The organism is Citrobacter amalonaticus, assembly GCF_002918555.1.
GTDB classification, from domain to species: domain Bacteria; phylum Pseudomonadota; class Gammaproteobacteria; order Enterobacterales; family Enterobacteriaceae; genus Citrobacter_C; species Citrobacter_C amalonaticus_A.
The window spans coordinates 980,417-1,095,759 of record NZ_PQMB01000002.1 but is presented as its reverse complement, the minus strand read 5'-3'; the positions used below and the strand labels follow the sequence as shown (position 1 = coordinate 1,095,759).

Annotated in this window: 97 protein-coding genes, 1 tRNA gene, 7 pseudogenes and 1 other annotated feature (1 of these 106 cut by a window edge); of the genes and pseudogenes, 45 read left to right on the top strand and 60 right to left on the bottom strand. The window is 53.1% G+C overall.

From position 1 onward, the window contains the following. Both acrB and acrA read right to left on the bottom strand, forming a co-directional pair. Positions 1-589: the beginning of a multidrug efflux RND transporter permease subunit AcrB gene (gene acrB, locus C3432_RS10765; protein ID WP_103776583.1), read on the bottom strand. 2,561 nt of this gene lie to the left of the window's left edge; the window shows 589 of its 3,150 coding nt (coding positions 1-589); it begins with the start codon at positions 587-589; its stop codon lies off the left edge, out of view. A 22-nt stretch (positions 590-611) separates the two neighbouring features. Next, a complete protein-coding gene (gene acrA, locus C3432_RS10760) occupies positions 612-1,805 on the bottom strand; it encodes a multidrug efflux RND transporter periplasmic adaptor subunit AcrA (RefSeq protein WP_103776582.1) in 1,194 nt (397 codons plus the stop codon). Positions 1,806-1,946: 141 nt separating this feature from the next. On the opposite strand from acrA, the gene acrR reads away from it, so the two are divergent. Together acrR and mscK are read left to right on the top strand one after the other, a co-directional pair. Beyond that, a complete protein-coding gene (gene acrR, locus C3432_RS10755) occupies positions 1,947-2,600 on the top strand; it encodes a multidrug efflux transporter transcriptional repressor AcrR (protein ID WP_103776581.1) in 654 nt (217 codons plus the stop codon). 120 nt (positions 2,601-2,720) lie between these two features. Continuing rightward, positions 2,721-6,080, top strand: coding sequence for a mechanosensitive channel MscK (mscK, locus tag C3432_RS10750; RefSeq protein WP_103776580.1), 3,360 nt, complete (start codon positions 2,721-2,723; stop codon positions 6,078-6,080). 118 nt (positions 6,081-6,198) lie between these two features. Here mscK and rsmS read toward each other — a convergent pair whose 3' ends face one another. Together rsmS and priC are read right to left on the bottom strand one after the other, a co-directional pair. Then, positions 6,199-6,360 (bottom strand): pleiotropic regulatory protein RsmS, encoded by a 162-nt coding sequence (rsmS, locus tag C3432_RS10745; RefSeq protein WP_103776579.1) that lies wholly within the window; start codon positions 6,358-6,360, stop codon positions 6,199-6,201. A gap of 14 nt (positions 6,361-6,374) precedes the next feature. After that, positions 6,375-6,902 (bottom strand): primosomal replication protein N'', encoded by a 528-nt coding sequence (priC, locus tag C3432_RS10740; protein WP_103776578.1) that lies wholly within the window; start codon positions 6,900-6,902, stop codon positions 6,375-6,377. 68 nt (positions 6,903-6,970) lie between these two features. Between priC and C3432_RS10735 the strand changes: the two genes are divergently transcribed. The 8 genes from C3432_RS10735 to hemH all read left to right on the top strand — a co-directional run bounded on the left by C3432_RS10735 (position 6,971) and on the right by hemH (position 15,071). After that, a complete protein-coding gene (locus C3432_RS10735) occupies positions 6,971-7,348 on the top strand; it encodes a DUF454 family protein (protein WP_103776577.1) in 378 nt (125 codons plus the stop codon). Between the two features lie 150 nt (positions 7,349-7,498). Next, positions 7,499-8,050, top strand: coding sequence for an adenine phosphoribosyltransferase (gene apt / locus C3432_RS10725; RefSeq protein ID WP_103776576.1), 552 nt, complete (start codon positions 7,499-7,501; stop codon positions 8,048-8,050). 106 nt (positions 8,051-8,156) lie between these two features. Then, the gene (gene dnaX, locus C3432_RS10720; RefSeq protein ID WP_103776575.1) at positions 8,157-10,085 is read left to right on the top strand and encodes a DNA polymerase III subunit gamma/tau; all 1,929 of its coding nucleotides are present in this window, start codon (positions 8,157-8,159) and stop codon (positions 10,083-10,085) included. After that, positions 9,418-9,482: a sequence feature (DnaX frameshifting element), on the top strand. Its footprint overlaps the gene before it by 65 nt. A gap of 53 nt (positions 10,086-10,138) precedes the next feature. Continuing rightward, a complete protein-coding gene (locus tag C3432_RS10715; protein WP_103776574.1) occupies positions 10,139-10,468 on the top strand; it encodes a YbaB/EbfC family nucleoid-associated protein in 330 nt (109 codons plus the stop codon). Continuing rightward, complete coding sequence (gene recR / locus C3432_RS10710; RefSeq protein WP_103776573.1) at positions 10,468-11,073, top strand: recombination mediator RecR; 606 nt, start codon at positions 10,468-10,470, stop codon at positions 11,071-11,073. The genes C3432_RS10715 and recR overlap by 1 nt, the downstream gene beginning before the upstream one ends. 110 nt (positions 11,074-11,183) lie before the next feature. Further along, positions 11,184-13,058 (top strand): molecular chaperone HtpG, encoded by a 1,875-nt coding sequence (htpG, locus tag C3432_RS10705; RefSeq protein ID WP_103776572.1) that lies wholly within the window; start codon positions 11,184-11,186, stop codon positions 13,056-13,058. A 243-nt stretch (positions 13,059-13,301) separates the two neighbouring features. Then, positions 13,302-13,946 (top strand): adenylate kinase, encoded by a 645-nt coding sequence (adk, locus tag C3432_RS10690; protein WP_103776570.1) that lies wholly within the window; start codon positions 13,302-13,304, stop codon positions 13,944-13,946. Between the two features lie 162 nt (positions 13,947-14,108). Next, complete coding sequence (gene hemH, locus C3432_RS10685; protein WP_103776569.1) at positions 14,109-15,071, top strand: ferrochelatase; 963 nt, start codon at positions 14,109-14,111, stop codon at positions 15,069-15,071. Here hemH and aes read toward each other — a convergent pair. After that, on the bottom strand, positions 15,068-16,024 hold the full coding sequence (gene aes / locus C3432_RS10680; RefSeq protein WP_103776568.1) for an acetyl esterase: 957 nt from the start codon (positions 16,022-16,024) through the stop codon (positions 15,068-15,070). The genes hemH and aes overlap by 4 nt on opposite strands. 141 nt (positions 16,025-16,165) lie before the next feature. Here aes and gsk point away from each other — a divergent pair, with 141 nt between their 5' ends. Next, on the top strand, positions 16,166-17,470 hold the full coding sequence (gene gsk / locus C3432_RS10675) for an inosine/guanosine kinase (protein ID WP_103776567.1): 1,305 nt from the start codon (positions 16,166-16,168) through the stop codon (positions 17,468-17,470). A 53-nt stretch (positions 17,471-17,523) separates the two neighbouring features. Here the strand turns inward: gsk and ybaL are convergent, their stop codons facing one another. Further along, entirely contained in the window at positions 17,524-19,200 is a 1,677-nt protein-coding gene (gene ybaL, locus C3432_RS10670) for a YbaL family putative K(+) efflux transporter (RefSeq protein WP_103776566.1), read from the bottom strand. A 214-nt stretch (positions 19,201-19,414) separates the two neighbouring features. Then, positions 19,415-20,635 (bottom strand): fosmidomycin MFS transporter, encoded by a 1,221-nt coding sequence (gene fsr, locus C3432_RS10665; protein WP_103776565.1) that lies wholly within the window; start codon positions 20,633-20,635, stop codon positions 19,415-19,417. Positions 20,636-20,934: 299 nt separating this feature from the next. Between fsr and ushA the strand changes: the two genes are divergently transcribed. Continuing rightward, positions 20,935-22,587, top strand: coding sequence for a bifunctional UDP-sugar hydrolase/5'-nucleotidase UshA (ushA, locus tag C3432_RS10660; protein WP_103776564.1), 1,653 nt, complete (start codon positions 20,935-20,937; stop codon positions 22,585-22,587). 59 nt (positions 22,588-22,646) lie between these two features. On the opposite strand, the gene ybaK is transcribed toward ushA, so the two are convergent. Continuing rightward, a complete protein-coding gene (ybaK, locus tag C3432_RS10655; RefSeq protein ID WP_103776563.1) occupies positions 22,647-23,126 on the bottom strand; it encodes a Cys-tRNA(Pro)/Cys-tRNA(Cys) deacylase YbaK in 480 nt (159 codons plus the stop codon). Positions 23,127-23,327: 201 nt separating this feature from the next. Next, entirely contained in the window at positions 23,328-24,122 is a 795-nt protein-coding gene (locus tag C3432_RS10650; protein ID WP_103776562.1) for a TraB/GumN family protein, read from the bottom strand. A 97-nt stretch (positions 24,123-24,219) separates the two neighbouring features. On the opposite strand from C3432_RS10650, the gene C3432_RS27950 reads away from it, so the two are divergent. Beyond that, complete coding sequence (locus tag C3432_RS27950; RefSeq protein WP_258041599.1) at positions 24,220-24,351, top strand: hypothetical protein; 132 nt, start codon at positions 24,220-24,222, stop codon at positions 24,349-24,351. On the opposite strand, the gene copA is transcribed toward C3432_RS27950, so the two are convergent. From copA to C3432_RS10595, 12 genes and pseudogenes are all read right to left on the bottom strand, one after another. Beyond that, positions 24,335-26,836, bottom strand: a complete 2,502-nt coding sequence (gene copA, locus C3432_RS10645) for a copper-exporting P-type ATPase CopA (protein ID WP_103776561.1) — start codon at positions 26,834-26,836, stop codon at positions 24,335-24,337. The two genes, C3432_RS27950 and copA, sit on opposite strands and share 17 nt — an antisense overlap. A gap of 95 nt (positions 26,837-26,931) precedes the next feature. Then, positions 26,932-27,645, bottom strand: a complete 714-nt coding sequence (locus C3432_RS10640; RefSeq protein ID WP_103776560.1) for an MgtC/SapB family protein — start codon at positions 27,643-27,645, stop codon at positions 26,932-26,934. Positions 27,646-27,708: 63 nt separating this feature from the next. After that, entirely contained in the window at positions 27,709-28,728 is a 1,020-nt protein-coding gene (locus C3432_RS10635) for a nucleoside hydrolase (RefSeq protein WP_103776559.1), read from the bottom strand. After that, positions 28,703-29,734, bottom strand: coding sequence for a LacI family DNA-binding transcriptional regulator (locus tag C3432_RS10630; RefSeq protein WP_103776558.1), 1,032 nt, complete (start codon positions 29,732-29,734; stop codon positions 28,703-28,705). The genes C3432_RS10635 and C3432_RS10630 overlap by 26 nt, the downstream gene beginning before the upstream one ends. Positions 29,735-29,840: 106 nt before the next feature. Continuing rightward, positions 29,841-31,235, bottom strand: a complete 1,395-nt coding sequence (locus C3432_RS10625; protein ID WP_103776557.1) for an MFS transporter — start codon at positions 31,233-31,235, stop codon at positions 29,841-29,843. Between the two features lie 206 nt (positions 31,236-31,441). Continuing rightward, positions 31,442-32,212 carry a heme ABC transporter ATP-binding protein gene (locus tag C3432_RS10620; RefSeq protein ID WP_103776556.1) on the bottom strand — a complete coding sequence of 257 codons (771 nt, stop codon included), beginning with the start codon at positions 32,210-32,212 and terminating at the stop codon, positions 31,442-31,444. Then, positions 32,209-33,201, bottom strand: a complete 993-nt coding sequence (locus C3432_RS10615; RefSeq protein ID WP_103776957.1) for a FecCD family ABC transporter permease — start codon at positions 33,199-33,201, stop codon at positions 32,209-32,211. The genes C3432_RS10620 and C3432_RS10615 overlap by 4 nt, the downstream gene beginning before the upstream one ends. A 51-nt stretch (positions 33,202-33,252) precedes the next feature. Next, positions 33,253-33,342: pseudogene (locus C3432_RS27945) on the bottom strand (hypothetical protein); the annotation flags it as partial. A 38-nt stretch (positions 33,343-33,380) separates the two neighbouring features. Continuing rightward, the gene (gene hutX, locus C3432_RS10610) at positions 33,381-33,875 is read right to left on the bottom strand and encodes a heme utilization cystosolic carrier protein HutX (RefSeq protein WP_103776555.1); all 495 of its coding nucleotides are present in this window, start codon (positions 33,873-33,875) and stop codon (positions 33,381-33,383) included. Between the two features lie 11 nt (positions 33,876-33,886). Continuing rightward, a complete protein-coding gene (gene hutW / locus C3432_RS10605; RefSeq protein WP_103776554.1) occupies positions 33,887-35,224 on the bottom strand; it encodes a heme anaerobic degradation radical SAM methyltransferase ChuW/HutW in 1,338 nt (445 codons plus the stop codon). 22 nt (positions 35,225-35,246) lie between these two features. Beyond that, entirely contained in the window at positions 35,247-36,068 is an 822-nt protein-coding gene (locus C3432_RS10600; RefSeq protein ID WP_103776956.1) for a heme/hemin ABC transporter substrate-binding protein, read from the bottom strand. 2 nt (positions 36,069-36,070) lie between these two features. Further along, entirely contained in the window at positions 36,071-38,203 is a 2,133-nt protein-coding gene (locus tag C3432_RS10595) for a TonB-dependent receptor (protein WP_103776553.1), read from the bottom strand. A gap of 400 nt (positions 38,204-38,603) precedes the next feature. Between C3432_RS10595 and cueR the strand changes: the two genes are divergently transcribed. Beyond that, on the top strand, positions 38,604-39,014 hold the full coding sequence (gene cueR, locus C3432_RS10590) for a Cu(I)-responsive transcriptional regulator (protein ID WP_103776552.1): 411 nt from the start codon (positions 38,604-38,606) through the stop codon (positions 39,012-39,014). On the opposite strand, the gene C3432_RS10585 is transcribed toward cueR, so the two are convergent. The 4 genes from C3432_RS10585 to C3432_RS10570 form a co-directional block, all read right to left on the bottom strand. Beyond that, complete coding sequence (locus C3432_RS10585) at positions 39,011-39,727, bottom strand: DUF3142 domain-containing protein (protein ID WP_103776551.1); 717 nt, start codon at positions 39,725-39,727, stop codon at positions 39,011-39,013. The two genes, cueR and C3432_RS10585, sit on opposite strands and share 4 nt — an antisense overlap. Then, positions 39,697-41,871 (bottom strand): hypothetical protein, encoded by a 2,175-nt coding sequence (locus tag C3432_RS10580; RefSeq protein ID WP_103776550.1) that lies wholly within the window; start codon positions 41,869-41,871, stop codon positions 39,697-39,699. The genes C3432_RS10585 and C3432_RS10580 overlap by 31 nt, the downstream gene beginning before the upstream one ends. Positions 41,872-42,065: 194 nt before the next feature. Then, a complete protein-coding gene (locus C3432_RS10575) occupies positions 42,066-42,524 on the bottom strand; it encodes an NfeD family protein (RefSeq protein WP_103776549.1) in 459 nt (152 codons plus the stop codon). After that, positions 42,521-43,438: an SPFH domain-containing protein gene (locus tag C3432_RS10570; RefSeq protein ID WP_103776548.1), complete on the bottom strand. Its 918-nt coding sequence runs from the start codon at positions 43,436-43,438 to the stop codon at positions 42,521-42,523. Before C3432_RS10570 ends, C3432_RS10575 begins: the two co-directional genes overlap by 4 nt. 145 nt (positions 43,439-43,583) lie before the next feature. On the opposite strand from C3432_RS10570, the gene fetA reads away from it, so the two are divergent. After that, positions 43,584-44,261, top strand: a complete 678-nt coding sequence (fetA, locus tag C3432_RS10565; protein WP_103776547.1) for an iron efflux ABC transporter ATP-binding subunit FetA — start codon at positions 43,584-43,586, stop codon at positions 44,259-44,261. Then, positions 44,248-45,027 carry an iron efflux ABC transporter permease subunit FetB gene (fetB, locus tag C3432_RS10560; RefSeq protein ID WP_103776546.1) on the top strand — a complete coding sequence of 260 codons (780 nt, stop codon included), beginning with the start codon at positions 44,248-44,250 and terminating at the stop codon, positions 45,025-45,027. The genes fetA and fetB overlap by 14 nt, the downstream gene beginning before the upstream one ends. A 76-nt stretch (positions 45,028-45,103) precedes the next feature. Here fetB and C3432_RS10555 read toward each other — a convergent pair whose 3' ends face one another. From C3432_RS10555 to tesA, 3 genes are all read right to left on the bottom strand, one after another. Then, the gene (locus C3432_RS10555; protein ID WP_103776545.1) at positions 45,104-45,958 is read right to left on the bottom strand and encodes a co-chaperone YbbN; all 855 of its coding nucleotides are present in this window, start codon (positions 45,956-45,958) and stop codon (positions 45,104-45,106) included. Between the two features lie 58 nt (positions 45,959-46,016). Beyond that, positions 46,017-46,787 carry an SDR family oxidoreductase gene (locus C3432_RS10550; RefSeq protein ID WP_103776544.1) on the bottom strand — a complete coding sequence of 257 codons (771 nt, stop codon included), beginning with the start codon at positions 46,785-46,787 and terminating at the stop codon, positions 46,017-46,019. A 141-nt stretch (positions 46,788-46,928) separates the two neighbouring features. Then, complete coding sequence (gene tesA / locus C3432_RS10545; protein ID WP_103776955.1) at positions 46,929-47,549, bottom strand: multifunctional acyl-CoA thioesterase I/protease I/lysophospholipase L1; 621 nt, start codon at positions 47,547-47,549, stop codon at positions 46,929-46,931. Here tesA and ybbA point away from each other — a divergent pair. From ybbA to C3432_RS10515, 6 genes are all read left to right on the top strand, one after another. Continuing rightward, positions 47,520-48,206: a putative ABC transporter ATP-binding protein YbbA gene (ybbA, locus tag C3432_RS10540; RefSeq protein ID WP_103776954.1), complete on the top strand. Its 687-nt coding sequence runs from the start codon at positions 47,520-47,522 to the stop codon at positions 48,204-48,206. The two genes, tesA and ybbA, sit on opposite strands and share 30 nt — an antisense overlap. Further along, positions 48,203-50,617 (top strand): putative ABC transporter permease subunit YbbP, encoded by a 2,415-nt coding sequence (gene ybbP, locus C3432_RS10535; RefSeq protein WP_103776543.1) that lies wholly within the window; start codon positions 48,203-48,205, stop codon positions 50,615-50,617. Before ybbA ends, ybbP begins: the two co-directional genes overlap by 4 nt. Before the next feature lie 252 nt (positions 50,618-50,869). Beyond that, the gene (locus C3432_RS10530; protein ID WP_103776542.1) at positions 50,870-52,003 is read left to right on the top strand and encodes a porin; all 1,134 of its coding nucleotides are present in this window, start codon (positions 50,870-50,872) and stop codon (positions 52,001-52,003) included. 449 nt (positions 52,004-52,452) lie between these two features. Next, positions 52,453-53,283: a MetQ/NlpA family ABC transporter substrate-binding protein gene (locus tag C3432_RS10525; RefSeq protein ID WP_103776541.1), complete on the top strand. Its 831-nt coding sequence runs from the start codon at positions 52,453-52,455 to the stop codon at positions 53,281-53,283. A 62-nt stretch (positions 53,284-53,345) separates the two neighbouring features. Next, positions 53,346-54,362 carry a virulence-associated ABC transporter ATP-binding protein SfbB gene (gene sfbB / locus C3432_RS10520; protein ID WP_103776540.1) on the top strand — a complete coding sequence of 339 codons (1,017 nt, stop codon included), beginning with the start codon at positions 53,346-53,348 and terminating at the stop codon, positions 54,360-54,362. Beyond that, entirely contained in the window at positions 54,355-55,014 is a 660-nt protein-coding gene (locus C3432_RS10515; protein ID WP_103776539.1) for a methionine ABC transporter permease, read from the top strand. Before sfbB ends, C3432_RS10515 begins: the two co-directional genes overlap by 8 nt. Here the strand turns inward: C3432_RS10515 and mnmH are convergent, their stop codons facing one another. The 5 genes from mnmH to ppiB form a co-directional block, all read right to left on the bottom strand. Continuing rightward, a complete protein-coding gene (gene mnmH, locus C3432_RS10510) occupies positions 55,015-56,088 on the bottom strand; it encodes a tRNA 2-selenouridine(34) synthase MnmH (protein WP_103776538.1) in 1,074 nt (357 codons plus the stop codon). It abuts the gene before it with no gap. A 217-nt stretch (positions 56,089-56,305) separates the two neighbouring features. Beyond that, positions 56,306-57,373: a 5-(carboxyamino)imidazole ribonucleotide synthase gene (purK, locus tag C3432_RS10505; RefSeq protein ID WP_103776537.1), complete on the bottom strand. Its 1,068-nt coding sequence runs from the start codon at positions 57,371-57,373 to the stop codon at positions 56,306-56,308. Continuing rightward, complete coding sequence (gene purE / locus C3432_RS10500; RefSeq protein ID WP_103776536.1) at positions 57,370-57,879, bottom strand: 5-(carboxyamino)imidazole ribonucleotide mutase; 510 nt, start codon at positions 57,877-57,879, stop codon at positions 57,370-57,372. The genes purK and purE overlap by 4 nt, the downstream gene beginning before the upstream one ends. 118 nt (positions 57,880-57,997) lie before the next feature. Beyond that, positions 57,998-58,720, bottom strand: coding sequence for a UDP-2,3-diacylglucosamine diphosphatase (gene lpxH, locus C3432_RS10490; protein ID WP_103776535.1), 723 nt, complete (start codon positions 58,718-58,720; stop codon positions 57,998-58,000). A gap of 2 nt (positions 58,721-58,722) precedes the next feature. Further along, on the bottom strand, positions 58,723-59,217 hold the full coding sequence (gene ppiB / locus C3432_RS10485; RefSeq protein WP_003021875.1) for a peptidylprolyl isomerase B: 495 nt from the start codon (positions 59,215-59,217) through the stop codon (positions 58,723-58,725). 173 nt (positions 59,218-59,390) lie between these two features. On the opposite strand from ppiB, the gene cysS reads away from it, so the two are divergent. Beyond that, a complete protein-coding gene (gene cysS / locus C3432_RS10480; RefSeq protein WP_103776534.1) occupies positions 59,391-60,776 on the top strand; it encodes a cysteine--tRNA ligase in 1,386 nt (461 codons plus the stop codon). 89 nt (positions 60,777-60,865) lie between these two features. Here cysS and C3432_RS10475 read toward each other — a convergent pair whose 3' ends face one another. From C3432_RS10475 to folD, 3 genes are all read right to left on the bottom strand, one after another. After that, on the bottom strand, positions 60,866-61,390 hold the full coding sequence (locus tag C3432_RS10475) for a metal-dependent hydrolase (RefSeq protein ID WP_103776533.1): 525 nt from the start codon (positions 61,388-61,390) through the stop codon (positions 60,866-60,868). Positions 61,391-61,512: 122 nt separating this feature from the next. After that, positions 61,513-61,725 (bottom strand): ribosome-associated protein YbcJ, encoded by a 213-nt coding sequence (gene ybcJ, locus C3432_RS10470; protein WP_103776532.1) that lies wholly within the window; start codon positions 61,723-61,725, stop codon positions 61,513-61,515. A 1-nt stretch (position 61,726) separates the two neighbouring features. Further along, positions 61,727-62,593, bottom strand: coding sequence for a bifunctional methylenetetrahydrofolate dehydrogenase/methenyltetrahydrofolate cyclohydrolase FolD (gene folD / locus C3432_RS10465; RefSeq protein WP_103776531.1), 867 nt, complete (start codon positions 62,591-62,593; stop codon positions 61,727-61,729). 277 nt (positions 62,594-62,870) lie between these two features. Here folD and C3432_RS10460 point away from each other — a divergent pair. Continuing rightward, a tRNA-Arg gene (locus C3432_RS10460) sits at positions 62,871-62,947 on the top strand. Positions 62,948-62,962: 15 nt separating this feature from the next. Here C3432_RS10460 and C3432_RS10455 read toward each other — a convergent pair. Next, a pseudogene (locus C3432_RS10455) lies at positions 62,963-63,702 on the bottom strand (tyrosine-type recombinase/integrase); the annotation flags it as partial. Between C3432_RS10455 and C3432_RS28220 the strand changes: the two are divergent. Both C3432_RS28220 and C3432_RS10445 read left to right on the top strand, forming a co-directional pair. Further along, positions 63,700-64,128: pseudogene (locus C3432_RS28220) on the top strand (KilA-N domain-containing protein); the annotation flags it as partial. The pseudogenes C3432_RS10455 and C3432_RS28220 sit on opposite strands and share 3 nt — an antisense overlap. Before the next feature lie 82 nt (positions 64,129-64,210). Further along, positions 64,211-65,104: a hypothetical protein gene (locus tag C3432_RS10445; RefSeq protein ID WP_146050862.1), complete on the top strand. Its 894-nt coding sequence runs from the start codon at positions 64,211-64,213 to the stop codon at positions 65,102-65,104. A gap of 46 nt (positions 65,105-65,150) precedes the next feature. On the opposite strand, the pseudogene C3432_RS10440 reads toward C3432_RS10445, so the two are convergent. Then, positions 65,151-65,513 (bottom strand): annotated as a pseudogene (locus C3432_RS10440) (IS4 family transposase); the annotation flags it as partial. A gap of 137 nt (positions 65,514-65,650) precedes the next feature. Here C3432_RS10440 and C3432_RS10435 point away from each other — a divergent pair. The 4 genes and pseudogenes from C3432_RS10435 (at position 65,651) to C3432_RS10420 (ending at position 69,702) form a co-directional block, all read left to right on the top strand. Next, on the top strand, positions 65,651-66,160 hold the full coding sequence (locus C3432_RS10435) for a hypothetical protein (protein ID WP_146050863.1): 510 nt from the start codon (positions 65,651-65,653) through the stop codon (positions 66,158-66,160). Positions 66,161-66,541: 381 nt separating this feature from the next. Continuing rightward, a pseudogene (locus tag C3432_RS28330) lies at positions 66,542-66,697 on the top strand (terminase small subunit); the annotation flags it as partial. A 463-nt stretch (positions 66,698-67,160) separates the two neighbouring features. After that, a complete protein-coding gene (locus C3432_RS10425; protein WP_103776528.1) occupies positions 67,161-68,234 on the top strand; it encodes a 3-deoxy-7-phosphoheptulonate synthase in 1,074 nt (357 codons plus the stop codon). 148 nt (positions 68,235-68,382) lie between these two features. Further along, entirely contained in the window at positions 68,383-69,702 is a 1,320-nt protein-coding gene (locus C3432_RS10420; RefSeq protein ID WP_103776527.1) for a condensation domain-containing protein, read from the top strand. Between the two features lie 59 nt (positions 69,703-69,761). Here C3432_RS10420 and C3432_RS10415 read toward each other — a convergent pair whose 3' ends face one another. Continuing rightward, positions 69,762-74,162 carry an amino acid adenylation domain-containing protein gene (locus tag C3432_RS10415; RefSeq protein ID WP_103776526.1) on the bottom strand — a complete coding sequence of 1,467 codons (4,401 nt, stop codon included), beginning with the start codon at positions 74,160-74,162 and terminating at the stop codon, positions 69,762-69,764. 202 nt (positions 74,163-74,364) lie between these two features. Between C3432_RS10415 and fepB the strand changes: the two genes are divergently transcribed. The 6 genes from fepB (at position 74,365) to C3432_RS10385 (ending at position 83,653) form a co-directional block, all read left to right on the top strand. Further along, entirely contained in the window at positions 74,365-75,351 is a 987-nt protein-coding gene (gene fepB / locus C3432_RS10410; protein WP_103776525.1) for a Fe2+-enterobactin ABC transporter substrate-binding protein, read from the top strand. Position 75,352: 1 nt separating this feature from the next. After that, entirely contained in the window at positions 75,353-76,366 is a 1,014-nt protein-coding gene (locus C3432_RS10405) for a FecCD family ABC transporter permease (RefSeq protein WP_103776524.1), read from the top strand. Continuing rightward, positions 76,363-77,346 carry a FecCD family ABC transporter permease gene (locus tag C3432_RS10400; RefSeq protein ID WP_103776523.1) on the top strand — a complete coding sequence of 328 codons (984 nt, stop codon included), beginning with the start codon at positions 76,363-76,365 and terminating at the stop codon, positions 77,344-77,346. Before C3432_RS10405 ends, C3432_RS10400 begins: the two co-directional genes overlap by 4 nt. A gap of 154 nt (positions 77,347-77,500) precedes the next feature. Then, positions 77,501-79,606: a TonB-dependent receptor gene (locus C3432_RS10395; RefSeq protein WP_103776522.1), complete on the top strand. Its 2,106-nt coding sequence runs from the start codon at positions 77,501-77,503 to the stop codon at positions 79,604-79,606. 93 nt (positions 79,607-79,699) lie between these two features. Then, positions 79,700-82,465 (top strand): condensation domain-containing protein, encoded by a 2,766-nt coding sequence (locus C3432_RS10390; protein ID WP_103776521.1) that lies wholly within the window; start codon positions 79,700-79,702, stop codon positions 82,463-82,465. A 15-nt stretch (positions 82,466-82,480) separates the two neighbouring features. Further along, entirely contained in the window at positions 82,481-83,653 is a 1,173-nt protein-coding gene (locus C3432_RS10385; RefSeq protein WP_103776520.1) for a YncE family protein, read from the top strand. A gap of 127 nt (positions 83,654-83,780) precedes the next feature. Here C3432_RS10385 and C3432_RS10380 read toward each other — a convergent pair whose 3' ends face one another. Together C3432_RS10380 and cusR are read right to left on the bottom strand one after the other, a co-directional pair. Further along, complete coding sequence (locus tag C3432_RS10380; protein WP_103776519.1) at positions 83,781-85,220, bottom strand: Cu(+)/Ag(+) sensor histidine kinase; 1,440 nt, start codon at positions 85,218-85,220, stop codon at positions 83,781-83,783. Continuing rightward, positions 85,210-85,893 (bottom strand): copper response regulator transcription factor CusR, encoded by a 684-nt coding sequence (gene cusR / locus C3432_RS10375; protein ID WP_103776518.1) that lies wholly within the window; start codon positions 85,891-85,893, stop codon positions 85,210-85,212. Before cusR ends, C3432_RS10380 begins: the two co-directional genes overlap by 11 nt. 171 nt (positions 85,894-86,064) lie before the next feature. Here cusR and C3432_RS10370 point away from each other — a divergent pair, with 171 nt between their 5' ends. From C3432_RS10370 to C3432_RS10355, 4 genes are read left to right on the top strand one after another with little or no spacing between them, the layout of a single operon-like run. Continuing rightward, positions 86,065-87,447: an efflux transporter outer membrane subunit gene (locus C3432_RS10370; protein WP_103776517.1), complete on the top strand. Its 1,383-nt coding sequence runs from the start codon at positions 86,065-86,067 to the stop codon at positions 87,445-87,447. A gap of 26 nt (positions 87,448-87,473) precedes the next feature. Further along, positions 87,474-87,818: a cation efflux system protein CusF gene (gene cusF, locus C3432_RS10365; protein WP_103776516.1), complete on the top strand. Its 345-nt coding sequence runs from the start codon at positions 87,474-87,476 to the stop codon at positions 87,816-87,818. 35 nt (positions 87,819-87,853) lie between these two features. Further along, positions 87,854-89,113, top strand: a complete 1,260-nt coding sequence (locus C3432_RS10360; protein WP_103776515.1) for an efflux RND transporter periplasmic adaptor subunit — start codon at positions 87,854-87,856, stop codon at positions 89,111-89,113. An 11-nt stretch (positions 89,114-89,124) separates the two neighbouring features. Further along, positions 89,125-92,259 (top strand): CusA/CzcA family heavy metal efflux RND transporter, encoded by a 3,135-nt coding sequence (locus C3432_RS10355; RefSeq protein ID WP_103776514.1) that lies wholly within the window; start codon positions 89,125-89,127, stop codon positions 92,257-92,259. Here C3432_RS10355 and C3432_RS10350 read toward each other — a convergent pair. The 8 genes and pseudogenes from C3432_RS10350 to C3432_RS10310 form a co-directional block, all read right to left on the bottom strand. Beyond that, positions 92,226-92,638: pseudogene (locus C3432_RS10350) on the bottom strand (VOC family protein). The gene C3432_RS10355 and the pseudogene C3432_RS10350 overlap by 34 nt on opposite strands. A gap of 222 nt (positions 92,639-92,860) precedes the next feature. Beyond that, entirely contained in the window at positions 92,861-93,598 is a 738-nt protein-coding gene (locus tag C3432_RS10345; protein WP_103776513.1) for a hypothetical protein, read from the bottom strand. A 170-nt stretch (positions 93,599-93,768) separates the two neighbouring features. Next, positions 93,769-94,281 (bottom strand): GNAT family N-acetyltransferase, encoded by a 513-nt coding sequence (locus C3432_RS10340; protein ID WP_103776512.1) that lies wholly within the window; start codon positions 94,279-94,281, stop codon positions 93,769-93,771. Positions 94,282-94,553: 272 nt separating this feature from the next. Continuing rightward, complete coding sequence (locus tag C3432_RS10335) at positions 94,554-95,033, bottom strand: GNAT family N-acetyltransferase (RefSeq protein ID WP_103776511.1); 480 nt, start codon at positions 95,031-95,033, stop codon at positions 94,554-94,556. Between the two features lie 602 nt (positions 95,034-95,635). Continuing rightward, the gene (locus tag C3432_RS10325) at positions 95,636-96,556 is read right to left on the bottom strand and encodes an alpha/beta hydrolase (protein WP_103776510.1); all 921 of its coding nucleotides are present in this window, start codon (positions 96,554-96,556) and stop codon (positions 95,636-95,638) included. Between the two features lie 258 nt (positions 96,557-96,814). Further along, positions 96,815-97,324 carry a GNAT family N-acetyltransferase gene (locus C3432_RS10320; RefSeq protein ID WP_103776509.1) on the bottom strand — a complete coding sequence of 170 codons (510 nt, stop codon included), beginning with the start codon at positions 97,322-97,324 and terminating at the stop codon, positions 96,815-96,817. Between the two features lie 29 nt (positions 97,325-97,353). Continuing rightward, positions 97,354-97,629 (bottom strand): annotated as a pseudogene (locus C3432_RS27930) (YybH family protein); the annotation flags it as partial. Continuing rightward, a complete protein-coding gene (locus tag C3432_RS10310) occupies positions 97,629-98,804 on the bottom strand; it encodes a DnaJ family molecular chaperone (RefSeq protein WP_103776508.1) in 1,176 nt (391 codons plus the stop codon). The pseudogene C3432_RS27930 and the gene C3432_RS10310, both read right to left, overlap by 1 nt. Positions 98,805-99,144: 340 nt before the next feature. On the opposite strand from C3432_RS10310, the gene pheP reads away from it, so the two are divergent. After that, on the top strand, positions 99,145-100,512 hold the full coding sequence (pheP, locus tag C3432_RS10305; protein WP_103776507.1) for a phenylalanine transporter: 1,368 nt from the start codon (positions 99,145-99,147) through the stop codon (positions 100,510-100,512). A 43-nt stretch (positions 100,513-100,555) separates the two neighbouring features. On the opposite strand, the gene C3432_RS10300 is transcribed toward pheP, so the two are convergent. The 4 genes from C3432_RS10300 to C3432_RS10285 all read right to left on the bottom strand — a co-directional run bounded on the left by C3432_RS10300 (position 100,556) and on the right by C3432_RS10285 (position 103,625). Next, positions 100,556-101,803 (bottom strand): mechanosensitive ion channel family protein, encoded by a 1,248-nt coding sequence (locus C3432_RS10300; protein WP_103776506.1) that lies wholly within the window; start codon positions 101,801-101,803, stop codon positions 100,556-100,558. Positions 101,804-101,916: 113 nt separating this feature from the next. Beyond that, positions 101,917-102,570 carry an oxygen-insensitive NAD(P)H nitroreductase gene (gene nfsB / locus C3432_RS10295; protein WP_103776505.1) on the bottom strand — a complete coding sequence of 218 codons (654 nt, stop codon included), beginning with the start codon at positions 102,568-102,570 and terminating at the stop codon, positions 101,917-101,919. A gap of 105 nt (positions 102,571-102,675) precedes the next feature. Next, the gene (locus C3432_RS10290; RefSeq protein ID WP_103776504.1) at positions 102,676-103,044 is read right to left on the bottom strand and encodes an MmcQ/YjbR family DNA-binding protein; all 369 of its coding nucleotides are present in this window, start codon (positions 103,042-103,044) and stop codon (positions 102,676-102,678) included. Then, positions 103,044-103,625: a TetR/AcrR family transcriptional regulator gene (locus C3432_RS10285; protein WP_103776503.1), complete on the bottom strand. Its 582-nt coding sequence runs from the start codon at positions 103,623-103,625 to the stop codon at positions 103,044-103,046. Before C3432_RS10285 ends, C3432_RS10290 begins: the two co-directional genes overlap by 1 nt. 192 nt (positions 103,626-103,817) lie before the next feature. Here C3432_RS10285 and C3432_RS10280 point away from each other — a divergent pair, with 192 nt between their 5' ends. Beyond that, positions 103,818-104,951: an MBL fold metallo-hydrolase gene (locus tag C3432_RS10280; protein ID WP_103776953.1), complete on the top strand. Its 1,134-nt coding sequence runs from the start codon at positions 103,818-103,820 to the stop codon at positions 104,949-104,951. Further along, a complete protein-coding gene (locus tag C3432_RS10275) occupies positions 104,948-105,289 on the top strand; it encodes a RamA family antibiotic efflux transcriptional regulator (RefSeq protein ID WP_103776502.1) in 342 nt (113 codons plus the stop codon). The genes C3432_RS10280 and C3432_RS10275 overlap by 4 nt, the downstream gene beginning before the upstream one ends. A gap of 110 nt (positions 105,290-105,399) precedes the next feature. On the opposite strand, the gene C3432_RS10270 is transcribed toward C3432_RS10275, so the two are convergent. Together C3432_RS10270 and C3432_RS10265 are read right to left on the bottom strand one after the other, a co-directional pair. Beyond that, a complete protein-coding gene (locus tag C3432_RS10270; RefSeq protein WP_103776501.1) occupies positions 105,400-105,648 on the bottom strand; it encodes a DUF1158 domain-containing protein in 249 nt (82 codons plus the stop codon). 65 nt (positions 105,649-105,713) lie between these two features. Next, positions 105,714-106,832 carry a YbdK family carboxylate-amine ligase gene (locus tag C3432_RS10265; protein WP_103776500.1) on the bottom strand — a complete coding sequence of 373 codons (1,119 nt, stop codon included), beginning with the start codon at positions 106,830-106,832 and terminating at the stop codon, positions 105,714-105,716. 140 nt (positions 106,833-106,972) lie between these two features. Between C3432_RS10265 and C3432_RS10260 the strand changes: the two genes are divergently transcribed. Beyond that, positions 106,973-107,677, top strand: a complete 705-nt coding sequence (locus C3432_RS10260; RefSeq protein WP_103776499.1) for a GNAT family N-acetyltransferase — start codon at positions 106,973-106,975, stop codon at positions 107,675-107,677. A 37-nt stretch (positions 107,678-107,714) separates the two neighbouring features. Here C3432_RS10260 and betA read toward each other — a convergent pair whose 3' ends face one another. From betA to betI, 3 genes are read right to left on the bottom strand one after another with little or no spacing between them, the layout of a single operon-like run. After that, entirely contained in the window at positions 107,715-109,391 is a 1,677-nt protein-coding gene (gene betA / locus C3432_RS10255; protein ID WP_103776498.1) for a choline dehydrogenase, read from the bottom strand. A 13-nt stretch (positions 109,392-109,404) separates the two neighbouring features. Then, entirely contained in the window at positions 109,405-110,877 is a 1,473-nt protein-coding gene (gene betB / locus C3432_RS10250) for a betaine-aldehyde dehydrogenase (protein ID WP_103776497.1), read from the bottom strand. Between the two features lie 13 nt (positions 110,878-110,890). Continuing rightward, positions 110,891-111,484, bottom strand: a complete 594-nt coding sequence (betI, locus tag C3432_RS10245) for a transcriptional regulator BetI (RefSeq protein ID WP_103776496.1) — start codon at positions 111,482-111,484, stop codon at positions 110,891-110,893. A 127-nt stretch (positions 111,485-111,611) separates the two neighbouring features. On the opposite strand from betI, the gene C3432_RS10240 reads away from it, so the two are divergent. Next, complete coding sequence (locus C3432_RS10240; protein ID WP_103776495.1) at positions 111,612-113,645, top strand: choline transporter; 2,034 nt, start codon at positions 111,612-111,614, stop codon at positions 113,643-113,645. Positions 113,646-113,695: 50 nt separating this feature from the next. On the opposite strand, the gene C3432_RS10235 is transcribed toward C3432_RS10240, so the two are convergent. Then, positions 113,696-114,481: an SDR family oxidoreductase gene (locus C3432_RS10235; RefSeq protein WP_103776494.1), complete on the bottom strand. Its 786-nt coding sequence runs from the start codon at positions 114,479-114,481 to the stop codon at positions 113,696-113,698. Between the two features lie 35 nt (positions 114,482-114,516). After that, positions 114,517-115,314 carry a glucose 1-dehydrogenase gene (locus C3432_RS10230; protein WP_103776493.1) on the bottom strand — a complete coding sequence of 266 codons (798 nt, stop codon included), beginning with the start codon at positions 115,312-115,314 and terminating at the stop codon, positions 114,517-114,519. Between the last annotated feature and the right edge of the window lie 29 nt (positions 115,315-115,343).

Sequence of the window (115,343 nt, the reverse complement as noted above, 5' to 3'; positions counted from 1 at the left end):
GGTATTTATTCAGCTCAGTCGGATCCATCCAGATACGCATCGCATATTGTGCGCCAAACAGCTGCACATCACCCACGCCGCTGGTACGGCTGACAGGATCTTTTATAGTCGCGCCAACGTAGTCCGCAATATCTTCCTGTGTCATGGAGCCATCAGTACTGATCATCCCCATAACCATCAGGAAGCTGCTGGAGGATTTCTCAACGCTCACACCCTGTTGCTGTACTTCTTGCGGCAGCAACGGCATTGCCAGCTGCAGTTTGTTCTGCACCTGAACCTGCGCGATATCCGCATCCGTACCAGAATCAAAGGTGATCGTAATCTGAACCGTACCTGAGGAATCACTGGTAGAGGACATATAGAGCAAGTTATCGATACCGTTCATATTCTGTTCGATAACCTGCGTTACGGTATCCTGAACCGTTTTCGCATCAGCACCTGGGTAGGCCGCAGAGATCGTAATCGCTGGTGGGGCAATCGTTGGATATTGCGCCACCGGCAATTTGAGGATCGCGAGGCCCCCTGCCAGCATGATGATGATGGCGATGACCCATGCAAAAATAGGGCGATCGATAAAAAACTTAGCCATGTCTTAACGGCTCCTGTTTAAGTTAAGACTTTGTTTGCTCTGACTCGCCACCGTTCGCGGCTTGTTGTTGATTGTCAGACGTTACTTCCTGCGCTTTCACCTGCACGCCAGGGCGTACTTTTTGCAAACCAGAGATAATGACGCGATCACCAGATTTAAGTCCGTCAGTGACCAGCCATTTGTCGCCAATCGCCTGACTTGCGACGATTTGACGGGTTTCAACTTTGTCATCTGCACCGACAACCAAAGCGGTTGCGTCGCCACGTGGCGTACGGGTAACCCCCTGCTGCGGTACCAGAAGTGCGGTTGGGTTGGTCCCTTCTTCCAGACGTGCGCGAACAAACATACCCGGCAATAAGGTATGATCCGGGTTAGGGAAGATGGCGCGTAAAGTGATAGAGCCGGTGGTCTGGTCAACGGTGACGTCAGAAAATTCCAGCGTACCAGACTGTGGGAACTTGATGCCGTCATTGGTCACCAGCTCGACTTTCGCCTTGCCGTTTTCCTGTTTCAGCGTCCCGTTCGTCAGCTCTTGCTTCAGACGCAGGAAATCGTTACTTGACTGGGTCACATCAACATAGATCGGATCGAGTTGCTGCACCGTTGCCAGTGCGGTTGCCTGACCATTCTGCACCAGCGCACCTTCTGTCACGGACGATTTACCAATACGCCCGCTAATCGGAGAGGTGACTTTGGTGTAAGCCAGATTGATACGTGCGGTTTCAACAGCGGCTTTGGCCGCGACAACAGCCGCATTGGCTTGCTGCAAATCGGCCTGCGCCTGATCGTAATCTTGCTTGCTGATGTACTGGGTACCGAGCAGTTTCTGATAACGACTTACCGTTACCTGCGCAATGCTTGCAGCCGCCTGTGCTTTGGCCAGATCGCCTTTTGCGCTTTCGTACGTGGCTTGATAGGTTGCAGGATCAATCTGATAAAGAGACACACCTGCTTCGATGTCGCTGCCTTCCGTGAAATTGCGCTTCAGGATAATACCGCTCACCTGAGGGCGAACTTCTGCAACACGGAAAGCGCTGGTGCGACCCGGGAGTTCAGTTGTGATTTGTAGAGGTTCAGTTTTGAGCGTCACAACCCCAACTTCTGGCATCTGCTGGCCCCCTTGTTGGGCCGGTTTGTCGTCACATCCTGTTAGCGCTAAGCTGCCTGAGAGCATCAGAACGACCGCCAGAGGCGTAAACCCTCTGTTTTTGTTCATATATAAACCTCGAGTGTCCGATTTCAAATTGATCAATGGTCAAATGTCTACAAACCCATTGCTGCGTTTATATTATCGTCGTGCTATGGTACATACATCCATAAATGTATGTAAGTCTAACGCCTGTAAATTCACCGACATATGGCACGAAAAACCAAACAACAAGCGCTGGAAACTCGTCAACACATCCTGGATGTAGCCCTGCGTTTGTTCTCGCAACAAGGCGTATCTTCCACCTCGCTTGCGGAGATTGCAAAAGCCGCTGGCGTCACTCGCGGCGCAATCTATTGGCACTTCAAAAACAAGTCGGATTTATTTAGTGAAATCTGGGAACTATCAGAATCCAATATAGGTGAGCTTGAGACTGAGTATCAGGCAAAATTCCCTGACGATCCACTATCAGTGCTAAGAGAAATTCTAGTTCATCTTCTTGAAGCCACCGTGACGGAAGAGCGCCGACGTCTGTTAATGGAGATTATATTCCATAAATGTGAATTTGTTGGGGAGATGGCGATTGTTCAGCAGGCACAACGTAGCATCTGCATTGAAAGCTACGATCGGATTGAACAGGTGTTAATGCGTTGTATCAAGTCAAAAATGTTACCTGAAAATCTGCTCACCCGCCGTGCTGCAATCATCATGCGCGCTTATGTTTCCGGTATTATGGAGAACTGGCTTTTTGCGCCGCAATCCTTTGATCTGAAGAAAGAAGCACGGAGTTACGTCACCATCCTGCTGGAAATGTTTCAATGTTGTCCCACGCTACGGGCAACGGCAACAAACGACAGTGTCTGAAACGGACGCGAGGATTTTTCCTGGACGATCTGCGTCCCGCTATTCTGCCTGACACAGCCGTGATATCCTTATCGCTTGACTATTTCCGGTCGCTCTCCCGGTGCAGAAACCTTCATTCTCATGACTATGTTGCAGCTTCATAAACGTTCACAGCATCTTGTTCTGATCGCTATTACCTTTTTTATTCTTATGCTGTCCTGTCAGTCATCGGCATTCGCGCGCGCGCAATCGAATGGCGATCTGCCGTCGAAGACTGATGTGCAAAGCCAACTGGATACGCTGAATAAGCAAAAAGATCTCTCCGCGCAGGATAAGCTGGTTCAGCAGGATCTTATCGAGACCATTGCCACGCTTGAGAAAATCGACCGGGTGAAGGATGAGACAATCCAGCTGCGTCAGCGGGTGGCGCAGGCGCCGGAAAAAATGCGTCAGGCGACCGATGCGTTAAATGCGCTTAGCGATGTGGATAATGATGACGAAACGCGAAAAACGCTGAGCGCGCTCTCACTGCGCCAGCTGGAACTGCGCGTTGCTCAGGTGCTGGATGATTTACAGAATGCGCAAAACGATCTTGCCACGTACAACAGCCAGCTGGTTTCTCTGCAAACTCAGCCGGAGAGGGTACAGAATGCGATGTACAACGCCTCGCAGCAGATGCAGCAGATTCGCAACCGACTCGATGGTACTGGCGTTGGCGAAACGGCGCTGCGCCCCAGCCAACAGGCTCTGTTACAGGCGCAGCAGGCACTGTTGAGTGCGCAGATCGAGCAGCAGCGTAAAAGTCTCGAAGGCAATACCGTTTTACAGGATACCCTGCAAAAACAACGTGATTACGTTACCGCCAACAGTAATCGCCTGGAACATCAACTGCAGTTATTGCAGGAAGCGGTAAACAGTAAACGCCTGACGCTCACGGAGAAAACGGCGCAGCAAGCGGTATCTCCGGATGAAACGGCACGTATTCAGGCGAATCCGCTGGTGAAGCAGGAACTGGAGATTAACCACCAGCTCAGCCAGCGACTGATTACCGCGACTGAAAACGGCAACGCGCTGATGCAGCAAAATCTCAAGGTCAAAAACTGGCTTGATCGTGCTCTGCAATCTGAACGCAATATTAAAGAGCAAATTGCGGTGCTGAAGGGCAGCCTGCTGCTGTCGCGCATTTTGTACCAGCAGCAGCAAACGCTGCCATCGGCGGATGAGCTTGCAGATATGACCAACAGAATTGCCGATTTGCGTCTGGAGCAGTTTGAGGTTAACCAGCAACGTGACGAGTTGTTCCAGAACGACGCTTTTGTCGCCAGACTGGAGGAAGGGCACAGCAGTGAAGTGAATGACGAAGTCCATGACGCCCTGTTACAGGTCGTGGACATGCGTCGCGAACTGCTGGATCAGCTGAATAAACAGCTGGGCAATCAGCTGATGATGGCGATTAACCTGCAAATCAACCAGCAGCAGTTAATGAGCGTCTCGAAGAACCTTAAAAGCATCCTGACCCAGCAGATCTTCTGGGTTAACAGTAATCGTCCGATGGACTGGGACTGGATTAAAGCTTTCCCGCAATCGCTGAAAGAGCAGTTCAAATCGATGAAAATCACCGTGAACTGGGAGAAAGCCTGGCCTGCGGTGTTTGTCGCGTTTCTGGCGGGCTTGCCGCTGTTACTGGTTGCCGGGGTTATTCGCTGGCGCCTGAAATGGCTTAAGGCGTATCAACAGAAGCTGGCCTCTGCGGTCGGTAACTTGCGTAACGACAGCCAGCTCAATACGCCAAAGGCAATATTGATCGATCTGATTCGCGCGTTGCCTGCATGTCTGATCATTCTCGCCGCCGGTTTGATTCTGCTCACCATGCAGCTGAACATCAGCGATCTGCTCTGGGCGTTCAGCAAGAAGCTGGCGATCTTCTGGCTGGTTTTCGGCCTCTGCTGGAAGGTACTGGAGAAAGAAGGGGTGGCCGTCCGGCACTTCGGTATGCCTGCACAGTTGACCAGCCACTGGCGCCGGCAAATTGTACGTATCAGCCTGGCGCTGTTACCGCTGCATTTCTGGTCCGTTGTCGCCGAGCTTTCTCCACTGAATCTGATGGACGACGTGCTTGGCCAGTCGGTCATATTCCTGAATCTGCTGCTGATAGCGTTTCTGGTCTGGCCAATGTGTCGTGAAAGCTGGCGTGATAAAGAGTCGCATGGATTACGTCTGGTCACGATCACCGTGCTGTCGATCATTCCGATCGCGTTGATGGTACTGACGGCAACTGGCTACTTCTATACCACGCTGCGTTTATCAGGCCGCTGGATTGAAACCGTCTATCTGGTGATCGTCTGGAATCTGTTGTATCAGACGGTGCTGCGGGGCTTAAGCGTCGCGGCACGCCGTATCGCCTGGCGTCGTGCGCTTGCCCGTCGTGAGAACCTGGTGAAAGAGGGGGCGGAAGGTGCGGAGCCGAAGGAAGAGCCAACTATTGCGCTGGAGCAGGTAAACCAGCAAACGCTGCGTATTACCATGTTAGTGATGATAGCGCTGTTTGGGGTGATGTTCTGGGCGATTTGGTCCGATCTGATCACCGTGTTCAGCTATCTCGACAGCATTACCCTCTGGCACTACAACGGAACAGAAGCCGGTGCTGCCGTAGTGAAAAGCGTCACCATGGGCAGCCTGCTGTTTGCGATTATTGCCTCTATGGTGGCCTGGGCGCTGATCCGCAACCTGCCGGGTTTGCTTGAAGTCCTGGTGCTTTCGCGTCTGAAAATGCGCCAGGGGGCATCCTATGCGATCACCACGATCCTTAATTACATCATCATTGCCGCGGGGGCGATGACGGTATTTGGCTCACTGGGCGTATCGTGGGATAAACTGCAATGGCTGGCGGCGGCCCTGTCGGTTGGTCTCGGTTTTGGTTTACAGGAGATCTTCGGTAACTTCGTTTCGGGTCTGATCATTTTGTTCGAACGCCCGGTGCGGATTGGCGATACGGTCACGATCGGTACCTTCTCCGGTACGGTCAGTAAGATCCGTATTCGTGCGACGACGATTACTGACTTCGATCGCAAAGAGGTGATCATTCCGAATAAAGCGTTTGTGACCGAGCGACTCATCAACTGGTCGCTGTCGGATACAACGACGCGTCTGGTGATCCGTCTGGGCGTGGCTTACGGTTCCGATCTTGATAAAGTGAAGAAAGTGTTGCTACAGGCGGCAACGGAGCATCCAAAAGTGATGCACGATCCGCAGCCTGCGGTCTTCTTTACAACCTTCGGCGCCAGTACGCTCGATCATGAATTGCGCTTATACGTTCGTGAACTGCGCGACCGCAGCCATACGGTAGATGAACTCAACCGGGCTATCGATCGTCTGTGCCGTGAAAACAACATTGATATTGCCTTTAACCAGCTTGAAGTGCATCTGCGCAACGAGAAGGGGGATGAGGTGACAGAAGTGAAGCGTGAGATCAACGGTGACGACCCGACGCCTGCGGTTTAATCAAACTATCGCATGCCTGATGGCGCTGCGCTTATCAGGCATGAAGTTCAGTGCAGGTGTTTGAAATTGCCTTAGGTTACAGGCCGGATGAGGCGCTTGCCCCGCCATCCGGCAAAACTCAGTCAGGTTTGTCAGCGGTCTGAGCCACTTTTTTTTCATAGTCCCGTTTAACCATTTCCAGCGCTTTCAATACGGTATCCGGGGCGACATTGTTTTCTTCCAGCAGGGCAATCAGGTCGACGGCCAGTTTGACTTCGTCCGGGGCGTTTTCCAGTGACATACTTTCTCCAGTGATTAGCGGGTTAAACGCGCCAGCACACGTTCGATATTTTCCAGAGCATGGCGGCAGCGAGCCAGACGCCCCTCATATGCTTCAATTTCACGCTGTAGCGTCTGTTGTTCGCTAAGGCTGGTGGTCTGCGCCAGCCGTATCTTACGTATTTGGATCATCTCCTGCAGGCGGCGCTCAAACTCCTGATGTTGAATGCGTTTACGTTGCCAGCGGGCGAGCGCGGGTGAGGTGTTATCCCACTCCCTGAGCGACCAGGCGGCGCTCTCCCGGGCGATCGCTTCCAGCTGTGAGGCGAGATGTTCAGCCAGCCAGGCAACCTGCGGCCGCTGCTGCCGTTCGACGGCATGACGCAGTGCGAGGAGATTGTCTTGCGCTTCAGCCAGACAGGCCTGCAACTGCGTGCTGCGGGTATGAAAAAGGTGTCTGTCAAAACGTGCGCTCAGCGTGGCGTGTTGAGCGACCGGGGCACACTGCTGGCGCAGACTGGTGAGCTGGTTCTCCAGTTTTTCTAACAGCATGGTGGTTTTCAAACGAACACTCCAGTGAAAATGAGAACTGTTATGCTACAGTAGCCTTTCGGCGTTCGACGACTTTTATTATGCAACGGATCATTTTAATCATTATTGGCTGGCTGGCGGTAGCACTGGGGACGCTGGGTGTTGTATTGCCTTTGTTGCCGACAACGCCATTTATCTTACTGGCAGCCTGGTGCTTTGCCCGCTCATCGCCGCGTTTTCATCACTGGTTGCTCTACCGTTCATGGTTCGGCAGCTACTTGCGCCACTGGCAAAAATACAAGGCGATGCCGCCGGGGGCGAAGCCTCGGGCTGTCGCGCTTATCCTCGTAACATTCGGTATTTCACTCTGGCTGGTTCAGATGAATTGGGTGCGGATATTGCTGCTGGTTATTCTTGCCTGTTTGCTGATTTTCATGTGGCGGATTCCGGTGATTGATGAAAAGCAACAAAAGTACTGAAGCACAATAATGTCGGTTGCAATTGTTCTTCACAGCCAGTAAATTCGACCGTTTTCGAGCACAGGCGCAGACGGTCAAAGGTTAAACAATCGTTACTTTGATCGTGAAAGTGTGCGCCGTGAGTAACACAGTAATAGCAGGCATACATCTATGACCGCGACTGCACAGCAGCTTGAGTTTATCAAAAATAGCATCAAAAGCATTCAGGACTACCCAAAACCGGGCATTCTTTTCCGTGACGTCACCAGCTTACTGGAAGACCCAAAAGCTTACGCGCTCAGCATTGAATTGCTGGTTGAGCGTTACAAAAATGCGGGCATCACAAAGGTTGTCGGTACCGAAGCGCGTGGCTTTCTGTTTGGCGCACCGGTAGCGCTTGGCCTGGGCGTCGGATTCGTTCCGGTACGTAAGCCGCGTAAATTACCGCGTGAAACCATTGCTGAAAGTTATGAACTGGAATACGGCACTGACCAACTGGAAATCCACGTTGATGCCATCCAGACTGGCGATAAGGTGCTGGTGGTGGACGATCTGCTGGCAACCGGTGGAACAATCGAAGCGACAGTGAAGCTGATCCGTCGTCTGGGCGGTGAAGTGACCGATGCGGCTTTCATTATCAATCTGTTCGATCTGGGCGGCGAGCAGCGTCTGGAAAAGCAGGGGATCGCCTGTTATAGCCTGGTTCCTTTCCCCGGGCATTAATCCGTTCAGCAGCGCCTGAAGATTATTAGTCAACCTCGCTGTATTGGCGAGGTTGTGTTAGCATTCCTCCCTATGAATCCACCTTCCAGCGTTTCAGAGCCTGCCAATGAGTTATCAGGTCTTAGCCCGAAAATGGCGCCCACAAACCTTTGCTGACGTCGTCGGCCAGGAACATGTGCTGACCGCACTGGCGAACGGCTTGTCGTTAGGGCGTATTCACCATGCTTATCTGTTTTCCGGCACTCGTGGCGTCGGGAAAACCTCTATCGCCCGTCTGCTGGCGAAGGGGCTGAATTGTGAAACCGGCATTACCGCTACGCCGTGCGGCGTATGTGATAACTGTCGTGAAATCGAGCAGGGGCGTTTTGTCGATCTGATTGAGATCGATGCTGCCTCGCGCACCAAAGTCGAAGACACGCGTGATCTACTGGATAACGTCCAGTACGCTCCCGCCCGCGGTCGTTTTAAAGTTTATTTGATCGACGAAGTGCACATGCTGTCCCGTCACAGCTTCAACGCATTGCTCAAAACGCTTGAGGAACCGCCTGCGCACGTTAAGTTCCTGCTGGCGACCACCGACCCGCAGAAGCTGCCGGTGACAATTTTGTCGCGCTGTCTGCAATTCCATCTCAAGGCGCTCGATGTCGAACAGATCCGCCATCAGCTTGAGCATATCCTTAATGAAGAGCATATCGCTCACGAACCGCGCGCGTTGCAGCTGTTGTCTCGTGCAGCCGATGGCAGCCTGCGAGATGCGCTGAGTCTGACCGATCAGGCGATTGCCAGCGGTGATGGACAGGTCTCCACCCAGGCGGTGAGCGCAATGCTCGGTACGCTGGATGATGATCAGGCGCTATCGCTGGTGGAAGCGGTAATAGAAGCGAACGGCGAGCGGGTGATGTTGCTGGTCAATGAGGCGGCCGCCCGCGGCGTCGAGTGGGAAGCGTTGTTGGTTGAAATGCTGGGGCTGTTGCACCGTATCGCAATGGTCCAGCTCTCACCGGCTGCACTCGGTAGCGATATGGCCGCGGTGGAGCAGCGTATACGCGAACTGGCGCGCACCGTGCCGCCGGCCGATGTTCAGCTCTATTACCAGACGCTGTTGATTGGCCGTAAAGAACTGCCCTTCGCGCCCGACAGACGGATGGGCGTGGAAATGACGTTGCTACGTGCGCTGGCGTTCCACCCGCGTATGCCCTTGCCGGAACCAGAGGTTCCCCGGCAATCTTTTGCGCCTGTCGCTCCGACGGCGGTGATGACGCCGACCCAGGTGCCTCCGTCGCCCGCACCGGCGCATCAGGTGCCAGCGGCTTCTCTGCCGGAATCCACCAGTCAGGTACTGGCGGCGCGTAATCAGTTGCAGCGTGCGCAGGGAGCAACCAAAGCAAAAAAGAGTGAACCGGCAGCCGCTTCCCGCGCGCGGCCGGTGAATAATGCTGCGCTGGAAAGACTGGCTTCGGTGTCAGAACGCGTGCAGGCCCGTCCTGCGCCGTCTGCGCTTGAGCAGGCTCCGGCGAAGAAAGAGGCCTACCGCTGGAAGGCGACCAATCCGGTTGCCGAAGTGAAAGAAGTTGTGGCCACGCCCAAAGCGCTGAAGAAGGCGCTGGAGCATGAAAAAACGCCGGAACTGGCGGCCAGGCTTGCGGCAGAAGCGATTGAACGCGATCCGTGGGCGGCGCAGGTCAGCCAGCTGTCACTGCCGAAACTGGTCGAGCAGGTGGCTCTTAATGCCTGGAAAGAGGAGAACGGCAATGCGGTCTGCCTGCATTTGCGTTCCAGCCAGCGCCATCTGAATTCTACCGGTGCCCAGCAAAAATTGGCTGAGGCGCTCAGTACGCTTGCAGGTTCAACGGTTGAACTGACCATCGTTGAAGATGATAATCCGGCACAGCGTACGCCGCTGGAGTGGCGTCAGGCGATTTATGAAGAAAAACTCGCGCAGGCGCGTGAGTCGATTATTGCGGATAACAACATCCAGACCCTGCGTCGATTTTTTGATGCAGACCTGGATGAAGAGAGTATTCGCCCCATTTGATCGTAAGCGACGCTTACGATTGCCATCCCTTAACGTGATTGAGAGAGAAGCCTATGTTTGGTAAAGGCGGTCTGGGTAACCTGATGAAACAGGCCCAGCAGATGCAGGAAAAAATGCAGCAGATGCAGGAAGAAATCGCGAAGCTGGAAGTGACCGGCGAATCCGGCGCTGGTCTGGTAAAAGTGACCATCAACGGCGCGCACAACTGCCGTCGCGTGGAAATCGATCCAGGCCTGCTGGAAGATGACAAAGAGATGCTGGAAGATCTGGTCGCTGCCGCATTCAACGATGCTGCACGTCGTATTGAAGAGACTCAAAAAGAGAAGATGGCTTCTGTCTCCTCCGGCATGCAGCTGCCACCTGGCTTTAAGATGCCGTTCTGATGCAAACCAGCCCGCTGTTAACTCAGCTTATGGAAGCACTGCGCTGTCTGCCGGGCGTTGGCCCGAAGTCGGCGCAGCGAATGGCGTTTACGCTGCTTCAGCGTGACCGCAGCGGCGGGATGCGTCTGGCGCAAGCGCTCACCCGGGCGATGTCGGAAATTGGTCACTGTGCCGATTGCCGCACCTTCACCGAGCAGGATGTGTGCAATATCTGTTCGAATCCGCGTCGCCAGGAGAATGGCCAAATCTGCGTGGTGGAGAGTCCGGCGGACATCTACGCCATTGAGCAGACCGGGCAGTATTCCGGGCGCTACTTCGTACTGATGGGGCATCTGTCGCCGCTCGACGGCATCGGGCCGGATGATATCGGTCTCGACCGGCTGGAACAGCGGCTGGCGTCAGAAACGCTTAATGAAGTGATCCTTGCGACCAACCCGACGGTCGAAGGGGAGGCCACCGCGAACTATATTGCCGAGCTTTGTGCGCAATATGGCGTTGAAGCCAGCCGCATCGCCCACGGCGTGCCGGTAGGCGGCGAGCTGGAGATGGTCGATGGCACCACGCTGTCGCACTCTCTGGCAGGGCGACACAAGATTAAATTCTGAACAAACGGAGGCCGCGACGGCGGCTTCCGCTTGAAATCCTTCCCGCTTGTCCCCATTTCCTCCTCAACCTGTTTTTACCATTAAAAATGGCATTGTTGAGGTAGATCTACATGAAAGGACAAGAAACGCGTGGTTTTCAGTCAGAAGTCAAACAGCTTCTGCACCTGATGATCCATTCTCTGTATTCCAATAAAGAAATCTTCCTGCGTGAGCTTATCTCTAACGCCTCTGATGCGGCAGACAAGCTGCGTTTTCGCGCGCTGTCGAACCCGGACCTCTATGAAGGTAACGGCGAACTGCGCGTGCGCGTCTCCTTCGATAAAGATAAGCGTACGCTGACCATCGCGGATAATGGCGTGGGGATGAACCGTGATGACGTCATCGATCATCTGGGGACGATTGCGAAATCTGGCACAAAATCCTTCCTTGAATCAATGGGGTCTGACCAGGCGAAAGACAGCCAGCTGATCGGTCAGTTTGGTGTGGGGTTCTACTCCGCGTTTATCGTGGCAGATAAAGTGACCGTCCGGACCCGTGCGGCGGGCGACAAACCGGAAAACGGCGTGTTCTGGGAATCTGCGGGCGAAGGCGAGTATACCGTTGCGGATATCACCAAAGACGATCGCGGAACGGAAATCACCCTGCACCTGCGTGAAGGGGAAGACGAGTTCCTGGATGACTGGCGCGTGCGTTCCATCATCAGCAAATATTCTGACCATATCGCTCTGCCGGTAGAGATTGAAAAACAGGAAGAGACAGACGGCGAAACCGTGGTTTCCTGGGAGAAAATCAACAAGGCGCAGGCGCTGTGGACTCGCAATAAATCAGACATCAAAGACGATGAGTACAACGAATTCTACAAGCACATCGCTCACGATTTTACCGATCCGCTGACCTGGAGCCACAACCGCGTGGAAGGCAAGCAGGAGTACACCAGCCTGCTTTACATCCCGTCTCAGGCACCGTGGGATATGTGGAACCGCGATCACAAGCATGGTCTGAAGCTGTACGTTCAGCGCGTGTTCATTATGGACGATGCCGAACAGTTTATGCCGAACTATCTGCGCTTTGTGCGTGGCCTGATAGATTCAAACGACCTGCCGCTGAACGTATCCCGTGAGATCCTCCAGGACAGCACGGTCACCCGTAACCTGCGCAGCGCGCTGACCAAACGCGTTTTGCAGATGCTGGAAAAACTGGCGAAAGACGACGCGGAAAAATACCAGACCTTCTGGAAACAGTTCGGCCTGGTGCTGAAAGAAGGCCCGGCGGAAGATCACGCCAACCAGGAAACTATCGCCAGACTGTTGCGTTTTGCCTCCACGCATACCGACTCTTCCGCACAGACCGTCTCTCTGGAAGAGTACGTTTCGCGGATGAAGGAAGGGCAGGAGAAAATCTACTACATCACTGCTGACAGCTATGCGGCGGCGAAGAGCAGCCCGCACCTGGAGCTGCTGCGTAAGAAAGGCATTGAAGTGCTGCTGCTTTCCGATCGCATCGACGAGTGGATGATGAACTACCTGACCGAGTTCGATGGTAAAGCGTTCCAGTCCGTGGCAAAAGCCGACGAGTCTATCGACAAGCTGGCGGATGAAGTAGACGAAAGCGCAAAAGAAGCGGAAAAAGCGCTGACGCCATTCGTTGAGCGCGTGAAAACCCTGCTGGGCGATCGCGTGAAGGAAGTTCGTCTGACTCACCGTCTGACCGATACGCCGGCAATTGTCACCACCGACGCCGACGAAATGAGCACCCAGATGGCGAAGCTGTTTGCGGCGGCGGGCCAGGCGGTACCGGAAGTGAAATATATCTTTGAACTTAACCCGGACCACGCGCTGGTGAAACGCACCGCGGACACTGAGGATGAAGCGAAGTTCAGCGAATGGGTTGAGCTGTTGCTGGATCAGGCGCTGTTCGCTGAGCGCGGCACGCTGGAAGATCCTAACCAGTTCATCCGCCGTATGAACCAGCTGCTGGTTTCCTGAACGTTGCTCTGTAATGCCGGATAGGACGCCGGGCGTCTTATCCGGCCTACGGCTGATAGCCGCGTGTAGGCCGGATAAGCGTCAGCGCCATCCGGCATTTTGCCTTTCAAATCCTCTCTTTTTTTATTTTCCCGTCATTAACCGTTTCAGCGCAGGGCACCTTCCTTGAGCGGATTGCGTGATGGTGGTATCGTTTAGCGCTAATTTTAAAAAATACCGACAACCTTTGAGGGGATTTTCGTAATGCGTATCATTCTGCTTGGCGCTCCGGGCGCGGGTAAAGGAACTCAGGCTCAGTTCATCATGGAGAAATATGGTATTCCGCAAATCTCCACTGGCGATATGCTGCGCGCTGCCGTGAAATCAGGCTCCGAGCTGGGAAAACAAGCGAAAGACATCATGGACGCCGGTAAGCTGGTGACCGACGAGCTGGTGATCGCGCTGGTAAAAGAGCGTATTGCTCAGGAAGATTGCCGTAACGGCTTCCTGCTGGACGGCTTCCCGCGTACTATTCCGCAGGCTGACGCCATGAAAGAAGCGGGTATCAACGTTGATTATGTTCTCGAATTCGCCGTACCGGACGAGCTGATCGTTGATCGTATCGTGGGTCGCCGCGTGCACGCTGCTTCTGGTCGCGTCTACCACATCAAATTCAATCCACCTAAAGTGGAAGGCAAAGACGATGTGACCGGTGAAGAACTGACCACCCGTAAAGACGACCAGGAAGAGACCGTACGCAAGCGTCTGGTGGAATATCATCAGATGACCGCGCCGCTGATTGGCTACTACCAGAAAGAAGCGGAAGCAGGCAACACCCAATACGCGAAGGTTGACGGTACTCAGGCCGTGGCGGATGTTCGCGCCTCCCTGGAAAAAATCCTCGATTAATTCGTAAAATGCCCGATGGCGCTGTGCTTATCGGGACTCCCGTAGGCCGGATAAGATACTGCGCATCGCCATCCGGCAAAACTTCACCTCTCACAGCAATTAGTTCTTCTTCCTCACTTTTCCGCTACAATTATCAACAATTTGAATCGATAAGAGGCGGTAATGCATCAGACGAAAACCGGTATTCTGCTGGCCAACCTGGGAACTCCCGATGCCCCCACTCCTGAGGCGGTCAAACGCTATCTGAAACAGTTTTTAAGCGATGAGCGTGTTGTGGATACATCTCGTCTGCTGTGGTGGCCATTGCTGCGTGGTGTGATCCTGCCATTGCGTGCGCCTCGCGTGGCAAAGCTCTACCAGTCTGTCTGGATGGACGGCGGCTCGCCGCTGATGGTTTACAGCCGGGCGCAGCAGCAGGCGCTGGCGCAACGTCTGCCAGAAACACCGGTTGCACTGGGGATGAGCTACGGTTCGCCTTCCCTGGAGAGTGCTGTCGATGAACTGCTGGCGAACGATGTTGAGCACATTGTGGTGCTGCCGCTTTACCCGCAGTACTCCTGTTCCACCGTGGCGGCGGTCTGGGATGAGCTGGCGCGGATTATGGCACGTAAACGCAGCATTCCCGGACTCTCATTTATTCGCGATTATGCCGACGATCGCGCCTACATTGACGCGCTAGCAAAAAGCGCACGCGCCTCGTTTGCAAAGCACGGTGAGCCGGATCTGCTGCTGCTGTCGTACCACGGCATCCCACAGCGTTACGCAGATGAAGGGGACGATTATCCGCAGCGCTGCCGCGATACCACCCGTGAGCTGGTTTCCGTGCTGGGACTGCCGCCGGAAAAAGTGATGATGACCTTCCAGTCACGCTTTGGCCGCGAACCCTGGCTGATGCCGTACACCGATGAAACGCTGAAAATGTTGGGTGAGAAGGGGACGGGTCATATTCAGGTGATGTGCCCCGGTTTTGCCGCGGATTGTCTGGAAACGCTGGAGGAAATTGCGGTACAAAACCGGGAGATCTTCCTTGAGTCCGGTGGGAAGCAGTATGAATATATTCCGGCGTTGAACGCCACGCCGGAACATATTGATATGATGCTGAAGCTGACGGAGCCATACCGCTAAATTTGGGTCTTAAAGAAATGCGCGCCGTCCCGCAATGCCTCATCGGCGCTTTTCATCATCCGCGAGTAGTGCAGGAAGGCGTGCAGCGTACCAGGGTACATTTTGTACTCACAGGGTTGCTGATGCGCCTGTAACGTCTGATAAAGCAGGCGACTGTCATCAATCAGCGGATCAAACTCTGCACCGACTATAAAGCACGGTGGCACATCGTGTGTCAGATCGTTATTAAACAGGCAGTAGTAAGGTGACTCACGGTCTTCCTCGTTACGAAGATAGGCATTTTCGTACATCAGGAGATCTTCGCGCGTGAGTCCATCCCAGCTGCCGCCATGCAGCCGTCGGCTGACGGAATCCTGCATACCGTACAGGCCATACCACAGCAGCACGCCAGCCACTTTCCCGCAGGCTACCCGTTTGTCCCGCAGCCACAGCGCGCTGGAAAGCGCCAGCATGGCGCCAGCAGAATCTCCCGCAAAGCCAATCCGCGTCATGTTCAGTTGATATTTATCGGCACGCTGATGAAAAAACTGGCAGGCGGCGACCGTCTCCTCAATGGCCTGTGGGAAACGCGCTTCCGGTGACAGCGAATAGTCAACGCCAATCACCGTGCACTGCGTGTAATCAGCCAGCAGCCGCATGATACGGTCATGGGTGTCCAGGTTACCCAGGATAAATCCGCCGCCGTGCAGATAAAACAGGGTGGCTGTGCTGCCTGGCTTTGGGTAATAGAGGCGGGCAGCGACCTCTCCGTAAGCGCAAGGGACCACGCATTCTCGCGTCTCCATTGGCGGCGCGCCAGCATTCCAGAAGCGACGTTCGAGAGTATAGTGCTGGCGCATCGCCATAATATCATCGGCAGGCGGCCAGGGCGGTAAATCCTGATGGACGTTGATGACGGCTCTCATCTCATCTGAAATACGCTCGAGTACGGGGATCTTGTTTTCCGGTTTCATAAGATGCTCCTTGTGAAATCGAATTATTGTAAAAATTTAAGCCTGCGAAACTGCGATCCCACCGTCCGATATTGAAACTCTGTCGTGTCGGGGCGAATGTGCTACCATGCTGCGCTCAGTTGGCCACCCGTAAAAACCATCATGAAATTTCCCGGTAAACGTAAATCCAAACATTACTTCCCCGTCAATGCACGCGATCCGCTGCTGCAACAGATTCAGCCTGAAAATGAAACCAGCGCCTCATGGGTGGTCGGTATCGATCAGACGCTGGTGGATATTGAAGCCAAAGTCGATGATGGCTTTATACAACGTTATGGATTAAGCGCCGGGCATTCGCTGGTGATTGAGGATGACGTCGCGGAAGCGCTATATCAGGAGCTGGTGCGCGAAAACCTGATCACGCATCAGTTTGCCGGTGGAACGATTGGCAACACCATGCACAACTACTCCGTGCTGGCCGATGACCGTTCGGTACTGCTTGGCGTAATGTGCAGCAATATTGAGATTGGCAGCTATGCTTACCGCTATCTGTGCAATACCTCCAGCCGCACCGATCTCAACTACCTGCAGGGGGTTAACGGACCAATTGGTCGCTGCTTTACGCTGATTGGCGAGTCCGGGGAGCGTACCTTTGCAATCAGCCCAGGGCATATGAATCAGCTGCGGGCGGATAGCATCCCTGAATCGGTGATTGCCGGGGCTTCTGCGCTGGTGCTGACCTCCTATCTGGTGCGCTGCAAACCCGGCGAACCGATGCCAGAAGCGACCATGAAGGCCATTGAATATGCGAAAAAGCATAACGTACCGGTAGTATTAACGCTGGGGACGAAGTTTGTTATTGCCGACAATCCACAGTGGTGGCAGACATTCCTCAAAGAAAATGTCTCTATCCTGGCGATGAACGAAGAAGAAGCAGAGGCGCTGACCGGCGAGAACGATCCGCTTCTGGCGTCTGATAAAGCGCTGGACTGGGTGGATCTGGTGTTGTGCACCGCCGGGCCGATTGGGTTGTTTATGGCAGGTTTCACCGAAGACGAAGTGAAACGCAAAACTCAGCACCCACTGCTGCCGGGGGCCATTGCTGAGTTCAATCAGTATGAGTTCAGCCGGGCGATGCGGCATAAAGATTGTACCCGCCCGCTGCGCGTTTATTCGCATATCGCGCCTTATATGGGCGGACCGGAAAAAATCATGAACACGAACGGCGCAGGGGATGGCGCGCTGGCGGCGCTGTTACATGATATTACCGCCAACAGCTACCACCGTACCAATGTGCCAAACTCCAGCAAACACCAGTTTACCTGGCTGACCTATTCGTCATTGGCGCAGGTTTGTAAATATGCCAACCGCGTGAGTTATCAGGTACTGAACCAGCACTCCCCGCGGCTGACGCGAGGGCTGCCGGAGCGCGAGGATAGTCTCGAAGAGTCGTACTGGGATCGTTAGACTTGCCCTGCGGCAATATTGCCCGGCGGCGCTGACGCTTGCCGGGCCTGCGGTTAACCTGTCACCACTTCACCGGCTGGCGGTGTCTCCAGCAGTTCCAGCATCGAGCGGGCGATTTCACGCTCGCCCATCACCACCTGATTGGCGCCACGCTCGGTAATATATTCCACTTCATCGTCGTAGTGCGCGCGGGCGATAATTTCAATGTTCGGTGATTTCTCGCGGGCGGTGGCCACGATCTCTCCGGCCTCGTATCCGTTCGGGATAGTCAGCAGCAGCCAGCGAGCGCACTCCAGATGCGCCAGACTCATGATCTCTTCATTGGCAGCGTTGCCCAACACCGCACGAATACCGCGTTCACGCAGCTCATCCACGCGGGTACGTGACGTTTCGATAACCACCAGCGGAATACCCGCCGCCATCAGTTTTTCGCCCAGCAGACTGCCGACGCGGCCAAAACCGACCAGCAGAGCATGGTTGCAGATATCCACCGGGATCTGCTTCTCTTCTTCGATGGCCTCTTCCAGCGTCTGCTCTTCCAGAGTTTCGGTTTTTGCGAGGTATTTCTCCAGCACAGCGAACAGCACCGGATTGAGCATAATCGACAGAATCGCCCCGGCGAGCACCAGGTTTTGTCCTGCCTGCGGCAGCAGGTTCAGCGCCATGCCAAGGCCCGCCAGAATGAAGGCGAATTCACCAATCTGCGCCAGGCTGGCGGCGATGGTTAACGCGGTACGCTGCGAGTGACCAAACAGGCGTACCAGGAAGAAGGCGGCAACGGATTTACCAAAGATGATGATCGCAAGCGTCGCCAGCACCGCCAGCGGCTGCTGAATCAGAATCATTGGATCAAAGAGCATCCCGACGGAAACGAAGAACAGCACCGCGAACGCGTCGCGCAGCGGCAGGGTATCGTGGGCCGCCCGGTGGCTCAGTTCGGATTCGTTCAGCACCATTCCGGCGAAGAATGCGCCAAGCGCAAAGGAGACGTCGAACAACTCTACCGCGCCAAAGGCGATACCTAATGCCAGCGCCAGTACGGAAAGCGTGAACAGTTCGCGGGAGCCCGTCGCGGCGCTGCGGGCCATAATCCAGGGCACCAGGCGGCGACCTACCAGCATCATAATGGCGATGAACGCCACCACCTTGCCGATCGTGATGCCCATATCGATCGCCAGCGTGGCGAAACCGACGTTGTCTTGTTCAACCATCCCGGCAATCGCGGGCAGCAGTACCAGCGTCAGTACCATCACCAGATCTTCGACGATCAGCCAGCCGATGGCGATTTGTCCACGCTGGCTATCGATTAACTGCCGTTCCTCAAGCGCGCGCAGCAGTACCACGGTACTGGCGGTTGAGAGACATAACCCGAATACGATGCCGGTCATCAACGACCAGCCCATCACTGCGGAAAGCGCCATACCCAGTAACGTCGCCACGGCTATCTGGGCGATAGCACCAGGAATGGCGATAGACTTTACCGCCATCAAATCCTTCAATGAGAAATGTAGCCCCACGCCAAACATCAGCAGGATCACGCCGAGTTCTGCCAGTTCTGGCGCCAGTTGGGTATCTGCCACAAAGCCTGGCGTAAAGGGGCCGGCCAGAACGCCCGCTAACAAATATCCCACCAGAGGAGAAATACGAAGCTTATTGGCAATCATGCCAAGTATAAAAGCGAGCACAAGGCCGCCAACAATGGTGGTGATAAGCGGGGTGGCGTGATGCATTCCGTCTCCTTTGGTTGGTGGGTTCCAAAATTCCAGGTAATAGTTTATGACAATTTTGATGTTTATGTTTATGAATAATTGTTGAAACCTGAAGAAAAACGGAATTTAGAAATAAAAAAGCACGGATCGGAAAACGAATGAGGTGAGAGTGGGGCAAAGGCTTATGGTATCAGGAGGTAGGGGCGGCTAAAGTTAACCTTTAGCCGCCGGAAAATCAGACTTTATGCCGGTTATCAGGCAGGAATATGGTCAGTATCCCCAGAAGTGGCAGGAAAGCGCAGATTTTATAGACCAGTTCGATACTCGTATGGTCGGCAACCAGACCTAACACCGCGGCTCCCAGTCCGCCCATGCCAAAGGCAAAACCGAAAAATAGTCCAGAAACCATGCCGATACGACCCGGAAGTAGCTCCTGGGCATACACCAGAATGGCGGAAAAGGCCGAAGCGAGGATAAAACCAATTATCACGGTCAAAATCCCCGTCCAGTGTAAGGTTGCATAGGGTAAAACAAGCGTAAACGGCGCTACGCCAAGGATAGAGCCCCAAATAACATATTTTCTACCGATTTTATCGCCCAAAGGTCCGCCAATAACTGTCCCGGCGGCAACGGCAAACAGGAAGGCAAACAGGTGAATTTGCGCGTTTTGTACCGATAATCCGAATTTTTGCATCAGATAAAAGGTGTAATAGCTGCTGATGCTCGCCATATAAAAGTATTTCGAGAAAATCAGTATCAGCAGCACACTTACGGCCAGGATCACCTTATTACGCGGTAATGGATTGATAATTTTCGCTTTAGGTTTACCTTTACTCATACGATGCTGCGCGGCATACCAGCGGCTGATTTGCGCCAACACGACGATAGCCAGCAGCGCAGCCAGGACGAACCAGGCCACATTCCCTTTCCCATATGGCGCAATGATGAGCGCCGCCAACAATGGGCCCAGCGAACTGCCGAAGTTACCGCCGACCTGGAAGATAGACTGAGCAAGACCATGACGTCCGCCAGAAGCCATTCGCGCCACCCGGGAGGATTCCGGATGGAATACCGACGAACCGGTACCGACCAGCGCCGCTGCCAGCAGTACGGTGGTAAAGCTGCCGGCCATGGCCAGCAAAACAAGCCCGCTCAGCGTGAAGCACATACCAATGGGGAGCGACCACGGCATAGGATATTTATCTGTCCAGTAGCCCACGACAGGCTGTAGCAGAGAAGAGGCGAGCTGGAAGGTCAGGGTGATCATCCCGATCTGCATAAAGGTGAGCGAGAACTCTGACTGTAATAACGGATAAATCGCCAGGATCAGCGACTGAATCATATCGTTCAACAGGTGAGAGAGGCTGATTGCACCTAAAATGCCGAACGAGGTACGTGCTTTAGCGACCGACGCTGACGCGCCAGTCGCGAGCTGGTTTTGTTCACTCATTGCCATAGAAAGTCACTTCTGTCTGATTTGCGATGTTGGGGGAATATCGTCGTTGTGATTATTACCTGACTAACATACCTTTGGATGGTGTTTGAAGGAAGTCTCAATTCTGAAAACTTATTTGTCTATTATTTTTATGGGCGGTAATTTTATACCCTCAATAATGAGAATTACAGGAAGGCGGCAAACGAGAGCGTCCCCGGAGCTTACTAAAGGAAGTGACAGGGATGAGCGAGCGCGGCCAACGCACGGGCAATTTCAGGTATGACGGGCATAGCGGCTGATATTGAGTCAGGGAGAATGGCATGAAATTTTTAAAACGGGGCGTGGCGCTGGCACTGTTCGCCGCTTTTACGCTGGCAGGTCAGCCTGTTCAGGCTTACGAAAAAGATAAAACCTACAAAATTACTATTCTGCACACTAACGATCATCACGGTCATTTCTGGCGCAGCGAATATGGGGAGTATGGGCTGTCGGCGCAAAAAACGCTGGTGGACGGTATTCGCAAAGAGGTTGCGGCTGAAGGCGGTAGCGTGCTGCTGCTTTCCGGTGGCGATATTAACACCGGCGTACCGGAATCTGACCTGCAGGATGCGGAACCCGATTTTCGCGGCATGAATCTGATTGGTTACGATGCCATGGCCGTTGGTAATCACGAATTTGATAATCCGCTTACCGTATTGCGTCAGCAGGAAAAGTGGGCCAGATTCCCGTTTCTGTCCGCCAATATCTACCAGAAAAGTACGGGTGAACGGCTGTTCAAACCCTGGGCCATCTTTAAACGTCAGGATCTGAACATTGCCGTTATCGGTTTAACAACCGATGACACGGCGAAAATCGGCAACCCGGAATTCTTCACGGATATCGAATTTCGCAAACCCGCTGAAGAAGCAAAGGTGGTGATTCAGGAATTGCAGATGAATGAAAAGCCGGATGTCATTATTGCAACGACCCATATGGGTCACTATGACAATGGTAATCACGGCTCTAATGCACCGGGCGATGTAGAAATGGCGCGCAGCCTGCCTGCCGGTTCGCTGGCAATGATTGTGGGTGGTCACTCACAGGATCCGGTCTGCATGGCTTCTGAAAATAAAAAGCAAATGGATTATGTGCCAGGGACGCCCTGTGCGCCAGACAAGCAGAATGGTATCTGGATTGTGCAGGCGCATGAGTGGGGCAAGTACGTAGGTCGGGCGGACTTTGAGTTTCGTAACGGCGAAATGAAGATGGTGGACTATCAGCTGATCCCGGTGAACCTGAAGAAAAAAGTGACCTGGGAGGACGGGAAAAGTGAGCGCGTACTCTACACCCCTGAAATCCCGGAAAACCCGCAGATGCTTTCACTGTTAACCCCGTTCCAGAACAAAGGCAAAGCGCAGCTGGATGTGAAAATTGGCGTGGTGAATGCGCGTCTGGAAGGTGACCGTAGCAAAGTCCGTTTTGTACAGACCAATATGGGGCATCTGATTCTGGCGGCGCAAATGGCGCGAACCGGCGCTGACTTTGGTGTGATGAGCGGTGGCGGTATTCGTGATTCAATTGACGGCGGTGATATCACCTATAAAAGCGTGCTGAAGGTACAGCCGTTCGGTAACGTGGTGGTGTACGCTGATATGAGCGGGAAAGAGGTCAGCGAGTATCTCACCGCGGTCGCGCAGATGAAGCCGGACTCGGGGGCTTATCCGCAGTTTGCTAACGTCAGCTTTGTGGCGAAAGATGGCCAGCTGAACGATCTGAAGATCAAAGGGGAGTCTGTCGACCCGGCGAAAACTTATCGGATGGCGACCCTGAGCTTTAACGCGACGGGCGGGGACGGTTATCCGCAAATCGATAACAAATCCGGCTACGTCAATACCGGGTTTATTGATGCGGAAGTGCTCAAAGAGTATATCCAGCAGAATTCACCGCTGGATGTTGGGGCGTATGAGCCCAAAGGTGAAGTAAGCTGGCAGTAACTGCATATCGTTGCTGGATTATCGCAGGCCCGGTAAGCGCAGCGCCATCGGGCAAAAAATCAGTCCCGGCGAGCGATATCGGCGAATTTTGCATTCAGCATGTGGGCTAAATCGCTCGCGGCCAGTTCAATATCCAGCCCACGTTTGCCGCCGGAAACATAGATGGTGGCAAACGTCCGGGCTGGAGCATCAATCAGCGTCGGTAAGCGTTTTTTCTGTCCCAGTGGACTGATTCCTCCTACCAGATATCCCGTGGTGCGTTGTGCAACCATCGGGTCGGCCATATCAACCTTTTTCGCGCCCAGCGCCTTTGCCACTTTTTTGAGGTCTAACTGCCCGGCGACAGGGGTGACAGCGACCGCCAGCTGTTTCATATCGCCGTTTATGGCAACCAGTAACGTCTTGTAGACCCGATCCGGATCCAGACCCAGTTTGCGTACAACTTCATCACCGAAGTTGGTTTCTGAGGGATCGTGGTCGTAGCTGTGGATTTGAAAGGGAATCTTGTTTTTTTCGAGTAAGTTAACGGCGGGTGTCATAGCAATTATTCCTGGCCCAGACAAAATACCCTATAAGCATACGCCCGATGACGGTCTAAAAAATAGTACCATCTTGCGCAATTGTATTGGCAGGATGCTGAGTTTGAGCGACAATCGAACTACACCGTCGCATTAAGCGGCGGCATAATAATAATGATGAAATTCCTCTTTGACGGGCCAATAGCGATATTGGCCATTTTTTTATCGCATCAGTTCCGGCAGGTTTCCCTCGCCATAAAGATGAAGCGCCCCCACCGCGACGACGTACCGGCCCGGTGGCATTGCCTTCAGACGATCCCGCCATGCAACGTTTCTCTGATGCATCAGAACATCGTACAGTGACTGGCTGAAGGTGTTTGGCAAAGTAAGATCGTGATTCTGCGGCGGCGTTTGCAACCACCAGCTCATCATTTGCTGTAACAGGCGGGCGTTGGTGTGCCAGTGGGCCAGGGTGTCGTCCAGCAAAGCAAGTCCGCTGTCCGGTAACTGGCACAGCAGATTGATCTGACTGGATGCGCCTTCCAGCTCAACGATTGGCTTATGCACCCGCTTCGCGGCCTGCAGGAGTTGGTAATCGATCCCATATTCAGGCCGCAGCCCCAGCTGTTGCGCCTGGGTGGCTTGCAATACCATGGCGATTTGCCACAGCGGCTGCGTCGAAAACAGAGAAGGGGAGATCCCCAGCTCATCGGTGACTTTTTGCAGATGCCGCAACTGCTCTTCGCTGATGCGTTCTTCCAGCGCGTTAAACGTGGGGAGATCGGCAAACGGGCTGTCGTCGCCGGAGACGTCAGCTTCGACGATCAGCGCATCGGCACGTCTGATCTTTTTCAGTAACTTTGCTGGCAGAGGGGCCATTTCGCGGGTTCCCATATGGATACTTCCCACGAGATGAAAATGGCGATTACCGGGCAATGTGATATCGATGGCAGGCCAGGTGTAATGAGTGCCGCGCAGGGCTGCAAAAAACGTTTTTACCCGGTACCACAGAACCATGCGACCTCCCTGAGTTAAACCTTATGCTAGCGCGTGGTTCTGAAAGTCGCAAACTGCAGTGCCGTTTGCCTGGAGGATTCGCGGGTGTTTCAGCTAAATGAATCACGCCAGCGCGTTGATACCTTCCGGCTGGTGGATTTCGCCCGGCGGCGAAAAAACACCTGAAAGTAAGATCGTCGCTGGCGTTGACCGTAATCCTTTCGGTACGCTGATTAGCTTTTCGGCTTAAAGCGCAGCAGTCGGTTAGCGTTGCTCACCACGGTAATGGAGGAGAGCGCCATCGCTGCGCCAGCAACCACCGGGTTGAGCAGGGTACCGGTAAATGGCCACAGAATCCCCGCCGCCACCGGGATCCCGATGCTGTTATAGATAAATGCACCCAGCAGGTTTTGCTTCATATTCCGCAGCGTTGCGCGCGAAATGGACAGCGCATCCGCCACGCCCATCAGACTGTGACGCATCAGGGTGATGGCCGCAGTTTCAATCGCCACGTCGCTCCCGCCGCCCATTGCAATACCAACATCCGCCTGCGCAAGCGCCGGGGCATCGTTAATGCCGTCGCCAACCATCGCCACCTGGCGTCCCTGACTTTGCAGACGTTTTATCGCATCGGCTTTGCCGTCCGGCAACACGCCCGCAATGACCTCATCAATACCCGCTTCTTTGGCGATGGCGTTGGCCGTCGTTGGGTTATCGCCGGTTAACATTACCAGACGATACCCGGCGCGCTGCAGTCGCTGGAGCGCCGCCACGCTGTCGTTGCGTAAAGGATCGCGTACCGCCAACAGCGCCGCCGCTTTGCCGTCAATAGCCAACAGGACCGGCGTTGCCCCCTGAGAGGCCTGAGCGGTAATCTCCGCGTCCATTTCTGCGGTAACAACCTGTTGTTCATTTAGCAGTGCCTGGTTGCCCAGCAGCAGCGTGTGACCTTCCGCTTTGCCGCTGACGCCCAGGCCGCGCAGGGTGCGAAAACCGCTCACCTGGGGCAGGCTGGCGTCTGCGGCTTTTTCCAGAATCGCCCTCGCCAACGGATGGCTGGAACCCTGTTCAAGAGCCGCCGCCAGGCGCAGCGCCATCGTTTCATCCGTATCACCAAAGGTTTTGATCGCGACAACCTGCGGTTTGCCTTCGGTCAGCGTACCGGTTTTATCGAATACCACGGTATCAAGCGTGCTGGCGCGTTGCAGCGCATCGGCATCGCGAACCAGAACGCCAAACTCCGCCGCCCGGCCCACACCGGAGATGATCGACATCGGCGTTGCCAGACCCAGCGCACACGGACAGGCGATGATTAACACCGTGGTAGCAATAACCAGCGTGTACACAATTTGTGGTGCCGGCCCAAAGAAGTACCAGATACCAGCACTCACCAGGGCAATCACCACCACCACAGGAACAAAGACAGCAGAAATTTTGTCGGCAAGCTGACCGATTTCCGGCTTGCTGCTCTGTGCCTGACGCACCATACGAATAATGCGCGATAAAGTCGTGTGGCTCCCTACGGCGCTTGCCCGGAACAGCACGCTGCCATCCTGTACCACCGTCCCGGCGTGTACGCTGTCGCCTTCACCTTTTTGCTGCGGGATGGGCTCGCCGGTAAGCATGGCTTCATCCAGCCACGCTTCGCCCTGAGTTATCTCACCGTCAACCGGGACGCGGTCACCGGTGGTCAGGCGTAACAGCATTCCCGGCTGAACGTCCGCCAGAGGCACGTTTTTTTCGCCTTCCCCGGTGACCACACGCGCCGTCGGCGGCGTTAAATCGAGCAATTTTTCCAGCGCCTTAGAAGAACGCTGACGGGCGCGGGCTTCCAGCATATGTCCGAGGTTAATCAGACCAATAATCATCGCGCTGGCTTCATAATAGAGATGACGGGCTTCCATCGGAAACCACTGAGGCCACAGGTTGACGCTCATTGAGTAGAGCCAGGCCACCCCGGTGCCGAGCGCCACCAGCGTATCCATCGTGGCGGTACCGTTCATCAGGCTTTTCCACGCGCTGCGGTAAAAATGGCCGCCCGCGAAGACCATTACGGCCAGCGTTGCCAGACCAATGGCCAGCCACAGGCTGCGGTTGTCGGCGGTGACCATCATGTTATCGCCGATCATCCCCCAGACCATCACCGGTATGCCCACCGCCAGCGCGACAATTGCCTGCCAGCGGAAGCGTTTCATGGTGGCAATCGCGGTCTCCTGCTGGCGCTCGCGGCGTTTGACGTCATCTTCAATTGCTTCTGCGCCATAGCCTGCTTTTTCTACCGCCTGCACTAAATCTGCGGCGGACGCGCTGCCCATGACCAGCGCGGTGCGTTCCGCCAGGTTCACCCGTGCCTGCGTGACGCCCGGAACGCTTTGCAGCGCGTTTTGCACCCGGGAGACACAGCTGGCGCAGCTCATGCCGCTTAACAGCAACTGTTGGCTCTCATCATCGGCCATCGCAGCCGGAAGCTCAGGAGGGACCGCTGCCAGTGCTTCCGACGGGATTGATGACTCCGCCAGCGGTTTAGCCTTTGGGTGGCTTAACTCTGCGCTATACCCGGCCTGTTTGATCGTTTCAATTAGGGCTTCTGCGCTGGCGCTACCGGTGACATGCGCTTCGGTCACCGTGACGTCAGCCTGCTCAACGTCAGGACGTTGTTCGAGACTTTCTTTCACGCGTTTGACGCAGTGACCGCAGGACAGTCCGTCCAGGATCAGGTCGATGGTTTGAGACATAACACACTCCTTTATTACAGGGATTAACTGACTGTGATAAAGGTTAAACCTTCCAGCAAGGGGAAGGTCAAGGGGTTTGTTTGATACCCGCGTTTTCAGTGTTCCAGCGCGATAGCGCAAACGTGTTCGAGCGTAGAAAGGTTGTTGTACAGTTCGGGTAAGGTCATTTTTTTTCTAATCACCACCTTAAGGTTAACCTCTATTTTTCCCTTTTTAACATCACGGATAGTCAGACTCTCAATAATACTTTTTTGTTGATTAATACTTTCTATCAGCGTTTGCAGTCCTGATTTTTGGTCAAGAATAATGCGGATTTTGACTTTGCCGGGTAACTGATTTTTGGTTTGTAAAAAGATGACAAAATAGCTGAGTTTGATAGCCAGCAGGAATAACCCGGTGGCAAGCAGCGCATGAAGATAAAAACCGGCGCCGCTGGTAATTCCCACACCAGCAGAAGCCCACACGATGGCTGCGGTTGTCAGCCCGGATATGGCGTCATCATGGCGATGCAGAATAACGCCAGCGCCGAGAAAACCTACGCCGCTGATAATTTGCGCGGCCAGGCGCATAGGATCGCTACGTATGTTCATAGAGATTTCGGCGTAATACTCTGCTGACTGAATAGAGACGATCGTCAGGACGCAGCTGGCTACTGAAATAATCACGCAGGTTTTGAATCCGACGGGCTTTCCTTTTGATTCCCTTTCAAGCCCGATGATTCCACCCAGAACAAATGCGACGCAAATTTTAGCCAGCGTAATTAAAATGGATTCTCCTTCGCCGGATAAGATGACTGCCAACGTATTCATTTTTCCCTCCGGAAAAACCGACCCCGAACAGTATGCGAACGCCTCCTTTCCCGATCCGTAACCCTATGCGCCGTAATTGTGGATATAGCGCTCGATCAGCGAAAGAAGTTGCCGGTTATCGATGCTCTGCAGAATTTTTACCTTCGCCCCTTTGGGGGCGGGGATCCCCACGTCCAGGCGCAATGTCTCGCGTCCATAGCGACAGGTCATACCGCGAGTGATGCCTTCCAGAGAAACATCCAGATAGTCCTCTGCTGTCTGTGCCAGAGAAGGATCAAGTAACCAGGCGACGGTTAAAACGTCGTGGATCCAGCATCCGGGCAGATTGCGGGTTTGCATTGAGTATGTGATCCACGGGCGAAGGGTTTGCTCCAGATAGCGGCTAAGCTCGTTTTCAGCCGCAGCCAGACGATCCAGATCGGCATGGAGCATCTGGGTTTTCGTCGTCACATCCATTGGGACCAGCGTGACAGGCGCACCGCTGGTGAGTACCGCATGAGCCGCTTCAGGGTCCAGACCAAAATTTGTGTCTTTCAGGTAGCCCGGCACATTGAACACCCCGCCCATTACCACGATATTTTTTACCGCATGAACGATCTGCGGATAGAGTTGCAGGGCAATGGCGACGTTGGTCAGTGGGCCTGTGGCAACCAGGGTGATCTCGCCGGGATTGCTACATATCCGTTCACCTATCGCCTCAGGCGCATGGGGGGGAACCGTCTGGCACGCCGCTGGCGCGGGGACATCCGACCAGAGCTGCCGTAAGCCAAACTGATCGACTCCGTGATCGAGTTTTTCCCGCCACGGCAGCGGATCTTCTCTGAGCGCGCGCGAGGCGCCACGGTAAACAGAAACGGGAATATCTAATCGCTGAACGAGATCTTTAGCGACCGCATATCCGATTTCGACAGGGGTATTTCCTGCAACGGTGGTGATCATCTCCAGAGAGAGCTGCGGCGCGGCAATCGCCAGCGCCAGCGCCAGTCCGTCATCGATATTGGCTCCGGGAACGCCATTGCCCGGATCGCAGTCGATAATGACGCGCATCGGTTCATTTTTACTTTGTCTCGGGTTGTACTTCATGTCCCTGGCAGCCACACGACTCTCCTACTCGTAAATAAAACTCAAATTCAACGCGGCGAACCTTTCCATCCCAGTTTTTCAGCATGTCGATTGCCGCACGGGCCATTTTGTCGACAGGCTGTCGAACGGCGGTTAAGGACGGGACGTTATAAGCCGATTCTTGCGTTGCGTTAAAGCAGACCAATGCCACATCCTGCGGAACGCGCAGGCCTTGCTCCGCCAGCGCGCGCAAACAACCGAGAGCCTGCTGTTCATTGGTCGCGAACACGGCTCGTGGCAACTGGCCTTGCAACATGCGCTTTGTCGCCTCGTAACCTCCGGCGCGGGTATAGTTGGTCGAAAAAATCCAGCAAGGATTGACCACCAGCGAAGAATCTTCCAGCGCCCGCTGCCATCCCCGGATACGATCCTGGGTATTCAACATTTCACGCGGGCCGCAAATAATCCCGATGTCACGGTAGCCGTGATCGATAAGATGCTTCGTGACCTGCATGGCCGCCAGCTGTTCATCCACCTGGATAACGCTGACGTTGAGCCCGGGATCCACGCGATCGAGCATGACGCAAGGGGTGGCGCTCTCCTGAATCAACTCAATATAAGGATGCCGATCAACGCTGGTGTAGATCAGCCCGTCCACCTGACGATTCAGCATATTATTGATAAGTTCACGTTCACGGCCGCTGCTGTCGCCCGCATCGCCCAGCAGGAGGACTTTGCCATCAGCAAATGCTTCGCGTTGCAAGGCATGCGCCATCGAAGCAATAAACGGATTCGAGATATCCGGTGCGACAAGCCCATAGGTTTGCGTGCTCCCTGAGGCCAGAGCACGCGCGATACCATTGGGGCGATAGCCGGTTTTTTTAATGGCCTGCAACACGCGCTGTCGGGTCGCTTCGGCAACGGGGCGCGGACCATTATTAATAACGTAACTCACGACAGCGACGGACGTTCCCGCCTCTTTTGCCACGTCAGAACGTGTTACGCGTTGCGAATGTGATTGGGTCACGAGGCACCTACCTGATTGTGTTCAGAGTCATCTTTTTTCCAGACAGCATAAGGCGTTATGACCCAAAAATCTTTGGTAAAGAACGCGCATCCCACGTTCTCAGGCCTCAAATTGCATCCTCGGGCAGGTTGAGATCCCGCCCGCGGGTCTCCGGCGCGAAGAAAGTGGTCACCAGCCCAACTGTGGCCATCAGGGCGAAATAGACGGCGATAGGCCACCAGTGTCCGTAAAACGAGAGCAGCGCAGAGGCGACAAGCGGCGCGGTACCGCCAGACATAATGGAACCTAACTCTTTCGCAAATGCCATTTTGGTATAACGGTTGGTCACGCCGAAAAGCTCCACGCCCCACGCAGCCTGAACGCCGAAAATGCCCAGTGAAGCGAGGCCCATCCCGGTAACGATCGTCGGGATCACAATCCACGGCTCACGAGAGTCCAGCAGCATGAATGCCGGGAATGCGTACAGGATCAGCAACAGGCAGAACCAACGATAGATGATGCGTCTGCCAAAGCGATCGGAAAGCCATCCCGCCAGCGGAATAATGGCGAATCCCAGAACCGATGCGATAAACACTGCCACGGTCGGTACAGATTTATCTACCATCAGCACTTTAGCGACATAGCCAATGATAAATCCCTGGGCCAGGTAGGAAGGGCCATTTTCACCAATACGTAATCCAACCATGGTCCAGAACGCCCGGGTGCGTTTCCAGAAGCTACGCGTGTCATGCTGCTGTTGCACCTGTCCCTGGCGAAGGGCTTTTTCTCGCTCGGCCTGCAGGAGCGCTTTTTGCCGCTCGAAAACGGGCGTTTCACGCATATGACGACGAATGAATAATGCTGCCGCGGCGATGAGAATGCTGCAAAGAAAAGGAATACGCCATCCCCAGCTCAGCAGGGCGTCTTTATCCATTTGCAGGACGATGAGCCAGACCAGAGAAGCCAGCAAGGTTCCGCTATTTGAACCCAGAGCGATAATCGAGGAAACCAGTCCGCGGCGCTTAACAGGGGCGTATTCACCCAGCATGACCGTACCACCGGAAAGTTCCGCCCCGGCTCCCAGACCCTGGGAAAATCGGAGGATGACCAGACATACCGGCGCCCAGACGCCAATCTGGGCGTAGCTGGGGATTAAGCCTATCAGCATGGTTGACATGCCCATTAATCCAATGGTGATAACCATGACAATCTTCCGACCATGACGATCGCCTATCCAGCCGAACAGCAAGGCGCCGATGGGGCGGGCAATAAACCCAACGGAATAGGCGGCGAAGCTGGAAAGTAGCGCCATAACAGGTGTGGCTTCCGGGAAAAAGACATCGCCAAAGATAATGCCTGCGGCAAGGCCATACAGCGCAAAATCGGCATATTCCATTGTGGTACCTAACCAGCAGGAAAATGTGGCTCGCCAGAATTCGCGGCGTCCCTCGGGGGTTTCGAGTCGCTCCTGAGCTGCCTGTTGGCCGTCCGTCAGGGGAACAGAGGATGAATGTGTGTTCATAAGAACTCCTTGAAGTTAGCTGTCGACGTAAGTCGCAGGTTTATACTCTTCACGTTCTACTCGCGTAGATATTATATTTTTATCGCAGATTAATAAATCTACCCGCGTAGAATGACCAGATGAAAGAGTCAAAATTGCGAAAGCGATCACTTATAACAGGCAATTGTTACAGAAAATGGAGCACCGGTTTCGATGATCAGCAATGTTTAGCGATCAAGGACGATCAGCGGTGAGTCAGCGGATGGATTGTTTATAACTGTGATATCAGCACCGTAGAGTGCTTTTAAGGCGGTCTGTTTCAACACTTCCTGCGGTTTACCATTATCGACAACCCTGCCTTTATCCATCAGCACCACGCGATCGGCGTAGCGTGCGGCAAGATTGAGATCGTGCAGTACGCAGCAAACATTGAACTGCCGCTCGTTCACCAGCTGGCGCAATAAACGAAAAAGATGCTGCTGGTGGTGAATATCCAGTGCTGAGGTCGGCTCATCAAGAAATAACCACTTAGGTGAGGGGATGGCTTCCCACAGCTGGACCAGTAAACGCGCCAGCTGTACCCGCTGCTGTTCGCCGCCGGATAGCTGTCGGTAGTTGCGGGAGGCCAGATCCTGGCAATCACACAACGCCATGATCTGCGCAGTTTCGTCATGAGGATTACGTGTACGGTGAGGATGCCTGCCCATGCGGATCACTTCCTGTACGCTAAACGGAAAGGCCATGTGGCTGTTCTGACGCATCACCGCGCGGGTTTTTGCCAGCCCGGTGATTGACCATTCTTTCAGCGGTCTGCCCAGTAACGTGCAATGTCCGCTATGCGGCTGCAGATAGCCGGTTAACTGACGCAGTAGCGTGGATTTTCCTGCGCCATTCGGGCCCAAAATGGCCACGATTTCTCCACCCGGCAAGTCCAGCGAAACGTCATCCGTCAGACGTCTTCCCTGCAGGCTATAAACCAGATTTTCAGCACGGATCATGACGTCCTCCGACTGCGCAATATCAGCCACAGAAACCAGGGGCCGCCGATCAGACTGGTCAACAACCCAACAGGCATTTCGGCAGGCTGAACCAGCGTGCGGGCCAGGGTATCGGCAATCAGGAGTAAACAGGCTCCGGCCAGCGCGGAACAGGGGATAAGCCAGCGATGATCGGCCCCGGTGGTCATTCTGATGAGATGGGGGATCACCAGACCGATAAAGCCGATAACGCCGCTCACCGAAACGGCGGCTCCTGTCAGTAGTGAACTGAGTAACAGCAGCTGCTGGTGTTTACGTTTCACATTTACACCGAGGTAGTGGGCTTCTTCATCGCCAAGCTGCAGCAGATTCAACGTTCCGGCGAGACAGGTCGTTGCCGCAATACCCGGCAGTATAAATGAACTGGCGACCAGCAGCGTAGGCCACTGCGCCTGGCCAAGATATCCCATCATCCACAGGGTCAACTGACGAAGCTGCTGGTCATCGCCAATATAGCTCAGCACGCCAATGGCTGCGCCACACAGCGCGTTGATGGCGATTCCGACCAATAACAATTGCATCATGCCGCCATGACGGTGGCGTTGGCCGATCAGGAAAATGATGGTGCAGACCACCATGCTGCCCGCAACGGCAAAAATCATCTGCTCATACAGCACCAGAACAACCGGTAAGGAGAACGGGAGAACGATAGCCACCCCGACCATTAACGCAGAACCACTGCTAACGCCAAGTAGCCCAGGGTCGGCCATCGGATTGCGAAAAAGTCCCTGCATGATAGCGCCTGCCGTTGCCAGTGCGGCGCCAACCAGTACTGCCAGCAACACGCGCGGCAGACGAATGTTCAACCATATGCCCCGATACTCCTCATCAAAAAGGGCGCTGAAAGTGATATTCAACGCCCCCTGACTGGCACCGAATAGCATCAGAGCGATCAGCAGGAGTGAAAGACCTGTCAATATGCTGATGGAAGAGAGTGAATCCTTGAGCACGCAAAACTCCATTACGTCTTTGCGGCGCGGATATCCTGCGCCGCCAGGGGATTACGCCGGTTTAAGTTCAGGCTCAATCAGACTGTAGATCTGATTATTCAGGCCAGGCGCATTAGCCAGTTCATGAATATGTGCGCCAACGCCGCTTCCGCCCGCACCAAAGAGTAACCACGGTGTCATCAGGCATCTTTCTTAAGCGATGCAGCCAGCGCGTGGAAACGCTGAACCTGTTCACTCAGTAACTGACGATGTTCATCCCGACCCAGGAAAATTTTAAACATGGCGCTATCTGCTTTGTTAAAGAAGAGAACAGACGCGGTGTCCATCCCCATAAATTTACGTTCAATCAAGGCGATATGCGTGCAGTTCTCAGCCTTGATGTGTCCCGTCATCCCTTTTTTACCACGCAGGTTAAAGTAGCCGTGGCGGTGAAATCCGGAAGGTAGTTCGCCCGTAAACTCGAGGATAACATCAGCAGTATGGACCAGGGTGGTGACTTTGCCCCACTCGCTGACGGTCTCCCAAACGGTGTCAAACTTATCGCCCGAAACAACCGTCGGGGAGGGCAAGTTTTGTACTACTTCCAGTAGCGTGGTGTTGTATTGATCGGCGATAGCTTCCAGCGTACCGTCCGGCTCAGTCTTCAAAAAATCCTGTAAAGAGACGTGGCTCATCATTACTCCTGTTATGGTTTCTCTACCGCAATACGCGGTGCGTTAAGTTCCTGAATCAGTTCATCAAGAGACTGCAAAATATTGCTTGCCCAGAAGCGGCCTTCATTGGTCAGACGCAGACACGTTGAGGAATCACTGGTCAATCCCGCCTGATGCCACTGGGACAGTAACGGGGCTAATTTTTCGGCATGAGGTGTCAGTTCATCCAGGGAGATGCGCGCCGTTTCGACACCGGCCTGGAGGGTATGTCGCCACTGGAAGCCGGGTTCGGCGGTACGCATCATCATCATTAGCGGTTTTTTCCCGGCGGCGATGGCCTCATGCCAGGCTGTAAGGTTACGTTCAACCATCCAGGAGTAACCGTTCACCGAGCCACCCGCTCCAGAACCAAATGCCAGGCAGTCGGCTCCCTGTTTAATGAGAAGGTTGTACAGGTTGCGCTCGCGCGTTGTATGCGCCCAGTGGCTGTTGCTGATACAACGCCAGCCCGCAGCGTCCATGAAATCACAACCCTGAAGGTAGAGATCGCGACGTTCTGCCGGAGAAGGAACGGTAGTCCGTCCATTCTCTACGGCTTTGCCCAGTGGCGTATTGGGGAGCAGATTAAGGGCATAGAGGTCAACACCGTCGAGGCCAATATCACGGGCGATCGCCAGATCTTCTCCCCATAGTTTTGCATCTTGCCCCGGCAGACCGAAAAGCAGATCGCACACTACCGCCGCGCGGTCTCGTTTCACCAGTTCTTGCATAAAAGCCCTGGCCGTTGGGCCATCTGAAGTCCGGGCCATCTTCTTCCGAATTTTGCTGTTAAAAGATTGAATACCAATGGAGAAGCGGTTTGCGCCCGCATCCAGGCAAGCGTCAATTCGGTTATCGTCAAAGTTAAGAACCCGGCCTTCAATCGTGATCTCACAGTCCGGTGCCAGAGGGAGTTTGTCCTTTAGCACGGTGATGATCTTTGCCAGATCCTGTGCTGACAGCGCTGAAGGCGTACCGCCGCCAAAGTAAACCGCGTGAACAGGTGCTGACTGATGTAGAACGCTGTCCGCTTCCATTTCGATTTCGCGAATGAGGGCATCGGTGTAGCGGACGCAGCGATCCTCCTCAAAACGGTTTTGATAAAAACCGCAGAACGTACAATGAGTCGCGCAAAAGGGGATATGCAAATACACCAGTCTTTTGCGGGGAGGAACGCGCTGGCTGATGACATTTTGCCAGGTTTGCGACAGCTGCTCTTTTGCGACAGGGATTGCCCCACGCCACGGCATCGTGGCACGGCGATCTTTGAATGGCTGGTTTCCCTGCAGTGCGAAATGCGGGGTGAGATCCGGCGCGTTTTTTATATTCATACGTCTACATCAAATCCATCTGTCAGGGCCAAAATTGCTGGTGCAGAGACTCAACCGCGTCAGCGATGCGAGGCCCCATACCCAGGATCAGTGCTTGATCTACGATAATAATGCGTTGATTTTTCCAGGCGGCGGTGTGGGTGATTCCGGCAATAGCGCGTAGACGATTGAGATCGTCCTCCACCATCTGTGAGGTCACGACAATAACCTGCGGATTTGCTGCAATCAGCGATTCCGCGCTGTAGCTTTGGTATTGCTGATGAGTCGCCACATTCTCTGCACCGGCCAGGGTCAAAATGGCGTCGGCAACGCTGTCTTTACCGGCCACCTGCGGCGCGCTGCCGCCAGCAGAGAGAATAAATAGCGCTTTTACCGGCGCATTTTTCGACCTAACGCTGTGTTGAACACGTTCGAGCCGCTGGTGTATACGACTGACCAGCGCATCACCTTGTTCAGGGATCCGCAGCGTTTTTGCCAGTTGATGAATGTTGGTATACATCTGCTCAACCGTCGCAGGAACACGTGGCAAGGTCACGACGTTGACTTTTTGCCTGCGTAGCTGATCCAGAACGATTTGCGGCCCGGCATCCTGCCAGGTGATAAAGCTGTCCGGGCGCAGGGATAAAATGCCTTCGCTGTTCAGCTGCTTCCAGTAGCCAATATGTGCCAGCGTGGTCGTTTCTGGAGGATAAGAGGTGGTTTCATCCACCCCAACCACGCGGTTGCCAGCTCCCATAGCAAAAATAAGCTCGGTCAGTGAACCGCCTGCGACAACCAGCCTTTCAGCAGCCTGAGTGCTGAAGGTGCAGGCGAGAATCAGTAAGCCAGTGATGAGTTTCTTCATGTTCAGAAATTCCATGCAAAACCTACTGCTGCGTTGAAGCCTGCCGCAGGAATTGATTCATGTGTAGTCTGGTAACGTTTATTGGTCAGGTTGTTCAGCGCAAGGTTGACCTGATACTGATCCTGCGGGCCAAATTCGGTATTGAATGCCAGGTTAAGGGTCGCCCAACCCGGATAGTTAATTTCCTTGCTGCCCGTTTTATTTTTGGCGCTGGAGGCGGCGCGGACAAAGAGATCCGAGGTAACATTGGCGCTATGGAGCAACAGCGTATGTTTCAGACCGGCTCTTCCTGTCAGCGTAGGCTCGCCAGTGTCCCAGGTTTTGATGGTGTCGCCTTCGTACTGGCGGCGAATAAGGTTACCGCTCAAATAAGGAGAGATGGCCCAGCCGTTGTACTCTGCGGTGAGTTCCATCCCCCAGGTTTTAGCCTGGTCAATGTTGTCATAGTAATAATATCCGCCCCGGGAAGAGGTGCTTTTACCCTGGCAAATGGTTTGCCCGGCACAGGTCAGGCTGGCGATATAATCTTTGGCCTCGGAGTAGTAAATCGCGCCGTCAATCAACCACATATTGCCTTTATAACGGGCACCCAGCTCATAGTTGTTGGAGTGCTCCGCCTTCAGGTTCGGGTTGCCGTAGCTGACGCTGCCGCCCGCAGAGGTCTGCATAAATAGCTGGGTCAACGTCGGAAAGACGTATCCCTGAGCATAGGCGGCGCGCAGTTCAATATCTTTGAAACCGGCGTAGCGCAGGCTGGTGGAGGTGACTAATTCGTCATCATGCGCTGATTTTCTTCCGGATGACCGCCAGGCCGTACCGCTCAGGCTGTCGCTGCGGTTCAGTCTGGAAGAGAGCCAGTACTGGCGTGCGCCAACGGTCCACGTCCAGTCATCAGCGAAATGCCAGTCGTTTTGTACAAACAGGGAGGCATTACTCTGTTCAGCTTCAATATGTGACAGGGTACGGGTTAGGGTGTCAAAGAAGCCAGTAGCTGCTGTCTGACGTGTGCTGCTGTTGGTATCCTGCTTTACTTTATCGTGCTGGTACTGAGTTCCGATAACCAGCTCGTTATTCGCCGGAAGTGAGAAATTGCTCTGTAGCGTCACCCCCTGGGTATACTGTTTATCATTGGTATGGGTCTGATTGCTGATTGTCAGCGCCCGGATCATCGGGCTGGGGATAGCCTGAGTGGTTTTAACCCGGTTTTCAAATTTACGTTCAATGGTCTGGCTGTAAGCATCGAGGTGGATTTTTTTCAGGTAATCCCCTCCGGCATCATAGTCATAGAAAATGCCGACTTTTTCGCGCTCCAGTTTCGGAATCCGGACGCTGAATTCGTCATACTGGTTTTCCGCATCGCTGAGCCAGGTTTGCGTGGAAGTCTTGTAACGATCGAGTGACAGGCCCAGCTTATGGCGATCGAAGTTGTAACCCAGCCAGGCTCCCTGACCGTTATTGCGGAAGTGGGTGCCAGGTAACCTGCCATCCGGGGTGTCACGATCGCCCTGATCGGAGTAGCTGCCGTTGATGCGATAGTCAAAGTTGCCGATGCTGCCCCAGGCGGCGGCTGACTCCTCCCACCCGGCAGTGGCTGAGTTATAGACAGCTTTGATGCTGCCTCCGAGCGGTTTATCTCCGCCTTTTTTGGTAATGAAGTTCACCACGCCGCCAATTGCCTGCGAGCCGTAGAGAACCGAGTAGGGACCCTTTACGACCTCGATACGTTCCAGGGAAGACTCATCGATCAGCAAACCTGCGCCATAGTTCTGACCCGCGCGCTGATAGCTGACAACCTGGCCGTCAATCAAAATCAGCACGCGTGAAGCGGCTTCACCGCGAATACGAATTTGTTTACGGCCTGCCAGCGAGTTGTCGGTGACCTCAACGCCAGGAATATCTTGCAGATCGTCGGCAATGGAAACGCTGGTCGAGTTTTGTAAGGTCTGACGATCAATCACCTGAATTGTTGCCGGACTTTCCCGGAGACGACTTTCTGTCCGGTTAGCGGTAACGATTAACGTATCGTCATTGGAGGGTTTAGATTGTGCTGTGGTACTGGCTGCAGAAACAGCGCCCGAAACACATAATGTCAGGGCTGAAAGAAAAAATGGCCTGTTGTTGATCCGTGGCAGCATATGAGAATCCTTATGAGTATGTAAATGATGATCATTATCATTCGTATTTATATAGAGGCGATAGCCATAAATTCAATCTGAAAGATGTAGAAATAATGCATCTTTTGATCTACATCAATTCGTCATGGCGTTCAGGGCTATGTGTGAAAGAGATTGTGCATAACCCATGAAATGAGAAAGGGTTACTGGCGTTATGACGGCAGATATTCTGGATCGTGTGGCGTCAGGAGGAGGGGGTTATACCCGTCATATTTCACGTGGCAGGCGCGTTGGCTTTTGTTATTCGTCTCATCCATGAGATTCACCCTTACAGTCCGTCGCTGCGTCAACGCCTGCCTGCAACTCGAATTATTTAGGGTATATAATGAGATTCTGTAACAGCACAACCTGCGGAGGATCTGTGAATATCAGCTTCGTTGCGAAAAAAACTGGCCTAACCAGCAAAGCGATTCGCTTTTATGAGGAAAAGGGGTTGCTTACACCACCGCTGCGTGGGGAGAACGGCTACCGTACCTACAGCCAGCAGCACCTGAACGAGCTGACGCTGCTGCGTCAGGCACGCCAGGTCGGGTTTAATCTGGAGGAGTGCGGTGAGCTGGTCAATCTGTTTAACGATCCTGCACGACATAGTGCGGATGTGAAAAAGCGTACTCTGGAGAAGGTGGCGGAGATTGAGCGCCATATCAATGAATTGCAGTCGATGCGGGGACAACTCCTGGCCCTGGCGGATTCGTGTCCAGGCGATGACAGCGCCGAATGTCCGATTATCGATAATCTCTCCGGCTGCTGTCACCACAAAGCAAAAGCTTAGCGCTGCGGTTGTTTAAGCATAAACACCACCGTACCGCGATACCAGGGCGATTGCTCCAGCTGCGCTTCGGCCAGCCTGTCCCGCCGACCTTTTTGCACCAGCCCGAGTTTAAACGGAATGCGCAGCCGGGTGAGGGCGGGCAGATAATCCTGATAATTTGCCACCGTGCTGCGCCCCTGATAGCTCTGCACGACCAGTTCATCGACGGGAAGCGCATTAAGCGTCGCGACATCGCCGGTTTTTGCCCAGTCCAGTAAACCGGTCACCCCCAGCGCAAACTCTGGCGGTAGCTGTTGGCGTAGCTGTTGCAGAAACCGGGCATAGTCGGCCAGTTGATGGGTTGCCGCATCAAAATCGACCTGCAAACCTACCACCTTATTTCCCGCCGCCTGCCAGCGCTGCATCAGGCGCACGATCCGCACAGGTATCGCTTCCGGCACGTCGAGCGTGGTAAAGCGGACGGTGATCCAGATTGACGGAAATGTCAGCCGACTCACCGGCAGGCCGAGGCGCTGAAAAAACGCTTCGCCCTGGCGTGTCAGCACTTCGCCCTGATGCAGGTAGACCATTTGCGCGTTTTGCAACTCGTCGCCGGCCTTTACCCCAGACCACAGCCAGAACGCAGGGTGCTGGCGAGCATCAACGGTTCCCGCCGCTTGCGCTTGTCCGGTGAGTAGTACAATTACCAGTAATATTTGAGTTTTTTTGCCCACGGGCTTCCCGGATACTGCGTTTTCAACTGTGTGAACCAGCCTTTACGCTGCAGTTTGTCCACCTCTTCCCCACCACACTCGTTCATGCCGGACGGGGCATAGCACATGACCGCCCGATAGAGCGCATAGCTTTTATCTTCGGGCTCCGCTTGCGGCGACGTGATGATCTGCTGGTAGTAACTCTGGCGGTCATACTGGCCCCAGGGATGTTTGCGGTCGATGGCGGCCTCCAGCACACCGTTGCCTGTACCATCTTTCCACAAATCGACATGTGTCTGTGTGGCGCGGAAGAACTCGCCCAGGCAGTTGAGGGCGTGAGCGTCGTTGGCATTTTTACTCAACACGGTGACCGTCTCATCCAGGCTGCGGCAAACGTAACCCGCCTGTGCATTATCGCCGTTCCATTCAAAGATGCTCACATTGACATCGTCAAAGGCCTCGCTAATGACCGGTTGAGTGATGGCGCTGACAAGTGCTTTATCTCTCAGCCAGTCGGCAAAGCGGTTTTCTGTTAAATCCCGAACAAGCAGGGTATGCAGGGCGATAGTGCGCTCTTCATTACCAGGCCCCTGCGAGGCCTGCTGACGTAACAGCTCAGGGGAGGCCTGGGTTTTCAGCACCCGGGAGCGTAAACGCAGGTTAGTCACCGGGCTGTCCGGGGCGAAGATTGCCGCAATGTCGCCGCTGTAAACCAGCGTTGCCGCCAGTTTTGCCTGTATATACTGCTGCTGTTCGTGGTCCTGACTGAGCTTCAGGAGCTGTTGCCAGAAATGACGTGCAGCGGGCCACTGTTTTTGTCCCATCAGCGCTTCGCCGTACAGCACCTGTTCGCTGAAGGCGAGGATATCGTGAGCGGGGAGCGTTTGCGCTGGTGTAACCGCCTGGAGTACGGCGGCATCGTTGTCCGTCGCAAGCCACAGATTCAACTGTAGATTGCGCCACAGCGGCAGTTTTCCGTTCTTTTCAAAAACCGGTTTGCTGGCGTCGAGCCGGTCCTGGGTTAACGTTGGTTTGTTATCGCGATTTAAGCGAAGCGCGCGCAGTAGTTCGATATAGCTTACCAGCGGCGCGTCGGGGAAGGCGTCCAGCGTGGGTCCTTCCAGGAATTGCATACCGAGGGCATTATCGTATTCGCTTACCAGACTGCGCAGCTGCGGCGCATCAATGGTTTGCCGGAAAGCCTGCTCGTACAGTCCTGCCAACGGTGGCCACGCCTGTAGATACCAGTTGATACGGCGCAGCATCCCGCGCGCGGAGTCGGCATACAGCCCCTCCGGCCAGCGCTGCAGATACGTTTGCGCCTCTTTTTGCGCAAGTTGGGCCTCTTCACGATCTATCCGCGCGATATCAAAATCGCCGTACTGCCCGACGCTGTTCTGACTGCTTTTGTTCAACGCCGTGCGCATCAGCATATATTGCGCGGTTTCTGTCAGCCAGGGCTGCTTACTCTCCAGTAACAGCGTGAAATCCTGCGTTGCGGCATCGTAATCACCGCTATAGAAATGGGCGACCCCGGAAATATAGCTGCTAAACAAAATGGCGTTTGAGTCCGCGGGAAAGGCGCTCAGGGTTTCCGTCAGCGCTTTTATCCCGGTCCCATAAAACAGTTTCATGCGCGCCAGCGCCAGCGTGTGGCGCTGATCCGGAGTCAGTGAGGTATCGGCGAGCAGGGCGGCGTTAAACTGGCTGACGGCGTCGAGCGTGTAGCTGACAAACCGATTTTCCATTTCGTAATCAGATGTACCTGAGTGCTCAGCGGCATCGGATTGCGTAAATTGCGTCGGATCGAGGTTCAGGACGGCCATCTGCCGGGCGAGCGTATCATCTTCGCTTTGCGCCCGGGTAGCGGCGGCTGGCGGTGGTGATACCTCATCCCACTGCGGGTGATAAGCAAAATAAAACTCGCGGGAACGGGTGATGTCGGCAGGCATGGCCTGTACTGGCAGGGGGAAGGATTTTGCCTCGCTCAGCAGACGCAGCAGGTTGTCGCGCGAATCGTTGTCGGGCGTCAGCACCGGGTCGCCTTTAAGCAGACAGTAATTGTAAGCCCACTGGCAATTTTCCATATCGAAAGAGGCGAATACTTGAGGCGCCCCCGCCAGCAGGGTGCACAAGGTGAATGCAAGGGGTGTCTTCCTGACCATACTGTTTTCATTCCTGTTGATTGTTAAAGGATAACCACCCCCTGTGGGCGTGGTTATCCGCAGGCGTTGGCTCTGCCTTATCATCTTTGGATTTAAATCTTACAGGACGGGCAGAGGGCTCTTTTTAAGTTTTTAGCACGCCCCTCAGGGGCGAAATCAATGCCGCCTTCTGTAAAGGCGGCATTTTACTGTTTTTATCGGGTTACGGCTCTTATATAGAGGGTAATACCATCAACGGCAACCACTTCAACCTGGGTTCCAGCGCTCAGATCGTCGCTGGCGTTGACGGGCCACGCGCTGTCGCCAACACGCATGTGTCCACGCCCGTTAACCAGCGTGGTGTCCAGTACAAACCGACGGCCGATCAGCTGTTGTCCGCGCTGGTTCAGATGGCTGTCGGCAGGCTTTTGTTCCCTGACGCGTTTTGCCAGCCATTTCCACCACAGCCAGGCAGCCAGCAGGGTTAATACGGCGAACATCACGCCCTGCCACTCCCAGCCAAACGGCAACAACCAGACCACCAGGCCGGTTATGACCGCCGCCACGCCGCTCCACAGCAGGTAACCGTTACCTCCCAGCATCTCGGCTGCCAGTAGCAGACCACCGAGACTCAGCCAGAAAATATGCGGATGCTGAAGAATCATCTCGATCATAATTTTTTCCGTTCGCTGGCGCTGTCCTTAATCAGTTCGGAGATCCCGGCAATGGAGCCCATCAGGCTGCTGGCATCCAGCGGCATCAACACCACTTTGCTGTTGTTGGCCGAACCGATTTGCTGCAACGCTTCGGTATATTTCTGGGCGACGAAGTAGTTGACTGCCTGAATATCACCCGCGGCAATCGCTTCTGACACCATTTTGGTGGCCTGGGCTTCCGCTTCAGCGGAACGCTCGCGAGCTTCAGCCTGCAGGAACGCGGACTGACGTTCACCTTCCGCTTTCAGGATTTTCGACTGTTTTTCCCCTTCGGCTTTTACGATGTCAGCCTGTCGAATCCCTTCGGCTTCAAGGATATAGGCACGCTTGGTTCGCTCTGCTTTCATCTGGGCGTTCATGGCGTCAATGAGTTCAGCCGGTGGACGAACATCGCGAATTTCAATACGGGTTATTTTGATGCCCCACGGATTGGTGGCGTCATCGACGATATGCAGCAGGCGAGTATTGATGTTGTCACGCTGCGATAGCATTTCGTCGAGTTCCATTGATCCCAGAACGGTACGGATGTTGGTCATCGTCAGGTTAATGATCGCCAGCTCCAGGTTGCTGACTTCATACGCCGCCTTCGGCGCGTCAATTACCTGGATAAAGCAGACCGCATCGATCGACACGTTGGCGTTGTCTTTCGAGATCACTTCCTGCGATGGAATATCGAGTACCTGTTCCATCATATTGATCTTACGACCAATACGATCCATGAACGGTACAACCAGGCTGAGGCCGGGTTGCAGGGTGTTGGTGTAGCGCCCGAAGCGTTCTACGGTCCACTGGTACCCCTGGGGGACGATTTTAACGCCAGCGCCGACCACGACCAGTGCAACAAAAATCAGAATAGGGATAAAAATTAACATCGATAAAACTCCTGTAGAAATGTCCTTGTAAACAATAATCGACGATCGATTAATTAAATTATAACCGATTAATCAAAGGGAGTTCCTCTCTTATTCATTAGAGGGGTACACTATTTGCTGATAAAAGTAGGAAAATGGACGCACGATGAACGAAAGCCGCATTTTGCTTCAGCTTAAAAACGTAGGATACCAGGCTGGGGCGACGAAAATTCTCAATAACATCAGCTTTACCCTACGGGCAGGGGAATTTAAGTTGATCACGGGGCCTTCCGGCTGTGGCAAAAGTACGTTACTGAAGATTGTGGCGTCACTGATTAGCCCCTGCGAGGGAGAGATTCTTTTTGAGGGTGAGGATATCTCAACATTTAAGCCGGAAACCTGGCGCCAGCAGGTTTCCTACTGCGCCCAGACGCCAGCGCTGTTTGGCGAGACCGTCTACGATAACCTGATCTTTCCCTGGCAGATCCGCGGTAAGCGCCCCGAGCCTGAGTCATTTCTCAAAGACCTTGCCCGCTTTGAACTGCCAGAAGGGATCCTGGAGAAAAGTATCAATGCGCTCTCTGGTGGTGAAAAACAGCGAATCTCTTTAATCCGTAATTTACAGTTTTTGCCGAAGGTATTGCTGCTTGACGAAATTACCAGCGCGTTGGATGAAAGTAATAAGGATAATGTTAATGAGATTATTCATCACTATATTCACGATAAAAATATTGCCGTGCTGTGGGTAACCCACGACAAGGATGAAATTAATCATGCGGATAATGTCATAACGCTACAACCCCATGCCGGAGAGATGCAGGAAGCCCGCTATGAACGAGCATAATATGACTAACGAATCACTGGCATTAGCGATGATGCTGGTGGTAGTGGCTATTCTCATTAGCCATAAAGAGAAACTGGCGCTGGAAAAAGATATTCTGTGGAGCGTCTGCCGGGCGGTTATTCAACTTATTATTGTCGGTTATGTATTGAAATACATTTTCGGCGTTAACCACGCAATTCTTACCCTGTTGATGGTGCTGTTTATCTGTTTTAACGCCGCGTATAACGCGCAGAAGCGCAGCAAATATATCGACAAGGCGTTTTTCTCTTCGTTTATCGCCATTACCTCAGGGGCGGGTTTAACCCTGGCGGTGCTGGTGCTGTCGGGATCGATTGAGTTTACCCCCATGCAGGTGATCCCGATTTCCGGGATGATTGCGGGAAATGCAATGGTCGCGGTTGGGTTGTGTTACAACAATCTCGGCCAGCGTTTTAACAGCGAACAGCAGCAAATTCAGGAGAAACTCAGTCTGGGAGCAACGCCAAAAATGGCCTCCGCCGGGCTGATTCGCGACAGCATTCGCGCATCGCTGATTCCGACAATCGATTCGGCGAAAACGGTGGGGCTGGTGAGTTTACCGGGAATGATGTCCGGGCTGATTTTTGCCGGTATTGATCCGGTAAAAGCGATTAAGTATCAGATTATGGTCACTTTTATGCTGCTCTCAACGGCAAGCCTGTCGACCATCATTGCCTGCTATTTAACCTATCGGAAGTTCTATAATTCGCGCCACCAGCTGGTGGTGACGCATTTAAAGAAATCGTGATGTCATGCCGGGAGCGGCTGACGCCTTATCCTGTCCGGAAAGCCCGGTAAGCGAAATCGCTGCCGGGCAAAACAGATTAGTACAGCAGCGCGTAAAGCTGGCGGCGATACTTCGAGGCCAGCGCGTCGCCGGTACCCAGCGCGGCGAGAATTTCCTGGAAAGTTTTCCGCGCCTGGCCGTCAGCCGCACCGAGGTCTTTCTTCAGATGGCTGAACAGCAATTCCAGCGCTTCTTCGTTGCGACCAACCTGATGCAGCTGTAAAGAAAGCTGGGCGGCCAGCGCGGCATCCTGAGGATTGTCGGCGACCTGCTGTTGCAACTGTTGAATTTCCGGGGTATCCGCCGCCTGTTTCAGCAGTTCAATTTGTGCGACCAGCCCCTGATAGCGGGTGTCCTGATCCTGCAATGGAATGGTTTTTAATACCGCGTCGGCATCTTCAGAGCGGTTGAGCGCAATCTGGGTTTCTGCCAGCAACAGGCCAATTTCGCCATCCTGATTAGAGAGCTGCCAGGCGTCTTTGAGCAGCGGCAGAGCATCAGTATAGTTTCCTTCCTGCATGAACTGCATTGCCTGCTGGGCTTTTAGCTCCTCTTCACGCGGCAACACTTTGTCGAGCAGGGCGCGAATGGCCTCTTCCGGCTGCGGACCCTGGAAGCCGTCAACCGGCTGACCGTTCTGGAACAGGTATACCGTCGGGATGGCGCGAAGGCCAAACTGGGAAGCGATCATCTGTTCTGCATCGCAGTCCAGTTTCGCCAGAATAAACTGGCCGTTGTACTGTGCGGCAAGACTCTCCAGCACCGGCGTGAGTTGCAGGCAGTGCTGGCTGCGCTCAGACCAGAAGTAGAACAGGACCGGAGTGGTCACTGACTGTTCAAGCGTCTGCTGCAAATTGGATTCGTTAATGTTAACAATATTCTGTGTGGACATGGAGTGACTCTCTTTTGTCGATTTCTTTGTACATGGGGGCTGACGCGCGTGCTTCAACTCACCCCTGTAAAATTTTGTCCATTATGCGTCCCGGCAGCAGGCGCTTAAGCAGCATGACAGCCCAGGTTACCATCGTAACCGGATAACGCAGCTTCGGTGCGTCGCTCTCAAACGCATGGCGAACTTTCGCCACCACCGCCTCCGGACCCAGCGTAAAGCGGGCGGCGATGCCGGGGTTTTCGACCGGCTTATCGCTTTGCGTCTGACTGACGTTTTCTGTAAAGCGAGTGCGGACAGGGCCGGGTTCAATCAGGCTAACTTTTATGCCGCTGTGGCGCAGTTCCATACGTAGCGCATCTGACCAGGCTTCCAGTGCATATTTACTGGCGGCGTAGGCGCCACGTCCAGGGGTGGATATCAGCCCCATGACTGACGAGGTCATGACAATGCGTCCTTCTCCGTGCGGCAGCATGGCCGGCAGCAGGCGCAGGGTGAGCTGATGTGCCCCAAAGAAGTTGGCGGAAAACTGTTGTTCCATCTGCTCGCGGCTGATGGTGGACAGCGGGCCATAGACGCCGTACCCGGCGTTGTTAAAGATCCCATATAAACAATTGTCGGTCAGGGCGATCACTTCATCGGCGGCGCGATCCACGCTTTCCGGTGAATCCAGATCGATCAATACGCCAGTGAAGCCCATGCTGTTCATGCGGGCAACATCCTCGGGTTTACGGCAGCCCGCCAGAATTTGAAAACCCTGTCGTTTTAGTTCAAGGGCGCTTTCCAGGCCGATTCCGCTGGAACATCCTGTTATTAAGACCGATTTTTGCATAACTTTACCTGTCAGGATCTCCGTTGATTTAAGAGTCGTGGTTAACTATACCCGTCATACTTCAGGTTGCCTGTGCGTTGGCTTTGTTACCCGGTCCATCCCTGGGCCTCGTCCCTGCCAGCCGCCTTCCTGCAACTCGAATTATTCAGGATATAGAAAAGGGGTCAATCGCTTCGCCATCCAGTCGGCAATAAACGATTGAGCATCGCGATTCGGATGAATTCCGTCATCCTGCATCCATTGCGGTTTCAGATAGACCTCTTCCATAAAAAAGGGTAACAGAGGAATATCAAACTCTTTGGCAAGCTTTGGATAAATAGCGCTAAAGGTTTCATTATAACGGCGACCGTAGTTCGCGGGCAGACGAATTTGCATCAGCAGCGGCTGGGCATTGGCGGCTTGCACATCCTGTAGCACTTTGCGCAGCGTCTGCTCAACCTGCTGAGGTTGAAAACCGCGCAGGCCATCGTTGCCGCCCAGTTCGACCAGTACCCAGCGTGGCTGATGCTGTTCCAGCAGCGCAGGAAGACGCGCCAGCCCTTGTTGCGACGTGTCGCCGCTGATGCTGGCATTGACCACCTGTGTTTTGCTCTGCCACTTATCGTTGAGCAGCGCAGGCCAGGCGGCACTGGCGGACATACGATATCCGGCACTCAGGCTGTCACCCAGAATTAATAACGTGTCCGCCGCGGCGACGCGGAAGGTTAACAGAATCAGAAACAGGAAAGGCAAATGCCAGCGGAAAACATTGTTGAAGTTCATCATCTTAAGAAGTCCGTCGGTCAGGGTGAGCATGAGCTCTCCATCCTTACCGGAGTTGAACTGGTTGTCAAACGCGCCGAGACCATTGCGCTGATTGGTGAATCGGGTTCGGGAAAATCTACGCTGCTGGCTATCCTCGCTGGACTGGATGACGGCTCCAGCGGCGAGGTGAACCTGGTGGGGCAACCGCTACACAGCATGGATGAAGAGGCGCGCGCGCAGCTGCGGGCGCGGCACGTGGGTTTTGTCTTCCAGTCCTTTATGTTGATTCCAACGCTTAACGCGCTGGAAAACGTTGAACTCCCTGCGCTGTTGCGTGGAGAAAACGGCAGCCATAGTCGGGACGGCGCGAAAGCCCTGCTGGAACAGCTGGGGCTGGGGAAACGTCTTGATCACCTTCCGGCGCAGCTTTCCGGCGGCGAGCAGCAGCGCGTGGCGCTGGCTCGGGCCTTTAACGGACAGCCGGATGTGCTGTTTGCCGATGAGCCGACGGGCAATCTCGATCGGCAGACTGGCGATAAAATTGCTGATTTGCTGTTCTCCCTTAATCGCGAGCATGGCACCACGCTAATCCTGGTGACACATGACCCGCAGCTGGCCGCGCGCTGTGACAGGCGTTTGCGGCTGGTGAACGGGCTGTTGCAGGAGGAAGCATGATTGCTCGCTGGTTCTGGCGCGAATGGCGCTCACCTTCATTACTGATTGTCTGGCTGGCGCTAAGTCTGGCAGTGGCCTGCGTGCTGGCGTTGGGCAATATCAGCGATCGTATGGAAAAGGGGCTGAGTCAACAAAGCCGCGAATTTATGGCGGGAGACCGGGCGCTGCAAAGCTCACGCGAAGTGCCGAAAGCCTGGATTGAAGAAGCCCGCAAAAGGGGATTAAACGTGGGTGAACAGCTGACGTTTGCCACGATGACCTTTGCGGGGGATACGCCGCAGCTGGCAAACGTCAAAGCAGTGGATGCTGTTTATCCGATGTATGGTGAATTACAGACCAGTCCGCCGGGGCTAAAGCCTGTGCCGGGAAGCGTACTGCTGGCCCCGCGTCTGATGGCATTGCTTAATCTCAAAACAGGCGATTCCATCGACGTTGGCGACGCGACGCTGCATATTGCCGGAGAGGTGGTACAGGAGCCGGACTCTGGCTTTAACCCGTTCCAGATGGCGCCGCGTCTGATGATGAATATCGCGGATGTGGCGAAAACCGGTGCCGTACAGCCGGGCAGTCGCGTCACCTGGCGCTATAAGTTTGGCGGCACGCCGCAACAGCTGGAGGGTTATGAGAAATGGCTGCTACCGCAGCTGAAGCCGGAACATCGCTGGTACGGTCTGGAGCAGGATGAAGGGGCGCTGGGAAAATCCCTTGAGCGTTCACAACAATTTCTCCTGCTTTCGGCGCTGTTAACGCTGCTGCTGGCGGTGGCTGCCGTGGCGGTGGCGATGGGGCACTACTGCCGCAGTCGTTATGATCTGGTTGCTATTCTGAAGACGCTGGGTGCGGGCAGGGCGCAGCTGCGCAGGCTCATTGTTGGTCAGTGGCTGATGGTGCTGGCGCTCTCTGCGATTACCGGAGGCGCTATCGGGCTGCTGTTCGAGAAGGCGCTAATGGTACTGCTAAAGCCGGTACTGCCTGCCGCATTGCCTCCAGCCAGTCTTTGGCCATGGCTGTGGGCGCTGGGTACCATGACGGTTATCTCTCTGCTTGTCGGTCTGCGTCCTTATCGCCTGCTGCTGGCGACGCAGCCGCTGCGGGTGTTGCGTCGTGATGTGGTGGCGAACGTCTGGCCGATGAAGTTCTACCTGCCGGTGGTGATTGTCGTGGTCGTGGCGCTGCTGGCGGGGCTTATGGGCGGAAGTATGCTGCTGTGGGCGGTTCTGGCCGGTACGGTGGTGCTGGCGCTACTGTGCGGCGTGCTGGGCTGGATGTTGCTGAACGTATTGCGCAGCCTGACGCTCACGTCGCTGCCGCTTCGCCTGGCGGTGAGTCGTCTGCTGCGTCAGCCCTGGTCAACGTTGAGCCAGCTGTCTGCTTTTTCGCTCTCGTTTATGCTGCTGGCGCTATTGCTGGTGCTACGCGGCGATCTGCTCGATCGCTGGCAGCAACAGCTACCGCCGGAAAGTCCGAACTATTTTCTGATCAACATTGCCTCTGAACAGGTCACGCCGTTGAAAGCGTTCCTGTCGGAGCATCAGGTGATCCCGGAGGCATTTTATCCGATCGTGCGGGCGCGCCTGACGGCCATCAATGATAAACCCACTGGGGGTAATCAGGATGAAGCGTTGAATCGTGAGCTGAACCTGACCTGGCAGGATACGCGCCCGGGCCACAATCCGCTCACCGCCGGTAGCTGGCCGCCAAAGGCGGGGGAAGTCTCGATGGAAGAGGGGCTGGCGAAACGGCTGAACGTCAGGATCGGCGATCGCGTAACCTTCATGGGCGACACGCAGGACTTCAGTGCGCAGGTGACCAGCCTGCGCAAGGTGGACTGGGAAAGTCTGCGCCCGAACTTTTTCTTTATTTTCCCTTCCGGGGCACTGGATGGACAGCCGCAAAGCTGGTTGACCAGCTTCCGCTGGGAGAATGGCAACAGCATGTTAACCCAGCTCAATCGTGAGTTTCCGACCGTCAGCCTGCTGGATATCGGCGCGATCCTCAAACAGGTTGGGCAGGTGCTGGAGCAGGTTAGCCGTGCCCTGGAGGTGATGGTGGTGCTGGTAACCGCCTGCGGTATGCTGCTGTTGCTGGCGCAGGTCCAGGTCGGTATGCGTCAACGTCATCAGGAACTGGTGGTGTGGCGCACGCTGGGCGCGGGTAAAAAGTTGCTGCGTACGACCCTGTGGTGTGAATTCGCCATGCTGGGAATGGTGTCCGGACTGGTGGCGGCTATCGGTGCGGAGACGGCGCTGGCAGTGCTACAAACCAAAGTGTTCGATTTCCCCTGGGAGCCAGACTGGCGGCTGTGGATCACCCTGCCGTTTTGCGGTGCGCTGCTGCTTTCACTCTGCGGCGGATGGCTTGGTGCACGCCTGTTAAAAGCGAAAGCGTTATTCCGCCAGTTCAATAATTAATTCATTTCCGTGATGATTTCGCGCCAGTTTTTCTACTGGCGCGCACTTCTTTAGTCGCATTAATTGATAATCCCTTGATGTTTAACCGCACAAATCATTAAAAACCCAACAACACGACAGGATTAATAAAAGTTAATATTTAGATGCTGAATAATTAGCAGGCTATCCCCGTCATACTTCATGTGCCCCGGCTACGCTTGTTCGTCTGCCAGTGTCATGAATTATTCAGGGAAAATCTATCAAGGAAAAATAATGACTATAAAAACAACAGCGCTGGCGGCATCGATCGGCGCAGCAGTGGCATTGACGTCTTTCGCATCTAATGCGGAAATCACTGTTCTGAAACAAGATCCCCAGGCCGGCGATCCGCTGAGCCGTCTTAACTTCACCGTCGGCGGGAGTATTCGTCCGCAGTTCCAGAATATGACTGGCGACGATGGTAAAAATGGTTATAAACGCAATGGCTTCGATGGCGGTACCCGTTTCCGCTTTGCGGCCGATTACTACCTGTTTGATGATATTAGCTGGGTCAGCTACTACGAGCTGGGCGTGAACTTCCCGGCGATGTTCAACTGGGATAATCACTATGCCGACGGAGCGAACGACACCACGCGCCGTATGCTCTACACCGGCCTGAAAAGTGCAACCTGGGGGACGCTGACCTTCGGTCAACAGAACAGCATTTATTATGATGTGGTGGGTGTGAAAACCGATATCTGGGACTACGATATGATCGGTCAGGCGCCAGGTAACGGTATTAATGGTGACTACGACGGTTCTTATCGTACCCGTAAGTCTCTGAAGTACAAGAAAACCGTGGGTGATGTCGATCTCTACGCTTCTTACTTGTTCAGCGATGACTACAATCCGAATAATGGACTGCGCTATAAACGTAAGGGCGGCGGTTCTCTGGGGGTGGATTATCGTATTACTGACGATCTGACCTGGGGTACGGCGTGGAACTATACCCGTGCGGAAATGCGTGGCGAAGGCAGCAAAACCTACGATCAGAACATCGTCGGTGCGGCGCTGAGCTGGAAACCCGATAACTGGACCTTCTCCATGGGCGGCGGCTGGTACCAGAACTTCATGACCACCAAAAAAGTGTCTGCGAACGACTACTTTGCGGGCGACGCGTGGGGTCTGGAATACTTTGCCGGTTATACCTTCCCAATCGGCCAATATGCGGTTAAATCCATCCAGCCATACTTTATGGGTGACCGTATTGAATACGTGAATGGTCGTGATTATCTGCGTACCGATAACGGTGTGGGTATCAGCTTCCAGCTGGATTACGGTTTCCGTGTTGATTACGAACACGTATTCACCTCCAGCACCGACAATCTGGGCGATATGAACCTGGTGCGTCTGCGTTACGACTTCTAAGAGCCTGATCGATTAAGGCTAATTTGCGTGCGGTTTTGAATTTGGCCAGTGTCCGCACAAAACGCGACAGCGCTTTGAACGCCGCTTGCGGCGGTGTGAACCGGAGGCGTAGCAAATCATCCTGCGCTCCGGTTTCTCTGCGTTGTCCATATTTAAACTGTCCGCGCCAATAGCGCCGGGTGTAACGGGCTATAAGTTAGTCTCATTTCCAGAGCCGGGTAAACTGCGGTTATCCGGTTTTTTACTTTCCGACGACCCCTTCCCGAAAAATGCACAAACGCCTTCCCCGAACATTCAACGACATACTTCGCAACATCATGAAATAATTTCAAGGACAGCAGGCTGTGATCTGTGTCATGTTAAGAAACGGCCTTTTGATCAGGCTGAAAAAACGACGCCGCACCGTACGGTGTCATGCACTGCATCACAACATTTAAAATGGAGAATTTATGGGACTGCGTCAGAGTTTACGCGTTGCCGTTGGAGCACTTGTGCTGGCCTGCGGACTACAGTTCGCCCACGCGAACAGCGATCCGCACACTATCGTATTCGGCGTTGCGCCTGGGCCGTATGGAGATATGGTTAAACAGGCCATTGCCCCAACGCTTAAAGAGAAAGGATACAAAGTCGTGGTCCGCGAGTTCAGTGACTACGTGCAGCCAAATATGGCGCTCTCAAACGGGAGTATTGATGCCAATCTGTTCCAGCACTCACTCTATTTTGACAAATTTATCGCGGATAAAGATCTGAAGCTCAGCAAGCTGATTGTGGTGCCAACGGCCGGAATGGGGTTCTACTCACGTAAAATTAAAAGTCTGGATGAACTGAAGAAAGGCGACATCATTACCCTTTCAAACGATCCGACGAACCTGGCGCGCGGCCTGCGTTTCCTGCAGGCGATCGACCTTATCACCATCAAAGACAATATCGACCCGACCAAAGCGTCCGAGCGTGATATTGCCAGCAATCCGCAAGGGCTGGTGTTTAAACCACTGGAGGCCGCACAGCTGCCGCGTACGCTGGATGGCGTGACCGGTGCGCTGGTCAACGGTAACTTTGCCGTGGCGGCGGGACTCGATCTCTCCAGCGCGCTTAAGCAGGAACAGCTGGACGAAAATCTGAAGAATATTATTGCGGTACGTTCTGAAGATGCTGACAAACCGTTCGCGAAAGATATTGTTGAAGCGGTGAAATCGCCAGCTTATCGCGCGGTGATCGACGATCCGAAAAATATTTATAGCGCCTTCCAGAAACCGGAATGGATGACCGCAGAGAAATAATCGCTGCGCAAAGGAATTAACAGGGCAGCGACGACTGCCCTTTTCGCATTTCTGAGGTGAGCATGATTGAAATAGAAAAGGTCTGCGTCGATTTCGCCGCAGATCGTGGGCCATCAACCCGGGCGGTGGACGAGGTCAGCCTGCATATTGCCGCAGGTGAGATATTCGGCATTGTCGGTACCAGCGGCGCGGGAAAAAGCACCCTGTTGCGGACGCTGAATGCGCTGACGCGCCCAAGCCAGGGCAGCGTGAAAGTCAACGGCGTGGAGATCTCTGCGTTGGATGGCGGTCATCTGCGCAAAGCCCGTCAGCGTATCGGAATGATTTTTCAGCACTTTAACCTGATGCATACCCGTACCGTGGCGCAAAACGTCGCCTTCAGTCTGAAAGCGGCGGGCTGGGAGCGCAGCAAAATTGCGCCGCGTGTTGCGGAGATACTTGCGCTGGTTGGGCTTGCGGATAAGGCGAACCGCTTTCCGGTACAGCTGAGCGGTGGTCAGAAGCAGCGCGTCGGCATTGCCCGCGCCATCGCCAACCATCCGGATGTCCTGCTGTGTGATGAACCGACGTCAGCGCTGGATCTGGAAACATCGGCGACGATTCTCGCCCTGCTTAAGCAGATCAACGAACAGCTGGGGATCACGATCGTGCTGATCACCCATGAGATGAACGTAATTAAATCTATCTGCGATCGCGTGGCGGTGATGTCTGCTGGCAAGGTTGTGGAGTCAGGCGACGTGTTTGACGTTTTTGCCCATCCGCAACACGCCTTCACCCAGCAACTGGTTTCACATACGTTAAACCTGACGCTGCCGGAGCGCCTGCGGGAGCATCTGCCTGGTCAATTGCTGAAAATTCTCTTTATCGGTGATTCAGCCGAACAACCGGTGCTTTCAGAAGTGGCGGTGAAGTTTGGCGTGGCGGTGAACATTCTGCACGGCAAGATTGAGTATATCGGCGAGCGCGCCCTGGGGATTTTAGTTGTGCAGCTCACTGCGCCACAAAACCCTTCGGCAGTGGATGCCGCAGTGGAGCACATTCGTCAACGTACCGCACAGGTGGAGGTGATTCGTGGATGATTTATTGCCGGATTTGACGCTGGCGTTCAATGAAACCTTCCAGATGCTGAGCATCTCTACCGTGCTGGCGATTGTCGGCGGGTTGCCGCTTGGTTTTCTGATTTTCGTCACGGATCGGAATCTGTTCTGGCAGAATCGCTTTGTCTATCTTATCTCTTCGGTATTGGTCAACATTATTCGCTCCGTACCCTTCGTGATTTTGCTGGTGCTGTTGTTGCCGCTCACGCAGTTTTTGCTCGGCAATACTATCGGGCCGATTGCCGCCTCTGTGCCGCTTTCCGTTGCGGCAATCGCGTTTTACGCCCGTCTGGTGGACAGCGCATTGCGCGAGGTGGATAAAGGGATAATTGAGGCCGCAGAAGCATTTGGTGCCAGCCCGATGCGAATCATCTGTACCGTGCTGTTGCCGGAGGCGAGCGCAGGGCTGCTGCGTGGCCTGACGATTACGCTGGTGAGTTTGATTGGCTACTCGGCGATGGCCGGGATTGTCGGTGGGGGTGGGGTGGGTGACCTGGCGATTCGCTACGGCTACTACCGCTACGAAACCCAGGTCATGATTGTCACCGTGGTGGCGCTGATTGTGCTGGTGCAGGTTGTGCAAATGCTAGGCGACTGGCTGGCGAAACGCGCCGACAAACGCGACAGACATTGATCACTGCGCGTTAAGCCACGCAGCAACCTCCTGCCACGAGCCGCGAAAGACAATTTTCGCGGCTTTCTTTTCCAGCTGGTAGCGATACATCGGATCGTAATATTCGTTCAACAACGGCACCAGCCACGCCATATGTTTGTCGGTGCTGCCGCTGGTCTGTTGCTCCCTCAGTGCAATATCAAGCTTTGCCGTCAGCTCCTTAAACCGCTGCAAACCAAGGCGGCGCTGAATGGCGGCAAGCCCGTGATGCAGGTATTCGCTGTACTCCAGCCAGCCGCGTTCTTCACCGTAAGCGTGGGTAAAATCATGATGCATACGCGTGAAGTACTCCTCACGCAGCCTTTCCAGACGCAGTTCAAACGGATCTTCCACCACCGCAATCGACGCCTGCGCCATTTGTTCACGTAAGCATTCCGGCAGGTGGTTGGCACCGATCATCCGACCTTCATCTTCAAGAACCCAGCGTGGGGCATCCTTTTTTAACAATTCTACCGCCAGCAGGTTTTCAAAACTCGCCTGAGAAAGCTGTGGCGTTAGCGTGCGACCAAATGATGAGCCACGGTGATGCGCCAGGCCTTCGAGATCCACGCCGTTTGGCTGTTGCTGCACCAGCTGCGTTTTACCGCTACCGGTGCATCCGCCAATTAAGATAATGGGCTTTTGCACTCGCTCTTCGGTGATCTGAATTGCCGCCTGGCGCAGCGCTTTATAGCCGCCCTGAATAAGCGGGTAGTCAATCCCCGATTCACGCAGCCACTGCTGGACGATATGCGAGCGTTGACCGCCGCGCGCGCAGCAGAGATAGCCTTCCGGGCGCAGCTGACAGGCTTCCCGCCAGGCGTCCAGACGCTGCTGGCGTTGCTCGCCGGAAACGAGTCGATGACCTAACGCCAGCGCGGCCTCCGGGCCCTGACGTTTGTAACAGGTACCGACGGCGACGCGTTCGTCATCATTCATTAAGGGCAGGTTGATTGCGCCCGGCATTGCGCCCTGTTGAAACTCAATGGGGGCACGTACATCGATTAAAGGGGTATCGGTGAGCAGAATCGCGCGATAGTCCGTCCCATCGTTCATGTTGAATCCTGAAAATAAAAAACAGCAATGGAGGGGATTTTACGCGCTGAGGGGAGAAAGGGGGAAGGAAAGATTCTCCCCCCAGGTATTATACTCGTCATACTTCAGGTTGCAGATGCGTTGCCGCGTTACTCGCCCCTGCGGGGCCAGCGCAATCGCTGTTCAGAACGACAACGCGTTTTGTCCCGCAACTCGAATTATTTAGCGTATACAGGCGTTATTTAAGCTTACTTTGCGCCCAGATAATGCCGCTGGCATATTCCGGCGGCAGCAGGGGTGCCAGCGCTTCGAGCGTGGCGCTGAGGCGGGACGTATCGCTGTCCGTCAGGTTCAGGTGACCGACTTTTCGTCCCGGACGAACCTCTTTGTCGTACCAGTGCAGATGGACCAGCGGCAGTTTCAGCCAGTCATAATTCAGTTCACTGCCAATAAGGTTCACCATCACCGACGGACTGTCCACGACCGGCGTCGGTAGCGGCAGACCCGTAATCGCACGCAGGTGCAGCTCAAACTGGCTGATACTGGCGCCGTTTTGCGTCCAGTGTCCGCTGTTGTGCACGCGTGGGGCCAGCTCGTTGATCAACAAACCTTCCGGCGTGATAAAGCACTCCATCGCCATCACACCGACGTAACCCAGCTCCTGCATAATGGCGGAAAGCATCGCTTCGGCCTGAGCCTGCTGTTTCGCGTTGGCCTGCGGAAACGCCACGCTGGTACGCAAAATCCCGTCCTGATGCAGGTTGTGCGTTAGCGGGTAGAATACGGTCCTGCCGTCATGGGCGCGCGCGCCGACCAGGGAGACTTCCCCGGAGAAGTTGATGCCTTGCTCAACGATGCATTCGCCGTAGCAGTCATCCGGGAGCGGGTCGGTTTCATCGTGACGTAAACGCCATTGTCCACGACCATCGTAACCCCCGACGCGTCGCTTGACGATGGCCAGTTCGCCCAGTCGCGCAAACACGGCGGGCCATTCATCGCGGCTTGCCAGCAGTTGCCAGGGCGCCGTCGGCAGAGAGAGTTTGTCAAAAAGCTGCTTTTGCGTCAGACGGTCAGCGATAACCGGAAACACGTCACGGTTAACAAAGGCCGGATGGCGCGCCAGCTCACGGGTAAGCGCCGTCTCCGGCCAGCGTTCGATTTCAGCGGTAATCACGCTTTGCTGAACGGGCACAGCGCTGGGTTCCGCATCCAGTCCGACCGGCCAGACGGCGATGCCCAGCGGCTCGCCTGCCTGACGCAGCATACGTCCTAACTGACCGTTGCCCAGCACGCAAACCTGCTTCATGCGTCACCCCGCGGATCCGGATTTTCAAGAACCTCATCCGTTTGCGCTTTGCGCCAGTCGTTCAGACGCTGATGCAGCTCTTTATCGTGCGTTGCCAGAATCTGTGCCGCCAACAGCGCCGCATTAGCCGCGCCAGCTTTACCGATAGCCAGCGTTCCGACCGGAATGCCGCGCGGCATTTGCACAATAGAATAGAGACTGTCGACGCCGCTCAGGGCCGCGCTTTGCACCGGCACGCCCAGTACCGGCACCAGCGTTTTCGCTGCAATCATTCCCGGCAGATGCGCCGCGCCGCCTGCACCAGCGATAATCACCTGATAACCGTTCTCTTCGGCGCTTTCGGCAAAGCTGAACAGCCTGTCGGGGGTGCGGTGAGCAGAGACGACTTCTACGTGGTGTGGAACGTTCAGGATTTCGAAAATTTCGGCGGCGAACTGCATAGTGGCCCAGTCGCTTTTGGACCCCATCACGATGGCGACACGCGCCGGATTATTGCGGGAAGACATGCGTCGGAAAACTCCTGTGGTGCACAACACTCGACTTATGAGGCCACAGAGAATAGCACGGAAATAATGCAAGGAAAACGGTTGCGTAGGCTATATGACGGGCAATCTGGCGGCGGTGTTAAAACGGAAAGGCGATTAACTCAACGTCGTTCGGCGTCACTTTGACCATCGAACCTTCTGTATGCCACGCGCCTAAAACAACGCGGAATGCGGGTTTCCCGTTGGCTGTTAAGGTATGCACGTCCGGGCGATGGGTATGACCGTGAATCAGCCATTGCACACGGTGTTTTTCCATTTCAGCTATTACGGCCTGCGTATTAACGTCCATGATTTCCAGCGATTTGCTGCTGTTGGCGGCTTTACTGCCCGCACGCATTTTGGCGGCAATTCGATTGCGAATAAATAACGGCAGAGAGAGGAACAGCGTTTGTAGCCACGGTTTGTGCACTTTGGCACGGAACGCCTGATAACCGGCATCATCGGTACAGAGCGTATCGCCGTGCATAATCAGCACATCGCGACCGTACAGACTGATTACTTTTTCCTGCGGCAACAGGGTAATACCGCTCTCATGGGCAAAACGCTTGCCGAGCAAAAAGTCACGGTTACCATGAATAAAGAAGCAGGGAACGCCGGAATCCACGACGGCCTTAATGGCGACCGCCATTTCACGGTGCAGCGGGTTGGGATCGTCATCGCCAATCCAGGCTTCAAAGAGATCGCCAAGAATATACAGCGCATCAGCCTCGCGTGCTTCCCCGCCTAAAAAGCGCAGAAAACCGGCGACGATCGCCGGTTCTTCTGTTTGCAGATGCAGATCTGCGATAAACAGTGTCGCCACGATTACTCGCTGACGGTCACGTTTTCAATGATGACGTCTTCTTTCGGTACGTCCTGGTGCATGCCGCTACGACCAGTAGAAACGCCTTTGATTTTGTCCACTACGTCCATACCTTCAACCACTTCGGCAAATACGCAGTAGCCCCAGCCCTGCATGCTTTCGCCGGAGAAGTTCAGGAAGTCGTTGTCAGCAACGTTGATGAAGAACTGAGCTGTTGCGGAGTGCGGAGCCTGAGTCCGCGCCATTGCAAGCGTACCACGGGTGTTTTTCAGACCGTTGTTGGCTTCGTTTTTGATCGCTTCTTTGGTCGCTTTTTGCTTCATGCCCGGCTCGAAACCGCCGCCCTGGATCATGAAACCGTTAATGACACGGTGGAAAATGGTGTTGTTGTAAAAACCTTCGCGACAGTAGTCCAGGAAGTTTTTAACTGTTTCAGGCGCTTTATCATCAAAAGTCTTGATTACGATATCGCCGTGATTAGTGTGGAAAGTAACCATTTTTGCATCCTGTTCCGATATTGTGGTGCTTAGACCTGACAGAGGTCAGAGTTAGGGGGGTGTTATAGCATAACCGCAAGCGGCGATCACCTCGCAAAGTGTGCTGCTTCCGGTTCAAATTATGGGTATTATACAGACTTTGTTATCCACACACGTCTTACACGGAATCTTCGATGTTAAAAATCTTTAATACACTGACGCGCCAAAAAGAGGAATTCAAACCTATTCATGCCGGGGAAGTCGGCATGTACGTGTGTGGTATTACCGTTTACGATCTCTGTCATATTGGTCACGGACGAACCTTTGTCGCTTTCGACGTGGTCGCGCGCTATCTGCGCTTCCTGGGCTATAAGCTGAAGTACGTGCGAAACATTACCGATATCGACGACAAAATTATTAAGCGCGCCAACGAAAACGGTGAAAGCTTTGTGCAGCTTGTCGATCGCATGATCGCCGAAATGCACAAGGATTTTGACGCGCTGAATATTCTGCGCCCGGATCTGGAACCGCGAGCGACGCACCATATCACCGAAATTATTGAAATCACCGAACAGCTGATTGCCAAAGGTCACGCTTATGTGGCGGACAATGGTGACGTGATGTTCGATGTCCCGACCGACCCGAACTATGGTCAGCTCTCTCGCCAGGATCTGGATCAGTTGCAGGCGGGGGCGCGCGTTGACGTGGTTGACGTAAAACGCAATCCGATGGACTTCGTCTTGTGGAAGATGTCGAAAGAGGGCGAACCGAGCTGGCCGTCGCCGTGGGGAGCGGGTCGTCCTGGCTGGCACATCGAATGTTCAGCCATGAACTGTAAACAGCTGGGCAACCATTTTGATATTCACGGCGGCGGTTCGGATCTGATGTTTCCGCACCATGAAAACGAAATCGCCCAGTCGACCTGCGCCCATGACGGTGAGTATGTCAATTACTGGATGCACTCCGGCATGGTGATGGTCGATCGTGAGAAGATGTCCAAATCGCTGGGCAACTTCTTTACCGTACGTGACGTGCTGAAGTACTACGACGCGGAAACGGTGCGTTACTTCCTGATGTCCGGTCACTATCGCAGCCAGCTGAACTACAGCGAAGAGAACCTGAAGCAGGCGCGCTCCGCGCTGGAGCGTCTGTACACCGCGCTGCGTGGAACGGATAAATCTGTTGCACCTGCCGGTGGCGAAGCCTTTGAGGCGCGTTTTGTTGAGGCGATGGACGACGATTTCAATACCCCGGAAGCTTACTCCGTCCTGTTTGATATGGCGCGTGAGGTGAACCGTCTGAAGGGGGAAGATGCGGAGGCCGCGAACGCGATGGCGTCACATCTGCGTAAGATCTCCGGCGTGCTGGGTCTGCTGGAGCAGGAGCCAGAAGCATTCCTGCAGAGCGGCGCACAGGCCGACGATGGGGAAGTGGCAGAAATTGAAGCGTTGATTCAACAGCGTCTCGATGCCCGTAAAGCAAGAGACTGGGCGGCGGCAGACGCGGCGCGCGATCGTCTGAACGAGATGGGCATCGTGCTGGAAGATGGTCCGCAGGGAACCACCTGGCGGCGTAAATAATACTATTGCCGGATGGCGGCGCGCAGCGTCTTATCCGGCCTACAACGGCTTGACCGGTAGGCCTGATAAGCGTGCGCCATCCGGTATAATTAATGCCTTCTGTACCACCACAGCACGCCCATCACCACAGCGCCCGGTAGCCACACCCACATCAATTCAGATACGATCACCTGATGCCCGTACGGCGTGGTATAGCGCGATAACGCAAACGGCGCGACCTTGATAACCTGCCAGGGCGCAAAAAAGCGTTCATCTGACCAGGGCCAGAGCCAGCCCACGCCTTTCCCACCTGTCGTTATGGAATCCAGCAGGCTGTGTGACAACAGCGAAACCGTTAGAAACAGCCAGCAGCGAATCAGCCCGGTTTTAAACCATCGTCGCCCGGCGATAACGCAGAGCAGTGGTAGCACAAACGCGAACAGTAATGAGTGGGTAAATCCACGATGACCAAACACGTTGCCGTAGGCAACGCCGAATTTAAACGACAGGACGTCCGCGTCTGGCAGCATCGCAAGGGCGATGCCCGCAAAGAGCAGGCGAGGGGGGATGACTTTGAGTCCCAGACCTAATCCCAGACAAAGAGGCACGGCGGCGTGGGTAACAATGGTTGGCATGATGATAGCTTCGTATGAGAAAACAATATGCTAACAGCGTGCTGTGAAGTGAGGGTGAAGTACTTATCTGAAAATGGGAGAAACGACCGGATAAGGAATTAACCGTTATCCGGCGTCTGGAATTACGCGACGACGTTGACGCTCTGGCCTTCAAACGTTACCGTCTGCCCGGCAACGATTTTGCAGCGTTTACGGGTTTCTACCGCGCCATCAACCTTCACCAGGCCTTCAGCGATGGTAATTTTCGCCTGAGCGCCGCTTTCGCTCCAGCCTTCCAGTTTAAGCAAATCGCACAGCTCAACGTGCGGGTGCTTGCCTAAAGAAAATGTCGCCATGTTATTTATCCTGTGGATCGTGATATTCAACACACGCCTGCAGCGTGTTTTCGATTAGCGTGGCAACGGTCATTGGACCGACGCCGCCTGGCACCGGTGTAATATATGATGCGTGCGCAGCGGCATCTTCAAAGACCACGTCACCGACAACCTTGCCATTTTCCAGCCGGTTGATGCCGACATCAACAACGATTGCCCCTTCTTTAATCCATTCACCAGGAATAAAACCGGGCTTGCCTACGGCAACGACCAGCAGGTCGGCGTGTTCAACATGGTGACGCAGGTTTTTTGTGAAGCGGTGAGTCACCGTGGTGGTGCAGCCTGCCAGCAGCAATTCCATGCTCATCGGGCGACCAACGATGTTAGACGCGCCAATGACCACCGCATTCAGCCCGTAGAGATCAATGTTGTAACGCTCAAGCAGGGTGACAATGCCGCGTGGCGTACAGGGACGCAGGCGCGGCGCACGCTGGCACAGTCGGCCAACGTTGTAAGGATGGAATCCATCCACATCTTTATCGGGATCGATACGTTCCAGCACTTTGACATTGTCGATACCCGCCGGTAGCGGCAACTGCACCAGAATACCGTCGATGGTGTTATCCGCATTGAGCGTATCAATCAGCTCCAGCAGCTCTGCCTCGCTGGTGGTTTCCGGCAGATCGTAAGAGCGGGAGACGAATCCCACCTCATCACAGGCTTTACGCTTGCTCGCAACATAAATCTGCGAAGCTGGATTGCTGCCTACCAGCACAACCGCCAGTCCGGGTGCCCGCAGTCCGGCCGCAATACGCGCCTGAACTTTTTGAGCAACCTCAGAGCGTACCTGCTGCGCAATCGTTTTACCGTCAATAATTTTTGCTGCCATCAGAGAGAGGATTCCATCTGTTACTTCAAGTCAAAGGGGATGTGACTATTTTGTCAGAAGTGGAGCGCGCTGTCAGGTGTCGTTTCTGTTTTACCCGTAGCGGAGGCCGGTTTAACGTGTTTTTACTGGCAGAAATTTTTTAGTTTTTTTCGCTGTCGTTCATAAAAACAGCATATTTGAACACTTCGTCAGCAACCAGAATAAAAGCCATTGACTCATCAGGGACTGACCGTATAATTCACGCGTTTCATCCGCATGAAAGCCATCACTTTTCAATGCGCCCTTAGCTCAGTTGGATAGAGCAACGGCCTTCTAAGCCGTGGGTCGCAGGTTCGAATCCTGCAGGGCGCACCATTATGAATCAATAACTTACGCCTCTTTCACTTCCTCCTTATTTCCTTGATGGGACATATTTGGGACATCAATCTCAAAAATAGAGTCAATTTGCTTCGCATGTTCAGTTAAATGGTTCGGTGCCAGGTGAGCATATCGACGCACCATTTCGATGCTTTCCCATTCGCCCATTTCCTGAAGAACAGATAACGGAACTCCGGACTGAATTAACCAACTTGCCCAGGTATGTCTCAGGTCGTGGAACCTGAAATCATCAATGCCGGCTTTCTCCAGCCCAATCTTCCATGCGCTGTTGTCATCGACACGCATTTTTCTCACCGCTGGTGTCAACGTTCCGTCTGGACGAGTGGCGGCCTTGGTGTGTGCAAAGACCCATCGAGAACTCCTCCCTATCTGATCCCTTAACACCCTGCATGCGGTATCATTCAGATCCACGCCGATAGCCTTGCCCGCCTTCGCGTTCTCCGGATTTACCCATGCAACCTTTCTCTGCATATCGACCTGCTGCCACTCCAGATCAATGATGTTGGAGCGGCGCAGGCCAGTAGCCAGTGCAAATATAACCACAGGCTTAATGCTATCAGGCATACATTCAATCAGTCGTTCAGCCTCATCCTTTGTCAGCCACCTGATTCTTTTACTAACCGGCTTTCTGGTTTTGATTGCCGGTGCCGACTTTATCCATCCCCAGTCATCAGTTGCTCCTTTAGAAGAGACCGCATAAATGACAGATGCTGGCTCTTAGTCGCCTGGCTACCGAGTCTCAAAGACCCAGCGTGTTCCTCCGCAGCGCTCAAATAAAACGTTTCGTGAAAGCCCTCAAAGCCAAAGCACTAAAAAGTGCTTAGGAAACAAATCAACCACTTAGGGTTACAAAGGGTGGCGAAGAAACTGGTGCCTGGGGCGTTGAATTGCTGGCCATCCGCTACGCAGTATGGATAAAACCAGAGTTTGAGATCGAAGTTTATGAAGTTTTCAGAACTGTAGTGCGCCTTGGTATCAGCGCTATGTCCTGCCTGAACAAAATCGACCACGTGATCAACAGCGAAACTAAGGCGATCAGTCAGTGCGCCAGCCAGATGGCCCGGTGGGGGCGAGGCGGTCGCAAACAGCTACTCCACACCGCGAAAGACCGGGTCGCTGATGAAGTACAAATGTATTTGCCAGGCTTTGAGGCTTAACCAGTGCGGCAAGGATGCCCACATTGTCTCTCACTGTCACTGTGCTAACCTGTGTGCAAATGTTAATGATGGGGATAGGAATGTGAAAAGGATTCTTACTGCTGCTGCAATGCTCGTTGTGTCGACAGGTCAGCTATATGCTAATGACTGGCGATATGGAGAAGTGCGGGATGAGATGAGGGACAGCATTACATATACTTCTACATTGCAATCAGAAAATAAAAATCAATACTCAGCGCCATATGATGGTGGTGCATCTCTTGATATACTTCTGGTTAGTAATGATGGGGAAATATCAAATACGGCCGCACTTACACTATCTAAAGGGCAAATATCTTGTCAAATAGGTGAGAACTGTGAGGTTAAGGCTAGATTTGATGACGGAAGTATTGAGGATTTAACAGCCGAAATTGTTGGAGACTCTTATAGTATGCTAGCTGTCTTTAATGCTGCCGGCTTTGTGGAGAAGTTAAGATTATCAAAGAGGGTAATAATTGAAATTCCCGTATATAGAGAAGGACGCTCTCAATTTAAATTTTCTCCTTCTGGTCTGAAATGGCATGGCGTTGCTGACGATAAGCCCTATCTTTCAGAAATCGGAGGGATAAATCTGAGGGAAAAGATGGACCTTACTGGTAAAAAATTATCTAATAAAAATAATAGATTAAAGTGTTTTGACGATAGCATTGAACTAATCAAAGGCTGGATTGCCCCAGCGAAAATTTGTACTTATGAGGGCATGATTTCGTTTGTTTCTATAAAAACTAAAAATGATAAAAAGAGGTTGAATGAGATTGTTGACGATATAAACAAATCGCTAGGATCAAAGGTTAAGGTTCATAATGGCGTCGCTATTTGGCTTGGCGATGAAAACCTTGGAGTGTCCTCAATAATAATTTTTTCAGATAATAAAGATGGTTTGCGTGTTGAATTTTCATACAATCCAGTAATAAGCAAGGTGCCATCGGCAGAATAAAAAGATCGCCCACTCAGGTGCTGAGAGATCCCCACAAAACTCAGCGCTAATAAACCAGTACCATACTTTGGTAGGCTCTGGTGAGGTGGTCAAGAACGGTATTCAGTACCGTTCTTGTTAAAATTAGCGGAGAGTGTCGCAGGATATTCTCTGCTAATGTCAGAAATGAAAGAACCCGCCTTGATTTAATACTGTTAGCCTGATATCTCAGATGTAATCCTTTATTTTCAGCATGATAGCCAATTAACCACAGCACAACCGTCGCCAGTGTGGCAAGCAGACTCAGCACCAGTATCCGCCCTTCAGTATTACTGTGGCTGGCGCGAAGACCAAAACCAAACCTTTCACTTTTCTCATCGCGGAAATTCTGTTCAATCTGCATTCTCCGGCTGTACAGCTTCATGATTTTCGCCGGACTGTACAGTACAACCTAGATAAGGCGGGCATTAGAAGCCCTGAAATAAAATTCAAATAATTCTGGAAATACAGTATGTGTCCTTGAGATAATGTTTCCCCGTATATTTTTTTGACTAGCAAAGTGAAAACATGGAAATAGACCCAATTGCAGCAGGTTCAATGTTAGCTGCGTTTGAATCAGCAAGATGGGCGTACTGGTCTGTAATAGTTTCAGCTAGCGCCGCATTCATTAGTTTAATTACAGTCGTAGTAGCATTCTTCGCTTTGCGAACATGGAGAGATGAAGCTATTGAAACAGCAAAACGAGAATGGAAAAGGTCGATAATTAATCTCATTATGAGATTAACCTCTTCCTTTGGAACCGTAACTGAGCAGAGAGCAGATCTTTATTTTGAATTTCATAAAAAAGACCTCCATATTCGCATAGATGCTTCGGTTGCATGCTGGTCGTCTCTTCTTGTTGCGTTAGAGCAAAAGCCTCGATTAAGGCGTAAGATTTTAAAAAAATATGCTAAGCCCTATATGGAACTAATTGAGATGTTCGATAAATATGAAAACGGGGAGACAACAAGGGATGAGATTCTCGTGAAAGTGCAGGAGTTGTATGTTTTTCCACCTGAGTTAAACGATTATTTTTAAGTCCAAGCCAGTAGCCGATGAGCAGACCGAACAGCCAGAAGAAGCAATAAATTAGAATGAATACGGCGCCTGGCTTAAGGCTGGGCGCCACTAGCTTTACAAGCTTGCACTTTTTTCTGCAATCATTGTCTACAAAATCCCTTTTGTTGTTTCACCAGCTTTTTGTATGGCTGATCGAGATTCTGGATTCTGGGCATTATTTACGCCAGGGTTGGTACGGATTTCTGTTTCAGTAACGAACATATTAAGAGTTGCAACGCTTTTCTCGCGTCATAAAGCAAGTAGCAATAAGCGCAAAGCTTTATCATCGTTTAGTAGTTGGTTTAAAACTGCATTCAAGTCGCTTGAATTTTCCATTATGCATCCTGAAGAAGTGAACTTATGGTACTCACCGACAAGCAAGAAATGTTCTGTCACCTCATCGATTTAAACGCCACACAAGCGGCTATTCGGGCGGGGTACAGCGCAAAGACAGCTAACCGTACTGCGTCCGAAAACATGTCAAAACCTGACATTCAGTCAAGAATTGCCGAACTCAATCCGACCAATAAAGCATTTGAAGAGATTGATAAGATCTACGCTCAACTGAGTTTGATTATTGTCCGGTGTGAGACAGAAGTGGGACACACAAAGCTTTGCATCGGTTTGTAAGGCTTTGCATGTTTTTCGAAGACGGGACGCGTGAGCGCAGTGATGGCGGGGTAACTTATTGACTCAGAAGCTAGTTCCAGTAATTTCTAAGCCGTGGGTCGCAGGTTCGAATCCTGCAGGGCGCACCACCTCAAAAACATTCATTTACATCAATTCACTAACAATAAATAAATCCATCACAGGTGTTCCAATGGATGTCTTTGTGATTTTTTCATTATAAATAATGAGTTAGCGACTGATGATTCACCCTGCAGAGATATTTATGCTCAATGTATGTTGTACATTTGATATGTAAATGATTATTATTTGCATCAACTATTCTGGCTCTTTTGAAACTGAAGGTTAAAAAATGGAATTTTCAGGGAGTAAAGCTCAGTCTGAGAGTAGACGCATTTATCGCGGGCATACTCTTGCCTGTTTGCCTGGGGCGATGGCGCTACGTCAGGAAATGGCCGTTCCTGAAAAAACAATAAGCTGGATCTCATTACAGCGAGAAGTGATTGCGAACATCCTGCAAGGGAAAGATCCGCGTTTGCTGGTCATCGTTGGACCCTGCTCCATTCATGATGTCCGGGCCGGGATTGAGTATGCTGAGCGGTTATCTGAACTGCATCGCAAATATCACGCGCAAATGCATATTGTTATGCGAACCTATTTTGAGAAACCCCGAACCCGGCAGGGATGGAAAGGGTTGATGGTCGATCCCGATCTTGACGGTAGTCATGATGTGGCGAAAGGCGTCAGATGTACCCGGAGCTGCTTAGCATCGATAATCGCGTCAGGCGTTCCCACCGCGACAGAGTTTCTCGATCCTTTTCTTGCACCCTATATGGCAGACTTAATTTGTTGGGGGGCCATTGGTGCTCGTACAACCGAATCGCAACCTCACCGCCAGATGGCATCTGGATTGCATTGCCCGGTGGGATTCAAAAACAGCACCGATGGCAATGTCAGCTTAGCTATCGACGCGATTATCGCTGCGCGCGATCGTCACTTATTGTATGTGACAAATGAAACTGTTCCCGTTTCTGCTGTATTGACCGAGGGCAATCCACATGGTCATTTAATTTTGCGTGGCGGTAAGCAACCCAATTATGGCCTGAATGAAATTATTCATGTTTCGCAGCAAATGCATAAAGCGGGAGTTCACCATCGGCTTATTGTTGACTGTAGTCACGGGAATAGCGGCAAAGTTGCCAGGCGTCAGATCCACGTTGCACACGATGTGATTAACCAGCGTAAAATGTTTCCGGGCTATGTTGCAGGGATCATGCTGGAAAGTTTTTTGGTCGGTGGAAAACAATCTGATAAACATCCTGTCGTGTATGGACAGTCAATTACCGATGAATGCCTTTCATGGCAACAAACAGAACAGTTACTGTCGGAACTTGCTGAAAATTGCGCATCCGTTTCGGCGTCCTGAATATATAAAAATAAGAGTCAGACTTTTTCATTTTAATCTGAGCAAGTCGTTGCATATTTGCTGTCTGGGAAGAAACCGCAGGAATGTTCGCTGATATCGTGAACGCAGACTGCGGTTTCGCAGGATTGATTTTAGGGAAAGGTACGATATGTCGCAGACTATTCAGTCCAGCCGCTGGTTACCATTGACGCCGGCTCAATTCGATTTTTGGGAAGAGTTTACATTTCATCCTCATCAACCCGTTTCAACGGTGGCGCATTCTCTTACTTTACGTGGAAAAATTAATGAGGAAGCGCTGCTGGGGGCGCTAAATCAGGTGATCAAAGAAACGGATGTTTTTTCTGTTCAATTTCGATTACCGGAAGTGGACGCAATGCCTGTCCAGTGTTGCGATCCCCGACAATGCCCGGAAGTGCGTATTATTGATTTACAGCAGCGAAATTCCGCTCAGGTTGTCGCTAACGCAATGATGCAGGGGGATATTGATGGCCAGCTTAATTTACTGCGCCAGCCACTGGCCGCCGTATGGTTGATTCGTTTCTCCCCTGAACATTATGCTATTTATGTTCGGGCTCACCACATTATTATTGATGGATTCGGCATGGCGTTAATTGAACATCGCTGCGCTGAACTTTATCAGGCATATTGCCAGAAGCTGCAAGCAGGCTTTCCTTTAAGCCCATTCAATGATTTTCTCTATGAGGAGCAGCAATATTCACATAGTGAAAAAGGGCAAAAGGATCGCGATTACTGGCATCGCATACTGGAAAATGCGCCGGCTTTAACCGTCTTGCAAAAAGGGGGGGAGGATTATGGTACGGAATGCCTGCACAGTGATACATTGCTCCCTTCCTCTTTTAGTCAGCAAATTCTGACGCTTGCAGATAGTTGTGGGATTGGCTGGCCTGACGTATTACTCGCACTTTCTGCGGCGTGGATGGCAACACATATTCCCGACTTAGGCAGTCAAGGCATTTTACCTGTCTGGGTGCCAGTGATGAACCGACGGGGTTATATTGCCGCAAATACCCCTTCGTTGGCGGTGAATATTTTGCCTGTGTTTATTGAAATGAACGAGCAGGAAACCGTCATCGTATTTTTGAAACGTATTGCTGCGGCTTTGCATGATATGCGTGCGCACAGTCGCTATCGGATAGAAATGCTGGCGGCCGATCGGGGAATTGGAAAAGGAATGCGGTACTTTTTCTCTCCGCTTATCAACGTATTGCCCTTCGATCCTCCGGTATTCTCTGGCTGCGAGACCACCCGTGAGGTGATGGCGAGCGGGCCAGGAGATGGGTTTAATATCACCTGGCGTGGACGTACTGACTGTAGTGATCTGCATATTGATATCGACGCTGAAGCGGGGATGTTCAAGGGAATGGATCCGGATGCAATGCTCATGAGCTTAACCGCATATTTAACCCAGTTGATATCGGCAAAACGATGGGATCAACCTTTGATTTAATTCCCCTGGCGTTTCCCGGCCACCAGAAACTTGATACCGCATCTGGTGGCGGGCCTGTATCAGGTTAAAAGTGCACAAACATCGGAAATATTTTTGCACTTAATTAACTCTTGCCCGGATAAGTTAATGCCGAATTCAGCGTTAATATTTTCTCTTATCTCTTTCAGGTGGCAAAGCTTTAACCCCATAGTGATAAATGGTACATCCTCATGCCATTCTGGTCGTGCAGGTTGTTTCAGTGCGGCACAGTAAATCTCCAGTATTTTTTGTTCTCTGCCAGAATGGGCGTTGCAGATAAGCGCCGTAGCAGAAGGAGAAGGGGACGATTGAGGAGATGTTTGCGCTAACTCTGCGCGCAGCGCATGACGATCGATCTTACCGTTAGTCGAAAGTGGAAACGCCTTTTTAACGATAAAGCGCCCGGGTATGTGTGTGCATGGTAAATAACGTTGAGCGAAAGCGCGTAGCTCTGCTGCGCCTGGCGTTATATCTCCCTGAACCAGATAGACGGCACCGAGTGACTTTTCGCGGAAATCCTCTGTGGCATAATCAATAATGACAATATCTTTTATGGCAGGATGCTGGCGAAGTACGTCTTCAATCTCAGGCAATGAGACTCGCACACCGCGAATTTTTACGTAGCCGTTGATGCGGGTTGAAAACATGATTGTCCCGTCTGGTCGATAGAAACCGATATCGCCGGTCCGGAAAGCACGAATCTTTTCCCCCTCAGGCGTAATGAGATCCACAAAATCATGCTGTACGAGCCTGGCCTCTTCCAGATATCCGCAGGCAAGGTTGATACCGGCAGTATGAATTCGCCCAGCCACGCCACACGGGCAATGCTCGCCGCTGTCGTGGCAAATGAAATATTGATTCCCCGCGAGTGGCTGGCCGTAAGGGATTTGTGCAATATCCTCCGGCACGATCTCATGCCAGATACTCCAGATTGTGGTTTCCGTGGGGCCACCCAGTGAAACCAGGCGTGGAGAGGATTCAACCGCCCGGAGTCGTTGAATCGTCGAAGGTTTTATATAATCGCCGCCCTGGGCAATCAGCCGCAGCGAGCGGAGTTGCTCTGGTTCTGCACAGTCCAACAGCATTTCGAGGATTGCCGGTACCGAACACCAGAGCGTAACGCGGTGCTGTTCCACCAGGCGACTCCAGGCGATCGCATCTTTTTCCTGTTGCTCTGCGGGGATCACCAGCGTTGCTCCGACGCTCATTGCGGCAAACAGATCAAAAACAGACATATCGTGATGCAAAGGCGTAACGGAAATAAAAACATCGCGCTCGCCGATCTGCCAGTGGTTGATGGTCTGACCCAGCACGTTAGCTGTTGCCCGGTTGTTCAGTACCACGCATTTCGGTTTGCCGGTCGTACCCGAGGTATAGAGGTAATAAGACGGCAAATCGCTTGCGCTTTGGCTGACGAGCGGGGGAGGGGAATCATTTGTCGATGCCAGCGCCTGTGGCGTAACGCTCCCGGCAATACCCGTATTCTCCAGACTGATGACCAAATCGGGACGGCAATTGTTGAGTAGATAGCGAGTCCTTTCGGGAGGAGAGTTGATGTCCAGCGGCACACGTATAAGCCCTGTAAGGGCGCAGGCCAATGAAATAATAATATGTTCAGGGCTTCGCGGGAGATAAATTGCAACAACGCTACCTGGCGTCAGCTGGCGTTCAGCCAGTCCGTTCGCCACGCTGGCAACCTGTTCACCTAACTGTTTCCAGCTCCAGCGCCTGTTACCGCATATCAGGGCGGTACCTTCCCGTTCGCCGGAGTAGAGATGATGGGCAATATTCCTCAGAAAATCATATTCAGTCGCTGCGGGTACATCGGCGTTCACCTGATAATGTGGATAAGAAAGCGCTTCCCTGACCGGGGTGTTGAGTACGCCCCGGGCAGCAATCTGTTGCATCCGCCGGACAATGGCGTCCAGCACGGCCCGTATCAGTTCTGCCCCGAGCGCTTGTTCGACATAGTCTGCCACCAGCAGTAAGCCACCTTTACCATCAGGCATCAGGCGAATATCCAGAGCCACTTGCGGCGTCTGCGTCAGGCCATCCTCTTCTTGTACGGATCCGTTGTCAGAGACGGTTTCCCAGGCCATGCAATTGGTTAAGATTATCGGTAACGCCGGTTGGCTGGCGTTTCGGGGAGATAACTGACGCGCCAGATCGACGCCAGACCAGGCGAGGTGTTGCAATCCGTTGAGAATATCAGCCTGCAGGCGCTGCGCATTTTCTTCCAGTTCACCTTCTCGTTGATAACGGATGACAATAAATGTTGACTGGTTGAAAGGCTGTTCTTCGTGTGATGGAAATGCCGTCGGTACGCCAACAAGGACCGTTTCATCGTCAGCCCAGAGCGCCAGCGTATCCAGAACAAGGGTTGAAAGTACGGTGTTGGAAAACAGCCCGTGGGATGCGCCGAGGCGTGAGAGTTTTTTCAGCGTACCCGCTTCCACATTTCTGCTCTCTCTGCGCCATTCAGGCCGCGCAATTTCACCGAGTGGCGTCAGCCAGGGCAAGCGTGATGGCGTCACTGCCCCGTGGAGTTTCTCTCTCCACCAGTTTTTTGCTTCTTCACGCGTGGTGGCATGCTCAAGTGATTCGGTTGTCGGGGGGCGAGCCGCCCTGGCATCCAGAGGTTGTTCATCGAAAAGCCGCGCAGTAATGCGTGAAATACCCTGACCATCCAGGATCAGCGCATCAAAGCTTGTGAATACGAGATATTCACTGCCACCCGGTAGGGCGATCAGAATGATTTTCCATGGTGGTAAAGAGGGATCATGACACATCTGCTGGTAACGGTGTTTGAGGTGTTCAATCTGTTGTTCTGCATCACCGGTACTGTATGACGTCAAATCCACCTGCTCCAGCCGCGGCTCGAGTGTTGGCAGCACGAATTGTTGTTGTTTTTCAACGTCAATGACGGTGCGTAACGCCGCAAAATGGTTGACCAGCTCCGCTACACGTCGGCAAAAGCGCTGCGGGTCGAGTCGTCCGCGAAATGTTCTGAAATCGTGCATCGCCACGCCGCCAAGCGGCCAATGTTCGCTTCTTCCTGACAGATATGCCAGCTGTAGCGGTGATAAGGATCTTGCCATTCTCTCCTCCCCTGGTATTGCATCATGTTTTACCTGTGTCCGGTGTGAAAGCCATTGTGAAACCGGATGGTGGATATCCTGCGGAAACTGCGCCAGACGCCTGGTGAGCGAATGAAAACAGGTAAACATTCCGGTTAACTGCCCCGGCATGAAGGCGTCAGCACGAACATCCCAGTTGATCAAAATTTCGTCTTCATACCAGGCAACCTGCGCATCCAGGGCAACCTGGGGGCCTTGCGAAATAACCCATGTTAAGGCTCCGAGCTGTTTCTTCACGCGCTGCGTAAATAATGAGCCGCCGTGGATACCAAATCCTGCCGTGAAAACAATGGGGGAATATTGCAGGTTACCGTTGAGACGAGAGAGATCGCGCATGATGCTTATGCCTGAATAATTGCCATGGCTGATAAGTTCATGGAGCTGCGTCATTGTACGTTCGGCGTGCTGAAGCAGAGATATTTCAGGTCTGAGTTCACCACTAAACAGGAGTAAATCTGAGAAGTCGCCAACGATCTTACGCACATTAGGCACGGTCGGATCGCGGAAAAAAGTGGGCACGTTGATGCGCAGTGAAGGTTGAGAGAGACCTTTACTTATCGCCAGGGTGAAAAGCGATAAAAACAGCGCGCTCAGGGTCAGATGATGCTGACGGGCGCAGATGTTTAGTGCCTTACTGGTTTCGCCATCAAGCAGGACAGCCATTCTGCGGCTTTGACACGGCTTTTCCGTCGACGGAATTCGCGGGGCAGGGGGAAGGGTGGATAAACGAGACTGCCACCAAAGGCGATCGCGTGTTCTGAGCTTCAGTAACTGCCGATCGTGAATATGCTGATTAAGGTAATCAAACCACTCAACCTTCATCTCAGGGGAGGGGGTGAGCGAGGGTGTTTCATAAAATCGGGCAAGATCTTCTACAACGATTCGAAAGGATTCGGCATCAGCAGCAATCATATCTATATCGATATGCAACCGGCTTTTTCCGTCAGGGAGTAACGACAGGCTGAATTCACAGGGATAACCCTGGTCGCGTAATACCTGCTGATTTTCCATGCGATGGCGTTTTTCTGCCAGCCGGGTGTTTATTTCATCAGCGGTGTACTGGCGAAAATCATCGACTCCGGCCTGCGGATAATCCTTCATGACGCGCTGTTGCCCGTCATCGTTGACATGCAAACGAAGCATGGGATGCAGGGCACAGAGCGCGCTCACAGCGTGCTGAAAGCGAAGGCTGTCGATCATAAAACCGTCAAATTCTGCATATAAATGTGCGGCAACGCCGCCTAATGCCTGTGCTGATTGCCTTCCGACCCATGAGGCCGCTTGCATTGGAGTTAATGATTTCATTGGGTATATCTATCCTGATTCAGCCAACGGAAACGACATGAATATATAGCAGACCCAATGCGAATGAAAATGATAATTATTATTCTTAACATTGATGTTTTACGGAAGGCCAGGTTATGATGCGCTGGTTTACATTGGGTTATTTGCTGACCAAAGACATCTAACCCCGATCTGGAGAGAGGCAAAAGGGAGCTGGCATACGATGAGACGTTGTTGGGAAAAACGCCCCAGATTTATGGTGGGCATATTATTTCTGCTCGGATCCGTTGTCTTTTCTAATCAATGCGTTGCACAGGAATGGCCGAGAGTGTTTCACAATGCAGATGGATCTGTTACCTCAATTTCTAAACAGCCGAAGCGGATACTTTCTACGGCAGTCAGTGTTACCGGGACATTGCTGGCTATCGATGCTCCTGTGGTTGCCAGTGCGACAGCGGTCAATGGTCAGTTTTTTGGACAATGGCAGGATGTGGCGAAAGCGAAAAAAGTGGCGAGCGTGTGGCCCGCAGGCAGCGTGGACCTGGAACAAGCCTGGGCCGTCGATCCGGATTTAATCGTTGTATCCATCAATGGCGCTGACTCTGCCCGGGCGCAGTTGACTGACTTACAGGCGATTGCCCCGGTTATTATCGTCAATTACGGAAACCTGACATGGCAGGATCTGGCGCGTCAATTGGGGGATGCTCTGGGGCTTGAGAAACAAGCCGCCGCAAGGATTGAAGGTTTTGACGCACGGGTCGCCAGTACCAGAACACAGATTCGCCTGCCGGCAGGGCAAACGAATATTATCAATTTCAATGGTCCGGGGACCGTCAATCCGGTATCGACGCCTGAAAGCGTTCATGCGCGCTTACTGCAATCTTTAGGTTTCACCATTGAGGCTCCCAATCCCGCCTGGCAAAGTCATCTCACCCGCTCAGCCGATTTTATTTGGGTTGAATATGAAAACCTGACGCAGCTGAAGGCTGAAACCACGTTCCTCCTGAGCGCGGGTGATGTACGTATCAACGAGTTTATCAACGATCCTCTGTTGCGACGGCTACCTTCAGCTCAGAAACGCCAGGTATACAGTCTGGGGCCGCATGCTTTCAGGGTTGATTACTTCAGCGCAAGCGAAATGATAACGGAGATTCTTCGTCATTTCTCAGCGGATAAGCAGCCTCCCGATGCGGTGCAGGAGGGGCGTTGACATGTTCCCTCAGTGCCCGGAAGGGACGATGCGCCGTACAGGACTTGGTTTTGGTTTCCTTCTCCTGGCCATACTTGGCTTTTCCAGCCTCTGGTTTGGTTCCCGGCCCATCTCCCCAGCGGTAATTTGGCAGGCGTTAATACATTTTGATCCGCAAGATAGCGAACATTTGTTGATAAGGCATTTGCGACTTCCGCGTACGTTGCTGGCAATGGTTACCGGCGCGGCGCTTGGCGGTGCGGGCGTGATTATGCAAACGCTAACCCGTAATCCTCTGGCCGATCCCGGATTGTTAGGGGTCAATGCCGGTGCGACGTTGGCGATCGTGCTGGCCATTGCATTCTGCAATATCACCAGCGTGGGCAGCTATATGTGGTTTGGCGTCGCAGGGGCCGGGGTTATCAGTATTCTTGTTTTTATAATCGGCGGCCTCAACGGTGATAATCCCATTCGCATTGTATTGGCTGGCGCGGCGTTAACGATTGTTCTGCTCAGTCTGACGCAGCTGGTGATTCTCAATAGTGATTCTGATGCTTTCGATCGTTTTCGTCATTGGGTGACGGGGTCGTTACAGGGACGCGGATTCGACGTGTTAATGCCGGTTTCTATGTTGATTTCGATCGGCATGGCTTTGGCGCTGGCGGGCGGCAGGATGCTGGATGTCGCGGCGTTAGGCCCGGACGCTGGACGTGCGCTGGGCATCAATCCGCATGTGCTGACTGGTTTCTCCGCCTTAATCATAGTGATTCTGGCGGGGGCCGCAACGGCGGCTGCCGGACCGATTGGATTTGTCGGTCTCACTGCTCCCCATTTTGCGCGGGCTATTGTCGGTTCCGGGCACCGTCTGCTGCTCCCGTGGGCGATGATCTTCTCAGCCGTTCTGGTGCTGACAGCAGATATTCTGGGACGCATTATTGGGCACCCCGGTGAGATCAGCGTCGGTATTATGGCCGCGTTAATTGGCGGACCCTTTTTCGTGCTGTTGGTTAAGCGTTGGCAGGGAGAGCGCGTATGAGCCAAAGAGCGGGATGGGTTTGTCTTACCCTGGCGGCGTTACTTTGTCTGGGAGGCATCTGGGCGTTAATGGTGGGACGCTTCATGCTACCCGTTGAGTCTGTCCTGCAGGCTTTGATGGGGGAGGCTAATCCCACGGCGCAAAAAATTGTCACCATGATACGTTTACCCCGCGTATTAACGGCCATTCTGGTGGGGTTTGCACTAGGTGTCTCTGGCTCCATTTTTCAATCCGTATCGAAAAATGTACTGGGATCGCCGGATATTATCGGATTCACCACTGGTGCGGCGACGGGAGCCATTGTCCAGATCATATTATTTAGCGGTAATCCCGTCGCTATCGTGCTTTCGGCAATGGCTGGCGGGCTGGTAACGGCATTACTGGTCTATTGTCTGGCTCGTCATTATGGTGTGGTGAAAGGCAACCGCCTGGTGCTTATGGGGATTGGGGTGGGGGCCGTACTCAGCGCGCTGAATGCCTTGCTGCTGGTCAAGGGCGACATTGATAATGCGGTCACGGCAACGCTGTGGCTCGCCGGGACGACGCAGGGGCGCAGTTGGTATCACGTCGCGCCTGTTGCTTGCAGCCTCCTGGTACTCATTCCTGTCATCATGGTTCATACCAGGGCGATAAATATGATAGCCATGGGCGATGACATTGCCAGTCAGCTTGGGGTGCGCGTTGAGCGGACGCGAAGAACGGTGACATTTTGCGCCGTCACTTTGGCGGCGGTGGCAACCAGTGCGGCTGGGCCGATCGCATTCATTGCGCTGATTGCGCCGCAACTGGCTTTACGTTTAACGAAAACATCAGGGATCCCAGTGATAAGTGCCGGACTGGCAGGAAGCTGTTTGCTTCTGGGGGCCGATCTGATGACGCAAATTCAACCTCTGGCATTAACCCTTCCGGTTGGCTTAATGACCGGAATTATCGGTGGTGTTTATTTACTTATTCTACTATTGCGAACGCCTTCTTATTAACGCGCAGGCAATCGTATTTTTCAGGCATGAAGGATGTGTCCGAAATGGCAAAAGGCAACAGATAATAAGGCCGTCAGGCTGCTAATAAAGCAATGTGTTCTTTGTCGCTCAATCTAAAAAAAATTAGTGCGCAATTCTGGGAAAGGAGAAAACAATGAGCGAACTAAAGAGTGATAAAGTACCAACAAAATTATTAAAGCACAGACAACACGGTATCCCGAATACATGTCGCATCTCTTCCATTATTTTGGGCTTATATGTTTTCGCTGCGGGGGATGTGATGGCCGCGGAGGAGATCACAAAACGAAATGCCCGCGAAGAGAATACCGATCCGGATACTATTATTGTCACTGGCGAAAAAGTGGCACGCACCATTTATGATACCAGCGCCAGTGTGGAGGTTTTCGATGAGTCGCGTATTCGTGCGATGCCTGGCGCTTCCCAGGTCTCCGATTTGTTAAAAATGACGGCCAATGTGCTGGATACCGGTATTGGCAACGATCTGCCTACGGTTCGTGGTATTGATGGCTCAGGCCCTGCCAATGGGGCGAACGCCTTCCTGAACGGGACTCGCCCGCGGCTGAATCTTTCTCTGGACGGTCGTTCATTAACATACAACGAACTGGCTTTTGGTCCGCAATCTTTATGGGATATGGAGCGGGTTGAGGTTTATCGCGGGCCGCAAAGTTATATCCAGGGAAGGAATGCGGTAGCGGGTGCGATTGTCATGAGCAGTAAGGATCCAACGTTTGACTGGGAGTCATCCGTGAAGGCGGGGGGCGGAAATCAGAGTTCCACCGTTGCGTCAGCCATGCTATCGGGACCGATTATAGAAGAACAACTGGCGTTTCGTCTTAGTGCCGACCGCCAGCGTCGCGATAGCTTCGTGAATTTAATTTCTTACGAACCGGTGGGCGATCCGCGTGAGGTGGAGGCAACGAATCTCCGTGGCAAATTATTATTCAACCCGGCAGGGATTCGTGAACTGACGACCAGACTGACCGTTAATCATTTTGACAGTCGGGCGCCGCAGAATGAAACGCTGAGTCCGGCAAACCATACCAGCCCACGCTTTGATAAACGCCGTCCCGTTTTTGAGACAACGTCTACCAGCGGTATCTGGGATATTGCCTGGGAATCCTCGGAAAGAATGCGTTTTGAAAATAAATTTATTTACACCGACTTTGATAATCATCGTCTTACGGTAAAAACATTACCCTGGGCGGATATCAATGGTAAGGAAGTTCAGACTGAGCCTTTGGCGCGTTTTGGCACAAAAGGCGATCGTTTCCAGGGGTTGCTTGGGGGCCGTTATTTCCACGCTTCGCAGGATGAGTTTGTCAACCTGCTCGGCGGCAGTCAGTTTAAGGATAAAACCGAAACGTGGTCGGCATTTGGTGAAGTGACCTGGGCTGTCAGTCCGCATGTTGATATTACTGCCGCCAGCCGCGTCGAACGGGAACACCGTCAGCGTAAAGGGGGGAGTGCGCGGAAGGTGGATTTCGATGAAACCTGGGATGTTTTTCTGCCAAAGCTGGACGTTGCGTGGAAACCACTCTCCCAACAGACATATGGTGTGAAGGTCTCAAGGGGTTATAACGCGGGTGGTGCGGGAATGACCTTTGTCGCACCGTTAATCAATTATACTTACGACCCTGAATATGTCTGGAACTATGAGCTTTATAGCCGTCACGGTATTAAGGATTGGGATCTCGAATTAACCACTAACCTCTTTTACAACGACTATAAGGATATGCAGTTACCGTATTATCTGAATTCCAGTAGCAACTCAATGGTCATCAGAAATGCGGATAAAGTCGAAACCTATGGGGCTGAATTTGGCGCAATCTGGAAACCGACGCTTGATTTCGAATTAAATAGTGCCGTCGGGGTGTTAAAAACGAAGATCAAAAAATTCTCCAGTAGTGGAATTGACGGACATGAATTACCGCGTGCGCCTTCATTGACCGCAAACCTGGGGGCAAAATATATGTTAATGCCAGGACTGGAATTGAGCGGCGACGTTCGTTTTACCGATACTTATTATTCTCAATACGATAATGATTCACGTGGTGAAATCCCTTCTTCATGGATAGCAAATATGCAGCTGGCTTATACCTTCACGCATGGGCGGGTGAGCGTGTTTGCCCAGAACCTGTTTGATTCAGATAAAAGAATTATGGTCATCGATAACGATGTGTCGACAGCGGTACTTCAGCGTCCGCGTCTGGTTGGTGTTGCGGTGCAGCTGGATTTCTGAGGTAGCAAACAGACGATGTTGGGGGGAGAAGGCTCTCCCCCTTGAATTCATCAAGACACCCGGTGAAATGGGGCAAATGCCTGAGAGGAAAACATGAGTACGATTTTCAACCCGTCCACCCGGCAAAACCCGGAAAAGGCCAGCGAATTTGAAGAGCAGATCTGGTTGGAGCATCAACAGCAGCTGCATGGAGAAGGACAGCAGGCTTTCGCCTGGAAGCTTGATAACCGTGTGGACACCGGCCGCTTAGTCAATGCACTGAATCAGGCACTGGGATTACTCTGCGGGGCGAACAGAATATATGACTATGATGATGAGTCAGGATTGTTGTGTCGCCCAATACCCGCCCCGCCTGTGGTGGCAGTGCAGTCTGTTCTGCATACACAGCAGGCGAGAGATGCATTACTGAAGGAAAAAGAGACGCCCATCGATTTAGCGCAAATGGCGCCGCTCCGTTTCAGGTTATTTATCGGCGAGCAGAATGGCATATTTGGAATGATTATCCACGATATCTTATCGGCCTCGCTGGATTTACAGACCATTTTGCAGACTGTCAGCGCGCTATACCAGAAACAATCTTGTCCGCCACATGCTGCCGTGGCGATATCTCAAAGACTATCACCGCCCGCCGACGCGCGCATACTGGCGCACTGCGGGAGCCTGTCCGAACGCTATTCTGGTGGGCAATCGTCAGGCGCTAATCTCAGCGCCACTTTGCCCGCCAGTGAGGGGGATGATGAGATTGCCGCACTCGCGGTCTGGGCCGCAAAATTTGCTTTAACGTTAAGTGAGAGGGTTGAAAATGCGCGGGTGACGCTCTGTTTTGCGGGCGATCGGCTGCAAAGTACAACAATTGCACCGTTGACTCTGGCCTGTGAAGGGAAACCGATCGCCGGGCTTGCCCGTCAGATCCAACGCCATTTACAGGGGAATGAGATGTTATCCGCTACGGCGGAAGAGGGGGTTTCTTTACTGATCCAATGGAGGCGTGCGCGTCTGCCTGAATTACGTCTGGATGACGCGGTGTGCCCTTCATTATGGTTACCGCCGGGCCATACCCGCTGGCCTTTGGTCGTGACATTTTCTGATCCTGCACAGATTGACATCATTGCCGGAGCGCAACTGGCGGGTTGGGTTGGCGAATATTTATTGTTTAAAAGTCTTGGTTTGCAGACCACTGATTTTTACCCGGCGACATCCCGGGCGGCAACGACACTCTGTCCCCCTTCAGAGCCGACAATTCAGCAACGGATCCTTGACGCCTTCAGGGAAGCACTGGCAATGCCGGAGATGGGGGAAAACGATGATTTCTTTGACTGTGGCGGGCACTCCCTCATCGCGACGCGTATTATTGGACGTTTAAAAAGCCAGCATCGCATTGAGATCAATATTAACGATCTCTTCAGTCATCCTTGTGCGGCACAGCTGGCGATGTGGGCACGCATAGATGCGCCACAACCCGCCGTATCGACAACGGAAAACAGATACGCTAACCCTCTTCAGGCACCGCTCTCTCTGGCACAAAAATCATTATGGAAAATCTATAAGGCGCTGGGATTCAGCGAAGCCTTTAATATCCCCTTTGCCCTGCGTTTTCTTGACTCTGTTAATGAAGAGATTTTCCGCCAGGCTTTTAGCGATATTCTGGTGCGTCATTCGGCTCTACGAAGTGTGTTTGTTGATATTGCCGGTGAGATTTATCAGCAGGTTATTCCGCCCGAAATGCTTTCCCAATATGACTGGTTCTGGTTCTCCAATGAGCAGGGCGCGGTGCCGCTTGAAACAGCCCTGAAGCGGGCCGCGGAATATCATTTTGAACTCGATAATGAGCTTCCCATTCGCATTACCTTCCTGAAGGATGAAAATAACGGGCAGCAGGTTGTGTCGCTGTTATTCCACCATATTGTTCTGGATGAGTGGTCGGTGAATATCCTGATGGATGAGCTTGCCCAGGCGGTGGCAAGTCGTTCAGCGGGACTTGCTCCGGTCTGGCAGCAATTGCCCGTGCCGTTCCATGCCTTTGCCTTGCAGCAGAATGAAGAGGGGCTGAATGATCATCACCTTCATTTCTGGCTCGAGCGCTTACGTGGTGTGACGCCCGCAAGATCCATTTTCGCCTCAAAACAGGAGACGAGGGAAACGTCAGATACCCGAGGTGGCTGGGTGGAATTTAAGGTTGAGCGAGCGGTTTCTAAAGGACTCTACCAGCTGGCGAAACGGCAAGGCGCATCGCTGTTTAACGTTGTCTATGGCGGTATTGCGGCCGCGCTTCATTTACTGGGAGGAATGAAAGAACTGGTGATCGGAACCTCAGCCTCTGGACGAAATGACGCACAATTCTTTGATACTATTGGCTATTTCACCACAGTAGTCGCCCATCGCATTATTTTCGACAACGTTCCTGGGCTGAATGCTCTGATTAACGATGTGAAACGACAAATTAATGACTCGATGCCCTATACCGATATACCGATCGATCGGGTGGAAGAGGCCCTTTTCGGCGACGGCCTGGCTCAGGACAGCCATATGTTTGAAGTTTTCATTCAAATCCATGCCAAAAATAAGCTCAATGGCGCATTTAACCTTGCCGACGGACGCGGTGTGCGTTTCCGTCAAGTTGATCCGGAAAAAACAGAGTCGGTGCTCGGATTACAGTTTGAGGTTATGGAAGAACAGGTTGCCGGGGAGTCTGACGTTCGCGTCATGATGAGCTACCGCGCCGATCGCTACTCTCCCGATCAGGTTGAGCAGATCACCAGAACGACACAACAGGTCTTTACGGCGATGGCGAGCGCTGCTGGCGGTCCAGACATCAGTATTGACTCGTTACGCGCAGCCACAGGCATCACCGGACAATAAGGACAAGAGACGCTTATGAAACAGTTGGATTCAACGCAAATTCAGCTCAGTGACATTGAACGGATATACCCGTCGACAACGGTCGTGGAACTGGTCTATAGCGACTCACAGCAGGCTTTGTTTGTGAGCGCGCCAGACTGGCAGGATGAATCACAATCCCGCGTGTTGCGTATAAACCCGCAAACGCTGGCAGTGGAAGCGGAGATTGCTCTGGCGGCAAAAGGGTTCGGTGTCGCGCTGGATGATACCCGCGGTCTGCTGTATCTCACTCAAGGTTTTAATGGTTCGGTCGCTGTTGTTGATATCACACAAAATCGGCTCATCGCGACCATTCCCCTTATGGAGTCGGTGGTCTTTGAGCAACGTTATCAGGAGGAAGGGATCTCCGGTGAGCGCCTGGCATTCCTGATGCGTGAGCTGGCTCGTTTTGGCGTTAGCGAAGGATATCCCTGGAAATTACGCGAGCTGGTTTTTGATCCGCTGAGCGAGCGGCTTTTTTTACCGGGGCTGGGGCTGGGTATCAACAGCGTCTTATTGGTTATCGACACCCGGGAGCGCAAACTTGAAAAAGTCATTCCGGGCTTCGGGTATAACGTCGTGGGGATTACGCTGGATAGTGACGGAAGGCGAATATTTATCTCGAATATGCAGGGACAACTGTTCGTCGTCGATCCGGACAAACTGGAGATCGTCTGCTGTCATGAGGTGGCCGTCGATCAATTGTTAAATATGGTCTACGACCCCCGGCATAACCGTCTGATTGGCGTAGACCAGGGGATCGACCGTAGTGACTGGCGGAACAATCATCTTGAGCGAGAATACGTGCCGCGGAGTCAGGGACATGAAGTGTTTATCCTGAATGCGGATACCGCTGAAATCATAGCCCGGATGACGACGGATGAAATTCCAATTGGTCTGGCGTGGGATGGCGAACGGGAACGGCTGTATGTCGCTAATCGCAGGGGAATTCGGGTTGATAAGGGAGAGGGGACGCTGACCGTATTTGATACCGTCAGCTACACGCTGCTACAGAGATTACCGTTGTATCCTCATCCCAACAGTTTCGCCTTCGATACGGATAAAAAACAGTTATTTATCACGGTGAAGAATGACGAAACGCTGATTCGCGATAAGCATCCCGAGTGTGTGGCCCGCCTACGCCTGCCCGATGTGATGAGCGCGCAATAATCGAAAATAAGACAAAGCCAGCAGACTCAGAAATTCAATGTTTCTGTTTCTGCTGGCTTTCTGTCGTGCAGGCAGGATGCGCGCTCAGCGAAGGCCGCCAAAAATGTACTGCAAAATCGTGCCAGGCTTAAGAAGGATGTTCAGGCAACGTCAGAATAAAACGCGTAGCGTGGGCATCTGAGGTTACCGCTACTTTTCCCTGATGCGCGGTGACAATGGATTTAACGATTGCCAGCCCGATACCACTCCCTTCACCTTTACGCTGTCTGGCGGGATCTACCCGATAGAACCGGTCAAAAAGGCGCGGTAAATGCTGCGGCGGAACGGGAACGCCAGGATTCTCAACAATAATATATACCTGCTGATCTGCCTCTTTTATCCGAACGGTGATGGACTCTCCTTTTGGCGTATAGCGCATGGCATTAGAGAGTAAATTGCTTAACGCCCTGCGCAACATACCGGGGTCGCCGGAAACCCGGCACGGCTCCCCCTCAAAACGTAAACCAATTTCCCGTTCTTCCGCCAGCGCTTCAAAAAAATCGAACACTTTGCTGATTTCATCGGCCAGATTTAACGTTTTTTTCTCCGGGATCAGCTGATTATTGTCCGCCTGGGCGAGGAACAGCATATCGCTGACCATTTTTGCCATATGGCTGAACTCTTCCAGGTTGGAGTAGAGCACCTCTTCCAGCTCTTTCTGGCTGCGCGGCTGGCTAAGGACAATTTCTGTTTGCGTCACCAGATTGGTGATGGGGGTGCGGATCTCATGGGCGATATCGGCGGAAAAGTTTGCCTGGCGGGTAAAGACATCCTCAATTCGTTCCAGCATGTGGTTAAACGAGGTCACCAGACGTTCCAGCTCGATCGGCACTGTCCGGGGATCTAACCGCACATCCAGATCCTTCGACGTAATATTTTGAATACGCCGACTGACGCTGCGAATCGGTTCATGGCCTTTATAAACGGCAAACAAAACGATGAACACGATCAGCATACTGATGATGGAGGCGGTCATGATCAGCTTATTTTTCAAATCGTTAATATAGTGAAGATGAAAATCTATCGACAGCGCCATGTAGAGGGTATAGGCCGATTTACCGTCCGTCAGCTGACCAACCGGCAGGCGGATCATACGCCAGGTGGAAGGCGAACCATGCTCCGCCATTGCCATTCTCAGACCGGAGATCAGATATACGTCCCCGTTACGGGCGTTTTTATCCGGCGTTGCCGTCGCGAGAAACTGTCGCAGGTCCGGCACGCCCGGTGAGTGATATATCGTCTGCTGATGGGCATCTTCCAGGGAGATAATGACATTGGAATAGCCCGCGACCACGTTCTTTACGATCTCCAGACGGCGGGATTCCGGCTCATTGGGCTGGTTAAGAATGCGTTCAAGGGTGGTACCGATCTCCCGCAGGTCGTTAATATCCTGCTCGGCAAAGTGTACTTTTACTGACTGGATCATGATCCAGGCGAAAGCCAGAAACGAGGCAATAGTGGCGAGGCTGATAAAAAAGGTCAGGCGCGTCGCCAGCGAAAAGGGGCGCTGAAAACGTTTACTGCTCATCCGGTACCTCAAGCACGTAGCCGACGCCACGTACGGTCTGGATCAGCTTTGGTTCAAAATCGTTATCAATTTTGCCGCGCAGCCTTTTGACGGCCACATCTATGGCGTTCGTGTCGCTGTCGAAATTCATATCCCACACCTGGGAGGCGATCAGTGAGCGGGGCAGGACTTCGCCCTGATGACGCAGAAAAAACTCCAGCAGGGTAAACTCTTTGCTGGTCAGGGTGATGCGCGTACCGCTGCGGGTCACCTTGCGGCTCACCAGGTCGACCATTAAATCTGCAACCTGAAACTGGCTTTCGGCAATTACTGTCGCCCCCCGGCGCAGCAGCGTTCTGACCCGCGCCAGCAGTTCGGCGAAGGCGAACGGTTTTACCAGATAATCATCTGCTCCCATTTCCAGTCCCTTAACCCGATGCTCAATGGTCCCCAGCGCTGTCAGCAGCAGAATTGGCATGCCTTTATTGGCGGCACGCAGCATACGAACGATGTCCCAGCCGTTCACGTCCGGCAGCATAATATCGAGGATGAGAAGATCGTAATCACTGGTCATCGCCAGATGATAGCCGTTGAGACCGTTATCGGCTAAATCGACCACGAAGCCAGCTTCCGTCAGCCCTTTGGTCAGATATTCACCGGTTTTTTTCTCGTCTTCAACAATCAACAGCTTCATCACGTCCTCCTTTTGTGCGGCTCTCAATTCTAGAGTAGCGAGATCGGATAGCAATCGCTTATTGGCAAAATGACAGCTTTGTCATTTTCCTGTCATGACCTGAACAGAGAGCGCCTGGTAAAGTTTACGCCATAAAACTCATACGTAAATCAGGGGTATTACAGAGCGTCTATGTGCAAAATAAAGCTTCTTACGCTCAGCGTGATGTTTGTTTTGAGCGGCTGTTCCCTGACACCCGACTACCAGCGCCCGGCGCTACCGGTACCGCAACAGTTTTCCCTGAGTCAAAACCGGCTGGTTGCCACCCCGACAGGGTACCAGGACAGCGGCTGGCAGCACTTTTTCGTTGATGAGCAGGTGAAAACGCTGATTGATGAAGCATTACGTAACAACCGCGACCTGCGTATGGCTGCGTTAAAGGTGCAGGAGGCGAGGGCGCAGTATCGTGTGACCGACGCTGACCGTTATCCACAGCTGAATGCTGAAAGCAGCGGCAACTGGAGCGGTAAATTAAAAGAGGATACCCGCACCCGCCGGGAATATGAGGCCGGTCTGAACCTGAGCTTCGATCTCGATTTCTTCGGCAAGCTCAGGAGTATGAGTGAAGCCGATCGACAGAACTATTTCGCCAGCGAAGAGGCGCGGCGGGCGGTGCATATCCTGCTTATCTCTAATGTTTCGCAAAGCTACTTCAATCAGCGGCTGGCGTATGCACAGCTGCAAATTGCCCGGGAAACGCTGCAAAACTATGAGCGTTCTTACGCGCTAGTGGAAAAACAGCTGGTAACCGGAAGTAGCAATGTGCTGGCGCTGGAGCAGGCGCGAGGCGTCATTGAAAGTACCCGCAGCGACATTGCAAAACGCGAAGGGGAGCTGGCTCAGGCCAATAATGCCCTGCAACTGTTATTGGGAACCTATGGTAAATTGCCGGACGATCGGGTCGCCAGCCGTGGCGATATTCAGGGCGTGGCGCTTCCCCCCTCGCTCTCTTCGCAAATTTTGTTGCAGCGTCCGGATATTCTGGAGGCGGAACACGCGTTGATGGCGGCGAACGCCAATATTGGCGCGGCGCGTGCGGCGTTTTTCCCCTCGATAACGCTGACCAGTGGGCTTTCCGGCACCAGCAGCGATCTCTCAAATTTATTTAATGCAGCGAGTGGCATGTGGAATTTCATTCCCAGGGTGGAATTGCCCATTTTTAATGCCGGTCGCAATCAGTCCAGCCTCGCCCTGGCGGAGATTCGTCAGCAGCAGTCGGTGGTGAATTACGAGCAGAAGATTCAGAACGCCTTCAAAGAGGTGGCTGATGCGCTGGCGCTGCGTCAAAGTCTGGCCGATCAGATTGCGGGTCAGGAACGTTATCTGGCTTCACTGCAAATTACCCTGCAACGCGCCAGAGCGCTCTATCAGAATGGTGTGGTCAGCTATATCGACGTGCTGGATGCGGAACGCTCACTATTTTCTACCCGCCAGGCATTGCTTGATCTCAATTATGCCAGACAGGTTAACGAAATTACGCTATTTACCGCGCTCGGCGGTGGCTGGGTGAAATAAACTTTTTTCTTTCAGGAGAATGAATAATGAGAAATGTATTAAAAATGGCTATTTTCGCGGGGCTTGCTGCCGGGGTATTTACTGTCCAGGCTGCTGAACACCATCATGGTGAAATGATGAATGCGATGCCAGCCGCAGAGCAGAGTCAGGTTATTAACGCGACGGGCGTGATTAAAGCCATTGATATGGAAAATAAAAAAATCACTATCGAGCATGAGCCCATCCCGGCGATGAACTGGCCGGCGATGACGATGCGATTTACGATAACGCCGCAAACGCAGCAGGGCGATATTAAGCCGGGCGACAAAGTCACATTTCATTTTATCCAGCAGGGAAATCTCTCTTTATTACAGGATATTCAGAGCCAGTAACTCTTTTCGTCAATTTTAACGCCGGGCATTATTTCATGAAAAATATCGCGCTTATTATCGGCAGCATGGTCGTGGGCGGAATTATCGCAGTGGGGGGCTATGTCGGATTTGTGGCTCACTCTCCGGCAGGGGAGATACCACCGGCGAAAAAAGAGGCCCGTCACGTTCTGTTCTGGTACGACCCCATGTATCCGAATACACGCTTCGATAAACCGGGCAAATCGCCGTTTATGGATATGGATCTGGTGCCGAAATATGCCGATGAAGAGAGTGAAGGGACGAGCGCGGCAGGCGTGCGTATCGATCCGACCCAGGCGCAGAATTTGGGTGTTAAAACGGACCGGGTTCGTCGCGGGCCGCTTGCTTACGCACAAACTTTTCCGGCTAACGTGAGCTACAACGAGTATCAGTTTTTCATTGTCCAGGCCCGTTCAGCCGGCTTTATCGATAAGGTCTGGCCGCTAACCGTAGGGGACAAGGTTAAAAAAGGGACGCCGCTTATCGATCTCACCATCCCTGACTGGGTTGAAGCGCAGAGTGAATATCTGTTGCTGAAGGAGACAGGAGGCACCGCAACCCAGGTTGAGGGGATTCTGGAGCGTCTGCGGCTGGCCGGAATGCCGGAAGAGGATATTCGCCGCCTTGTCAGTACCCGCAAAATACAGACCCGTTTCACCCTTAAAGCCCCCATTGATGGCGTTATCACCGCCTTCGATCTGCGTGCCGGGATGAATATCGCAAAAGACAGCGTGGTGGCGAAAATTCAGGGGATGGATCCGGTATGGATCGTCGCGGCCGTTCCGGAGTCTGTCGCCTGGCTGATTAAGGATGCCTCGCAGTTCGCCATTACCGTTCCCGCACGCCCGGATAAAGGTTTCACCCTTCGCCAGTGGCGCATTCTGCCAGGGGTGGATGCTGCCACCCGAACGGTGCAGATACGTCTGGAGGTGGATAACCCTGATGAAGCGCTCAAACCGGGGATGAATGCGTATCTCAGGCTGAACACCGAAAGCGAGCCGATGCTGCTTATTCCATCGAAAGCGCTGATTGATACTGGCCATGAACAGCGGGTCATCACGGTGGACGATGAGGGGCGTTTTGTGCCGAAGCTTGTATCCGTCTTCCAGGAGTCTCAGGGGATGACGGCCATCCGTTCCGGTCTGGCGGAAGGTGAAAAGGTTGTTTCCAGTGGTCTGTTTCTGATTGATTCTGAAGCCAATATTTCTGGCGCACTGGATCGGATGCGCTCAACGCCGCCTTCGGTGACGCCCGATCGCGCCGCCCACTCGCACTGAGGAAATCGCAAATGATTGAATGGATTATTCGCCGCTCGGTTGCGAATCGGTTTCTGGTGGTTATGGGGGCGCTGTTCCTCAGCATCTGGGGAACGTGGACTATCATCAACACGCCGGTTGATGCGCTGCCCGACCTTTCTGACGTCCAAGTGATTGTCAAAACCCGCTATCCGGGGCAGGCGCCACAGATTGTGGAAAATCAGGTCACTTATCCGTTGACCACCACCATGCTGTCAGTCCCTGGCGCAAAAACGGTGCGCGGGTTTTCACAATTTGGTGATTCTTACGTGTACGTCATTTTTGAAGATGGCACCGATCCATACTGGGCGCGTTCGCGCGTTCTTGAATACCTCAACCAGGTACAGGGCAGGCTACCGGCTGGGGTCAGCGCGGAGATGGGACCTGATGCCACTGGCGTGGGGTGGATTTTTGAGTACGCCCTGGTGGACCGTAGCGGTAAGCACGATCTTGCAGAGCTGCGTTCGTTACAGGACTGGTTTCTGAAATATGAGTTAAAAACGATCCCCAACGTGGCGGAAGTTGCCTCGGTTGGCGGTGTGGTGAAAGAGTATCAGGTGGTCATCGATCCGATGAAGCTCACCCAATACGGCATCAGTCTGGCGGAGGTGAAGTCGGCACTGGACAGCTCTAACCAGGAGGCGGGGGGATCGTCTGTTGAGCTCTCTGAGGCAGAATATATGGTCCGCGCCAGTGGCTATCTGCAATCCCAGGATGACTTCAATCATATTGTTCTGAAGTCAGGGGAAAGTGGCGTGCCGGTTTATCTGCGCGATGTCGCCAGGGTGCAGCTGGGCCCGGAGATGCGGCGCGGCATTGCCGAGCTTAATGGCGAAGGCGAGGTTGCGGGCGGGGTGGTGATCCTGCGTTCGGGGAAAAACGCGCGGGAAGTGATCTCTGCTGTAAAAAGTAAACTGGAAACGCTAAAGAGCAGCCTGCCGGAAGGCGTGGAAATAGTGACAACATACGATCGCAGTCAGCTCATCGATCGCGCCATTGACAATCTCAGCGATAAATTGCTGGAGGAATTTATCGTGGTGGCGCTGGTTTGCGCGCTGTTCTTGTGGCACGTGCGTTCTGCGCTGGTGGCGATTATTTCCCTGCCGCTGGGGCTGTGTATTGCGTTTATCGTCATGCACTTCCAGGGGCTGAATGCCAATATCATGTCCCTCGGCGGGATCGCCATTGCGGTAGGGGCGATGGTGGACGCCGCCATCGTGATGATTGAAAACGCCCATAAGCGTCTGGAGGAGTGGGAGCATCAGCATCCGGCTGAAAAGCTGGATAACGAAACCCGCTGGCAGGTCATCACCAACGCCTCGGTAGAGGTGGGACCGGCGCTGTTCATCAGCCTGCTGATTATCACCCTCTCTTTTATCCCGATTTTTACGCTGGAAGGGCAGGAAGGGCGTCTGTTTGGCCCGCTGGCTTTCACGAAAACCTATGCCATGGCAGGTGCTGCGCTTCTGGCCATCGTGGTGATCCCCATTCTGATGGGGTACTGGATCCGCGGTAAAATTCCGGCGGAAAGCAGCAACCCGCTGAACCGCTTTTTGATCCGTATTTACCATCCGCTGTTGTTGAAAGTGCTGCGCTGGCCGAAGACCACGCTGCTGGTGGCGGCGCTCTCTATCCTGACGGTCGTCTGGCCGCTGAGTAAGGTCGGCGGCGAGTTTTTACCACAGATTAATGAGGGCGATTTGTTGTACATGCCTTCCACGCTGCCGGGGATTTCCGCTGCGGAAGCGGCGAGTATGCTCCAGAAAACGGACAAGCTGATTATGACCGTGCCGGAAGTTGCCAGAGTGTTTGGTAAGACCGGTAAAGCGGAGACGGCGACAGATTCGGCACCGCTGGAGATGGTGGAGACGACCATTGCGCTTAAACCGCAGGATCAGTGGCGTCCGGGAATGACGATGGACAAGATTGTCGCCGAACTGGACAAAACCGTTCGTCTGCCGGGGCTGGCAAACCTGTGGGTACCGCCGATTCGTAACCGGATCGATATGCTCTCCACCGGTGTCAAAAGCCCCATTGGCATTAAGGTGTCAGGGAATGTGCCGGGCGATATCGACGCGATGGCAGAGCAGATTGAAGAGGTCGCCAGAACCGTTCCGGGCATCGCTTCCGCACTGGCGGAGCGGCTCGAGGGGGGACGTTATCTCAACATTGACATTAACCGGGAAAAAGCGGCCCGTTACGGGATGACCGTTGGCGATGTGCAGCTGTTTATCACTTCTGCGGTCGGCGGTGCCATGGTGGGGGAAACGGTTGAAGGAATTGCACGCTATCCCATCAATCTGCGCTACCCGCAGAGCTATCGTGATAGCCCTCAGGCACTGCGCCAGCTGCCGATTCTGACGCCGTTGAAGCAGCAGATCACGCTGGGGGATGTGGCGGAAGTGAAGGTGGTTGCCGGTCCATCAATGTTAAAAACGGAAAATGCCCGCCCTGCCAGTTGGATCTACATTGACGCCCGCGACCGTGACATGGTGTCGGTGGTTAACGATCTGAAAAAAGCGATTGCTGAACAGGTTCAACTGAAGCCCGGCACCAGCGTGACGTTTTCGGGGCAGTTTGAACTTCTTGAGCGGGCAAACCATAAGCTTAAGCTAATGGTGCCGATGACGCTGATGATTATATTTGTTTTGCTGTACCTGGCATTTCGCCGCGTGGGAGAAGCGCTGCTGATCGTTACCAGCGTCCCGTTCGCCCTGGTGGGCGGCATCTGGTTCCTCTACTGGATGGGATTTCATTTATCGGTGGCGACCGGAACGGGGTTTATCGCGCTGGCGGGCGTTGCTGCTGAGTTTGGCGTCGTGATGCTGATGTATCTGCGTCATGCCATTGAAGCTGAACCCACGCTGGAAAATACGCAGACCTTTACTGTGCAAAAGCTCGATGAGGCGTTATATCACGGCGCGGTGCTACGGGTGCGGCCAAAGGCCATGACCGTGGCGGTGATTATCGCGGGTTTGCTGCCTGTTTTATGGGGAACCGGAGCAGGCTCGGAGGTGATGAGCCGCATTGCGGCGCCGATGATTGGTGGAATGATCACAGCGCCGTTACTGTCGCTGTTCATCATTCCTGCGGCCTATAAGCTGATGTGGTTGCACAGGCATCGATAGTCGGGGGGGCGGGTATTCACCAGGACAAAGGTGTATTCGCCCGGACCTGATCTGACGGTCAGCCTGAGCTGTGGGTTAAACGAATTTATCGTTTTAAAACCAGCATCGATCATTCTTTTGCAGGCATGTATCCATTCGTTTTCATCTGAATAATAAAGAACGAGCAAATCTTCCTCAGTTTGCAAAGGTTGCACGGGATGGTTATGACAACAAGTGAATTCTGTATGCCAGCTTAAACCCTCTCGCCCTGACATCATTCCATTGAAACCGTCATATCGTTGAATTCAGCCATTTTGTGCAGGCCCAGCCCCTGGCGGTACATCAGAACAGTTCGTTCAGGATTGGTGACCGGTCTGGCAATACGCATATGAGTAAACATTTAAGGTTATCCTGGAGAAGATACGGCTTGAATGTTGAGATCCACCTTGAGTTTATACGCAGCCATATTTTTAATTTGTCCATGAGAGTCTACATAATACCCGCCTTGTAGACCTCTGCTTCTGGCATGATGCTGCTCTTCATAACGGTCCAAAATGAATATTGATGAAGAACGCTTTCGGCTGCAAATAAAACCTGTTGCGGCGATAAATTAAAAAATCGGTCAGAGGACTTGTTCCTCAGATATCGTTTGACGGCGATGCGCGCGGTAGCGTTCTTCAAACACTATGACTACACCAGGATAGTGTTTTCCTTTCAGCGAATAATGCTGATTACCTAATTGCGGGAAAATGAAGGCGAAGTCGGTACGTTTCATGGATGCACCCAAAAAATCAGGCTGATCGGTTAACCAGTTCTTAATCACTCGCTCCACTTTTTCCGGACATACTTTCCCCACGCCATCTTTTTTGATCAGCACTTCACTCGTAGGTATATAGGGAACGATGAAAGTGACAGCGAATCGACGATACGCCTCTCTGTTACTCAGGTCCCCAGAGTCTGCCCAGGCCTTTTGCATTGCACGATTAACAAAAGTGTAACCATCGGAACGAGCACCGATCGACTGCACCGTCTGCTTCGCTTCAATTGCATAGCTCGTGTTCGGGGACTGCACAAAGAGATCGCAACGACCGTGTCGCAGCGAGCCACTATCGACACCTGGCTCAAGGGTGCGGTGACGCTTCAGGGTCGAAAATTCTTCCAGGGCGAGCCAATTTTTGAGGGTCCATGCCGCTCCAGCTAACACGCTTAGCGAAGCCCTTTCGTTGTACCACCAGGGGTTATCATACTTATTGGCCGTGGTATAACGTACAATTGCTTTGACCCAGGCGCTCAGGAGGTTTTCAAGCTCCTGATCACTTCTCTGAACCTTAATCCCTTTAATGGTTTTCGCTTTGCTCACTTCCCTGCACCTGATAGAAAAGACACAATGCTATCATTCGCGAAAAAAACCGCAATCGCCTCGACCTGCTCTCTAATAATTAATGTAGTGCTGACTTAGCAACGTCGGCTTCTGGTACGGAACAGTCAACATGTAAGAAGCGAAGGTCTGCTGTGAGCGGGGAGCGGACGTTATATACACATCCCCATTAACTTGAGTATGCTCCTCTGTGAATTTGTTTCGAAAACGATGTCGCTGATGTATTTCATTCCCTGCTTTTTATAGAATTTTTGAGCACCTTCGTTTTGCTCAAGAACCTCCAGCCATAAAAAATTTTTCCCCTTACTTCGGGCAAGAACGATGACTTTACTGAACATTAGTTGACCGTAATGCTGATTCGTTTTGGTTGGGGCAAGGTAGAGTTTGTTAAGTAAAACACCGCTGATGTCCGTATTCGGGATAGTGGCTTGCCAGGTCAGCTTCACAAAACCAATCGGCTGATCGATTTCAGCTATATACCAGCTAATGTTTTTGTCATTAATATTCTGCTTAATAACAGGAAGGGAATATTCACCCTCCAAATAATTATAAAATTCTGATTCTGACTTCCACATATGCTTAAAATGCGCAGGATAGATGCGGTAGCCAAGCTCATTTAGTAATCCTGAATCGGCTAATGTTGCTTGTCGTATGATTAAAGACATGGGATAGGCTCTTACTTTACGAGAGAAAAGTGATATTAAATTTGTAATATATACGGCCTGTTAAGTCTACCTGTCCGTTCTGACTGTCTTATCCTAAAACTTTGAATACGCAACCTAAGGTCTGGAGTTGGTGGAGTTCGACCATTAAGTTATTTTTTATCGATGTCAGCGTCTGGCTCGAAGCAGACAGGCCAACTCACTGCCAGGTCTGCTTTGAGCGAGGGGCGGACGTTATTTTTTGAAGTAATATGATCGCGTTATCTCTGCATTAGTCATGAAAGTTTATCCTTTTCGCATAAAACCAACATCATAAAACGACTGTTTGGATCAGGCTGATAATCAGCAAACGGCTCGCAGTCAACGAAACCGTACTTGATATAAAGTTGATGGCAGGCAGCAAATCCTGGTTGTGTCCCCGTTTCTAAACTCAAACGCTGCAGGCCTTTGACATGCGCAACCTGCAAGATATGCAGCAAAAGCTGTTTCGCTACACCGCGGCGTAAAAAATCTGGCGCGGTACGCATTGATTTCAGCTCACCATGTTCATCATCCAGCATTTTCAGCGCGCCAATTCCCGCGAGTTGTTCTCCTTCCCATGCTGACCAAAATATCACTGCCGGTTCACGCAGTTTTTGAACATCCAGAGCATGGCTGCTTTCTGGTGGGGACTGTTCCAGCATGCCGGAAATATGGTAGGCCACTAATGCTTGCACTGCTGGATGCGAGAGGTCGTCAGTTTTGATCGTGAACATGAGGTTTCCCAGTGAGTTGGCTACAAATTTTTAACATAAAAATATGTGACAACGTATTTGTCTAATATATATTTCTTATGGTGTCCTTCTCTGTGTGCAAATCCTCTACCAAAGAAAAGGCTATGCGCAAGCAAAGGTTGACAGGCAACTGTTAAGCCGCGGACTGAAGCACGCTGCGCGTTGTACACAGTCAGAGCATATCCTTTGTGAAGAATTCAAAAGAATTGTCTCGATAGGGCTTCGGCTCGTCAGGTAAATATTTCTCAGGGTAACCCTCGTGATTTATGCTGACTCCTTCGGGCGGTTGCAGCGTGATTTGCCGCACCTAAACCCTGTTGATTTACGTATCAGGGTATTTTCTATATCTGGTTATGGCTGTGAGTTCAACGGGTCGATGCAACGCTATCCTTAATCAAGGGGGGACGTTGCCATGAAACGAAGGTCTGCTGTGAGCGATTTGCTGACACTCGCCTTTACTTATTAGGCCATAAAAAGAGTGTTGAATGTCTCAGGGTGTGAAGCGGACGTTATGTCGTAGTTCGCCTTTGATCCGCTATATTCTTGATTTAACGATAAGGTAATGACCTGATTAAAAAAGTATGTCATCGCTTATCAATTGAACGAAGAAGGGAGCAAATGTCCCGCATCAGATTACGTGCTGTCTGGCTAATACCTCCAAGCTGAAAGAAGCCGTGGATGACGCCGAGATAGCGTTGTGCCGTGCACTTTACCCCCTGTTGTGTCATGCGAACAAACAAGGCTTCACCTTCATCGCGCAAGGGGTCATATTCTGCTGTAATGATATGTATTGGCGGCAGCCCCGAGAAATCATTACGAAATAACGGACTGGCGTCGGGGTGATTAAAATTGGTATGAGGGAAATAGGCTTCGAAACCGGTAATTAGCGTATCACGAGTAATCACATAATCACTGCCGTTTAACTTATAGCTGTCAGATGATGCTGTTGCATCCAGCATAGGATAAATGAGTACTAACTGTCTGGGTAACCACTGACCTGAACTTCTCACTCGCAACGCTGTTATCAGAGCAAGATGGCCACCCGCGCTGTCTCCCATTAATGTTATACAATTACGGTCGATACCCAACGCTTGTGCGTGTTTCCATACAGTGTTAGCGGCATATTCGGCATCATCATGTGCTGCAGGATAAGTATGTTCTGGCGCTAAACGATACTGCACAGCAATAACACGGAAACCACTCAGGAAAGCAATTTGTCGCAATTGATTTTCATGGGTTGAAAAACCGCCACTCACAAAACAGCCACCATGATAATAGACAACCGCAGGTAACACTTTCTCTTCATTTAAGGGCGAGAAAATGCGCAACGGTATGGTGTCAATAATCATATCTTCAACATTTACGCGAGTCTCAGTACTACCAGCCAGTGCTGTGCTTGCGACATAACCAGCCCGACGTTCCTGGAAAGTCTGATTACGGGATGACGGACAACCTGCAGAGATGAAGTCGTTTACAAGATTTGCCATTTCTGGTTCAAGAGCCATAAAAATCCCTCCTTAGAGATGAAATTTGAGCAACAAACTGAGAGTATAATTTTTCAGGGGAATTTTTATAATCTATTAAAAAAGTTAACATTGGAAGCCGGTCATGACCGTAGTTCCTGTCAGTGAAGACATCAGATATTGCAATGAGCTTAGGGTGGTGCCATTGCGCCTGTAATGTCCACTCCTGGCACAAAGTTGCCTACAGCGACAATATCAGACGGCGATGACTTAGAAGCAGATCGTTCCCTGCACTAAGCCCTAAAAGATCAGCCACATTCCTGCACGCCGCGACGGATTGAAACCTTTCGCTATCTCCTCTGCGTTCAGGTTTACCAGATGCGGCGGTCGCGCGTGACCTTCCACAATATTAAAGCCTAACGTGGCGTAAAATCTGGCATTGAAAGCGGCCATGCTGTCCGTTGTCAGCGTCGCACCCGCCAGACCGCGTTGCTGCCCGGCACGCAGAAGCGCCTGCATAAGCCGTCTGCCGATTCCGTGGCGCTGCCAGTCCGGATGTACGTCAATTTCAGCAACGTGCAGCCATCTATCCTCCACCTTGCCTGCTGCAAACCCGACGGGAACTGAATCAGGCGTCCAGGCGGCAAGCAGCAAACCGTTGCGGCTGAAATCACTCAGCTCCTCAAGGCTACTTGCGCAGGCCTGACCTGTCACCGCACCTGCATCCCGCAATGTTTCAAAAGCCGCCAGCTCAATAGCGCGTAGCACGCCGAAGTGTTCAGGCTGTGCGGGTCCGATAGTGAAGTCCATGACTGAATTCTCCATGTTTGTGGCGAGAATTACCCGCTGTCTGTCCGGCAACGCGTTTTAAGCATTATCAGCGTCCAAAAGGGGACGTGCCGTGCGCAAAGCCAGCGACCATCGCTTTCCTGCTAAAATACATAGGTTGCGCGACGTGTGGTTTCAACTGTTCCGCTATGACCATCGGGGAAACGAAGCACCGTTTCCATAATAACAAGAGCGTTGCCGCCACCTTCTATGACCTGCATCTCCCCCTGTTCCACCCTTAGCTGCACTTGAAAATAATCAGAGATGGCAATGAAGGCTTTGCGGATTACCCGGCAAGACTCTCCCGTTCTGCGTCTTTCACCTGGCCTTCCAGCGCGTCACGAAGTTCCGTAAGCGAGCGCTCTTGTTCAGATAACCAGGTCTCTTTATCCTCCACTGATGTCGCGAGACGCCAGGCATTTTCTTTCTCCAGCTCGGCTATCTCTTTTAACAGCAGACGAATTTGCTCTCGCAACTGTTCTATTTTTTGCCGCAGATGCGCAAGATTATTCAGCCTGTCGCTGGCCATCATCGGTTCCAGACCGCTCTGTAACTGGCTGAGCAATGCGCGAATTCTTGCCAGATCGGCATTCTGTCGGGCGAGATTAAGCTGGACCATCATCTGATGTGCTTTCTCTTTCTGCTCATCAGCGACGATATCCGGATGACACAGTCGACTGGCCTGCCTCCATAATCGTTTAAGCTCGCTACGCTCCTCGGCGGAAAGCAGCCTGTCGCGCGCAAAACGGTGCAGTGCATCCTGCTGCTGTTCCTGATATTCCTCATATTCATGAGCGGCGTCTTCCTGGGCCTGACGGGTGGCGCCGTCGTCCTTACGGGAGAAATCATTCTCCAGCTCGCGGATTTCCGCCAACAGTGCGGTAATTAACTCCGTTTGCTGTTGGATCTGCTGGCGAGTTTCCATGGCCTCGCGTGAAGAGGCGTTCAGGCTTATCCAGTGCTGTTTCAGTCTCGTAAGCTTATCGATGGCCTGCGAAATGTACTGCTGGCAGGAGAGATAATCTTTTTCACGGCGTCTGAGTTCGGCTTCCTGCCTGCGCAGGGCGCTGGCCGCCAGTTGTTTACGTAACTCAAGAATGCGGCTCATAAGAGGACCGAGACGTAAATGATACAGATCGTTGAAATCGTCCAGGATCTGGATACGGGCATTGCGCTTATCAATAAGCTCACGCCATTGCGTTTCGAGGGCTTTTAGCTCCAGTTTGCTGGCGGCAATGGTCGGATCCTGCCACGTGGAGACGGCACGCTGACTTTGCAACCAGCTGGCGATTTCACGCATGGCATCGCTGAACCGACGTTCTTCAATTGCCTGTGCAATCGAACTTATCGCGAGATGAGCATCCTCGCGTTTCAGATGGACAAGTTGCTGATGGATGATCTCTTCATCCTCAAGTTCGATAGCGCTTTTGATAATCTCAAGTCGTTTTATGATCTTGTTCATAACAACCGGTTTCTGGCGTCGATCTCATCCGGGCGACCAATTTAATTTAAGTCACCTGTTTGAAAGTACAGGGAAAAATAGTCAAACCGCATTCTGTGGTCTGCAATGCCTTTTCGTCCAGAATTATTCATAAAATTTATTACCGGCTTACGGTTCTGCCAAAAACCTCACATTTCGAACCCGCCGTTCACTTTTTCTGTTTTAGTGCGTATCTGTGGGCACTGCGGTGGGTTATCCGAAATGACGCTAAGCGTGATGCATCCGCGTGGATTGCGCCTTGCGACAACCAGGTTGAAATGTTAAAAGGTGCTCCACCAATAAAAAGACACAGGGGTAGGACGTGAAAAACGCGTCAATTGCGTCGGAGAGTGAGCCGACGCTACAACGGGGATTACAAAACCGGCATATTCAGCTGATTGCGCTGGGTGGCGCGATTGGTACCGGTCTGTTTCTGGGGATTGGACCCGCAATTCAGATGGCGGGGCCGGCAGTTTTGTTGGGCTACGGCGTCGCCGGGATTATCGCTTTTCTCATCATGCGCCAGCTCGGCGAGATGGTGGTGGAAGAGCCGGTTTCTGGATCGTTTGCCCATTTTGCTTATAAATACTGGGGGCCGTTTGCTGGTTTTCTTTCCGGCTGGAACTACTGGGTCATGTTTGTGCTGGTTGGAATGGCGGAACTGACCGCTGCCGGCATTTACATGCAGTACTGGCTTCCCGATGTGCCGACCTGGGTCTGGGCAGCTGCCTTCTTCATTATTATTAATGCCGTTAACCTCGTGAACGTGCGTCTGTATGGCGAAACGGAGTTCTGGTTCGCGCTGATTAAGGTACTGGCTATCATTGGAATGATTGGCTTTGGCCTGTGGATGTTGTTTTCGGGCAACGGCGGCGAACATGCGAGCATTGATAATCTCTGGCGCTATAACGGCTTCTTTGCCACCGGCTGGAATGGCCTGATTCTGTCTCTGGCGGTGATCATGTTCTCCTTTGGCGGTCTTGAGTTAATAGGGATAACCGCCGCTGAAGCACGCGATCCGCAAAAGAGTATCCCCAAAGCCGTTAACCAGGTGGTTTATCGCATTCTGCTGTTTTATATCGGCTCGCTGGTGGTTCTGCTGGCGCTCTATCCGTGGGTGGAAGTGAAATCCAGTAGCAGCCCGTTTGTCATGATCTTCCACAATCTTGACAGCAACGTGGTCGCTTCCGCGCTGAACTTTGTCATTCTGGTGGCCTCGCTTTCGGTGTACAACAGCGGCGTCTACTCCAACAGTCGAATGCTGTTTGGCCTTTCCATTCAGGGGAATGCGCCGAAATTTCTGACTCGCGTCAGCCGCCGCGGCGTACCGGTGAATTCGCTGCTGCTTTCCGGAGCGATCACCTCGCTGGTGGTGTTGATTAACTATCTGCTGCCGCAGAAAGCCTTCAGTCTGCTGATGGCGCTGGTGGTGGCGACGCTGCTGCTGAACTGGATCATGATCTGCCTGGCGCACCTGCGCTTTCGCGCGGCGATGCGTCGCAAAGGGCGTGACACACAGTTTAAAGCGCTGCTTTATCCGTTTGGCAACTATCTCTGCATTGCCTTTCTGGCGATGATCCTGGTGCTGATGTGTACCATCGACGATATGCGTATGTCAGCACTTTTGCTGCCGGTGTGGATCGCATTTCTGTTTGCAGCCTTCAAACTTCTGCGTCGTAAGGTGCGCTAACGGCTTGCCGATCTCATCACGATGAGATCGGCTCCTTGCTGAATTAACGCTGGAACGCGCCTGAAAGTGCGCGAATATCGTTGCCGGTCGGCGACTGATGAATGCGCAGACCGAACTCCTCCACCACTGCAAAGATATGGTCGAAAATATCGGCCTGAATGCTTTCATATTCCAGCCAGACGACGGTATTGGTAAACGCATAGATTTCGATGGGTAAACCGTGATCGTCAGGAGCGAGCTGGCGCACCATAAGCGTCATATCTTTACGAATGCGTGGGTGGTTGCGTAAATACGCGTTCAGATAAGCGCGAAAGGTGCCAATATTAGTCATCCGGCGATGGTTTAATACCGAGTCCGGCGCGTCCAGCTGCTGGTTCCACGCATTAATTTCCTGATGGCGAGTCTCTAAATAGGGCTTTAACAGCTGGGATTTGTACAGGCGCTGCTGCTCCTCTTCGTCGAGAAAATGAATGCTGGTGGCGTCAATGCTGATACTGCGCTTAATACGGCGACCGCCTGAAGCTGACATCCCGCTCCAGTTTTTAAAGGAATCCGAGACCAGCGACCACGTAGGAATGGTGGTGATAGTGTTATCCCAGTTACGCACTTTTACCGTGGTTAAGCCAATGTCAATGACCGCGCCGTCAGCGCCGTATTTCGGCATTTCTAACCAGTCGCCCAGTTTGAGCATGTCGTTCGCAGAGAGCTGAATGCCCGCGACAAGGCCTAATATCGGATCTTTAAACACTAACATCAGTACGGCGGCCATGGCGCCCAGTCCGCTGATCAGAATGGCCGGGGACTGGCCGATCAGCAGAGAAATCATCAGAATGCCGACAAAAATGGCGCTGATAAGCTTAATGCCCTGGAAAATACCTTTTAGCGGCAGTTGCGAGGCGGCAGGCCATTTCTGCGAGAGATTTAAGATGACATCCAGCAAGGAGAAGAGCGACAGCAGGGCATACATCATGATCCACAGCTGAGCGCAGGTGGTCAGAATCTCTGCCGCTTCACTGCCTTTTTGCAGCCAGAGCGCAGCCTGGATATTGACGATAATCCCCTGCAGGGTAAAAGCCAGTCGATGAAAGAATTTGTTCTGAGTAATAATTTGCAGCCACAGGCGGGAGCTGGCGGTGGCTCGCTTTTCAAATGTACGCAGCACGATCCAGTGCAAAATAATATGCACAATCACGGCCGTCAGAAAAATAATGCCGAAAATCATCACCAGCGAAGTGGTGTGATCTATTTCAATACCGGCGAGATCTTCAACCTGAGTTATCAGTTCCTGCATAACGTCTCCTTTATAAAACAGCGGCCTATGATGACCGCTGTGTGGAGTTTATGCAAATCAGGTCAATCTGATGAAATAACCGAACAGGACGGCGTTGCTTGCTGTCGACAGAATCAGACTTCCGTGATTGTTGTTGCCTGCGGCAGGCGGGATTTCGGCAGCGCGGCATTGAAGTCTTCAACGCTGTGATGACCAACCGGAACCACCACCACGCTGGTGTAGCCTTGCGCTTTCAGATCAAACTCAGCGTCAAGCGCTGCGGCATCAAATCCTTCAATCGGTACAGCATCCAGCCCCATCGCGGCAACGCCCAGCAGGAAATTACCGACGTTCAGATAGACCTGTTTTGCCATCCAGTGACTGTCGTCCTTCAGCTCCTTACGGTGCAGATCGGCAAAGAAGGTGCGACCTTTGTGGTTAGCCGCTTTCGCTTCCGGCGTGGCAAAACGACCATCGGCCTCTTCCTGATCGACAACGCGTTCCAGCCAGGCGTCATCCATGGCTGTTTTGGCGCAGAACACCACCACGTGGGAGGCATCAAGCATTTTACGTTCGTTAAAGACAAAGTTCCCGGCAGCTGATTTTGCCACGCGCGCTTTGCCTTCCTCCGTGCTGGCGACGATAAAATGCCACGGCTGAGAGTTGGTGCTGGACGGGCTGTATTGCAGCAGGGTTTTTAATTTTTCGGCCTGTTCAGCCGTCAATTTTTTGCTGGGATCGAATGCTTTCGTGGAGTGGCGTTTTAACGCAATTTCAACGATATCCATAAATACTCCTGGTGTGAATAATTCTGAGTGCCAGCAGGTTACAAGGTTCGTCAGAAAATGATAAGAGAGAAAAATGCGAAAACAGTTATCGGCGCTCACGACCAATCAGTCGGGCCGCAGACGCTTTTGATCCTTCTTCGCCAGCCCGTCCACCACTAAATTCCACGAGTCATTCACCAGCTCATTGAGCAGCGATTCGTTGATGTCATCCCCGCCGGACACCGAGATCCAGTGCTTTTTGTTCATGTGGTAACCCGGGGTTATGCTGGGGTAAATCTGCTGATTTAACAGCGATTTTTGTGGGTCAGATTTCAGGTTGATTAACCGACGCCCATGCTGTCCGGTGACAATCATGAATATTTTTCCACCCACTTTGAAGACATCGTATTCCGGGCCAAAAGGCCAACAGTGCTCCGTAAAAGGAAGCTCCAGCGCGAGGTGTTTCGCGCATTCCTGCAGGGTTTTTCCTTCCATTAATTATCCTCACGGGTCAGTGCGCGCCACATTGCTTCAAAACCTAACGAAATGAATTCGCTGGCGCGAGCCGGGTCGCGGGCGGCGAATTCCATTGTGGTTTCTGCCAGCGTCAGGAACAACGCGTCACCAAACGCGCGGTAGTCGTCAGACATAAAGACCGGCAATACCGAACGATGACAAAGGTCGCGCAGTTCGGGAAACATGTCGTCGGCCTGTTGCTCCGTTTCTTTGGTGATCTTCTCGCTGACCGCGAGCTGGCGGATGGCGCGGTGCCCCATCGAGTGGTTCAGCCCCCAGTTGATATAGCTGTGCCAGATATAGTGCGTCAGGGGCCTGGCATCGGTGATAGAGCGATCCAGATTTGCCATCATGGACTGGCAAAGATTCTGTTTCAGGTACAGATAAAGCTCATTAATTAAGTCGTCTTTTGTTGCGAAATAGCGAAACAACGTTCCCTCTGCAACCCCGGCATTGCGGGCAATCACGGCGGTGGATGCGGCGATCCCGGATTGTGCAATGGCAGTCGTTGCGGCTTCCAGTAACGCTTGTTTTTTGTCTTCACTCTTCGGACGAGCCACTACACTTTACCCTTAAGTCTGTAAAAAAAGGTGATTGAATCACGGCCTGTGCAGCGCCGCAACGGCGAATGTCAAAGATTGAAAATCATCTTGACGCGAATCTTTCGCTTTTTATAATGAGTGCTTACTCACTCATAATCAAGCGTCAACCACGCAAACCAGCGGAAAGGTATGCGTATTCAGGTCAGGAATATGAAACGTTTCACAGTTTGTGTGGTTATTATTATGCTTATTGCCAGTGCAGCAACGTTACCTTTTATCCTTAATCCTGGGTTTGGTCAGCCACCCCAGGGGGCGCAACTTAGCCAGGTTGAACAATCGCCGAACTATCGTGATGGTCAGTTTCATAATCAACTGCCTACGCCTGGATATACCGGTGACAAAGGGATGCTGGCAGCCTGGTGGGAGTTTTTAGTCGCAAAACGCGAGAACGCCCGTCCTGCCCGTCCATTGCCGCTGGTGGCGACCGACCTTGCCAGTTTGCCGCTGGAACACGAAAGATTGGTCTGGCTGGGACACTCATCCTGGTACCTGCAACTGGCGGGCAAGCGTATCCTGATCGATCCGGTCTTCAGCCACTATGCCGCCCCGTTTTCGTTTCTTAATAAGGCATTTGACGGTAACTACCCGTGGACCGCGCAGAACATGCCGGAGATCGATCTGCTGATTATCTCTCACGATCACTACGATCATCTGGATTACGCCACCATCAAAGCGCTGATGCCGAAGGTCAAACGGGTCATCACCCCGCTGGGCGTGGGTTCGCATCTGCGCTACTGGGGGATGAGCGATAAGATCATCGACGAGCGGGACTGGAATCAGTCGGTGCGGATTGATGACTCCCTGCTGGTTCACGTGCTGCCCGCACGGCATTTTTCCGGTCGCGGGATTAAGCGTAACCAGACGCTGTGGGCGAGCTTCATGTTTGAGACGCCGGAACAGAAGGTTTACTACAGCGGTGATTCCGGCTATGGACCGCATTTCCGCGCCATAGGAGAACAGTTTGGCACGGTGGATCTGGCTATCATGGAAAACGGACAGTATGACCAGGACTGGAAGTACATTCATATGATGCCAGAAGAGACGGCGCAGGCCGCACAAGATTTACGGGCAAAAGCCATTTTGCCTGGTCATGCCGGACGCTTTGTGCTGGCGAAACACACCTGGGACGATCCGTACAAACGTCTGGCGTTTGCGAGTCGCAATAAAGATTACCGCCTGCTGACCCCGACGCAGGGTGAACCCGTGAGGTTAAACGATCCCAACCAGTCTTTTGCACGCTGGTGGGAGCAGGCGCCTGTTTTGTCAGAGGGGAGAGAAGAATGACTATTTCCGCTCAGGTCATCGACACGATTGTCGAGTGGATTGATGATAACTTGAATCAGCCATTGCGCATTGACGATATTGCCCGCCATGCGGGCTACTCTAAATGGCATCTGCAACGGCTATTTTTGCAGTACAAAGGGGAGAGTCTTGGGCGCTATATTCGCGAGCGTAAGCTGCTGCTGGCGGCGCAGGATCTACGTAACACCGATCAGAAGGTGTACGACATTTGCCTGAAGTACGGGTTTGATTCGCAGCAAACATTCACGCGGATCTTCACCCGTACATTTAACCAGCCGCCCGGCGCCTACCGGAAAGAAAACCACTCCCGCCCCCATTAAGAGCCTGGCCCATCAGGCTTTTTTGCTTGCCATTTTGAACCTGGTCGGGTGGGCACGATTACATGGCATAGTGCGAGGCGCTGATACACGGGATGAGAGACTTCACCTGTTTAGTCCGCCCGTGAAAACCAGCGTCGCCAGATAAAGCGGATGATGAAGTATTCGAGGGCGCCAAGCGCTAAAAACCACAGACAGAACAACAGGGTATAAAGCTGGTTAAGATCCATCAGGTGGAAGGTGGTTACCAGCTTTTGCGCCAGCGTCAGGCCGAGCGAAGGCGCGGGCAGCAGCAGACAGGAGAGAAAAGCCATCAGCAGAATACCTGCGGCAGTCATCAGCGATTCGAGCGGGTGTTTCATGGCATTGTTAAACTTGAGTTAAAAAGCCATTGTCCGGGATATTACCTGTTAACGCAAACCCCGACCTAACCTCCGGCCCAGATCTCACAGTGTTTTTTTACCAGGCCAGTCAGTGAACCGCCATCAGCGACAAAATCCCGCATCTCCTGCGCTTCATTGCGTTCGTTACTGACCTGGTGATTGAGTGCCGCAATGGCGCTGGCGGCGCCCACTTTATCAGCTGATGGCGCGACGTTTTCCAGCAGTTTACGCGTTTCATCTGCCAGCCGGTGGTGTTCACCGGTGTGCACGTCGGTGAGGATCCCCTCCAGTCCGTACCGACATGCCTGGAAACGGTTAAATTTGTACAACAAATAGTCTCTCTCCTGATGCTTAAAGGGGCGTTCATTCAGCAACCAGTGCGCTGTCGCCTGAATCAATCCGGCGATATTCACCGCGTGCTTCAGGGTCAGCGGCGTGTCCATCACCCGCACTTCCACGGTGCCAAAATGTGGGCTGGGGCGAATATCCCAGTGTAAATCCTTGATGCTGTCGATCATGCTGGTGTAGCTCAAACGGCGAAACAACCCTTCGAACGCTTGCCAGTTGCTGACCCACGGCATGGGACCATTGTCCGGAAAACTGGAGAAAATATTCAGCCGGGAGGAGGCAAAGCGGGTGTCGGAACCCTGCATATAGGGTGAGGCGGCAGAGAGGGCAATAAAGTGGGGAACAAAACGCGACAGACCGTGCAGCAGGTAGATGGCGTCATCCCCGCCAGCACAGCCGACATGCACGTGCTGACCGAAGACAGTGGCCTGCTGAATGAGGTAGCCGAAGTTTTCCAGCGTGCGTTGATAGCGTTCGTTGTCGCAGACCTCCTGCCGCTGCCATTTCTGGAAAGGGTGCGTGCCGCCTCCGCAGATTGCGAGATGATGGTCGGCGGCGGCTTGCAAGACAACCTGCTGCATCGCAGAAAACTGCGCGCTGGCCTGGTCAATGTTGTGACACACGCCGGTTGCCATCTCCAGCATACTTTCGGTGATATCGTGCTTCACTTCTCCCGCGGTAACCCGATCTTTTAGTGCCGCAATCAGCACTGATGACCCCTGACTCAGGTCATAACCCGGCGGATTAACCACCTGCATTTCCAGCTCAATGCCCAACGTAAAGGGTTCAGAAACGTGAAAGTCATCCAGAGGCATAGCGATCTCTTTGGCCGGTATTTTGCTCTAAGTATAGGAGGGGGGTTGATTTGTTGTGTGAATGAGATTTTAAGATTGCTGCTTTTACCAGCAATAAAGAACTGATATAAAAATGAAAACCAACCTGTTTGAGGTGAACTGTGCCGGAAATTAATCAATATGGTCAGACGGTGGGCGACGCGTTACCGGACTGGCAGGGGGCGCCAGAATTACCCCGTAAGACGCTGGAGGGGCGCTGGTGTCGCCTTGAACCGCTCAATTCTGAGCGTCATGCGGGCGATCTCTTTGACGCTTATGCTCAGGCGCCCGATGAGCGTGACTGGACGTGGATGTTCAGCGATCGCCCTCAGAGCCTTGAGTCAACCCGACACTGGATTACTGGCAAAGAAAATGACGATTGTCTGGTTCCTTTTGCGGTCATTGACCTGCGTTCAGAACGTGCCGTTGGGCTGGTCTGTTTTATGGCTATCGAACGGGAACACGGGTCGGTCGAGATTGGGCATGTCACCTGGTCGCCGCGCATGAAAAATACCGTCCTCGGCACGGAGGCCATCTGGCTCCTGTTGCAGTGCGCGTTTGCCCGTGGTTACCGGCGCGTGGAGTGGAAATGTGATTCACTCAATCTGGCGTCGCGGCGTGCGGCGGAGCGCTTAGGGTTTGTTTTCGAAGGGCGCTTCCGGCAAAAAATCGTTCGTAAAGGGCGTAACCGTGACAGCGACTGGCTGTCGATGATTGACAGTGAATGGCCGCAGTGTAACAACGCGCTTGCGCGCTGGCTCTCCCCGGAGAATTTTGATGCGCAGGGCCAGCAGCGTAAAACGCTGGCCCAGTGCCGCGAGCAGTAAGGCAGTCTCCGCTCTGCATCCAGAGCGGAGTGCTGTTTTAGCGTTGTGGTGCCTGGCGAACCGGCGCGTTGCCCGCCACGTAGTAGCGAGCGGGGCTTTTGGCTAACGGTTCGCGGCCACGGATCGCATCGGCAATTTTCTCGCCAATCATTATCGTGGTGGCATTCAGGTTACCGGTGATGATTTGCGGCATGACGGACGCATCCACCACGCGCAGGTTTTCCACGCCGTGGACTCGTCCTTCACCATCGACCACCGCCATTTCGTCATAACCCATTTTGCAGGTCCCACAGGGATGGAACGCCGTCTCGGCATGGTCGCGCACAAAGGCGTCGAGCTGTTCGTCGCTCTGGCAGTCAATGCCCGGGCTGATTTCCCGCCCGCGATATTTATCCAGCGCTGGCTGATTCATGATTTCCCGGGTGATGCGAATGGCATCGCGGAACTCCTGCCAGTCCTGCTCTGTGGACATGTAGTTAAACAGAATCGCCGGATGCTCGCGCGGATCGCGGGATTTCAGATGCACATAGCCGCGGCTGGGTGAACGCATCGAACCCACGTGGCACTGGAAACCGTGCTCTTTCACCGCGTTAGAACCGTTATAGTTAATCGCCACCGGCAGGAAGTGGTACTGAATATTCGGCCAGGCAAACTCTTCGCGGCTGCGGATAAATCCTCCCGCTTCGAAATGGTTGCTTGCTCCGACGCCCGTTCCGCCGAACAGCCATTCGGCGCCAATCTTCGGCTGATTCCACCACTGCAGGGCAGGGTAGAGCGACACGGGTTCTTTGCACTCGTATTGCAAATACATTTCCAGGTGATCCTGCAAATTTTCCCCCACGCCCGGCAGATCGTGTACCAGCGGGATATCGAAGGCTTTCAGCAATGCCGCATCGCCCACCCCGGAGCGTTGCAGGATCTGCGGAGAGGCAATCGCCCCGGCGCAGAGCAGCACTTCTTTGCGGGCGAACGCTCGCGTCGCAATGGTGCTGTCGCCTTCCAGCCACTCCACGCCGATCGCTTTTTTACCGTCAAAGATAATGTGGTCGGTCAGGGCGTGAGTGACGATCGTCAGATTCGGGCGTTTCTTCGCCTGATCGAGATAGCCGCGTGCGGTGCTGGCGCGGCGTCCCTGCGGCGTGACGGTTCTGTCCATCGGGCCAAACCCTTCCTGCTGATAGCCGTTGAGATCGTCTGTTCGCGGATACCCCGCCTGCACGCCAGCGTCCACCATCGCATGAAACAGCGGATTGTTATTGTGTTTTGGCGTGGTAACGCTCACCGGGCCTTCGCCGCCGTGGTAGTCATTTGCCCCGATATCGCGAGTTTCTGCCTTGCGGTAGTAGGGCAGGCAGTTGAGATAACTCCAGTGTTCAAGACCCGGCTCTTTCGCCCAGTTATCGAGATCCATGGCGTTGCCGCGGATATAACACATGCCGTTAATTAGCGAGGATCCGCCCAGACCTTTCCCGCGACCGCACTCCATGCGGCGATAGTTCATATGGGGTTCTGGTTCCGTTTCATAAGCCCAGTTATAGCGTTTTCCCTGCAACGGGAACGCCAGCGCAGCGGGCATCTGGGTGCGGAAATCGGCGCGATAATCCGGGCCGCCCGCTTCCAGCAGCAGGACGGTGGTATCGCTGTCTTCGGTTAATCGTGTCGCCAGTACGTTGCCGGCAGAACCGGCACCAATGATGATGTAGTCAAAATGCAAATAAACCTCCCGGTTAAAAAAGAGACTGGAACTGACCCATCTCAACCTGGATGGATTTTACCTGGGTGTAGCTCTGGAGCGTCATCACGCCGTTTTCGCGCCCGACCCCGGAGTGTTTGTAGCCGCCAACTGGCATCCCGGCAGGGGATTCGCCCCAGGTGTTGATCCAGCCGATCCCGGCTTCAAGCTGGTGGATAAGGCGGTGTGCCCGGTTCAGATCCTGAGTCACCACTCCGGCAGCCAGACCGTAATCGGTATTGTTAGCGCGACGGATCGCCTCTTCCTCACTCTCGTAAGTCAGAATCGACATTACCGGCCCAAAGATCTCTTCGCGCACGATGGTCATTTCGTCGCGACAGTCGGTGAAAACAGTGGGGGCAACCCAGGCGCCATGCTCAACGTCGCCGCCTTTGAGCACGTCACCGCCGCAAAGCAGCGTTGCCCCCTCTTTTTTACCGGTTTCGATATAGCGCAGAACATTCTCGCGATGCGGGAAGCTGACCAGCGGGCCGAAGTTAGTGGCTGAGTCAAACAGATCGCCTGGCCGGATGCGTGCGACACGGGCGAGAATGGCCTGTTCAAACGCGCTTTTCATTCGCGCCGGAACGAATACGCGGGTGCCATTGGTACAGACCTGACCCGAGCTAAAGAAATTCGCCATCATGGCAATGTCTGCCGCAAGGTTGAGATTGGCATCTTCACAAATAATCAGCGGTGATTTACCGCCCAGCTCCATCGTCACCTCTTTCAGTGAAGAGGCCGCTGAGTTAGCCATCACTTTTTTGCCGCTGGTGACGCCGCCGGTAAAAGAGACTTTGGCGATATCCGGGTGTTCGGTCAGGAACTGTCCGGTTTCAGCGCCCATGCCGGGCAGTACGTTAAAAACGCCGTCCGGTAATCCGGCTTCGCTGTAGATTTCCGCCAGTTTAAGCGCGGTAAGCGGGGTGACTTCGCTGGGTTTGAAGATCATTGCGTTACCCGCCGCCAGCGCGGGTGCCGATTTCCACAGCGCTATTTGTATCGGGTAGTTCCACGCGCCAATGCCAGCCACCACGCCTAACGGTTCGCGGCGGGTGTAGACAAAGGACGTTTCACGCAGCGGGATTTGACTGCCTTCCAGCGCCGGGATCAGACCCGCATAGTATTCAAGTACGTCCGCGCCGGTAACGATATCCACGCTGGCGGTTTCGCTGAAGGGTTTCCCGGTGTCGAGCGTCTCCAGTCTTGCCAGCTCGTCATTTCGCTCACGCAGAATATCCACCGCCCGGCGCAGAATGCGTGAGCGTTCCATCGCCGTCATGGCCCCCCAGATTTTCTGTCCGCGTCGGGCGCTTTTTACCGCCAGGTCGACATCTTCGCGACCGGCGGCCTGCACGGTTGCCAGCACTTCTCCTGTGGCGGGGTTGATCGTCTCGAAGGTGCGACCGCTGGTGGCGGCGGTATATCCGCCGTCAATATAGAGCTGTTGTTCTGCCATTCGGGACATGCGTCCTCCTCGGTTAGTCAGTGGCTTGCGGCAAATGCTGACTGATGAAGTGGGTGGTCAGCGCCTGGGCCAGGCTCAAATTAAACGGCTTTCCGCTCAGGGCGGCGCGCAGCCAAAGCCCGTCAATTAATGCGGCTAAGCCGTAGCCAGCCTGCTGCGCCTGCTCGCGCGGAAGCTCGCGTTTGAACTCATACACGATGTTGGACAGCAGTCGTTTGCTGGCGACCTGCTGGAGCCGGTACAGCATCGGCTGATGCATGCTGCTCGCCCAGAAGGCCAGCCAGGCTTTCATCGCGGCGTGGCTAATCTGGCTGTCATCAAAATTTCCCGCCACGATGGCGCGCAGCCGCAGCCCGGCGCGAGCGCCCGGCAGGGCGTTGAGTCGATGCAATACGGCGTGACGAAGCTGGCTGGTGATGTCGCGCATCGTGGCCTCCAGCAATCCATTCTTATCCTTAAAGTAATGGCTGATAATGCCGGTCGATACGCCAGCCCGGCGGGCGATTTGCGCAATCGTCGCATCGTGCATCCCAACCTCATTAATGGCCTCCAGCGTTGCGTCAATTAACTGCCTTTGCCGTATTGGCTGCATCCCCAGCTTGGGCATTTTGGGACTCCACTCATCAGTTTTGTTAAACCATTAAAGCGGTTTTTGATTGGACGTTCAATATAAAATGTGTCTTAATTGTTGCGAATTTGATTTTAAATAGTTGCAATAAAAGTGAGGATACGGGATGGCAGACCTTGCCCAGAGCAGAGAAAAGGACAAAATCAATCCGGTGGTTTTTTACACTTCCGCCGGGCTGATTTTGTTGTTTTCCCTGACCACCATTTTCTTTAGTGATTTTTCCGCTGTCTGGATCGGGCGTACGCTGAACGGGGTCTCCAGAACGTTTGGCTGGTACTACCTGCTGGCGGCAACGCTGTATATTGTCTTTGTGGTCTTCATTGCCTGTTCGCGTTTTGGCTCGGTGAAACTGGGGCCGGAGCAATCGAAACCGGAGTTTAGCTTGTTAAGCTGGGCGGCCATGTTGTTTGCCGCCGGGATTGGTATCGACCTGATGTTTTTCTCGGTGGCGGAACCCGTTACCCAGTATATGCAGCCGCCGGAAGGGGCAAGGCAGACCATTGAAGCGGCGCGCCAGTCGATGGTCTGGACGCTATTTCACTACGGTCTGACCGGCTGGTCGATGTATGCGCTGATGGGGATGGCGCTGGGCTACTTTAGCTATCGCTATAACCTGCCGCTGACCATCCGTTCGGCGCTTTATCCCATCTTCGGTAAGCGCATTAATGGACCAATCGGTCACAGCGTGGATATTGCGGCGGTGATCGGCACCATCTTCGGTATCGCCACCACCCTGGGGATTGGCGTGGTACAGCTGAATTACGGCTTGAGCGTTCTGTTTGATATTCCGGATTCAATGGCGGCGAAAGCGGCGCTGATTGTGCTGTCGGTTGTGATTGCCACGATTTCCGTGACCTCCGGCGTCGACAAAGGGATCCGCGTGCTGTCGGAGCTTAACGTGCTGCTGGCGCTGGGGTTGATCCTCTTTGTCCTGTTTATGGGCGACACCTCATTTCTGCTGAATGCGCTGGTTTTAAACGTCGGCGATTATGTGAATCGCTTTATGGGGATGACGCTGAACAGTTTCGCCTTTGATCGCCCTGTCGAGTGGATGAACAACTGGACGCTGTTCTTCTGGGCATGGTGGGTGGCGTGGTCGCCGTTTGTTGGTCTGTTCCTGGCGCGCATTTCGCGCGGGCGTACCATCCGACAGTTTGTTTTCGGCACGCTGATTATCCCGTTCACCTTCACCCTGCTGTGGCTGTCGGTATTTGGCAACAGCGCGCTGTACGAAATCATTCACGGCGATGCCGGTTTTGCCCAGGAGGCGATGGCGCACCCTGAGCGTGGATTCTACAGCCTGCTGGCGCAGTATCCGGCATTCACCTTTAGCGCCTCGGTTGCCACCATCACCGGTCTGCTGTTTTATGTGACGTCTGCCGATTCCGGGGCGCTGGTGCTGGGGAATTTCACCTCAAAGCTGAAAGACATCAACAGCGATGCACCCGCCTGGCTGCGCGTATTCTGGTCGGTGGCAATTGGTCTGCTGACGCTGGGAATGCTGATGACTAACGGTATTTCTGCATTGCAGAACACCACGGTGATCATGGGGCTGCCGTTCAGTTTTGTGATCTTCTTCGTTATGGCCGGGCTGTATAAATCGCTGAAGGTGGAGGATTACCGCCGGGAAAGCGCCAGTCGTCAGACCGCGCCACGTCCGATGGGCGTACAGGACCGGCTGAGCTGGAAAAAACGCTTGTCGCGATTGATGAACTATCCCGGCACGCGCTACACCCGCAAGATGATGGAGACGGTTTGCTTCCCGGCGATGGAGGAGGTGGCGCAGGAGTTAACACTGCGTGGCGCCAGTGTCGAGCTAAAAAGCCAGCCGCCGGAAGAGGGGGAAAGCCTCGGTCACCTCGATCTACTGGTGCATATGGGGGATGAGCGGAACTTCATCTACCAAATCTGGCCGCAGCAGTATGCGATACCGGGCTTCACGTATCGCGCCCGCAGCGGGAAATCGACCTATTACCGGCTGGAAACCTTCCTGCTGGAGGGGAGCCAGGGTAACGATCTGATGGATTACAGCAAGGAGCAGGTGATCACCGATATTCTCGATCAGTACGAGCGTCATCTGAACTTTATCCATCTGGATCGCGAAGCGCCGGGTAACGGGGTGCTGTTCCCGGGAATGTAGGCTCTTTATCGCGTCACCCGCAGTCAGCTACGGCTGCGGGTGACGCCTGTTTACCAGCAGATAAAGCCGCCGTCGACAACGAGGTCGACACCGGTACAAAACGAAGCGGCATCGCTTGCCAGGAACAGCGCCGGACCTGCCATCTCCTCCACTTTTGCCATACGCTGAATGGGGGTCTGACGTTCAAATTCCCGTGTCTGATGAACCATCTCCGGGCGGGTGTTCATCGGCGTGGCAGTGTATCCAGGACTGATTGAGTTGACGCGAATCCCTTTCTCAATCCACTCCATCGCCAGGCTTTTTGAAAGATGGATCACGCCCGCCTTCGCGCTATTGTAATGGGCCTGTTCAAGGCCGCGGTTTACAATGATTCCCGACATTGACGCGATATTAATGATCGAACCACCGCCGGACTGGAGCATCAGTTCCGCTTCGGCTTTACAGGAATTCCACACGCCCGTCAGGTTGATATCGATAACCCGCTGCCACTGCTCGCTTTCCATTTCCAGCGCCGGGTTGGCGTTAGCAATACCGGCGGCGTTCACCGCGATATCCAGCCGACCAAACTGCGCTTTCGCCAGAGCGACGGCGGCGCGCAGGTCGCTAATCTGGCGGACATCGCCCGTATAAAGTGCCGCCTGACCGCCAATCGCTTCGATTTGAGTGACGGTCTCTTTCAGGCCACCGTCTTCACGCAGATCAAAGCAGACTACGCGCGCCCCGGCGCTGGCGAGGGCGTAAGCGATGGTCTGGCCGATACCGCTGCCTGCGCCGGTCACGAAGGCGACACGGTCCTGCAAATTGAATAGCTGTTGAGCAAAATCTTTTGCAATCATAGTGATGACTCTCTTCACAAATACCCTTGCGGGTATTACGACATAATCAGTCCGCCATCGATATTGATGGTTTGTCCGGTCAGGTAACGCGCATCGTCAGAGGCCAGGAAGGCGACCAGTCCGGCGACATCCTCAGGTTGGCCCGCGCGTTTCATAGGAATACCTTTAACCCACTCCGCCATTAGCTCGCCTTTGCCATAGCGTTTTTCATCGGTGCTGAGCACTTCACCCCACACGCGGTCGTTGTAATCCCACATTTCACTTTCGATAATTCCCGGACAGAAGGCGTTGACCGTGATATTCCACGGCGCCAGTTCATGCGCCAGGCTTTGCGTGATGCCAATGACGCCCATTTTGCTGGCGGCGTAATGCGGGGTGTAGATAAAGCCCTGTCGCCCCTGACCGGAAGAGGTATTAATCAGGCAACCCTGGTTCTGCTTAACCATATATTTCGCCGCTTCCCGGCAGCAGAGCCATACGCCCGTGGTATTGACGGCGAGAACCTTTTCAAAATCTGCTTTTGGCATCCGGTCGAAATAATCGATGGTGATAACCCCAGCGTTCTGAATGGAGACATCAACGGTGCCGAAGCGGGCGGCGGCCTGCTCGTACAATGATTGCACCTGCGCCTCATCGGTCACATCCACCTGCAATGACAGGATATCCGCCTGATAACGCTGACGTAGCTGTTCCGCCGTTTCGTGGACACGTTCAGCGTTGGAAACCATCACCAGATTCGCGCCGTCCCGGGCGAAACGTTCGGCGATGCCTGCGCCAATCCCCCGGCATGCACCGGTGATGACGACCGTCTTACCATGAAAATCACGTTGCATATTTCTTTCCCCTGTATAAGCCGGGCATG

Bases quoted from the DNA above. Each gene is read 5' to 3' on its own strand.
- C3432_RS10555 (WP_103776545.1), bottom strand. From the start codon at position 45,958: ATGTCCACACAGAATATTGTTAACATTAACGAATCCAATTTGCAGCAG.
- nfsB (WP_103776505.1), bottom strand. From the start codon at position 102,570: ATGGATATCGTTGAAATTGCGTTAAAACGCCACTCCACGAAAGCATTC.
- ybaK (WP_103776563.1), bottom strand. From the start codon at position 23,126: ATGACACCCGCCGTTAACTTACTCGAAAAAAACAAGATTCCCTTTCAA.
- C3432_RS10340 (WP_103776512.1), bottom strand. From the start codon at position 94,281: ATGTCTTTAATCATACGACAAGCAACATTAGCCGATTCAGGATTACTA.
- C3432_RS10420 (WP_103776527.1), top strand. From the start codon at position 68,383: ATGTCGCAGACTATTCAGTCCAGCCGCTGGTTACCATTGACGCCGGCT.
- C3432_RS10320 (WP_103776509.1), bottom strand. From the start codon at position 97,324: ATGGACTTCACTATCGGACCCGCACAGCCTGAACACTTCGGCGTGCTA.
- C3432_RS10385 (WP_103776520.1), top strand. From the start codon at position 82,481: ATGAAACAGTTGGATTCAACGCAAATTCAGCTCAGTGACATTGAACGG.
- cusR (WP_103776518.1), bottom strand. From the start codon at position 85,893: ATGAAGCTGTTGATTGTTGAAGACGAGAAAAAAACCGGTGAATATCTG.
- ybbP (WP_103776543.1), top strand. From the start codon at position 48,203: ATGATTGCTCGCTGGTTCTGGCGCGAATGGCGCTCACCTTCATTACTG.
- C3432_RS10635 (WP_103776559.1), bottom strand. From the start codon at position 28,728: ATGAAGTACAACCCGAGACAAAGTAAAAATGAACCGATGCGCGTCATT.
- C3432_RS10435 (WP_146050863.1), top strand. From the start codon at position 65,651: ATGGAAATAGACCCAATTGCAGCAGGTTCAATGTTAGCTGCGTTTGAA.
- C3432_RS10715 (WP_103776574.1), top strand. From the start codon at position 10,139: ATGTTTGGTAAAGGCGGTCTGGGTAACCTGATGAAACAGGCCCAGCAG.
- C3432_RS10380 (WP_103776519.1), bottom strand. From the start codon at position 85,220: ATGAGCAGTAAACGTTTTCAGCGCCCCTTTTCGCTGGCGACGCGCCTG.
- hemH (WP_103776569.1), top strand. From the start codon at position 14,109: ATGCATCAGACGAAAACCGGTATTCTGCTGGCCAACCTGGGAACTCCC.
- C3432_RS10355 (WP_103776514.1), top strand. From the start codon at position 89,125: ATGATTGAATGGATTATTCGCCGCTCGGTTGCGAATCGGTTTCTGGTG.
- fepB (WP_103776525.1), top strand. From the start codon at position 74,365: ATGAGACGTTGTTGGGAAAAACGCCCCAGATTTATGGTGGGCATATTA.
- ppiB (WP_003021875.1), bottom strand. From the start codon at position 59,217: ATGGTTACTTTCCACACTAATCACGGCGATATCGTAATCAAGACTTTT.
- C3432_RS10600 (WP_103776956.1), bottom strand. From the start codon at position 36,068: ATGAAGAAACTCATCACTGGCTTACTGATTCTCGCCTGCACCTTCAGC.
- C3432_RS10640 (WP_103776560.1), bottom strand. From the start codon at position 27,645: ATGAATACGTTGGCAGTCATCTTATCCGGCGAAGGAGAATCCATTTTA.
- C3432_RS10425 (WP_103776528.1), top strand. From the start codon at position 67,161: ATGGAATTTTCAGGGAGTAAAGCTCAGTCTGAGAGTAGACGCATTTAT.
- C3432_RS10530 (WP_103776542.1), top strand. From the start codon at position 50,870: ATGACTATAAAAACAACAGCGCTGGCGGCATCGATCGGCGCAGCAGTG.
- C3432_RS10575 (WP_103776549.1), bottom strand. From the start codon at position 42,524: ATGATCGAGATGATTCTTCAGCATCCGCATATTTTCTGGCTGAGTCTC.
- C3432_RS10290 (WP_103776504.1), bottom strand. From the start codon at position 103,044: ATGGAAGGAAAAACCCTGCAGGAATGCGCGAAACACCTCGCGCTGGAG.
- C3432_RS10595 (WP_103776553.1), bottom strand. From the start codon at position 38,203: ATGCTGCCACGGATCAACAACAGGCCATTTTTTCTTTCAGCCCTGACA.
- betB (WP_103776497.1), bottom strand. From the start codon at position 110,877: ATGTCCCGAATGGCAGAACAACAGCTCTATATTGACGGCGGATATACC.
- recR (WP_103776573.1), top strand. From the start codon at position 10,468: ATGCAAACCAGCCCGCTGTTAACTCAGCTTATGGAAGCACTGCGCTGT.
- C3432_RS10270 (WP_103776501.1), bottom strand. From the start codon at position 105,648: ATGAAACACCCGCTCGAATCGCTGATGACTGCCGCAGGTATTCTGCTG.
- folD (WP_103776531.1), bottom strand. From the start codon at position 62,593: ATGGCAGCAAAAATTATTGACGGTAAAACGATTGCGCAGCAGGTACGC.
- C3432_RS10475 (WP_103776533.1), bottom strand. From the start codon at position 61,390: ATGCCAACCATTGTTACCCACGCCGCCGTGCCTCTTTGTCTGGGATTA.
- C3432_RS10735 (WP_103776577.1), top strand. From the start codon at position 6,971: ATGCAACGGATCATTTTAATCATTATTGGCTGGCTGGCGGTAGCACTG.
- C3432_RS27950 (WP_258041599.1), top strand. From the start codon at position 24,220: ATGAATCACGCCAGCGCGTTGATACCTTCCGGCTGGTGGATTTCGCCC.
- C3432_RS10625 (WP_103776557.1), bottom strand. From the start codon at position 31,235: ATGAACACACATTCATCCTCTGTTCCCCTGACGGACGGCCAACAGGCA.
- ybbA (WP_103776954.1), top strand. From the start codon at position 47,520: ATGCCAGCGGAAAACATTGTTGAAGTTCATCATCTTAAGAAGTCCGTC.
- C3432_RS10395 (WP_103776522.1), top strand. From the start codon at position 77,501: ATGAGCGAACTAAAGAGTGATAAAGTACCAACAAAATTATTAAAGCAC.
- cysS (WP_103776534.1), top strand. From the start codon at position 59,391: ATGTTAAAAATCTTTAATACACTGACGCGCCAAAAAGAGGAATTCAAA.
- C3432_RS10360 (WP_103776515.1), top strand. From the start codon at position 87,854: ATGAAAAATATCGCGCTTATTATCGGCAGCATGGTCGTGGGCGGAATT.
- ushA (WP_103776564.1), top strand. From the start codon at position 20,935: ATGAAATTTTTAAAACGGGGCGTGGCGCTGGCACTGTTCGCCGCTTTT.
- C3432_RS10650 (WP_103776562.1), bottom strand. From the start codon at position 24,122: ATGGTTCTGTGGTACCGGGTAAAAACGTTTTTTGCAGCCCTGCGCGGC.
- mscK (WP_103776580.1), top strand. From the start codon at position 2,721: ATGACTATGTTGCAGCTTCATAAACGTTCACAGCATCTTGTTCTGATC.
- htpG (WP_103776572.1), top strand. From the start codon at position 11,184: ATGAAAGGACAAGAAACGCGTGGTTTTCAGTCAGAAGTCAAACAGCTT.
- dnaX (WP_103776575.1), top strand. From the start codon at position 8,157: ATGAGTTATCAGGTCTTAGCCCGAAAATGGCGCCCACAAACCTTTGCT.
- acrR (WP_103776581.1), top strand. From the start codon at position 1,947: ATGGCACGAAAAACCAAACAACAAGCGCTGGAAACTCGTCAACACATC.
- cusF (WP_103776516.1), top strand. From the start codon at position 87,474: ATGAGAAATGTATTAAAAATGGCTATTTTCGCGGGGCTTGCTGCCGGG.
- C3432_RS10390 (WP_103776521.1), top strand. From the start codon at position 79,700: ATGAGTACGATTTTCAACCCGTCCACCCGGCAAAACCCGGAAAAGGCC.
- C3432_RS10325 (WP_103776510.1), bottom strand. From the start codon at position 96,556: ATGGCTCTTGAACCAGAAATGGCAAATCTTGTAAACGACTTCATCTCT.
- fsr (WP_103776565.1), bottom strand. From the start codon at position 20,635: ATGGCAATGAGTGAACAAAACCAGCTCGCGACTGGCGCGTCAGCGTCG.
- C3432_RS10335 (WP_103776511.1), bottom strand. From the start codon at position 95,033: ATGTTCACGATCAAAACTGACGACCTCTCGCATCCAGCAGTGCAAGCA.
- C3432_RS10580 (WP_103776550.1), bottom strand. From the start codon at position 41,871: ATGGTCAGGAAGACACCCCTTGCATTCACCTTGTGCACCCTGCTGGCG.
- C3432_RS10550 (WP_103776544.1), bottom strand. From the start codon at position 46,787: ATGCAAAAATCGGTCTTAATAACAGGATGTTCCAGCGGAATCGGCCTG.
- acrA (WP_103776582.1), bottom strand. From the start codon at position 1,805: ATGAACAAAAACAGAGGGTTTACGCCTCTGGCGGTCGTTCTGATGCTC.
- C3432_RS10405 (WP_103776524.1), top strand. From the start codon at position 75,353: ATGTTCCCTCAGTGCCCGGAAGGGACGATGCGCCGTACAGGACTTGGT.
- fetB (WP_103776546.1), top strand. From the start codon at position 44,248: ATGAACGAGCATAATATGACTAACGAATCACTGGCATTAGCGATGATG.
- hutX (WP_103776555.1), bottom strand. From the start codon at position 33,875: ATGAGCCACGTCTCTTTACAGGATTTTTTGAAGACTGAGCCGGACGGT.
- mnmH (WP_103776538.1), bottom strand. From the start codon at position 56,088: ATGAACGATGGGACGGACTATCGCGCGATTCTGCTCACCGATACCCCT.
- C3432_RS10525 (WP_103776541.1), top strand. From the start codon at position 52,453: ATGGGACTGCGTCAGAGTTTACGCGTTGCCGTTGGAGCACTTGTGCTG.
- purK (WP_103776537.1), bottom strand. From the start codon at position 57,373: ATGAAGCAGGTTTGCGTGCTGGGCAACGGTCAGTTAGGACGTATGCTG.
- apt (WP_103776576.1), top strand. From the start codon at position 7,499: ATGACCGCGACTGCACAGCAGCTTGAGTTTATCAAAAATAGCATCAAA.
- purE (WP_103776536.1), bottom strand. From the start codon at position 57,879: ATGTCTTCCCGCAATAATCCGGCGCGTGTCGCCATCGTGATGGGGTCC.
- C3432_RS10300 (WP_103776506.1), bottom strand. From the start codon at position 101,803: ATGCAGGAACTGATAACTCAGGTTGAAGATCTCGCCGGTATTGAAATA.
- C3432_RS10620 (WP_103776556.1), bottom strand. From the start codon at position 32,212: ATGATCCGTGCTGAAAATCTGGTTTATAGCCTGCAGGGAAGACGTCTG.
- ybaL (WP_103776566.1), bottom strand. From the start codon at position 19,200: ATGCATCACGCCACCCCGCTTATCACCACCATTGTTGGCGGCCTTGTG.
- hutW (WP_103776554.1), bottom strand. From the start codon at position 35,224: ATGAATATAAAAAACGCGCCGGATCTCACCCCGCATTTCGCACTGCAG.
- aes (WP_103776568.1), bottom strand. From the start codon at position 16,024: ATGAAACCGGAAAACAAGATCCCCGTACTCGAGCGTATTTCAGATGAG.
- C3432_RS10240 (WP_103776495.1), top strand. From the start codon at position 111,612: ATGGCAGACCTTGCCCAGAGCAGAGAAAAGGACAAAATCAATCCGGTG.
- fetA (WP_103776547.1), top strand. From the start codon at position 43,584: ATGAACGAAAGCCGCATTTTGCTTCAGCTTAAAAACGTAGGATACCAG.
- C3432_RS10400 (WP_103776523.1), top strand. From the start codon at position 76,363: ATGAGCCAAAGAGCGGGATGGGTTTGTCTTACCCTGGCGGCGTTACTT.
- sfbB (WP_103776540.1), top strand. From the start codon at position 53,346: ATGATTGAAATAGAAAAGGTCTGCGTCGATTTCGCCGCAGATCGTGGG.
- C3432_RS10570 (WP_103776548.1), bottom strand. From the start codon at position 43,438: ATGTTAATTTTTATCCCTATTCTGATTTTTGTTGCACTGGTCGTGGTC.
- C3432_RS10275 (WP_103776502.1), top strand. From the start codon at position 104,948: ATGACTATTTCCGCTCAGGTCATCGACACGATTGTCGAGTGGATTGAT.
- C3432_RS10415 (WP_103776526.1), bottom strand. From the start codon at position 74,162: ATGAAATCATTAACTCCAATGCAAGCGGCCTCATGGGTCGGAAGGCAA.
- C3432_RS10265 (WP_103776500.1), bottom strand. From the start codon at position 106,832: ATGCCTCTGGATGACTTTCACGTTTCTGAACCCTTTACGTTGGGCATT.
- adk (WP_103776570.1), top strand. From the start codon at position 13,302: ATGCGTATCATTCTGCTTGGCGCTCCGGGCGCGGGTAAAGGAACTCAG.
- C3432_RS10280 (WP_103776953.1), top strand. From the start codon at position 103,818: ATGAAACGTTTCACAGTTTGTGTGGTTATTATTATGCTTATTGCCAGT.
- rsmS (WP_103776579.1), bottom strand. From the start codon at position 6,360: ATGTCACTGGAAAACGCCCCGGACGAAGTCAAACTGGCCGTCGACCTG.
- C3432_RS10370 (WP_103776517.1), top strand. From the start codon at position 86,065: ATGTGCAAAATAAAGCTTCTTACGCTCAGCGTGATGTTTGTTTTGAGC.
- ybcJ (WP_103776532.1), bottom strand. From the start codon at position 61,725: ATGGCGACATTTTCTTTAGGCAAGCACCCGCACGTTGAGCTGTGCGAT.
- tesA (WP_103776955.1), bottom strand. From the start codon at position 47,549: ATGAACTTCAACAATGTTTTCCGCTGGCATTTGCCTTTCCTGTTTCTG.
- C3432_RS10230 (WP_103776493.1), bottom strand. From the start codon at position 115,314: ATGCAACGTGATTTTCATGGTAAGACGGTCGTCATCACCGGTGCATGC.
- copA (WP_103776561.1), bottom strand. From the start codon at position 26,836: ATGTCTCAAACCATCGACCTGATCCTGGACGGACTGTCCTGCGGTCAC.
- betI (WP_103776496.1), bottom strand. From the start codon at position 111,484: ATGCCCAAGCTGGGGATGCAGCCAATACGGCAAAGGCAGTTAATTGAC.
- C3432_RS10310 (WP_103776508.1), bottom strand. From the start codon at position 98,804: ATGAACAAGATCATAAAACGACTTGAGATTATCAAAAGCGCTATCGAA.
- C3432_RS10235 (WP_103776494.1), bottom strand. From the start codon at position 114,481: ATGATTGCAAAAGATTTTGCTCAACAGCTATTCAATTTGCAGGACCGT.
- gsk (WP_103776567.1), top strand. From the start codon at position 16,166: ATGAAATTTCCCGGTAAACGTAAATCCAAACATTACTTCCCCGTCAAT.